Origin of the sequence: Agrobacterium sp. AGB01 (assembly GCF_014851585.1) — a bacterium.
Taxonomy (GTDB): Bacteria; Pseudomonadota; Alphaproteobacteria; order Rhizobiales; family Rhizobiaceae; genus Agrobacterium.
Genome location: NZ_JACVAB010000001.1, coordinates 1,036,771 through 1,151,185 on the forward strand (window position 1 = coordinate 1,036,771; position 114,415 = coordinate 1,151,185).

Sequence of the window (114,415 nt, forward strand, 5' to 3'; positions counted from 1 at the left end):
TTGCTGTCGCGATCAGATTGAAATCCGGGTTGCTGGCAATAGCCGGGAGATGCTGGTCCCGGACGATTTTACCGACGCCAACGATGGCGAGCTTTGTACTTGGCATGATTGCTATAATCCGTCTGACTGTTCACGCTATAAATATTATTTTACAAGGTTGTAGCAGAAAGATGAAGGTGAGCAAGATGGCTCGGGCCAATCCATGTGCAAGTTTTGGATTGGTCGCAATTTGCCGGTAAAATAGCGGTTTTTCAGATAATTCCGGCCATCAGCATCGGTTTTTCGTCTGGCTTCTTGTAGCGCAAATGTACGACTTTATAGCCTTCGGCCTTTAGCTGCGTCAGCAAGGCTGGCAGCATGTTGGCGGTGCGCTTGTGAATGTCATGCATCAGGATAATGCCGCTGCCACGGTGGCGCAATGCATCCATTGTACGCGAGGCGACAATGGCTGGTGAATCCTTGAAGTAATCCTTCGAATCGACCTGTACGTCCATGATGACCATGCCACGGCTGTCGAGCGCGTGGCGCAGGCGTCCGGTGTCGGCCAGATAAGGAAAGCGGAAGAACGCTGCGTCCGTATCCGTTGCTGTCGCAACGGCATTCGCACCACGGGAGATTTCCGACATTGCCTGATCGAACGACAGGCTGCGCAGATTGGGATGGCGATAGGTGTGGCTGCCGATACTGTGACCGTCGGCGACTACCTTCTTGGCAATGTCAGGATGGCTTTTGGCCATTTCGCCAACCATCAGGAAAGTGGCTTTCACGCCAAACTCGTCCAGCGTCGCCAGAATGCTTTCCGTTTTGCCAGGTACCGGGCCGTCGTCAAAACTCAATACCACTTCCTTGTTGGCAAGGCTGATATCCGAGAAGGATGAAACGACGATATCGCGTCCGGCCAGGCCAAATGGGCTTCCGGGGCGCATCCATGCAACAGGCGACAGCGCAACGGGGTCATTGGCATGAACAGGGCCATGGGCCGGCATGGTCGCGGCAAAAGAGGTCTTCAGCGAGGCGCCATTAAGATTGGGTTTCCCGGCGCAACCGGACAGGCAGACAGACACAAGTGCGGCGGCGGAAATGGCGCGTAACAGCATGAAGATTCTCGAAAAAAGAGCAGGCTTAAGTGCCTGCGACTTTCTCCGATTATGGTTAATGACTGGTTACTTCACTGCGCGCTTTTTAACGGTCGCGTAAGATTTTAACCGGCCATCGCCTCTTCATATTCGCTGGAAAGCAGCAGCCATTGCTCTTCCACATCGGAAAGCTTGGCGGCGGCTTCACCACGTTCCTTCACCTTCTGCGCAGCCTTGGCTGGCGCCTTTTCGTAAAGGGCAGGGTCTGCGAGTTCCGCATCGAGAGACTGAATCAGCTTCTCAAGTTTTGCTGTCAGCGATTCGATTTCATTGATCTTTTTCTTCAGTGGCGCCAGCGTGGCACGCTTTTCAGCATTCGCCTTGCGCTGGTCCGCCTTTGAAGCCGCATCTACTGCGACTTCAATTTTTTCTTCTTTTTTTTTACCCGAGGAAACGATGAGGTCACGGTATTCATCCATGTCGCCTTCAAAGGTCGTCACGGTGCCGTTGTTTACCAGCCACAACCGGTCAACGGTTGCCTCGATCAGGTGGCGATCGTGCGAGATCAGGATGACTGCACCATCATAAACGTTCAGTGCCTCAATCAAGGCGCGGCGGCTGTCGATATCCAGATGGTTGGTCGGTTCGTCGAGGATCAGCAGGTTTGGCGCGTGGAACGCGGCGAGCCCCATCAGCAGGCGGGCTTTTTCACCACCGGACAGATCCTTGGCAGCCGTTGCCATCTTTTCCGTGGCCAGACCCATCTGCGCAACGCGGGCGCGCACCTTGGCTTCCGGTGCCTGCGGCATCAGCTTGCGCACATGTTCCACCGGCGTTTCGTCCGGGATCAGATCATCCAGCTGATGTTGCGCGAAAAAGCCGATCTTGAGAGATGGCGCCAGTCGCAGGTCACCGCTTTCAGGGGCCAGCTTGCCAGAGATGAACTTGGCAAATGTAGACTTGCCGTTACCGTTGGAACCCAAAAGCGCAATACGGTCGTCATTGTCGATGCGCAGGTTCAATCCCTTGAGGATGGGGTTGCCGGGCGTGTAGCCAACTGCGCCGCCATTGATCGCAACGATGGGCGAGGCGGGCTGCTTTTCCGGTTCGGGGAAGGTGATCGGCTGCACATGATCTTCGATCACGGACGCGACGGTCCCCATGCGCTCCAGAGCCTTGACGCGGCTCTGCGCCTGTTTTGCCTTGGAGGCCTTGGCCTTGAAACGGTCGATAAAGCTCTGCAGGTGTTTGCGCGCGGCATCGTTCTTTGCCTTGGCCTTCATCTGCAGTTCGTCGTTTTCGGCCTTCTGGCGTTCAAACTGGTCGTAACCGCCGCGATAGAAGGTCAGCTTTTTCTGGTCCAGATGCACGATGGCATTGACCGCATTGTTCAACAGGTCACGGTCGTGGCTGATGATGATAACCGTGTAGGGATAACGACGGATATAATCTTCCAGCCATAGCGTACCTTCAAGGTCGAGATAGTTGGTCGGTTCGTCGAGCAGCAACAGGTCCGGCTGAGCAAACAGCACGGATGCTAGCGCCACACGCATGCGCCAGCCGCCGGAAAACGACGATGCCGGGCGCAGCTGTGCCTCCTGGTTGAAGCCGAGACCGGCCAGAATGCTGGAGGCGCGCGCCTCCGCCGAATGGGCGTCGATATCGACAAGACGCATCTGGATTTCCGCAATGCGATGCGGATCCGTTGCGGTTTCAGATTCCAGCAGCAGTGAAGCACGTTCCTTGTCGGCCGCCAGAACAATCTCGATCAGACTGTCCTCGGTGCCAGGTGCTTCCTGGGCCACCTGGCCAATACGTGCGTTTTTAGGAATGGTGACGGCACCGCTTTCAGCGCCCATATCGCCGGTAATCACCCGGAACAGGGTGGATTTTCCAGCGCCATTGCGTCCCACCAGACCGGCTTTTGTGCCGGACGGCAGTGTCACGCTGGCGTGGTCAAGAAGAAGGCGTCCGGCAATGCGGGCTGAAAGGTCGCTAATCGTAATCATGGCGCCGTTTTGGCTGAACTCTTGGCTTAAGGCAAGAGCGTGAAAGCCACAGTTTACGTCAGGAATTTGAAGGCTTTTGAATTCAGGCGCCGATTTGCAGCAGATAGCTGTTGCGCGAACGTTTGGCGACGTCCCGCGAATAGGGAACCACACAGTTGCCTTCACGGCTGCGCGCCGCCAGCAACGAAATTTCGGCATTGCCATAAAACTCGGCGGCTGAGGTCAGTCCATCGACAACAGCGACACCGATCGATACGGTCAGTTTGTCGTCCTGTCCGGTCTTGTTGATAAAACGCAGCGATTCAACCGTGCGACGCAGACGCTCCGCGATGTTTTCAGCTGCATTAAGTGGCACTTCGGAAAACAGGAAGGCGAATTCGTTACCGGCTGTGCGGGCGACAAAATCCTGCTTCTTGATCGATTTGCGGAACAGGGCTGCCAGACGTCGCAGGGCACGGTTGCCGGCGGTTGCGCCATAACGCTCGTTCACCTGACGGAAATTGTCGATATTGACCAGCAGCATGGCAAAATGCGTCTGCGGTTGCTTGTCAATGAACAGGGCTGAGAGTTTTTCAGCAAAGGCGATGCGATTGGGCAGCATCGTCAAATGGTCGCGCAAGGAAATACGGCGAGCCTTTTCAATGCTGGCTTCACACTCCTGCATGGTTTCCAGACCTTTGGTCACGAAATGCAGCAGGCTGGATTGTTCCTCATGAAGCAAGGCGGCAAAATGCAACAGCTCTTCCTGCGTGCCGATATGGTCTGCATCAAGGCCAGAGGAAGCGAGAAGCGTGGTGGAGCGGTGCAGCGCAACAGTCAGACGTTGCGAAATCTGTTCAATGGTACGGCTGATCTCGGAGGCAGCTTTGCCGGCGGTAATGCCGCAATGCCCCGGCAGATTGTATTTCAGACCAATCTCGTCAAGGTCGTGCTGCTGCGGTGCATTGCCAAGCGCGAGTATATCGCGCCCCATTTCAGGGTTGTGGCCGGACAAGACCTCATAAAACAGTTCATAGTTGCGAGGGATGGGGGCAACATGCATCTTCGCCATGAACTGGATGATCTTGGAAGCAACGAGGTTATTTCTGGCAACACTCTTTGTCGCCTTTTTAGCCAGTTCTGCGCCCATATCCGTCTTGGTCCCCTTGTCGAACGAAATGATGCCCAAGCAATTACGTATATTTGCGATTACTTGTATTTTTAATGGTTATTGCAGCAATTCCATCGTCTTATGACAAACTCTCCTTAAAATTGAATAAAGGCCTCATTATAGAATTCTGTATTTACGGAACGATGCTTCGTTATTGTTATTATTGATAGGCGCCATGATAATTGCTGATTTGATCATGGTCAGAAGATGAGATTTGATAGGGCGAATAGCAGCCAGGAGAACACTTGATGTCGAGAACGCTTTATTCCCTTTGTGGCAAGGATACGGCCCGGCCTTTTTCACCACATTGCTGGAAAACAGTTCTCTCATTGGGGCATAAAGGGCTGGATTTTGAAGAAAGACCACTGCCTTTCAGCGCTATTCCCGCTGCAGAGGGCGGCTTTTCGAAAACTGTTCCTATCCTGCGTGACGGCGACTACCTGGTGAATGACAGTTTCCAGATCGCTCTCTATCTCGATGAAGCCTACCCGGAACGGCCCTCGCTGTTTAATGGCGAAGGCGGCAAGGCCATGGCACGGATGATTGAGAGCTGGTCGCAAACCACATTGCACCCGGCAATTGTTCGCATCGCGGTTGTAGATATCCATGACATGCTGGAACAGAAGGATCAGGTCTATTTCCGAGAAAGCCGGACAAGGGCTCTTGGAAAATCGCTGGAAGAGGCCAGTGCGGAGCGGGATGCTGAAATTGCGGCTTTCCCGCAGAAACTGGAACCGTTGCGCCGCACCTTGAGCTATCAGCCCTTTATCGGTGGCGACGGCCCGCTGTTTGCCGACTACATCGTGTTTGGTGCCTTGCAATGGGCACGGATTGTTTCCGGCGTCGATCTTTTCGGCGCTGATGACCCGGTGCGAGAGTGGTTCGAGCGTTGCCTTGATCTCTATGGTGCGAGGGGTCGGAGTGTGACACCCGCATGAAACTTGGACGATCCCCCTTGTTTTCGGGCCTTTGGGCGGGTAAACACCGCCCACTTTCTTTAAAGAACAAGGAAACGGACACATGGCGATTGAACGCACATTTTCGATGATCAAGCCGGACGCAACCAAGCGTAACCTCACTGGCGCCATCACCAAGGTATTTGAAGACAACGGCCTGCGCATCATCGCGTCCAAGCGCGTCTGGATGAGCAAGCGCGAAGCTGAAGGCTTCTACGCTGTTCACAAAGAGCGTCCTTTCTTCGGTGAACTGGTTGAAGGCATGACTTCTGGTCCGACCATCGTTCAGGTTCTGGAAGGCGAAAACGCTATCCTCAAGAACCGCGAAATCATGGGCGCTACCAACCCAGCAAACGCTGACGAAGGCACCATCCGCAAGCAGTTCGCTCTGTCGATCGGCGAAAACTCCGTTCACGGTTCCGATGCTCCGGAAACAGCTGTGCAGGAAATCGCTTACTGGTTCGCAGAAACAGAAATCGTTGGCTGAATCAGTTTGTGAGCGACCGGAATCACCTTTTCAGGGAAACGGTTCAAACAACTGAAATACATTGAAGAACGGAGCCGAAAGGCTCCGTTTTTTATTGGCGTGTTTAGGGTTTTGGAGTTGTTGGCTTTATATCGAGCAACCCTGAACAGGGCTCATATCCGTCGTGCCATCGGTCCGAAACACATCCGGGTTCGGTGTATAAAGCGGCCCGACGACCAGCGGCTTGGCCGGCAGCTGTGACTGATCGGTGTTCGAGCTTATGCTGGTTTCGATTGTTTGCCGTAACAACCCATCGGCGTCTTTCAGCCGGATCGTCACCTTGTAAGGCCGACCCTTTTTCACGCATTCAATTGGCGGGCTTTGCAGCACAATTTTTTCCGTTTTGGGAAACAGCTTCTCGACGGTCGAGAGAGGAGCACCGCCGCGTGGATTTTCAAACTCCGCCTCTGCCGTGCTGCCAGCCGTGATCGGGGCCAACGGTTGCAGCGTGACCAGATAATTGGCGGTTGCCACCCGGTAATTGAACACAAACATGCGGCCGGACAGTTTGGCGATGTCGCCGTGGTCTTCGCGCTGGCAACCAGCCATCGATACAGTTGCCAAAAGGAATACAAGACTGAGCGGCCTCATGCCGTTTCCTCCTTTGTGCGATGGTAGTGGCGGGCAGCTTTTTGCCTGTTGCCGCACACGGCCATGTCGCACCAGACGCGGCTACGGTTTTTGCTGCGGTCAATGAACAGCCAACCGCAATTGCCACAGATCCTGATCCGCTGCCGCTCCGTGCCGGCAATCAGCTGCAGCGCTGATCTGGCGGTCGCGGCCTCCAGCGATTGATCATGCGGCGCATGGCGAAGCGCAGCGGCAGCAGTCTCCAACAACTGCGCCAATAACAGGCGGTCATCAATTCCCGAGACAGCCACTCGGAAGTAGCTGTCAGTTGCCTCACGCAGCGAAAGCAGCAGGGGGCGATTGCGTGCCTTTGTCGGCACCAACTCAGCACCGTGTTTTTGGTCGCCGCTCAGCGCACTTGCGGCGGCCGCAAAACTGTCGATCTGCTTGGGCACGGCAAACCGGTCGAGAGATTTTTCGGGAGAAAATCGCAAAATCACACTGTTTGCCACATCAAGGGCAAGCGTGCCGCCAGAAAATCGGTGTGGTGTCCACGAAAAATCCATGCCAAATTATAACTGTTAAAATGACTTTTACCAGTTATAATAATGTGACGGTTGAGGGCGGCGTGATGGCATATCTCGTGCAGCAGCTTTTGAATGCCATCCCCATTGCAGCGCTTTATGCGGTGCTGGCCTTTGGTTACACGATCGTTTTTTCGCTGACCCGTCGTGCAGATGTTACCTATGGCGCAATCTTCGCTTTTGCCGGCCAGACCTATCTGTTGTTTGCGGATTTCGGCTGGAACCAGCTGTGGCTTATTCTGCCAGCCACGTTGGCTTTTGGCGCAGCCTTTGCCCTGTCGGCTGGTTTATGGGCAGGCGTGGTCGTCGGACGCACGATCATTCGCCCCTTGGTGATGGCCTCACCCAATGCGGTCATGGTGGCAGGTCTTGGCGTGCTGATTGCCCTGATGGAGGGCGCGCGGCTTGCAGCCAATACGCGGGTCTTGTGGTTGCCGCCTCTGTTTCAGGGACCGATTGTGCTGTTCTCCTATCAGGGCTTTTCCCTGACGGTGACGGCCGTGCAGCTTTTCAACACGGTTGTTTTCCTGTGCCTGATTGCACTGATCAACTATTACCTGCGCGTCTCGACTTTTGGGCGGCAATGGAAAGCTGTGGCGAATGATGCCTTTGCAGCCGAGCTATGTGGTGTCAATTCCGGCCGTATCCTGTTGCTGTCCTATTGTCTGGCCGCCTGCCTTGCGGCCATCGCCGCGATTTTTGCGACCAGCTATTATGGCAATATGGACTTTGGCGCGGGGCTGACATTTGGGCTCAAGATCGTGCTGATCTCGGCGGCCGGCGGTTATTCCAGCCCGCTTTCCTCTGCCTTTGGCGCGGCAAGCATCGGAGTGGCAGAGACGCTATGGGGCGGCTATGGTCCGGTCATGTGGCGCGACGCAGCCGTGCTGCTGGGGCTTGTGGTCTGGTTGGTGATCCGCAGAAGCGAAACTCAAATACCGTAGGGATGGTAGTGCTTAGCGCCACTTGTCCTTGGCCGTTTCATCGGCGCTTTTGGCATTGATCCATTCACCGGTACTGCCATCCTTGCCATGTTCTTTTTTCCAGAACGGCGCGGATGTTTTCAGATAATCCATCACGAAGTTTGCGCCATCAAAGGCTGCCTGCCGATGACGCGAGGCGGCAATAACCAGAACGATGTTGTCGCCGGTTGGGATTTTGCCAAAACGGTGGATGGCCGTCAGGCCAAGAAGGTCAAAACGTTCAATGGCGAGCGCAGCGATGCGGTTTAGCTCCGCTTCTGCCATGCCGGGATAATGCTCAAGCTCCAGTGCAGACAATGTGCCGCCGTCATCACGGCAAAGACCGGTAAAGGTAACGACAGCGCCAATGCTGCGGTCATTGTCGGTCAGCTTTTTTGCTTCAGCGGCTGCATCGAAGTCATCGGACTGCACACGAATGGTCGGCTTGATCGTCATGGTGTACTCGTAACAGCTCTTAGTGAGTTGGCCGGGGTGTAACTACGGACCCCCTTATTCCTGTGACAAGCATAGAATTGAGGGAAGGGGTGTTGCGCCCTTCCATCCCAATCAGCCGCCGGTCATTGGTGGAAAAATTCCGATTTCGCGCGCGCCCTCGATGCTTTCATCGTGGTCGATATGTTCCTGATTGACAGCGACGCGGATGGCGTGCGGAAATTCAAATGCCGCCTCGTAATTCTCGCCAAGCGTGGTCAGATAGGCCAGCAGATCACCTGCCGTTTTGACCGAAGCGGGGATATCCAGCTCCTCTTCGGCCGTACCAATCTTCTCCCGAACCCAGGCGAAATAAACGAGGCGTGTCATTATTCGGCGTCCACGATGTGCTTGAGGCCAGCCCTGAAATAGTCATAGCCGGTGTAAATCGTCAGCGCGGCCGCAAGCCACAACAGGCCGATACCGGTTTCGGTGGTGTAAGGCAGAACCTTGTCGCCGGCAGGGCCGGCCAGCAGGAAAGCGATGGCCACCATCTGGATGGTGGTCTTCCCCTTGGCGATCTGCGTGACCGGAACGGACACCTTCAATGCAGCGAGATATTCGCGCAGGCCGGACACAAGGATTTCACGGCACAGAATAGTAATGGCGGCCCATACCGACCAACCGGCAATCGTACCATCTGCTGCCATCAACAAAAGAACGGAAGCAATCAGCAGCTTGTCGGCAATCGGATCCAGCATGCGGCCGATGTTGGATGTCTGGTTCCAGATACGCGCCAGATAGCCATCGAGAAAGTCGGTGATAGAAGCGACGATAAAAATCCACAGCGCTGTCCAGCGCGCAAAATCCGAGCTTGCCAGCTGTCCCTCCACAAAGAAGCACAGTACAATGACCGGTACGGCCAGAATACGGGCATAGGTAAGAAGATTCGGAATATTGTACGCGCGAGAAGCCATTGAGAACCTGCCTTACGGAATTTCAGCTTTAGATGAAGCCGCACGCTGTCAGCGTCAACATCTGTTTGTGTTTTTTTTAGCAAGCAGATGACGAGGAGATCGTCATTCTGCGCCATTTTCGTGAAAATGATTATAAACCTGCCGGGCAACCGCCTCGGAAATGCCGGTTACATTCATCAGGTCATTTAGACCAGCCCGCGAAACGGCTTTTGCCGTACCGAAATGCTGCAAAAGCGCGCGTTTGCGGCCGGGACCAATACCACTGATTTCATCCAGCGGATTCTTGATCATTTCTTTTTTGCGGCGTGCCCGGTGGGAGCCGATGGCAAAACGGTGCGCTTCGTCGCGCATGCGCTGGATGAAGTAGAGAACCGGATCGCGTGGCGGCAGGGAAAAGTCACTGCGACCGTCGGCAAAGAAACGTTCTCTGCCCGCATCACGGTCGACACCCTTGGCAACACCGATGGCCGTGACGCAATCGCCGATATCAAGTTCATCAAGAATACCACGAACCGCTGTCATCTGGCCTTGGCCACCATCGATCAGGATAACGTCTGGCCATGCGGGGAAAGGCATGTCAGCGGCATCCTCGGTTGACGTAACCTGATTGCGATCGGGTTTGCCTTCTTCTTTCAACAGGCGCGAAAACCGGCGGGTCATCACCTCGCGCATCATGCCAAAGTCATCGCCGGGCGTGATGTCCGTCGATTTGATGTTGAACTTGCGATACTGGTTCTTCACGAAACCTTCCGGTCCCGCCACCACCATGCCGCCAACAGCATTGGTGCCCATGATATGGGAGTTATCGTAGATTTCGATACGGCGTGGCACATAAGACAGGTTGAAGGTGTCTGCAAAACCTTTCAGTAAGCGCTCCTGCGACGACGTTTCAGCCAGCTTGCGGCCATGCGCTTCACGCGCATTGCCCAGTACATGGTCAACGATATCCTTTTTCTCACCGCGTTGCGGCACCGAGATCGTGACCTTGTGGTTGGCCTTTTCGCCAAGTGCTGCCGCCAGCAGTTCCTGTTCTTCCACTGTCTCGGAAAGCAGGATTTGCTTTGGCACCGGTTTGTCGTCGTAAAATTGCGCGAGAAACGCGTTGAGGACTTCCGAAGGCGGCAAAGAAGGATCGGCTTTCGGAAAATAGGCGCGGTTACCCCAATTCTGGCCGGTGCGGAAGAAGAACACCTGGATACAGGAAATGCCACCTTCGTGATGAATGGCAAACACGTCAGCTTCTTCAATGCCAGCCGGGTTGATGCCCTGATGGCTCTGCACATGGCTGAGGGCTGCCAGCCTGTCGCGGTAGACGGCAGCGCGCTCGAAATCCAGATCTTCCGCCGCTTCGTTCATCTGCCGGGCAATCGCGGTCTTTACGCTTTGGCTTTTGCCCGAAAGGAAGTCTTTGGCTTCCTGAACAAGTTCTGCATACCCCGCATCGCTGACTTCATGCGTGCAGGGGCCGGAACATCGTTTGATTTGGTAAAGCAGACAGGGGCGGGTGCGCGTTTCAAACACACTGTCTGTGCAGGTGCGGATAAGAAACGCCCGTTGCAACGAGTTGATGGTGCGTCCAACCGCACCGGCCGATGCAAATGGCCCGAAATAATCGCCCTTACGGGCGCGGGCGCCACGATGTTTGAAGATCGCAGGGGCGCGATTGTCAGCCGTAATAAGAATGTAGGGAAACGACTTGTCGTCGCGCAGCAGCACGTTGAACCGCGGGCGCAGACGTTTGATGAGGTTTGCTTCCAGCAGCAGAGCCTCGGTTTCCGTGCGGGTGGTGACAAACTCCATATTCACCGTCAGCCGCACCATTTGGCCAATTCGGTTGGAGTGGAAGCGGCCCTGGGCGTAATTGCCCACACGCTTTTTCAACGAGCGTGCCTTGCCGACGTAAAGCACGTCGCCTGCGTCGTTGAACATGCGGTAAACGCCCGGCCGGTTCGGCAGGTGTTTCACAAACTCGGCAATCAGGTCCATGCCCTTCAGGCCGGTTTCATTTTTCCATCCGGCAGACCAGTCAATGGATGCGCCAACGCTTGCGACTTCGTTCTCAGGGGACGAAGCAATGGCGTCATCTTCATCATCGTCGGTTTCATCGAAGAGAATGCCGCCCTCGGGCAGCTTCTGTCCGTTCATTCAGGTATCTCCGCCACGTCAGGGGTTTCCCAAGCGAGGTGTTGCCCGCCATCAAGGGCGATCATCTGCCCGGTGATAGACGGTGTGTCAAAAAGAAAACGAACCGTGCGGCCGAATTCATCCGGCTGCGGTCCTCTCTTTAATATAAGGCCGTCGATCTGCGCCTGAAAGTCCTGTGGTCGCTGTCTTTCACTTCTAAATGACGGACCAGGGCCAATGGCATTCACCCGCACGCGTGGTGCAAAGGCCTGCGCCATGGTTTGCGTTGCGGTCCAAAGTGCGGATTTAGACAAGGTATAAGAATAAAAGCGTGGATTGGGTGCCCAGACTCGCTGGTCAATAATGTTGACGATCAGACCGTTCATGTCCTGCGGCAACTGGTGCACCAATCCGGCTGCCAGAATGGACGGCGCACGGACATGAACGGCAAAATGTGCGTCAAATGTCGCCGAATCGAATGTATCAGCCGAATCGCTGCGGAAAATCGAGGCGTTATTGATGAGAATTCCGATAGGACCAAGCGTGTTACTGGCCTGCTCCATCAAATCGGATGTTGAGGCGATATCGGCAAGGTCTGCCGCAAAAGCCTGCGCTTTGCCACCGTTGCGCCTTATTGTATTAGCGAACTCTTCTGCTTCGAGGATGGAAGAGCGTGCATGGACGGCAATAGCGAAGCCGTGAGCAGCCATATCTTCGGCAATTGCCCGCCCAAGTCGTCTGGAAGCGCCGGTGATCAAGACTGTTTTTGGTATTTTTTCCATCGAAACCGGCTTTATATCTGCATCTAAGTATATAGGAAGACGATATAAATCAAATTTCGAAGCCCTGTACAGCGCCGTTTCGCGTTATACAGGAATAGGGTTTTAAGTATATTTGGTGTTTATTTTAAATAAATACATGTAAAATTCGACTGTTCTGAATTTAATGAAGTGTTATCCTTAACAAAAATTCGTTGTATTTTAGCAACGTCAAACTTCAGTCACTGCCGCGCCACAAAGAATTCACAGTTTGGCTTTTTGATCTCCTCATTCACCCATCATTTTCAATTTCCAGAAGGGCAGGGAACCTAACTGTTTTTAACCGCGTTGAGACTTTGGTTTAGCGCACAATGCGGTGGTGAAAAGGAGAATGACATGCGTATTTTTGTTGCAACTCTTATGGCTTCCACGATGGCAGCAGGAGCTTTCTCGGCAGCCAAGGCGGCTGACGCGGTCAACGAAGTTCCACAGGCACCAGTTGCTTATGAGCAGCCAGCACCGGTTTCCGATTGGTCCGGCGCTTACGTTGGTGGTACCGTAAACTACGATTGGGGCCGCTTTAGCAGCAGCAACGATGGTCGTGATGCCAAGGGCTTTGGCGGTGGTCTGTACGGTGGTTACAACTGGCAGAACGGCCAGATCGTCTACGGTGCAGAAGCAGACATCGGCCTCGGCGATGAAAGCGGTTCTGCTGGTGCAGTTGGCACCGGTCTTTCCGGCAAGCAGGGCGTAAACGGCTCGCTGCGTGCTCGTGTTGGTTACGATATGAACCCATTCCTGATCTATGGTACGGGTGGTCTCGCAATCTCCGAGAACAAGCTGCGTGACGCAACGTCCAGCGACAGTGCAACAGCACTCGGTTACACCGTTGGTGCAGGTGTTGAAGCTCTCGTAACCGACAACATCACAGCTCGTCTTGAGTACCGTTACTCTGACTACGCTAAGAAGGACTACACACTTGACTCTGGTTCCTTCTCCCGTGGTTACGACGACCACAGCGTTAAGGTCGGTATCGGCGTGAAGTTCTAATCTGCGGAAACGCGATTAAAAGAAAACCGGGGCCAACAGCCCCGGTTTTTTTATGCGCTCTTATTGGATGCACACCGCGCAATAAAAAGAGCAGAGAGGCGGACCTCTCTGCTCTTTTTGTATGTCGGCGGTTGAAGCGTCTAATTACGCCGGTGTCTTCATCTCGGCATAGTCCTTGAAGCGCTTGCCAAATTTTTCTGGCCAGGCGGCCAAGTCTTCGCGGCCAGTTGCCCATTCACCAGCAAAACGCAGGTCGAGATAACCGATCATCGCGGCAAGCGCGAAATGGCCGCCATTCAGTTTTTTACCTGTCTTGGGAAGATTGGCGTTGAGGTAGTCCAGTGCACGCGCAACCTTGCTCCACTGCTTGTCGATCCATGGCTGGTGGATTTTTTCTTCTGGACGGAAACGACGCTCGTAAACAATGGCGAGCAGACAATCCATTACGCCGTCGCACAGTGCTTCGAGGATTTCCGCATCGGCGCGTTTTTGATGTTTTTTTGGATAGAGTTTTCCAAGCGAAAGCCTGTCAAGATAATGCATGATGGCGACGCTGTCGTACACCGAATTACCGTCATCTAAGAGCAAGGTCGGAATCTTCCCAAGCGGATTATTGTCAATCAGCGTCGCCGGTTCGGCATTGGTATCGACGCTGACGTCCTTAATGCCGAGATTAAGATAGCGGGCAGCCATACGCACCTTGGCGGAATAAGGGGAGGCGGGGGAATAAAGCAGTTCCATTGATGTTTCCTATCGGATGGGGGGAATGGTCATTTGTTTTGTTTGGCAGCCCTGGCTGTCGACTTGCTGACAGGCGCGAAACTGCAAATCCTGGGTGAGGCAGATGCGGACCTCTTCAAAACGTCCGCCGTCGCAGCTGATTGAGATACCATGTTGGCTCATGCGCGGATTGGCGGCAATGAATGCCTTTTCCAGCCCGTCGGCAGAGATTGTTTGATTGTTCTGGCCTTGTGAAATCGTCGGCGGTAATTTTACCGCGTCGAAGGCAGCCCGTGTGGCAGCAAAATAGTCCTTTTGCGAAAGCCCGGAGCAGGAACCGTGTTTACGCCACTGGTGGCCGATCAGCCCCATTGACGGCATGATGTCGAACATCGATCTGCCCAGCGCATCGGGAACCCGTTCTGGTTCGCTGCTTGAACAAAACTGAGGGTAGCCATTCTCATTTTGTGGCCACAGGCCATGCACCACAAAACCATAACGGCGGTTGGTGCCGCATTGCTGACGGTTGCCCGCGCCTTCCGAACTGGCGCAGTAACTGGGCGACCATGATAGGGACAGCACGTAAAAATCAAAACCTGTGGACTTTGGCAGAGTGCGTGTCGGCGTGCCAACTGGTGCGGTGCCGGATGTCTGCGTGTTGTTACCAGTCTGAATTTGGGGTGAAGGCGCTACCGGTTTCTGAGGAGCAGGTGCTTCCTCACGAAAGGAAACTGCCGCGGCCACAGCCATCACGCCAAGCGCGATTATGCCTGCATATTGTTTCATGGGCGGCAAGGACGTTCGTAGGCATGAGGCATCGGGCAATTACCTGAATGGATAACTGAAATGTGTTTCAACTTTATATCAGCTTTACACCCCAGAAAAACGGGGCCATCGCGCATTTTCTGAAGGGATTTCAACTATTGTTTGATACGATAAACGCGATGGTAAAGGTTGAAAGTTTATTCAGATAACGACTAAAGTTGGACGAATCTTTTAATTCGTTGGCGTGCGGAAAGATGAAAAGGCTGTGCAGCCTTTTGTCGTCTCGTCGCGTTATTCATCAGTGATCACGCTGATGGGTAGGATGGAGTGTGAACAAGGCAGAGACGCTGCCGGGAGGAACAAGCGGGCATGTGCGTATGAAAGTGAAGAAATATCTATGGCCGGTCGTCGGCCTCGCGACGATAGGGTTTTCGATATGGCTGCTTTACCATGAAGTACGCGGATTATCGCTTGATGATGTCTGGGACAGCCTGACAGCGATTTCGTGGAAAGGCTGGTCGCTTTCTGCACTTTCAACACTTCTGGCCTACGCGGCCCTTGCCGGATATGACCGGATCGCCTTGCAGCATCTTGGCCGCAAAGTGAACCTTCTTTTTATTACGCTGACATCGTTCACCACTTACGCCTTGTCGCACAATGTCGGCGCATCGGTGTTCTCAGGTGCTGTGGTGCGGTACCGCGCTTACACGTCGAAGGGCCTCAGTGGCACGGAAGTGGGTATTCTGGTGGCCATGTGCTCCTTTACCTTTTTCTTCGGCACAATGTTCCTGACCGGTCTGGTGCTGGTTTATGAACCAGACATCACCGAACGCTTCGGTGACCTGCTGCCGGTTGGTGCTTCAAGGACAACCGGGTGCATATTGCTGGTGCTTTGCGGCATCTATGTCGCCGGAAGCCTGCTGAAACCGCGCCCTCTGAAAATTGGAAGCCGTGTGTTTCCCTATCCGGCCCCGCCCTTGGTCGCACAACAGCTTATCATCGGGCCGCTGGAATTGATCGGCGCGGCTGGCATTATCTATTTTGCGCTGCCGGAAGCCGGAAACCCCGGCTACATGGTTATTCTCGGCATCTTCCTGGTGTCGTTTTCTGCGGCCTTGATTTCTCATGCTCCGGGCGGCCTTGGCGTGCTCGAACTTTTGTTCGTCACAGGCCTGCCGGATATGAACCCGGCAGATGTCATTGCGGCTCTTCTGGTGTTTCGCCTGTTTTACCTGATCATCCCCTTGGTCATGGGGCTGATCGTCATTCTGCTGTTTGAACGGGCAAAATTGTCCGAGCCGGACGAACCGTCCACGAGTGGCTAACACCACGCGACCGGCGAGGTTTCAGGCCTCGCCGCGCAACCAGAACGCACGCTGGGACGCATAACGATCCTGTGCCATGACTGTTTTTAACACTGGCAATAGCGTGTGCAACTCATCCTTCAGGGTGAAGGGTGGGTTGACGATAATCAGGCCGGAACCGCTCAATCCCTCTTCGCGGTCGCTGCGCACCGAAAGTTCGGCACACAGCATCTTGGGGATTTCGAGCGCTTGCAATTGCTCGTGAAAGTCCTTTATCGGTGCACCTTTTTTGATGGGATACCACAGGCAATAGGTGCCTGTTGCAAAACGTCGGTAAGCCTTGGCAAGTCCATCGACCAGACGCTCATATTCACCGGCGATCTCAAAGGGTGGGTCGACCAGAATCAGGCCGCGTTTTTCCTTAGGCGGCAGGTGGGCGCCCAACGCCAGCCAGCCATCCAGCTCGGTAACACGAACCTGAAAATCCCCTTCGAACTGGCGCGATAATGCTCGGGCGTCGTCCGGATGCAGTTCCATGGCGGACAACCGGTCCTGCGGGCGCAACAACAGGCGCGTCAGCTTGGGCGAGCCGGGATAAAGCTTGACACCACCATCGGGGTTCAGTTCCCGGACGGCGGAGAGGTAAGGTTCCAAGAGATCGGCGACAGGTGCGGCAAGCTCGGCCTGCATGAGCTTGCCGATGCCGGTCTGCCATTCGCCTGTCTTCTGTGCTTCTTCGGAGGACAGGTCATAAAGTCCGATACCGGCATGGGTATCCAGAACCCGGAAAGCCTTGTCCTTGTTCTGCTGGTAACGAACCAGCCGCGCCAGAACCGCGTGTTTGAGAACATCGGCAAAATTGCCTGCGTGATAGATATGGCGGTAATTCATGCGTGCCGATGCCTTTTATGAATAATCTTGATGATGGTCAGTTGGCACTTTTGGCCGCTTCACTCTTGCAATATAGAAAACTGATGAACGTTGCGACCCAGATTTCACCCAAATCCACCACCGGACACACTGTTTGTCCGCATGACTGTCCCTCCGCTTGCGCTCTTGAGGTGGATATCACCTCTGAAGGGCGCATTGGCCGTGTGCGCGGAGCCAACAGCAACACCTATACCGCAGGTGTCATCTGCGCAAAAGTGGCCCGCTATTCCGAACGGATTTATCATCCCGGCCGACTGTTGACCCCCAAGCGCCGCAAGGGTGCGAAAGGGGCTGGTGACTGGCAGGAAATCAGCTGGGATGACGCACTGGATGAAATTGCCAATGCCTTTGTAAAGGCAGAAGCCGCACATGGTTCGGAAGCCGTCTGGCCGTATTTTTATGCCGGCACCATGGGGCAAGTGCAGCGCGACAGCATTGAGCGCCTGCGTCATGCCAAACGGTATTCCGGATTTTTCGGCACAATCTGCACCAATACCGCCTGGACCGGTTATGTGATGGGCACAGGCGCATTGCGTGGGCCGGACCCTCGCGAGATGGCCAAGGCCGATGTTGTTGTGATCTGGGGCACCAATGCGGTTGCCACGCAGATCAATGTCATGACCCATGCGGTGAAGGCACGCAAGGAACGTGGTGCCAAGATCGTCGTCGTCGATATCTACGACAACCCAACCATGAAACAGGCCGATCTGGGACTGGTGCTGAAACCCGGCACCGATGCGGCGCTTGCCTGTGCTGTCATGCATATTGCATTTCGTGACGGGTATGCCGACCGTGCCTATATGGCCAAATTTGCCGATGATCCCGCCGGGCTCGAAGCCCACCTGCAAAGCAAAACACCACAATGGGCCTCGCAAATCACTGGTCTGTCCGTCGAGGAGATCGAGGCCTTTGCGCGGCTGGTCGGCACGACCAAAAAGAGCTTCTTCCGTCTCGGTTACGGTTTTTCCCGCCAGCGCAATGGCGCAGTTGCAATGCACGCGGCGCTGTCCATCGCAACTGTGCTCGGCTCCTGGCAATATGAAGGCGGTGGTGCATTTCACAACAATGGCGAAATCTTCCGCCTCGACAAATCCGAATTGATGGGCACGGCCTATGCTGATCCGGATATTCGCCAGCTTGACCAGTCGCAGATTGGCCGTGTGCTGACCGGCGATGCCGCAGCGCTTCGCAATGGTGGGCCTGTGACGGCAATGCTGATCCAGAACACCAATCCGATCAATGTCACGCCGGAACAGCGGTTGGTGAAGCAGGGCTTCCTGCGGGACGACCTGTTTGTTGCGGTGCATGAGCAGTTCATGACGGAAACGGCAGAGGTCGCCGACATCGTGCTGCCCGCTACGATGTTCCTGGAACATGACGATATTTACCGCGCTGGCGGTCAGAACCACATCACCCTCGGGCCCAAGCTGGTGGAGCCGCCTGAAACGGTGCGCGCCAACCTGTTTGTCATCGAGGAACTGGCCAAGCGCCTTGGCGTCAGCCATATGCCGGGTTTTGGCCTGACGGCACGTGAACATGTCGACCGCATTCTGTCGGCCAGTGGCTGGCCGGGTTTTGACGCGCTGTTGGAAGACAAGTGGATTGATGCCCAGCCACCCTTTGAGGTCGCACATTATCTGCATGGCTTCGGCCATGCGGATGGAAAATTCCGTTTCAGCCCTGATTGGCGAAACGGTCCGTCACCGGACAAGCCACCAGAGAATGTTGGCCTGATGGGGCCTGTGGACCAGTTGCCACTGTTTCCCGACCAGGTCGATGTGATCGAGACGGCCGATGCCGAACACCCGTTCCGGCTTGCCACCTCGCCAGCGCGTAACTTCCTCAACTCGACCTTCAGCGAAACCAAGACATCGCTGCAAAAGGAAGGTCGTCCGGAAGTGATGATCTGTCCTGAGGATGCCGAGACCTTTGCTATTGCTGACGGCGATGTGGTGCGAATTGGCAATACACGCGGCGAAGTTCGGCTTCACGCCAAGATCGTCGCCGGTGCACGCGTGGGCGTGCTGATCGCTGAAGGGCTGTGGCCAAACAAGGCACACCTCGACGGCGAGGGCATCAATGTGCTGACCGGTGCGGATTCGCCGGCCCCCTATGGCGGCGCGGCATTCCACGACAACAAGGTCTGGCTTCGCAAGGAGTAAGGCTCAGCTTGTCTTGCGGACGCCATGAAGATGGTAAAAAACGGTGTTAGGCCTCGAGTTTCGTGGCGCGACAAGACATGCTGATTGTCTTGTGTCGTGACGTGACAGCGGAATTGGAAATGGAGATGAGTGTGGATAATCAGGTGAATAGCGGTACTCTGGCAGCCAATGATGATGGCCGGATTACGCTGGTTGAAAAACAAACCGTCTGGAAACGCTTCGTGCATATGCAAACATTGGTGTTTGACCAGAAAATGCCTGATGGCCGCGTCATCCGCATTGACCGAGAAGTGCATGATCATGGCAGTGCTGCCGCCATTCTTCTGTATGATGCGGCACGCAACATGGTGGTGTTTGTGCGCCAATTCCGTCCGGCGGTGTTCATGAACGGTGAACCGGCCTTCCTGCTGGAAGTGCCAGCAGGCCTGCTGGATGACGACAATGCCGAAGATGCCATTCGCCGCGAGGCAATGGAGGAAAGCGGTTATGCTGTCGAGAGCGTCAAATATCTGTTCGACATGTATGCCAGCCCCGGCACGCTGACGGAAAAGGTCAGCCTGTTTTTCGGCAGGATCGATCTGGATATCAAGGCAGGTGAGGGCGGTGGGCTCGACAGCGAAGGCGAAGACTTGGAAGTCATCGCCCTGTCGCTCGACGATGCCTTTGCGATGATCTCCACGGGCGAAATCACCGACGCGAAGACAATCATCCTGCTGCAATGGGCAATGTTGAACCGGCAGACGCTGTAAAGGCTAATAGCTCAAACCTCGGTGGCTCGAGGCTTTAAGCGGAAATGATAAAGGAGGTGGCGTCCGTGGCGCCGCTTTCGCAGATTGCCCTGCCGCCTTCCATACGCACCTTGCCTTCGGCGAGACGCTTCAGCGCCAGCGGATAAAGCTGGTGTTCCACGGTCAAAACGCGCGCCGCGAGGCTTTCGGCATTGTCATCCGCCAGAACGGGCACCGCAGCCTGGCCGATCACCGGACCTTCATCCATACCCTCTGTCACAAAATGCACGGTGCAGCCGGTAATCTTTGCGCCGGATGCGATTGCACGATCATGTGTGTGCAGGCCGGGGAAAAGCGGCAGCAGCGATGGATGGATATTGATGATGCGGCCTTCATAGGGCGCGATAAAGTCACCCGAAATCAGGCGCATGTAGCCGGCAAGGCAGATGATATCAGGATTGATGTCAGCCAGCGCAGTCAAAATGGCGCTCTCATGTTCTGCCTTGCTGGCAAAGGATTTGCGCTCGAAGGCAAGGGTGGCAATGCCAAGTGCCCCGGCTTTTTCCAGACCGCCAGCCGAAGCCTTGTCAGAGATGACGCAGGCAATCTCCGCTGGAAAGGATGGATCCTCGCATGCCTTAACCAGCGCCAGCATATTGGAACCGCCGCCGGAAATAAAAACCACAACCCGTTTTTTGCGGGCAGGCGAGGACTGGTTACTCATAGACCAAGCGTACCCTTGTAAACCGTGCCATGGTCACCCTCGTTACGGGCAATCATACGGCCAAGCGGGAATACGGTTTCGCCTTCCGCGGTCAGCGCGTCTGTCACCTTCTGGGCGTTTTCAGCCGAGACGACAACGATCATGCCAACGCCGCAGTTGAAGGTGCGCAGCATTTCATTGGCTGCAACGCCGCCGGTCTTGGCAAGCCATGAGAAGACCGGGGGTACCTTGATCGAACCGAGGTCGATTTCTGCGGCGAGGTGCTTTGGCAGAACGCGCGGAATGTTCTCCGGAAAGCCACCGCCGGTGATGTGTGCCAGTGCCTTCAATGCGCCGGTTTCGCGGATCGCCTTGAGAAGTGGCTTCACATAGATGCGTGTCGGGGTCAGCAGGGCTTCACCCAGCTTCTTGTCTTCCGCGAATGGTGCGGGTGCACTCCACTCAAGGCCAGACAGCGACACGATCTTGCGTACCAGCGAAAAACCGTTGGAGTGAACGCCCGAGGAAGAGAGGCCCAGAATAACGTCGCCTTCGGCAATGTCGCCGGCTGGCAGCAGCTGGCCACGTTCGGCAGCGCCAACTGCAAAACCGGCCAGATCGTAATCACCATCGGAATACATGCCAGGCATTTCAGCGGTTTCACCACCGATCAGCGCGCAGCCGGATTCGCGGCACCCGGCCGCAATGCCGGATACGATGGCAGCGCCCTGATCCGGGTCCAGCTTGCCTGTTGCGAAGTAGTCGAGGAAGAACAGTGGCTCGGCGCCCTGTACGACAAGATCGTTGACGCACATGGCAACCAGGTCGATACCAACCGTGTCATGATAATCTGCGTCGATAGCAATCTTCAGTTTGGTGCCGACGCCGTCATTGGCCGCAACCAGAACCGGATCCTTGAAGCCTGCGGCCTTGAGATCGAAGAGACCGCCGAAGCCGCCAATTTCACCATCAGCGCCGGGGCGGCGCGTCGAGCGAACAGCAGGCTTGATTTTCTCGACCATCAGGTTTCCGGCGTCGATATCCACGCCTGCATCGCTGTAGGTAAGACCGTTCTTGCCGGACTGGCTCATGGCTGTTGTCTCCGCTATCGCCTTTTGGCGTGCCCTTCGCATGAGCGGGGGTGTTATGCAAGAGTAACCAGGGCCTCTACCCGCTTTTTCACGGGTTTGACCACGTTTTCCTCACTTCTGCCTGTTCGCTGTGGCCTTAAACCCGATCAAGTCTTGACCGTTCCGGTAGGTGCATCCTATCTCCTGATGAAATGCAAAGGCGATTGCGCCACAAGGAACCGACGATGCAACCTCATATCAGTGGCACAAATTTGCGACGCCAGGTGTTTTTCTGGATCGGCGCGCTTGCGATCTTTGTGATCTTTTTGACGGTGTTCAGTTCCATCCTTCTGCCATTCGTTGCAGGCATGGCGCTAGCCTATTTTCTTGATCCGGTTGCCGACTGGCTGGAGCGTCGCGGTTTGAGCCGTATGATGGCGACAGTGGTCATTCTGATTACTTTCGTGTTGTTGTTTGCTCTGTCGTTGATCATCATCATTCCGGTGGTTGTCGCGCAGGCCTCTGATTTCATCACCCGTATTCCCGGCTATATCTCGTCTCTGCAGCAGCTTGTCGCTGGCACCGGTTCGACAATCCTGCCGGATTGGGTGGCCGCACAGGTCGAATCCATCCGTGAAAACTTCTCCAAGCTGCTGGCAGAGGGCGCCGGTTTTATTGGCACGCTGCTGACGCAGATCTGGAACTCTGGCAAATCTCTGTTGGATGTCGTGTCGCTGCTGGTGGTGACACCTGTTGTTGCCTTCTATCTGCTGCTGGACTGGGATCGCATGATCAAGAAGGTCGACAGCTGGATACCACGCGACCATGTGCAGACCGTGCGCCAGATCGCCAGCGACATGGACACCACCATTGCCGGTTTCGTGCGTGGGCAGGGCTCCATGTGCCTTATCCTGGCCATCTATTATGCCGTAGGCCTTTCTCTGGCTGGCCTGAATTTCGGCCTGCTGATCGGTTTTGCAACGGGCATGCTCAGCTTCATTCCTTATGTTGGTGCGACGCTGTGCCTGCTGATTGCCGGCGGCGTGGCCCTGGTACAGTTCGGTGCGGATTACGTGTCGATTGCCATTGTTCTCGGCGTGTATTTCACTGGCCAGTTCATGGAAGGCAATGTTCTCCAGCCTAAACTGGTGGGTGGCAGCGTGGGCCTTCATCCGGTATGGTTGATGTTCGCACTTTTTGCTTTCGGTGCGATGTTTGGTTTCGTCGGTTTGCTGATTGCGGTGCCGGCGGCAGCGGCGGTGGGCGTACTCGTGCGGTTTGCCCTGTCGCGATATCTCGAAAGCGATTTATACCACGGACGTGCGCAGGCTTTGCCTTGGGAGGGGCAAAAGGATGAAGCAGCCGTCAAGACGATCACACAGAGCCAGAAATGAACGACCCACAAAATCCTGACCGGGCCCGGCCAAAAGCCGAGCAGCTTCCACTCGTCTTTTCTCATGTCACGGCGTCCAGCCGGGATGACTTGCTGGTGTCTGCGCCCTTGAATGCTGCCGTATCAATTGTCGATGCATGGCCGAACTGGCCGTCGCCGGTGGTGATTCTGGCCGGCCCTATCGGTTCTGGAAAATCGCACCTTGCCAATATCTGGCGGGAAAAGAGCGGTGCGACCGACATTCATCCCATTGCAGGCAGCCAAGCCGCCCGCAAGGCCGAAACCGGTCCGGTAATTTTTGAAGATGCTGATCGCAACGGTTTTGATGACACGGAACTGTTCCATGTCATCAACAGTGTCCGAGAAAACGGCACGTCACTGTTGATCAGCACGCGGCTTTGGCCATCTGCCTGGCCGGTTACGCTGCCAGATCTGCGTTCGCGCCTCAAGGCGGCGACCGTGGTGGAAATCGGTGAGCCGGACGAGGACCTTCTCGCACAAGTCTTGATGAAGCTTTTTGCTGATCGTCAGCTTTACATGGATGACAAAATCATCAGCTATATCGTGGCGCGAATGGAACGTTCACTGGATGCGGCGCAGACGGTGGTGGAGAAACTGGACAGGCTGGCGCTTGCCCGTGGTATCCGCATCACTCGAGCCCTGGCCGCAGAGGTTTTGAACGAACCAGGCAATGACATGGATGATGATTGACTGTCACAGTTCCGTCGTCAAACTGTTATAATGGCAGATCAATGTTTTACGGGTGGAGTTGTTGATGGATTCGGCAATACAGGACAGTCACGAACAGGGCATCACAGAAGCTCCTCAGCGTAGCCCTTTGTGGGACAGCCCTGAGCGGTTTATCAACCGCGAATTTTCCTGGTTGCAGTTCAACCGCCGCGTTCTCGAGGAAACGCTGAACGTCGCGCATCCGCTGCTGGAGCGTTTGCGTTTTCTCTCGATTTCCGCCGCCAATCTCGATGAATTTTTCATGGTGCGCGTCGCCGGCCTTGAGGCACAGGTGCGCCAGTCGATCACTGTCAGGACGCCGGATGGAAAGACACCAGCTGAACAGCTCGAAGACATCCTGAAAGAAATCGACAACCTGCAGATGGAACAGCAGGCGTCGCTTGCTGTTCTGCAGCAGTATCTTGCCAAGGAAGACATCTACATTGTGCGCCCTGCCGCACTGGCTGATGAGGATCGCCTGTGGCTTGAGACAGAGTTCGAGGAAAGAATCTTTGCGGTTCTGACACCGCTGTGTATCGACCCTGCGCACCCGTTCCCGTTCATTCCGAACCTTGGTTTCTCTATGGTTCTGCAGCTGGAAAGCCTGCATGGTCGCGAACCGATGACCGGCCTTCTGCGCCTGCCGCCAGCACTCGACCGCTTCATTCGCCTGCCGGATGAGGGCAACACCATTCGCTACATCACGTTGGAAGATGTGGTTGGGCTGTTCATCAACAGGCTTTACCCCGGTTATGCCGTCAAGGGTTTTGGTACCTTCCGCCTGATCCGTGACAGCGATCTTGAAGTTGAAGAAGAAGCGGAAGATCTGGTTCGCTACTTCGAAAGCGCTCTGAAGCGACGCCGTCGCGGTTCGGTTATCCGTATCGAGACCGACAGTGAAATGCCGCAATATCTGCGCCAGTTCGTGGTTCACGAACTCGGCGTGCCGGAAAATCGCGTCGCTGTTCTGCCCGGCCTTCTGGCGTTGAATACGATTTCCGAAATCGTCAAGGCACCGCGCGATGAGCTGAAGTTCGAGGCTTACAATGCCCGCTTCCCGGAGCGTGTGCGTGAACATGCCGGTGATTGCCTGGCCGCGATCCGCGAAAAGGACATGGTTGTTCACCACCCATACGAATCCTTCGACGTCGTGGCGCAGTTCCTGCTGCAGGCTGCCCGCGACCCGGATGTTCTGGCTATCAAGCAGACGCTGTACCGTACCTCCAACGACAGCCCGATCGTTCGTGCTCTGATCGATGCTGCCGAAGCCGGCAAATCGGTGACGGCGCTTGTCGAATTGAAGGCACGCTTCGATGAAGAGGCGAACATCCGTTGGGCCCGCGACCTTGAGCGCGCTGGCGTTCAGGTGGTGTTTGGCTTTATCGAACTGAAAACCCACGCCAAGATGTCGATGGTCGTTCGCCGTGAAGACGGCAAGCTGCGCACCTATTGCCACCTTGGAACGGGCAACTACCATCCGATTACCGCAAAGATTTACACCGATCTTTCCTTCTTCACCTGTAACCCGAAGATTGCCCACGACATGGCGAATATCTTCAACTTCATCACGGGGTATGGTGAGCCGGAAGAGGGCATGAAGCTGGCGGTTTCGCCCTACACGCTGCGCCCACGCATCATCAAGCACATCAATGATGAAATCCAGCACGCAAAGAATGGCGCGCCGGCCGCCATCTGGATGAAGATGAATTCGCTCGTTGACCCTGAAATCATCGATGCACTTTACCGTGCAAGTGAAGCAGGCGTTGAAGTTGACCTGGTGATCCGTGGCATCTGCTGCTTGCGTCCGCAGGTTGCCGGCCTTTCGGAAAACATCCGCGTCAAATCGATCGTTGGACGCTTCCTGGAACACAGCCGCATTTTCTGCTTCGGCAATGGATATGGCCTGCCTTCGGAAAAGTCGCTGGTTTATATCGGCTCCGCCGATATGATGCCGCGCAATCTTGACAGACGCGTTGAAACGCTGGTGCCGTTGGTTAACCCAACAGTGCATGAGCAAGTTCTTTCACAGATCATGCTGGGTAACCTGATTGACAACCAGCAAAGCTACGAGATACTTGCCGACGGAACGTCCAGGCGCATTGAGGTGCGCAAGGGCGAGGAACCGTTCAACGCGCAGCACTACTTCATGACCAATCCCAGCCTTTCCGGACGTGGTGAAGCCTTGAAATCCAGTGCGCCAAAACTGATTGCGGGTCTTATCTCGGCTCGCAAGAAACAGGCTGAATGACAAGATCAGAAGCACAGGGGCGGCTTACCGGCATCGCCCCCGTTTCCGTCATCGATATTGGTTCGAACTCTGTTCGTCTCGTCGTTTATGAAGGTTTGTCCCGTGCACCGGCAGTACTTTTTAACGAAAAAGTACTGTGCGGTCTGGGTAAGGGGCTGGCGCTTACCGGTCGTATGGACGACGAAGGGGTAAGCCGCGCGCTTGCATCACTACGTCGTTTCCGTGCACTGTCAGAACAGGCTCAGGCCCACAAACTCTATGTGCTTGCAACCGCTGCCGCGCGTGAAGCCAGCAACGGACCTGATTTTATCCGTGAAGCCGAAGAGATTCTGGGCTGCGAAATCGAAGTCCTCTCCGGCGAAAAAGAAGCGCTCTATTCGGCATACGGCATCATCAGCGGTTTTTATGACCCCGATGGCATTGCCGGTGACCTTGGCGGCGGTTCGCTTGAACTGATCGATATCAAGGGCAAATCCTGCGGGCAGGGCATTACCTTGCCGCTCGGTGGTATCAGGTTGTCCGAGACATCTGGAAGCTCGCTTGAAAAGGCCGCGACCTTTGCCAAGAAACAGATCAAGACCGCCAAGCTGCTCGCCAAGGGCGAGGGCCGTACCTTCTACGCGGTTGGCGGGACATGGCGCAGCATTGCCAAGCTGCATATGGAAATTCGTCAGTACCCGCTGCACATGATGCAGGGTTACGAAGTGCCGTTGCAGGAAATGCTGGCATTTCTCGATGACGTCATTACAGCCAAGGATTCGAAGGATCCCGCATGGCAGGCGGTCTCAAAAAGCCGCCGTTCGCTTTTGCCCTACGGTGCCATCGCCATGCGTGAAGTGCTGGAAGCGATGAAACCTTCCAAAGTGGTGTTTTCTGCTCAGGGCGTGCGCGAAGGTTATCTCTATTCGCTGCTCAGCGAAGAGGATCAGGATACCGATCCGCTGCTGGTCTCTGCCGATGAACTTGCCATTCTGCGTGCACGTTCGCCCGAACATGCCCGCGAGCTGGAAGACTGGAGCGGTCGGACTATACCGGTCTTCGGCATTGAGGAAACGGTGGAAGAAAGCCGCTACCGCCGTGCCGCCTGCCTTCTGGCCGATATCAGCTGGCGCGCACATCCGGATTATCGCGGTTTGCAGGCCGTCAACATCATCGCGCACTCCTCGTTTGTTGGCATCAGCCATCCCGGCCGCGCCTATATCGCGCTTGCCAACTACTATCGCTTTGAAGGGCTCAATGATGACGGCACGACCAAGCCGTTGACGGCGATTGCCGGTGATCGCATGGCGGAGTTGGCCAAGCTGCTGGGCGGCATGTTGCGTGTCGTCTACCTGTTTTCCGCCTCCATGCCCGGTGTGATTGATCACCTGCGCTTCCGGCCATCGGACAATCCTGATCTCGATCTGGAATTTGTCGTTCCGCATGACTATTGCGATTTCGCGGGTGAGCGGCTGGATGGCCGCCTGCAGCAACTGGCGAAATTGACAGGCAAACGTCTAGCCTTCGTTTTCGAATAAAATCAGAAGCGCTGCCGATATCCCGGCAGCGCTTCTGTTTGTCTTAGTTACTTGGCGTCCAGCAGGTCTTTGACCTCAATCAGAACGAATTCATTGTCGTCTGCCTTGTCGAGTGCACGACCGGCCGAGAAGGGCAGGTTGTTGTCATTGCCAACAATGATGTGTGTCGCGTCAACGCGGTCAACATTCTCAATGGTAACGAACGGCATGTCATAGAAACCTTCGCCGCCACCCTGACGCTTCTTGTTGTCCGGATCGGAAATATTCAGCAGGTCGATGTAACCGATCTTGCGGGCAGCCTTGCCAACATTGGCATCGTTGAACTCGATTTTGTAGATGCGCTTGACCTTCGACGGAACGGCAAAGCAGTTGGTCTCAGGCTTCTTCGGGTCGGCGCAGGCCTTGTCGGCAGTACCGGCACCATTGTCACGTTCGATGACCAAAGCGGTGGTTTCGTCCAGCATGTTGAAGTCGCCGATCGCTTCGCCACCTTCGGCCAGCGGGTAAAGCCATGTGCGGCCTGTCCAGGACTTCGAGGCAACATCCAGCTCAATGATACGAAGGCCGGTTGCGCCGTCTTCGGTTTTTTCCAACTGGCCATCAGCGGTGTAGAGTGGGCCTTCCAGCATGCCGTACAGCTTGGAACCGTCCTTGGACATGGCCATGCCTTCATAACCACCTGAACGCTTCAGGTTGAAAGCAGGCATTTTCTGTGTCGGGTTGCCCGGCAGGGTCAGGGTAGGATGATCAGGCGACTTCACGTCGATCTCGCCAGCCTTGGTGGCGATGACGTCGGTCAGCTTGCCGTCGCGGGTGAACTTCAGGATATAAGGTCCGAATTCTTCACCAATCCAGAAACCGTCTGCAACAGGCTGGATGGACTCAACGTCAAAATCAGCGCCGGTCAGGTAACGCTTGTCGGAACCTTCCATGACGATTGGGAAGGGAGCCTTTTTGTCCGGGTCGGTCAGGAACGCGGTTTCAAGCGCATTCACCTTGCCTGCATCCCAATCGAAGGAAAGATGGTGCAACATCAGCATGGAATCGCTGGAGTTGATCTTCGAACCGAAACCATTGTCGGAAAGGCTCCAGAAGGTGCCATCTTCCATAGCCTTGATGCCCGAAAAACCCTGCATGGCCTGACCGTTGAACGGCATGGAAAGGCCGGTTGGCCGAACACCGTCCATGCCTGGAACCGTGCCAAGACCTTCAGCGCGCTTGCGATCTGCTGTCGTGAACTTGGCAGATGTCTTGAGGTGTTCAGGCGCATCTGTTGGTGCTGGAATAATGGTGTTGGCAGGCAGAATGGCATGCGAAACGAGCTTGGCAGGGAATTCTTTTTCGGCGGCAATTGCCGAGAAGCCGGAGATCGCAAAAATAGCAACAGAAGCAAGAAGTGTTTTGGTCATTAAAATCACCTGTCGGTTGGCACAAAAACAATGCTGTGTCGGGTACGCAGAGTTTGTGAAACTGAGGTGATGGGTGATTGAAGCTTTGGTGAAAGTTTTATGATGGCAACGTTATCATCGCCAAATCAGGCGCTTCTCGTAAGCTGCTGGTTCTTTTAATAAAATTTATGACTTTACCAGCGAGCAGACACCCAGTGTCTGGCCGCGACCCTTCACGGCATGTTCGCCCAGATACTCGCTTTTGATCCCCTTTGGCAGCAAAAGGCGGTGAATGAGATCGGACGAGATCAGGATCGGATGGCCAAGCATCTTGCTGAGGGATTCAAGTCGGGCGGTGGTATTCACCGTGTCTCCGAAATAGGTGATCTTGTGATGGTCGACACCGATTTCAGCCGTGATGACAGGACCGCCATGCAGGGCAAAGCGCAACTTTGGCATGACGCCGAAGGTCTTCATCCAGAAGTCCTGCCGTTTTTCGATAGCGACCAGAATGTCGAAGACACATTTGATGCAGGCTGACTTCTTGATGGCATCCTGAAAGGGCCATGTGATGATGGCGGCGTCGCCGATGTAATCATCAATTGCCCCGTTATGCCGACGCACGGGTGCGGCATAGGTGGCGAAGATTTCGCGCAGGAATTCCTGCGCTTTCATATCGCCATGGGTTTCGGCAAATGTCGTGGAGCCAACAAGATCGATAAAGATGAAAACGCGCTCTTCACGCACGGGACGGCGATAACGGCCCAGCAGCAGATCTGTAAAAATGTCGCGGCCGAGCAGTTCTCGCACCCGCATCACGAATACGATGATGCTGCAAACGATGCCTGTGAAAATCAACGTCTGCGGTTCGGCATGAACCGCGCGTTGCCAGTCGACTTTCAAAATGCCGGTTGCCCAAAGCAATGTTCCTCCCACGGCAAATCCGCAGAAAACCAGAACCGCGTACACGATCAGGCCTATTGCTATGTATGCTGGCGTTGGCAGGAAACTGATGCGGTGCGAAAGCCGGGGCAGGATGTAGCCGCGCTCAAAGGCAAGAATAGGCGCACAGGCAAACAGTGCATAGGTCGCGCCAATCAACGGCCCACCACCATATTCCAGAAAGGCATATGCGACGCCGCTGCCGGCAACTGCCAAAAACAGCAGCAGGTAGTCCAGCATTAAAAGGAGCTTTCGCATATGGTTCCGATACTTTCGATGAAATGCCGCCGCCGTCGAGGTCGGCGCGTTGGCTGCCTAGACTGCAACCGAGACTTTAATGTGGAAATCGATTTGCCAAAAGTGACGATTTGGAAAGGTGTTTCAAACGCTTTTTCACTGTTGCCGGATTGCACGTTTGGCTGGCCATCTTGGCCGGTCGGGCAATGACGACAGGACGTTCAACCCGTTTATTGGAAAACGGCTCGCGCGGTTAAATCCGGTCTCCCCAGAGGCCGGATTTTAACAGGGCGACGAGGAGACTGGTTTATATTATTCGGTCGGCAGTTCGACCGCCTCAACCTTCTTGCCGGCAAAACGCAAGGCAACACCACCGTTGATGAGCTTCAACGCAACATCACCGAACAGTTCCTTGCGCCAGCCGGACAGAGCGGCAACCTGGGCCTTTTCACCTTCGGAAGCAATCCTGTCGAGGTCATCGCTGTTGGCGATGATCTTGGCTGCAACACCGTGCTTGTCTGCCGTCAGTTTCAACAGAACCTTGAGAAGTTCAACGGCGGCACCTGAGCCTTCCGGAGAGTGGCTGTGACGTGGCGCTTGTGGCATCTCGGTCTTCGGCAGGGCAAGAGCGGCGTTAACGGTTTCGATGATGGCATTGCCCGACGACGAGCGCTCCCAACCCTTTGGAATGGTGCGCAGGCGCGACAATGCCTCGCTATCCTTGGGCTGTTGCTGGGCAATCTCGAAAATCGCATCGTCTTTCAGAACGCGCGAGCGCGGCACATTGCGGCTGCGCGCTTCACGTTCACGCCATGCGGCCACGAATTTGAGAATGGCAAGTTCGGTTGGCTTGCGCAGGCGCGACTTCAGACGCAACCATGCATCGTCAGGATGCAACTCATAGGTGTCGCGCGACTCGAGGATGTTCATTTCCTCGGTCAGCCACAGCGAGCGGCCTTCGCGCTCAAGCTTGGCCTTCAGCGCCAAATAGACGTCGCGCAGATGGGTCACGTCCGCCAGCGCATAGTCCAGCTGCTTTTCGGACAGCGGACGACGGCTCCAGTCGGTAAAGCGCGACGACTTGTCGATTTGAACGGATTTGATCTTCTGGACAAGCTGGTCGTAGGAGATCGAGTCGCCGAAACCGCACACCATCGCGGCAACCTGCGTGTCGAAGATCGGGTGTGGAATAAGTCCGCCGAGGTGGTGGATGATTTCGATGTCCTGGCGGGCGGCATGGAAAACCTTCACCACATCAGGGTTTGCCATCAGTTCGAACAGCGGCGAAAGGTCGATGTCTTTTGCCATCGGGTCGACCAGCACTTCCAGTGTTGGGCTCGCCATTTGAACAAGACACAATTCAGGCCAGAATGTCGTCTCTCGCAGAAATTCCGTATCGATTGTGATGAAGTCCGATTTTGCAAGTTCCTTGCAGGCGTCGGCAAGTGCTGCTGTCGTTTCGATCATGTTCTTCTGGCCAGTACTGTAACGTATTGCGTCTTACTTTCCCTTTGAGCACCGTATGTCAATACAAACTCGCCATTTCCCAGCCTTTGAGGGGCTGTTTCCAGCACTCAGACGGCATCCTTGTCGTTTTTGTCACGACTTTTCGGTGGTTGCGCCGCCAGTTTGCTGAAATAGGCCGAGGTTCGCAAAAGCGCCCGAAAACGCCAGTTGCGCTCTTCAACAGGCACGCCTGGACGCATCTGAAGGCGGTAGATGGTATAGATAATGAATACGATCTGCACCGCGGCCGTATAGATAAATAGCGCCTTAGGCCCGTAGATATCAATCAGCACCGAGGCAAGCAGTGGCCCGATGGTGGCGCCCAAGGACCAGAAGAACAACAGCCCGGATGCCACCATGGCATGTTCGCCTTCCTTGGCGTGGTCATTGCCGTGCGCCGAACTCAACGAATAGAGCGGCAGGGCAAAGGCACCAAAAACGAAGACGCCGATAATATTGGTCCATTCGTCCGTTCCACCAAAAAACACTAAGAACAGGCCGGTGATGACAGACCCAGCCGTGGTGGCAAGAATGACGATGCGGCGGTCATAACGGTCGGAATAGGCACCCAGCGGATATTGCAGCACCACGCCGCCAATAATGCCGGCACTCATGAAGGTGGCGATGGCGGTGACAGACATGCCGATCTGTTCGGCATAGATCGGACCGATATTTCGAAATGCTGCCATGCTGAGACCGACGGCCACGCAACCAACCACCGCCAAAGGCGAGATGCGCCACACGGCGGCCGGATTGAACTTCATGGCATTGGGCGGGGCAGGGTTGGACTTGTCGGCCAGTGAAATCGGCACAAGCGACAATGTCAGTGCCATGCCGATCAGTGAAAATACCGTCGGCCCTTCAACCCCGGCCATCGGAATAATGTACTGCGCCAGCGTGACGGAGCCGAGGTCGACCAACCTGTAAATGGACAGGGCCCGGGCGCGGTTGGAATTGGTGACCTGTGCGTTGATCCAGCTCTCAATGATGGCAAACAGACCGGCAACCGCAATGCCGATGAGAAAACGCATGGCAAGCCAGAACAGCGGATGCGTGACCAATGCCATGGAAATGGAGGCGGCCGATGAAATCGCTGCAAGGGCCGCGAAGGCCCTGATATGGCCAATTTTTCGCAACAGGCTGGTGACGTAAATGCAGCCGATTGCAAAACCTAAACTGTAACCGGCGCTGATCAGGCCGATGGTGCTGGGTGAAAAGCCCTCGGAGAGACCGCGCAGCGCAATAAATGTGCCTTGCAGACCATTGCCACCGATCAGAATGCCGGCAGTTGCGAGAAGGGGAATCAGCGGGCGGATCTGGCTCATGGGGACGAATCATCGCAGGAGAATGAAAAAAGCGTCTAACGTTCCACAGTCTTAGTGGCATGTCGGCTTGAAGGACAGACGAGAACACGACATTCTTGTGCTTTGCCTTGACAAATCGGGCGAGCCATGCGCTTTTCCGGCAAAATTTGATCGTGCGGCAACAAGGCCGCAGCATGTTTCAGGATAACAAAATGCATCGTTACCGCAGCCACACCTGTGCCGCTCTTCGCAAGTCCGACGTCGGCGCGACTGTCCGCCTTTCCGGTTGGGTTCATCGCGTGCGAGATCATGGCGGCGTCTTGTTCATTGACCTTCGCGACCATTACGGCATTACGCAGGTTGTTGCCGATCCAGACAGCCCGGCGTTCAAAGCCGCTGAAACCGTGCGTGGCGAATGGGTCATCCGCATCGATGGTCTGGTCAAGGCCCGCTCGGAAGACACCGTCAACAAGGGCATGGCAACCGGCGAGATCGAACTTTACGCGCAGGAAATCGAAGTTCTCGGCGTTGCCAAGGAACTGCCGCTGCCGGTGTTCGGTGAGCCTGAATATCCGGAAGACGTGCGCCTGAAGTACCGCTTCATCGATCTTCGTCGTGAAACACTGCACAAGAGCATCGTCAAGCGCACGCAGATCATCTCCTCCATGCGCAATGGCATGGCTGAGGCTGGTTTTGCCGAATACACCACACCAATTCTGACGGCATCTTCACCGGAGGGTGCACGCGACTTCCTCGTGCCAAGCCGTATCCATGAAGGCAAGTTCTTCGCGCTGCCGCAGGCACCGCAACAGTACAAGCAGCTTCTGATGGTTGCCGGTTTCGACCGCTACTTCCAGATCGCGCCTTGCTTCCGTGATGAAGATCCACGCGCCGACCGTCTGCCGGGCGAGTTCTACCAGCTCGACGTGGAAATGAGCTTCGTGACCCAGGAAGATGTCTGGGAAACCATGGAGCCGATGATGACGTCGGTGTTTGAACAGTTTGCCGAAGGCAAGCCAGTTACCAAGCAGTGGCCACGCATTCCTTACGACGAAGCGATCCGTAAATACGGCTCCGACAAGCCGGATCTGCGTAACCCGATCGTCATGGAAGCCGTTACCGAGCATTTCGATGGCTCCGGCTTCAAGGTCTTTGCAAACATGATCGCCTCGAACCCGAAGGTTCAGGTATGGGCCATTCCGGCAAAGACCGGCGGTTCCAGAGCATTCTGCGACCGTATGAACGCTTGGGCACAGTCACAGGGTCAGCCAGGTCTCGGTTACATCTTCTGGAAGGAAGAAGACGGTAAGGTTGGTGGTTCCGGTCCGCTCGCCAAGAACATTGGTGAAGAACGCACCGAAGCGCTGCGCGTACAGCTCGGCCTTGAAGCTGGTGATGCCTGCTTCTTCGTCGCAGGTGATCCGGCCAAGTTCTACAAGTTCGCTGGTGAAGCACGTACCCGTGCTGCTGAAGAACTGAACCTGATCGACCGCGACCGCTTTGAAATGTGCTGGATCGTTGACTTCCCGTTCTTCGAATACAACGAAGAAGAAAAGAAGATTGACTTTGCGCACAACCCGTTCTCCATGCCACAGGGTGGTCTGGACGCGCTGGAAGGCCAGGACCCGCTGTCCATCAAGGCTTATCAGTACGACGCAGTCTGCAACGGCTTCGAAATCGCCTCCGGCTCCATCCGTAACCAGTCGCCTGAACTGATGGTCAAGGCGTTTGAAAAGGTTGGCCTGAGCCAGGCAGACGTTGAAGACCGCTTCGGTGGCCTTTACCGCGCGTTCCAGTACGGTGCACCTCCGCACGGCGGTTGCGCATTCGGTATCGACCGCGTTGTCATGCTGCTCGTCGGTGCCAAGAACCTGCGTGAAATCACGCTGTTCCCGATGAACCAGCAGGCACAGGATCTGTTGATGAACGCACCGGCTCCTGCAACGCCAACACAGTTGCGCGAATTGGCACTGCGTGTTGTTCCAACACAGAAAAAAGACTGATTATGTCTAAGATGTGCGGACCGTCACCCGGTTCGCACCGATCATTTGCAACGGCAGCCCTCGGGCTGCCGTTTTCCGTTTCAGCCTGGTTCGAGTCCGAATAGCCACTAAAGTACTATGATGGGTTGATCGCTTAAAATTCGATTCAACTGCCTTTTGTGCGTCGCAAAAAATTCACGAGATTGTCACGCTGATTTCGGCATTTCTTGAGCTTTGCGGGGGATTCCGTAGACCAACGAAAGGGTCCCCTATGCCAGCTTTTTTTCCTGTTGCCTTGCGCATATCGCACCGTATTTCTCTTTTGGTCCTCGTGGCGCTGCTTGGGTGGGCGGTTGTGGTCGGCACGTTTCTGTTCCAGCGTCACCTTGAGGCCGGTTACAAAAAATCAGCAGAGCGGGTGGAGGAGCGGCAGATTGTCGTTTCCAAGATCGTTTCGGACCTGCATGTCGCACAGCTCGAGGAAAAGGATTTTCTGCTGGCAAAACACATGGCCGCTATCGAGCGTTTTGATGGCGTGGTGAAGGACACCGGCTCGCGGATCGAGACATTACGCGCTGACAACGATACCGGCGCGACCTCGAAGCTGGAAAGCCTGACCAATGCGCTTGGTATCTATTCCACCGCAGTTGCAAGTCTGGTTGCCAAAAACAAGGAGCTGGGGCTGGTTTCATCTGATGGTCTTGAAGGCGCAATGCGCCGCGCCGTCCACAATATCGAAAACCTTGTGTCAGGACTGGAAAACTCCAACATCCGCGCCAGCATGTTGATGATGCGGCGTCACGAAAAGGATTTTATCCTGCGCCAAGACCCTGTCTATGTAGCGAAGCACCGTGACGAGGTCGAAACCTTCAAGGCAGAAGTGAAGAAGGAGTTCCGCCCCGGTGCCGAACGTCAACGCATCATGGATGCGCTGGATATCTACACGGCATCTTTCCGCTTTTACGCCGAAGCGACGATCGTGGAGCAGGGGCTTCGCAAGGACGTCGATAACGCTTACGTCGCCATGCAGCCTTTCGTCAGCGATGTCATGGCCTATTACACGGCCGAGAAAGCCCGCAATGCCAGCGACAATGCTGCTGCAGAACAATGGACCATCCGCATGGTGACGGGGCTGATTGCGCTGACCGTGTTCAGCCTGCTGGTCAGCGTCTATTTTATCGGACGGTCGATCAGCCGCCCTGTCGCTGCCATGACCGATGCGATGCGCAATCTGGCCGATGGTCAAACCTCTCTGGCCGTGCCGGGGCTAAGCCGCCGCGATGAATTCGGCGCCATGGCCAAGGCACTGGAGGTTTTCCGTCTGGCGGCGATCAGCAAACAGAAGCTGGAAGAAGAAGCGGCCCATGCACGCGCCCGTTCAGAGGCAGAACGCAAGCGCCTGCAGGAAGAGGCTGAAAGCCATGCACAGGCACGGCTGATGGAGGCGACGCAAGGGCTGGCATCGGCGCTGCAGCGTCTTGCCAAGGGTGATCTGTCCTTCCAGTTGACCGTTCCATTCTCGCAGGATTTCGAGGCGCTGCGTCACGATCTCAATCAGACCCTGGCACAGTTGAATGGTGCCATGGGCGGCATTGCAGAAGCCGGTTATGCGATTGACGGCGGTGCCCGTGAAATCAGCCAGAGCACCGACGATCTGGCGCGTCGGACAGAACAGCAGGCAGCCTCGCTGGAACAGACTGCCGCCGCACTGGATGAGTTGACTGCCAATGTGCGCCTGTCTGCACAGCGTGCCGCACAGGCGCAGAACATTGCCACACAGGCCGGCAGTGAAGCCGAACAGACTAACCGCCTTCTCGAAGATACAATTAAGGCGGTTTCCCGCATCGAACGGTCCTCCGAGCAGATTGGCAGCATTATCTCTGTCATCGACGAGATTGCCTTCCAGACCAACCTTCTGGCGCTTAATGCCGGTATTGAGGCGGCGCGTGCCGGCGAGGCAGGACGCGGTTTTGCTGTCGTGGCGCAGGAAGTGCGTGAACTGGCGCAACGCTCCGCCAAGGCGGCCGGTGAGATCAAGGCGCTCATCAACAACTCCGGCAGCGAGGTGCGCGAAGGCGGGCGTTTCGTGCGCGAAACCGGCGAAGCCCTGTCACGTATCGGCGGCTCGATTGTCGATATCCGTGAACATGTCAATGCCATTGCTGCAGCATCGCGCGAGCAGGCGATCGGTCTTGGTGAAATCAACAGCGCCATCAACCATCTTGATCAGGCAACGCAGAGCAACGCCGCCATGGTGGAAGAAAACAATGCAGCCGGTTCGGTTCTGTCACGTGAAGCTGGCCGCCTGAATGAACTGCTGCAAATGTTCCAGTTGCAAGAACAGACACCACATCAGCATGAGCATCCGTTATCTCGTCGCGTCGCCTGATGACGCTTGGATCGGCATAAGTTTAGTTCTAAAAAAAAGCCCCGGCAAAACCGGGGCTTTTTGATGCTTGTCTTCAGAGGGACTTGCCGCTTCTGGAGGCGAGGGCACGTTGGCAAGATTGAACCGCGCAACGTGCCGAGCAGGCAAACTTAGTCGTTTGCAGAAACCGTCACGCCAAGAACGGTTGGCAGCGTGTTTGGCGCACCCATGGCCGCACCGATGATCATCGGGAACGGAACCGGGTTCTCTGGAGCCGCAGAAATCGTGAATTTTTTTGGGTCATCTACATAGGCGTTGACTGCGGCTGATACTGCGTTCTGCAGCTCAGGCAGGTTCAACTGTGCCATCATCAACGGCGCCATGCCCTTGATGGTCTGGGCAAGCTGGTCGCTTGTCATGCCCTGCTTTTCGGCCGCAAAATCAAGTGCACGCTTGCTGATGCTGTCGTCGGTGAAGCTGATTTCAGCGTTGACGAAGCTAAGCTGCTGGGCAAGGCCGAGCATCGCAAGGCCAGCGGCCTGATCTGCCTGTTCCTTGTTCGGGTTTTCAGCTTGCGCCTTGACGGTTTCCTGCATCGACTTGATGAAATCGAGTGTGTAGCCGGAGAAGCCAAACGCAAGGCTCAGGCTGCCGATATCATCCAGTTCCAAGGTGTAGTCGCTGATATCGACTTTGCCGGACGCAACTTCCCAGGTGCCTTCCATGCTCATCTGGCCGGCAAGAGACTTGATGGCGAGCTTGTCCAGCGCTTCCTTGCTGGCAGGGTCCTTGACGTCGCTCAGGTCGGCCTGGAAGCCGGTTGCACTCATGTCAAAGCTGATTTCGTTCTTGTCTTCGCTGATGTTCATGGTTGCGGTCGTCTCTTCGAGAGTGACCACGTCCTTGCCGTCAACCTTGACCTTGACTTCACCGCTGTGGGCTTCGTCATAGAACAACAGGCCATCAATCGAGCCGGCGTTGGCCGCAGCAGGAATGGTGATGCCCTTCATGTACATGTCGGTGACGGTAATCGTCGTTTGTTTTTCGGTGAAGTTGATGTCGTCGAATTTTGCGGTGCCGACGTGGTACCCGCCATTGTTCTCTTCAACATCTTCGAACGTGATGTCGCCCAGCGGGAACTTCTGCTCTCCAACAGTTGTCGCGCTGAACGCGGCGCCCTTGAAAACAACCGTCGAGCCGTTTGTTTCGACTGCATCGGCGGTGAGGCCAGCACCCTGCGTCTTATAGGACTCGTTGATCTTCTTCAGAAGGTCGTTACCGTCGAGCGCGAAAGCCGTACCGGAAAATGCCAGAACCGTTGAACTGGCAAGCAAAAGCGCCCGGAAATTGGTCTTCATGGTTGTTTCTTCCCTTTTGTGGTCTGCTTTGAATCTAACGTTCGTCGCATTTATAGGTGCTTGCGGAATGCTGTCCACTCCCCAAACTCTTGGCGGACGGAGGGCAGCAATGTCATTTCTCAATCAGCCTTAATGAATTGTTCAGATTTGGGCATCGCGCTTCAACGATTTTAACGCGGACTGTGTTCCATGTGCCGAATATCGATTGTTCTTCCCGTCATCCACAGGCGAAAGCCCCTGGATTCCTTGCTGGGAATCAGCATTTCGGCTAGTCAAGCAGCATGGGAAAAAATCTTGTTCCTCCGTCTGGCGGAGATGATAACATTCATCCGGTCGATCTCAAGGCTGCGCTCGAAGAGCGTTACCTTGCCTATGCGTTGTCGACCATCATGCACCGCGCCCTGCCGGATGTGCGCGATGGCCTGAAACCGGTGCATCGTCGCATCGTGCATGCCATGAGCGAAATGGGCATCCGCCCGAACTCGGCGTTCAAGAAGTGCGCACGTATCGTTGGTGACGTGATGGGTAAATTCCATCCGCACGGCGACGCCTCGATCTATGATGCGCTGGTTCGCCTGTCGCAGGATTTTGCGATCCGTTATCCGCTGGTCGATGGTCAGGGTAACTTCGGCAACATCGATGGCGATGGTGCAGCGGCGATGCGTTACACCGAAGCGCGCATGACCGAAGTCACGGCGCTGCTGCTCGAAGGTATCGACCAGGACGCGGTTGATTTTCGTCCGACCTATAATGAGGAAGACGAAGAGCCGATCGTTATGCCCGGCGCGTTTCCCAACCTTCTGGCAAATGGTGCGTCCGGTATTGCCGTGGGCATGGCAACGTCCATCCCGCCGCACAATGCCCATGAGATTTGTGATGCTGCCCTGCATCTGATCAAGCATCCCGATGCGCCCGTTGAAAAGCTTCTGGAATTTATGCCAGGTCCGGATTTGCCGACCGGTGGCATTATCGTGGAAAGCCGCGAAAACATTCTCGACGCCTACAAGACAGGTCGTGGTGGTTTCCGCGTTCGCGCAAAGTGGGAAGTCGAAGATCTTGGCCGTGGCGGCTACCAGATCGTCATCACCGAAATTCCCTATCAGGTGCAGAAATCGCGCCTGATTGAAAAGATCGCAGAACTGTTGATTGCCCGCAGACTTCCATTGCTGGAAGACATCCGCGACGAGTCGGCGGAAGACGTGCGTGTCGTGCTGGTTCCAAAGAACCGCACGGTCGACGCAACACTGCTGATGGAATCGCTGTTCAAGCTCACCGATCTTGAAAACCGCATTCCACTCAACATGAACGTGTTGTCGCTCGGCAAAATCCCGAAGGTGATGGCACTGAATGAAGTGCTGTTGGAATGGCTGAGCCATCGCAAGGACGTGCTGGTTCGTCGTTCGCGCTTCCGTCTGGCTGCCATTGATCGCCGTCTGGAAATTCTCGGCGGCTTGCTGATCGCCTATCTCAATATTGATGAGATTATCCGCATCATCCGCGAGGAGGATGAACCGAAGCCGATCATGATGAAGCGCTTCGGGCTGACGGATATCCAGGCCGAAGCCATTCTCAACATGCGTTTGCGCTCCTTGCGCAAACTGGAAGAATTCGAAATCCGCACGGAATTCGATGCTCTGAGCAAGGAAAAGGCCGAGATCGAAGCGCTGCTGGCATCTGACGACAAACAGTGGCAGGTCGTTTCCTTTGAAATTGGCGAAGTGAAAAAGAAATATGCCAAGGCAACCGAACTCGGTCGCCGCCGCACGCAGTTCGCCGATGCACCGGATGCCGACCTCGAAGCCATCCATCAGTCCATGATCGAGAAAGAGCCTGTCACGGTTGTTATCTCCGAGAAGGGCTGGATCAGGGCGCTGAAGGGACACATTTCCGACACGTCGTCGCTGACCTTCAAGGAAGGCGATGGTTTGAAGCTGGCATTCCCGGCACAGACCACCGACAAGTTGTTGCTGGTCACCACCGGCGGCAAAGCCTACACGCTGGGCGCTGACAAGCTGCCGGGTGGCCGTGGTCACGGTGAACCGGTTCGCATCATGGTCGATATGGAGAATGATCAGGACATCCTGACCGCCTTCGTACACGACCCGGCGCGCAAGTTGCTGCTAGCATCCACCGCCAGCAATGGCTTCATCATCACTGAATCGGAAATGATCGCCAATACCCGTAAGGGCAAGCAGATCATGAATGTGTCGATGCCGGATGAAACAAAGCTGGTCGTGCCGGTTCCTGCCAACAGCGACTATGTTGCTGTTGTCGGCGAGAACCGCAAACTTCTGGCTTTCCCACTGGCACAGATGCCTGAAATGTCACGCGGTAAAGGCGTTCGCCTGCAGCGTTACAAGGACGGTGGCATTTCCGATGCGAAATGTTTTGTCTTTGCCGAAGGTCTGGCATGGGAAGACAGCGCAGGGCGCAGCTTCAGCAAGGTTGGCGACGAGCTCACCGAATGGATGGGCGACCGCGCAACCGCCGGCCGCACCGTGCCTAAGGGGTTCCCACGCAGCGGCAAGTTCAGCGGCTAAGTCGGAATTGAAAAACAACAAAAGCGGCGAAACAGACATCTGTTTCGCCGCTTTTTTATATCCGGACTTTGCCTTTAAAAACTGACGGCGGCCTTAAGGCTTTTCCGCACCTTCGTCCTGCTTGTGATCATAAATCTCCCAGCCGCGCGGCGTCAGATGTTCCTGCGGTTGGTAGCGCGTCTTGTAGCCCATTTTCTGGGAGCCATTGACCCAGTAACCGAGATAGACATGCGGCAGGCCAAGGTTGCGGGTGCGGGCAATATGATCAAGGATCATGAAGGTACCGAGCGACCGGCGCTCCATCTCGGGATTAAAGAACGAATAGACCATGGACAGGCCGTCACTCATCACGTCGCTCAGCGCCACGGCCAGCAATTCACCACGCTTGGTGCTGTCAATGCCGGAACCGGGAACCCGCACGCGATATTCAATGACGCGGGTATTCACATGGGTGTCTTCCACCATGACTGCATAATCCAGCGCCGACATGTCGGACATGCCGCCATCATGGTGGCGGCTGTCGAGGTAACGGCGAAACAGCGCAAACTGTTCGGTTGACGGTTCCGTCGTGTGGATGCTGGAGACAATATCGCTGTTGGTTGATAGAACCCGGCGCATCGAACGCGTCGGGGTAAAATGTTCGGCCAGAATGCGAACGGACACGCAGGCGCGGCAGGTTTCACAGGCCGGGCGATAGGCAATGTTTTGCGAACGGCGAAAACCACCCTGGGTCAACAGGTCATTCATTTCAGCAGCACGAGGCCCGACAAGGTGTGTGAACACTTTGCGTTCAAGTTCGCCGGAAAGATAGGGACAAGTGGCCGGTGCCGTCAGGTAGAACTGCGGGGAAGGCGTTGTCTGGGTATTCATCGAACCTTGGTTGCTCCCTTCGCCTGTCGCATATTGTGACAGAATGGCAAAAACCGGAAAAACGTCAACTGGCCGATTGTACTACCGCGTCATTTACTACTGAACTGTTTGCAACCGAACCTCGATTATGAGGTACGGATCGCAACAGTGCCAAGCAAAAGGTCATGGATCAGGCGTGAGCGATCGGTAAACAGGCCCACCAGAAGAATAAGTGGCGTCAGTACCGAGTTCAGCACCCAGAACAGAACGATGTGCGCAGTCGCAATCAGGAAGTCTATTTTACGGCCATCGGTGCGCGCCATGGCAATGCCCATGGCTTTCATGCCCGGAGACGCCTGCGATGAACCGCCAAGTGTCACGCCGAAATAGAGCAGTGCGACAATAATATAGAGGGCAGGGTAGAGGAACCACGCTAAGCCGAGTGTGATAACGCCAAGGAAAAACACCAGAACCGCTGCTGGCACCCACAACACGGCAATCAGCAGGTAGTCGATGCAGAACGCAAAAACACGACGGCTCAACACGCCGCTATAAGCGCGCCAGTCCTGCGGCACTGCATAGGTGTTGTTTGGTTCAATACTCATCGCGTTTCTCCTGTTTGCTTTTGATATGGTGAGAAACGCGCGAGTTTCAATCTGTTTCCCTGGCGTTTCGCGTCATTTCCCTTTGGCGAGCGCGCGAGCGACTTCAACGGCGAAGTAGGTCAGGATGCCATCGCAGCCAGCGCGTTTGAAACACAGAAGCGTTTCCATCATCACCCGGTCGCCATCGATCCAACCCTGCATGGCGGCAGCCTTGATCTGGGTGTATTCGCCAGATACCTGATACGCGAAAGTCGGCAAACCGAATGCCTCCTTCAGACGCCAGCAAATATCGAGATAGGGCAGACCCGGCTTGACCATCAGCATATCGGCGCCTTCCTCGACATCGAGGGCTGCGTCACGCACCGCTTCTGTGCCGTTGGCCGGGTTGATGTAATAGCTGTTCTTGTCGCCCTTCAGCAGACCGCCGGTGCTGATCGCTTCGCGGTAGGGGCCGTAAAAGCCCGAGGAGAATTTGGTGGCATAGGACATGATGCCAACATTCTGGTGACCGGCGGCATCAAGGCCGCGCCTGATAGCACCAATACGTCCGTCCATCATTTCCGATGGGGCAATAATGTCGGAGCCGGCATCGGCCTGCAGAATGGCCGCCTTGACGACATGGTCGACGGTCTCGTCATTGACAATATCATTACCGCGCAAAATGCCGTCATGGCCGTGGCTGGTGAACGGATCAAGCGCCACGTCAGTAATCATGCCAATATTTGGCACGGCTTTCTTGACGGCGGCAGTTGCCAGATTGATGAGGTTATTGGCCTCAAGAACCTGGGAGCCCGTTTCGTCACGCAGGTTCATTTCTATATTCGGAAAGGTGGCAATTGCCGGAATGCCGAGATCGGCCGCTTCACGTGCAGCCTCGACAAGACGGTCCACACTCATGCGGTTGACACCGGGCATGGCAGGGATCGGATCGGTAATGCCGGTGCCCGGCACCACAAAAACCGGCCAGATGAGGTCATCAACGGTCAGTCTCGATTCCTGAACCAGGCGGCGTGTCCAATCTGCCTTGCGATTGCGCCGCATGCGGCGGTGTCCTGTTACATCATCAACGAGGTGTGTCTTGTCATTCATAATAATCGTCCTTCCTGCCTGCCATCAGCGGATGGCAGGTATGATGAGAGCCTCATTAACATGCTTGCCCAGACTTGACGAATGTACGCTTCGCCGCACCCTCGAAAAATATGCGATAAAATTCTTGGATAGGACCAGTGACCGGAAACAAGCCGCTGGTCGCTTGCAACGGTTCGACGTATCGTCCCGCCATGGAACATGATTCTTCGCCCGTGCTGAAAAGATCGCTGACGGAAATCCTTTTCGTGGGTTTCCTGCGGCTGGTCGCCATCTCCTGTTTCTGGTTCGGTTTGCAATATTGGGCGATGTTGACTGGCTATTCGCTGGGTGGGCGCGGGCGCTTTGATATGCTCAACCTGCCATGGCGTGTTGCCGGCAGTGGTCTGGCCGTACTGTTCCCTGTTGCCGCACTTGGATTATGGGTCGGTGCATCCTGGGGTGCCGTCATCTGGGTTATCGGCGCCGGTGCGCAGGTTGCCATGTATCGGATTTGGCCAGATATCTTCGGACACAACACAATTGTCCCAATTATGCACGGGCTTGTTGCGGCCGTTTATGCCCTGTTTCGGGCCTCTTTCTGGTTCGATAACCGCCAGAACGAGGATCGGGTAAGGTCTGATTTACCATAATAATAAAGCTTTCAAGGCCGAAATCGTTCAAATTTTAATGTTTAGAGCATTGATTTAATTGATATATTTTTGGACGCCCTGCTATTGGTCAAAAGTCCCTCCACAAGGGGAAATATGCGGTAAGGATTTGTTAAGCCTGCATTTTAAGTAGAATTTTATGCGCATTCGATAGGTTCTCACTCAAGGCGGAACACAAAACAAAAACCGCCAAACAAAAACAGTGAGGCAGTCATGATCAATAGCAAAGTAAAGCCACAGGCAGCAGTTTCGGACGTACAGGAAGAATCAATCCGTTCGCTCTACATGGAATCGCTGCACCTCGTAGAACGTCTTCACCGTCGTCTTCTTGATGTTATCAAGGACGAGTTCGACCGTCAGGGTCGTGATGACGTCAATGCCGTTCAGGCACTTCTGCTCTTCAACATCGGCAACTCTGAACTGACCGCCGGTGAACTGCGTTCGCGTGGTTACTACCTCGGTTCGAACGTCTCCTACAACGTCAAGAAGCTGGTTGACCTTGGCTTCATCAACCACCAGCGCTCGCGCATCGACCGTCGTTCGGTTCGCATCAGCCTGACGGACAAGGGCCAGCAGATCGCTGAAACCGTTGCCCGCCTCTACGAGCGCCACATCGGTTCGATTGAAAAGGTCGGCGGCATCGGCACCGGCGAGTTCTCTGAAATGAACCGTCTGCTGCAGCGTCTGGACCGTTTCTGGAACGACTCGATCGCTTACCGCCTGTAATCGGCCTTAAAAATTCTGCACTCAAAACCGGATGCGGCTGACGTCGCGTCCGGTTTTGTCGTTACTGGCGTGTTGCCTCAATGCCTCGTCACAATTTTTGCTTGTCACACAGCTTCGTGAGCAAAGGGTTGGTGACACGAATTGGCCATATTGATATGAGACCGCAAATTCACACTAAACCGGTGGTTTGTCTGGCGTTGCGGCCCTTTTGGTCCAGCGATTTCGGTGAGCGTATTTGCCGACCGGTTCACGCTGTGAGCGTGTTTGTTAAACATATGGCTTTAGGCATTGTTCATAGTGCCTCTAGAATGGCTGGTAGGGTAAATATGACAAAGAAGATCGGAACTGAAGTTCTCTCCCGCCGTACGCTGCTGCGTTCGGCTGTTTCTGTCGGGGCGGCGGCTCTAGCTGCACCAGCTCTGGCGCAGACCGCAATCGATGATCTGATCGGTGCACCGCGTCGCGGCAATTGGGATGATCAGTTCGACGCACAGGCATCGCGTGCGTCAGTTGGTGTTGTGTCCAACAGCCCGGTCCTTGGCCTTGATGCGCCGATGAATATCCAGCAGGCCATTCTTGTCCATCAGAACATCGTTTCCAACGGGGGCTGGCCGCAGGTCAATGCGGGCCAACAGCGCCTTCAGCTTGGCGTTACCGACGGCGCGGTGCAGGATCTGCGTCGCCGTCTGGTGATCTCTGGCGACCTTGACCAGTCTGCCGGCATGTCCAGCTCTTTCGACAGCTATGTTGACGGTTCGGTGAAGCGTTTTCAGGCCCGTCATGGTCTGCCTGCCGATGGTGTGATCGGCGAATTTACGCTGAAGGCGATGAACGTACCCGCCCAGACGCGTCTTTCGCAGCTGCAGACCAACCTTGTGCGCATTCAATCCAGATCGGGTGATCTTGGCCAGCGTTACGTGATGGTCAACATTCCGGCTGCCTATATTGAAGCGGTTGAAAATGATCGCGTTGTTCTGCGCAACACGGCTGTCGTGGGTCGTGCAAGCCGCCCAACGCACGTCATCAACTCCAAGATCTATGAGGTTATCCTCAACCCTTACTGGACCTCGCCACGCTCCATCATCGAAAAGGACATCGTTCCTTTGATGCAGAAGGATCCGACCTATCTTGAGCGGAACAATATCCGCCTCATCGATGGCAAGGGCCAAGAGGTTTCGCCGACGACAGTTGACTGGTTTGCGCCAAAGGCACCGAACCTGATGTTCCGTCAGGACCCGGGCAAGAACAACGCAATGTCCTCGACGAAGATCAACTTCCATAACCCGAACAATGAATATATGCACGACACGCCGCAGCAGGGGCTTTTCAACAAGCTGATGCGCTTCGAATCGTCAGGCTGTGTTCGCGTTCAGAACGTTCGCGATCTGACGAGCTGGATGCTGCGTGACACGCCCGGCTGGTCGCGTCAGGAAATCGAGCGGGTTATTTCCACCCGCCAGAACACGCCGATCAAGCTGGCGCAGGAACTGCCGGTTTATTTCGTTTACATCACAGCCTGGTCCGCAAAGGACGGCGTTGTGCAGTTCCGTGATGATATCTACGGCAATGATGGCAATGCGGAACTGGCGCTGAACACCACCAGCGGCATGGAACAGCCATCCGGCTCGATCGATGACGATCTCGTGCCGCGTAACTGATCGGTACTGAAAGACTTAATTGAAAGCCGCGTTCTTGATGGACGCGGCTTTTTTGTTTGTCGAAGAATGTCTCCTCAAAACAGCCGACGATTTTGTATGAAAGACGCACCATGCAACAAAGATTTGAAGCGCAATGCATGAGGGTGACTAAGCGCGGCGTATTTTAATGGCAGTACGTGACGATTTTTTCGTCAAACGTCGCAGTTTGACGGGCAAATCTCGTTGCCTGTATTGCTCTTGAAAGGGCAGGGCGTTAAGACGCCATCGCATTACTGTTTCAGGAGCTTCCATCATGTCGAACACAGATGCCTTCTTCTCTCGCCCACTAGCCGAAGTCGATCCGGATATTTTCGGTGCGATCGAGAAGGAGCTTGGTCGCCAACGTCACGAAATCGAATTGATCGCCTCGGAAAACATTGTTTCCCGCGCTGTACTTGAAGCGCAGGGCTCGATCATGACCAACAAATATGCCGAGGGATATCCGGGCAAGCGCTATTATGGTGGCTGCCAGTTCGTGGATATCGCTGAAGACCTGGCCATCGAGCGTGCCAAGAAGCTGTTCGGCGTCAACTTCGCCAACGTTCAGCCAAACTCCGGTTCGCAGATGAACCAGGCCGTGTTCCTGGCGCTCTTGCAGCCGGGCGATACCTTCATGGGTCTTGACCTGAACTCGGGAGGTCACTTGACCCACGGTTCGCCTGTCAACATGTCCGGCAAGTGGTTCAACGTTGTGTCCTACGGTGTTCGCGAAGGCGACAACCTGCTGGATATGGACGAAGTTGAGCGCAAGGCCAAGGAAACCAAGCCGAAGCTCATTCTGGCTGGCGGCACGGCTTACTCCCGCATCTGGGACTGGAAGCGTTTCCGCGAGATTGCTGACGAAGTTGGCGCTTACCTCATGGTCGACATGGCGCACATTGCCGGTCTCGTTGCCGGTGGTCAGCACCCATCGCCATTCCCGCATTGCCACGTTGCCACCACCACCACGCACAAGTCGCTGCGCGGCCCACGTGGCGGCATGATCCTCACCAATGACGAGGATCTGGCCAAGAAGTTCAACTCGGCTGTATTCCCTGGTCTCCAGGGCGGCCCGCTGATGCACGTCATCGCCGCCAAGGCGGTTGCCTTCGGTGAAGCCCTGCAGCCTGAGTTCAAGGATTATGCAGCGCAGGTCGTCAAGAACGCCAAGGCTCTGTCCGAAACGCTGATCGAAGGCGGTCTGGATGTTGTTTCCGGCGGTACCGACAACCACCTGATGCTGGTTGACCTTCGCAAGAAGAACGCCACCGGCAAGCGTGCAGAGGCTGCTCTCGGCCGCGCTTACATCACCTGCAACAAGAACGGCATTCCATTCGACCCTGAAAAGCCTTTCGTCACGTCCGGCGTGCGCCTTGGCACACCAGCCGGCACGACGCGCGGTTTCAAGGAAGCGGAATTCCGTGAAATCGGCAAGCTGATCGTTGAGACGCTGGATGGCCTGAAGGTCGCCAACTCCGACGAAGGCAATGCTGCCGTCGAAGCTGCAGTTCGTGAAAAGGTCGTCGCACTGACCGGCCGTTTCCCGATGTACCCGTATATGTAAGGAAGAATAGCTGATGCGTTGCCCTTTTTGCGGTTCGGAAGACACGCAGGTCAAGGACTCTCGACCCGCGGAGGATAATACCTCCATCCGCCGGCGGCGCATCTGCCCTGATTGCGGCGGTCGCTTTACCACCTATGAACGCGTGCAGTTGCGCGAGTTGATGGTGCTGAAAAAGAGCGGCCGCAAGCTGCCGTTCGACCGGGACAAGCTGGTGCGATCTTTCGAGATCGCGCTGCGCAAGCGCCCGGTTGATCGTGACCGGATTGAACGCGCCGTTTCCGGCATCGTTCGCAGGCTGGAAAGTTCTGGCGAGACGGAAATTCCGTCGGAAGAAATTGGCCTGCAGGTTCTCGAGGCTTTGAAAAGCCTCGATGACGTGGCTTTCGTGCGTTACGCATCGGTCTATCGTGATTTCTCCCATGCGGAGGACTTCGAGAACGTTATTGCCGAGATCAACGCCAAGATTGCCCGTGATACGGATGCGGGGGCCTAAGCGTGACCAGCCCTGCCGATGATGAAAAATTCATGGCGCGGGCAATTGAGGTTGCGCGCCGCCATCTCGGTCTAACCGATACAAATCCCTCCGTTGGCTGTGTTATCGTCAAGGACGGCAACATCGTTGCCGAAGCATCGACATCGGTGAGTGGTCGCCCGCATGCCGAGCGCAACGCGCTGGCGCTGGCCGGCGAAGCTGCCCTCGGCGCAACTGCCTATGTGACGCTGGAACCCTGTTCACATTACGGAAAGACACCGCCTTGCGCTAATGCATTGGTTGAAGCTGGTGTGGCACGCGTGGTGGTGGCGGTAAATGATCCCGATGAACGTGTGTCGGGCCGTGGGTACCAGATCCTGCGTGATGCTGGCATTCAGGTGGAAACCGGATTGCTGCGCAAAGAGGCGCAGCGCGGGCTTGCCGGATACCTCATCCGCAAAACGAAGAACCGCCCGCAGGTGATTCTGAAACTTGCCGTTTCCTCGGATGGCAAGATAGGCAGGGAAGGTGAGGGACAGATTGCCATCACCGGACCAGAGGCACGTCAGGCCGTGCAGACCCTGCGCGCTGAATGTGACGCCATCCTTGTCGGTATTGGCACCGTTCTGGCCGATGACCCTGAACTGACTGTGCGTATTCCAGGCATGGAACACCGTTCTCCTATTCGCATCGTGCTGGACCGCAATTTGCAAATCCCAACGTCGTCGAAGCTGGTTCGCACGGCACGTGACGTGCCCGTCATTGTGGTGACCAGCAACCAGACCGCACGGGCAGATGAAGCCTGGCATCTGATGCAGGGCGGGCTTTTGGCCGGTGTCGGCGTTGAACTTCTCGATGCTGTTGGCCTCGCCAGCCTTTTGCACTCGCTGGGTGAGCGCGGCATGTCCAACCTTCTGGTGGAAGGCGGTGCGGCTGTTGCCCGCTCATTCCTGGAAGCTGGACTAGTCGATCGTATCCTGCTGTTTGAAGGGCCTGACGCGATCGGTGCCGGTGGGGTTGAATCACCGCTTGCGCGCAACGATATGCCCAAGGAATTTACGTTCGTCGGTGAGACGGCCTTTGGGGCCGACCGCTGCTTTGAATATGAAAGGCCGCTTTGATGTTTACCGGAATTGTCACCGATGTTGGAACTGTTGCTCAACTCTCGGAACTGCCGGAAGGTGTGCGTCTGCGGGTCTCGACCAATTACGACCCCAAGACAATCGACATGGGTGCATCGATCTCCCACGGCGGCATCTGCCTGACCGTGACCAAACTGCCGGATGAAGGCAGCAATGAACGCTGGTATGAGGTGGAAGCCTGGGAAGAAGCCCTGCGCCTGACCACCATTTCAAGCTGGCAGAAGGGCGCGAAGGTCAATCTGGAGCGCGCCTTGAAGATCGGTGATGAGCTCGGCGGCCACATCGTGTCCGGCCATGTCGATGGCAAGGCTGAAATCCTGTCGGTTGAGTCGGAAGGCGAAGCAGTTCGCATTCGCCTACGTGCGCCCGAAAACCTCGCACGTTTTGTTGCGCCAAAGGGCTCCGTGGCGCTGGATGGAACCTCGCTCACCGTCAACGCCGTTGAAGGTACCGATTTCGACGTTCTGCTCATCCGTCACACGCTGGCCGTCACCACATGGGGTGAACGCAAGGCTGGTGACTTCGTGAATTTCGAAGTCGACACCATGGCCCGTTATGCCGCTAGGCTGGCTGAGTTCCCGGCCGCGACAGCACAATAACCTCTCCGTGGTATTCACTCCGGGCAAACTCCTGAAAGCCCAGCTTTGCCGCCAGTTTTAGGGAAGGCTGGTTTTCAGGATTGATGATCGCCGTCATGGTCATGGCGGGAAAGCTCTGCTCGCCCCAGGCGATCAAAGCTTGCAGTGCTTCAAGCGCATAGCCCTTGCCATGTTGGTCGGGCGACAACAGCCAGCCTGTTTCCAACGTGCCTTCAATGGAAGGTTTCATATCGCGCTTGGCTTCATGGAAACCGGCTTCACCAATAACCCTGCCACTCTGCTTTTCTTCAATGATCAGAAAACCGAAGCGGAAATGGTGCCAGTGACCAGCCGCACGCAGCAGCCGTGCCCACGTCTGTTCCGGCGTCGAGGGTGAGCCGCCAATATAACGCACCACATCTTCATTTCCCCAAAGTGCAGCATAGGTCTCGAAATCCTCAAGCCGGTGCGCGCGCAAAGTCAGGCGTGGTGTTTCCAGTGTCGGGATAGGGATCATGGTGTCTGCGTCTGCAATTTTGGTTTCATGGGACGTGCTCTTTAGAACCAGTTCTATAAGCGCTGACAAAATAAAAACACTTGCCCCTTTTGCCAAACGGGTATTTTTGTTTCGGCTACAAAATGAATTCTACTGCCCCTACGGTCGAAAGGAAAAATCATGCCGTCTTATGAACTGCTGATCACCTTTTTCATAACGACTGTTGTGTTTGCCTATATTCCGGGGCCCGCCATGCTTTATGCGGCGGCTCAAACCATGGCGCGGGGACGTGCCTCTGGCCTGATGTCGGTTCTCGGTATTCATGTCGGTTGTTATGTGCACATCATCGCCGCCGCTGCCGGCATGTCCGTGCTGTTTCAAGCTGTTCCCTGGCTTTATATGGTCGTCAAACTTTGCGGCGCTGCCTATCTGATCTGGCTTGGTTTTTCGATGCTGCGCACCAAGGTTGCTGGTGGCGAGGTCAATCTGGCGATTGCGCCGAAATCAGCCAAGCGCGCCTTTTTCGACAGCATTATCGTGGATGTGCTGAACCCGAAGACGGCTCTGTTCTTCCTGGCGTTTCTGCCACAGTTCGTGGATCCTGCGGCTGCCTTTCCTGTATGGCTACAGTTCCTGATCCTCGGCTTTCTGGTCAATGTCATTTTTTCGTCTGCCGATCTGGTCTGCGTGCTTTTGGCGGGTGCAATGTGGGCAGGTTGCAGCGTTCTGGTTCCATGCAGCGGCTTGCTCAACGTGCCGCCGGCACGGTGCTGATGGGACTTGGTGTGCATCTGGCCTTGCAAAGAAGCTGATTTGAATTTGCATTTTTGCAGATAAGATAAGGCACCGCTCCAGCGGCTACTTGCAATTACACATACGAAAATGCTTGCTAAACCACGCAAGCCATGGTTTGACCGCGCAAAAAGCCGGAATGTTTTCGGCAAAACCTTTTCAGGAAACCTCCCATGTCCAACCCACACCTTCTGATCGTCGAAGCCCGTTTTTACGACGATATGGCCGATGCGCTTCTCGAAGGCGCGAAGTTCGCACTCGATGAAGCCGGTGCGACCTACGATATCATCACCGTTCCAGGCGCACTCGAAATCCCCGCGGCAATTGCCATGGCGCTGGATGGTGCAGACAATGACGGCACTGAATATGACGGGTTCGTTGCCCTTGGTATGGTGATCCGTGGTGAAACCTACCACTTCGATATCGTTTCCAACGAATCTTCGCGCGCGCTGATGGATCTTGCTGTCAGTGAATCGCTGCCAATCGGCAACGGCATCATGACCGTCGAGAACGAAGAGCAGGCTTGGGCACGCGTGCGTCGCTCGGACAAGGACAAGGGCGGTTTTGCTGCCCGTGCAGCCCTGACCATGATCGAACTTAAAAAGAAACTGGGTGGCTGAGGCATGTCGAATACTGAAAACAGCTCCGAGCCACGTCAGCCATCCAGCAAGCCTGTGAACCAGCGTGGCGCTGCGCGCCTTGCTGCCGTTCAGGCGCTGTACCAGATGGATGTCGGTGGCACAGGCGTGATGGAAGTTGTTGCCGAATATGAGGCACATCGTCTTGGTCAGGAAGTTGACGGCGACACCTATCTCAAGGCTGACCCATCGTGGTTCCGCTCTATCGTATCGGGCGTTGTGCGTGATCAGACCAAGATCGACCCGCTGGTTCGCTCTGCGCTGCAGGAAGACTGGCCGCTGTCGCGCCTCGACGCAACTGTCCGCGCCATTTTGCGTGCAGGCACGTTCGAAGTGCTGGAGCGCAAGGATGTTCCAACGGCGGTTATCGTTACCGAATATGTCGAGATCGCCCGCGCGTTCTTCGAGCATGATGAGCCAAAGCTGGTGAATGCGGTATTAGACCGCATCGCCAAACAGGTACGCGGCGAGACAAAGCGTAGCTGATGATGTGAATTGGGGTGAAAGACATGAGTGGCGCAGTTGTTCCGGGGCTTGAAAATCAACTCAGCCAGGCAAAGCGCAATGTCTTTCTCCTCACTCTGGCGCAAGCCATTCTTGCGTCCGCACCGCCGATTGTCTTTTCGGTTGGTGCATTGGCAGGCTACCAGTTGCTGGGTGCCGACAAATCTCTGGCAACGGCACCACTGACCGGCTTTAACGTCGGCGTCGCATTTGGTGCCATTGCCGTGGCCATGGCCTCGCGTTTCCTTGGTCGCAAAGCCAGCTTCATGCTTGGTGCCTTGCTCTGCTCGATCGGTGGCGGTATCGCCGCGCTTGGGCTTTTCCGCATTGATTTCTGGCTGTTTGTCACCGGTTTCCTGCTGATTGGTCTGGCTGGCGGCTTTACCCAGAAAATCCGTTTTGCTGCGGCAGATGCATCGCCATCCTTCTACAAGCCGCGCGCCATTTCCTGGATTCTTGCCGGCGGTATCATCTCGGCAGTGCTTGGGCCGCAAATTGCCATCTTCACCAAGGACATGTTCTTCCCAGTGCTGTTTGCCGGTGCTTTCATCGCCATCATCCCGCTTGGGCTTGTGGCGGTGGCGATCTTTGCATTCCTTGATCTGCCGGAAGTCAATACGAAGCAGGCGACGGATGAGCCGGCCCGTCCTCTGATGGACATCGTGGCGACGCCACGTTTTGCAACCGGCATGATCTGCGGCATCGGCTCCTACGCGTTGATGACATTTATGATGACCGGTGCACCGCTCGCCATGGTGATCGGCTGCGGTTTTCCCTCGGAAATGGCGACGCTAGGCATCCAGTGGCATGTGCTGGCAATGTTTGCGCCGAGCTTCTTTACCGGCATTCTGATTGCCCGCTACGGTGCAGAAACAATTGTCGCTGCCGGTCTGGTCATCCTGATGGCCTGCGGTGTAGTTGCCCATATGGGCATCGAACTGTGGAATTTCTGGGGTGCGCTCATTCTGCTTGGCGTCGGCTGGAACTTCGGATTTATCGGCGCGACAGCCATCGTCACCTCCAGTTACCGCCCGCATGAAGCGGACAAGGTGCAGGGTTTCCACGATATCATCCTGTTCAGCACCGTTGCACTGGCATCCTTTGCCTCCGGTCAGGTGTTTACCGCCTGGGGCTGGAATGTCATGAACCTGATGATCTGGCCGATAGCAGGCCTCTGCCTCATTATGGTTTTGTTTCTCATAGTGAAAAACCGTAAAACCGTAGCCGCCCAAGGCTAAACAATAACCCTCACTGTGCTTCATTTTAGCAGAATCGACCTAACGTAAGGTATGGGGCTTGACGCGAAGCCATCCGGCAACGCAATCTTGACGAAGACGGCTTTTGTCCTTGGGAGGGGGCGAGGAAGCCAATGGGAAATCGCCTGTAAAGCGATTATACCCCGCTCATCGGTCGAGCGGGCAAGGGACTGTACTGCATAACTCCTTAAATCGTACCCGATTTAAGGCAAAGATTATGCAGCAATTTAAAATGTTAAAGCGTCCTTTGTGCGTTTTATAAAACGCATAGCGCTTTAAGACAGATCTTTTGTTCTTCGCAGAAGGGCCAGCAGGTCTGTTGCCATACATGAAACGCAATTCCTTTCGGAAAACCGTTCAGAACTTTTCCGGGAATCGCTCGAAGCCACGTTGAAACGGGTCATGCCCGCCAGGCGTGTTTTCTCTTGGTTTTGTCGCATGTCTTGTTCCCAAAACCCTTTGCCACTTTCGGGAGACATGCTCTAGGGGAGGTAAGTGTGAATGACTGTAATTCCCGTTGTAATAGCATGCGGACTGCTTTCTATCATTTATGCGATCTGGGCCACCAGAAGCGTTCTCGCTGCCGATCAGGGCACGGAGCGCATGCGCGAAATTGCCGGTTACATTAGAGAGGGTGCCCAGGCCTATTTGGCACGGCAGTACCTGACGATCTTCATCGTCGGCCTTATCGTGGCGGTTCTCACATGGCTGCTTCTGTCCACCGCGGCGGCCATTGGTTTTATCATTGGTGCCGTTCTTTCAGGCGTTGCAGGCTTCATCGGCATGCATGTATCGGTTCGCGCCAATGTGCGCACCGCACAGGCTGCCTCGCATAGCCTTTCTGCCGGTTTGGATATTGCTTTCAAATCCGGTGCAATAACGGGAATGCTGGTTGCTGGCCTCGCACTGCTGGGTGTGTCGCTCTATTATTTCATTCTCACTGCGGGCCTTGGCCATGAAAGTGGCTCGCGTGAGGTCATCGATGCGCTGGTCGCGCTCGGTTTCGGCGCTTCGCTGATTTCGATCTTCGCACGTCTCGGCGGTGGTATCTTCACCAAGGGCGCAGACGTTGGCGGCGACCTCGTCGGTAAAGTGGAAGCGGGTATCCCGGAAGATGATCCCCGCAATCCGGCAACCATTGCCGATAACGTCGGTGACAATGTCGGGGACTGCGCCGGCATGGCGGCCGACCTGTTTGAAACCTATGCTGTATCCGTCGTGGCAACCATGGTGCTCGCCGCGATTTTCTTCGCCGGGACGCCCGTCCTGTCTGACGTCATGGTCTATCCTCTGGCGATTTGTGCGGTATGTATCGTAACCTCGATTGCCGGTACCTTTTTCGTCAAACTTGGCTCAAACAACTCCATTATGGGTGCGCTCTATAAGGGCCTGATTGCAACGGGTGTCCTGTCAATCGGCGGCCTTGCCCTTGCCACCTCCATGACCATCGGCTGGGGCTCCATTGGCACCGTTGCAGGTATGGATATCACCGGTACCAACCTGTTTATCTGCGGGTTGATTGGTCTCGTCGTCACCGCGTTGATCGTGGTGATTACCGAATATTATACCGGTACCAACAAGCGCCCGGTCAACTCCATTGCCCAGGCCTCGGTAACCGGCCACGGCACCAACGTTATCCAGGGTCTGGCTGTTTCGCTCGAATCAACTGCGCTGCCAGCCATCGTCATCGTTGGCGGCATTATCGGTACCTACCAGTTCGCTGGTCTTTTCGGCACGGGCATTGCGGTAACCGCCATGCTTGGCCTTGCCGGCATGATTGTCGCGTTGGATGCATTTGGTCCCGTTACCGACAATGCCGGTGGCATTGCCGAAATGGCGGGCCTTGACCCAGAGGTCAGAAAAGCCACCGACGCGCTGGATGCAGTAGGCAACACCACCAAGGCCGTGACCAAGGGGTACGCGATCGGTTCCGCCGGTCTCGGCGCTCTGGTGTTGTTTGCCGCCTATTCGAACGATCTGGCCTATTTCGCAAGCAATGGTGACAAGTACCCTTACTTCGCCGATGTCGGTGAGATTTCCTTCAGCCTTGCTAACCCCTATGTCGTGGCAGGCCTGCTCTTCGGTGGTCTCATTCCATATCTGTTCGGCGGTATCGCCATGACGGCGGTTGGCCGCGCAGCTGGTGCAATTGTGGAAGAGGTCCGTCGCCAGTTCCGCGAAAAGCCCGGTATCATGGCAGGCACCGAAAAGCCCGATTACGGCAGGGCGGTCGATCTGCTGACCAAGGCCGCAATTCGTGAAATGATCGTTCCGTCGCTTCTGCCTGTGCTGGCACCAGTGGTGGTCTATTTCGGCGTGCTGCTGCTGTCCGGTTCCAAGGCATCAGCATTCGCGGCCCTGGGTGCCTCGCTGCTGGGAGTGATCATCAACGGTCTGTTCGTGGCCATTTCCATGACGTCGGGTGGCGGTGCATGGGACAATGCCAAGAAGAGCTTTGAAGATGGTTTCGTCGATAAGGATGGCCAACGCCATATGAAGGGCTCCGATGCGCACAAGGCATCTGTGACCGGCGATACGGTAGGCGATCCCTACAAGGATACGGCCGGCCCGGCAGTCAACCCGGCCATTAAGATCACCAACATCGTTGCGCTGTTGCTCTTGGCCGTTCTCGCAGCCTGATACGCTAAGTGCCAAAACCAAAAAGCCCGCGGACATCTCCGCGGGCTTTTTCTTTGGATGGTTCGAAAACTCTTAGAAGCCGAGTGGATCGCTGCCGCCACCAAGCAGGTTGCGGGCTGCGTTCGCGCCGCTGGCGCCACCGGTAAGAAGCTGCTGCAAGAAGGTGAGGTCGCGGCCACCGGTCGGTGTCGTACGCGAGATCGTGTCGAATACCTTGCCATCCTGCATGGTGTAGTTGGCCTTTTTGTCGACCACGCCATCCTTGCTGAAATAGATCGCCAGAATGTTCTGCTCCACCAGCTTCGGCTTCATGAAGGCGGCTTTGCGCTCACGCTTCTGGGAAATGTAATAAAACACTTCGTTGTCGAAGGTCGCAGTTGTCGAAGGGGTGCCCATGGTCAGCAAGACCTGTTCACGGCTGGAACCAACCGGAATCAGCTGCAACGATTGCTCATCGACCACGTAACCATTGTGGAAAATGTCCGTTGTGCTGGAGCAAGCCGAAAGCAGGCTGGACGCGATGACGATGGCAATAGCAGTTTTGCCGAGAAATTTGACCCTCTTGGTGGATTCCTGGTTGCTCAACGATGTTTCCCCGACTGCAATCATAAGGCACCTTCCGGCATAGCATGCTGCACAGCTTCTGTGCACACGATTATGTCTTTCCGGGGACAACCGCCCACGGATGTAGCGATATTTACATACTATTACGGGAACTCATTCCGGGAAACATATGCTGACATGTGTTTCACACCGAGACTGAACGTGACCGCAACGGCATTGCAATTCGCGACTGCTTCGGTAAACCAGCTTTCATAATCATGCAACAAGGGCAACGGGATCAAGGCGATTTACTTCGCTCATATCCGGGAAAATTCATGATCTTCCGACTGTTCAAAAAGAAAAACAGCAACCAAGCCATTGTCGACCGGCAATATGCGGCCTTGACCTCCGCCGCACGCCAGCCAGGTTTTTATCTGCATATGGGCGTGCCGGACACCGTCATGGGCCGTTTCGAGATGTTGTCGGCGGTCATGATCCTTTATTTCCGTCGCACCCGCACGTCGGACACCAGCGGCCAGGAAATCGCCCAGGAAATTGTCGATGCGTTTTTTCAGGATCTGGATCATTCTATCCGGGAACTGGGCATTGGCGATCAGGGCGTGCCAAAACGCATGAAGAAGCTTGCCGGCATGTTTTACGGACGTCTGGAATCCTATGCAGCGGCTCTCGATGGGGATGATGCGCAGGCACTTGCGGCGGCCCTCAAGCGCAATATATATCCGCAGGCAGATGCCGACACTCCTGACATGGAGATGCTTGCACAGTGGATGATTATGGCTTCGGCATCGCTTGTCGATCAGTCCGAAGAAATTGTGGCGACCGGCACTGTTACCCTGCCGTCTCCTGCCGAATTGAGGTTCTCATGAGCGACTACAGACCTGACAACGACGACGCGCCATTTTCCTACCCGGTCAAGGTTGGCCATATTTCTGCCAATCCGGTCAGGATTGCTCTGGAGGCGGACAAGGATGAGCTGAAGGCGCTTGCCAAGTCGTGGAACGTATTGTCTGTGGCGGCGCTGAAGGCCGAATTGCAGGTTTCTCGCTGGAAGAAGGACGGAATAAAAATATTCGGTTCTGTTCAGGCGACCATCACACAGGCTTGCATTGTTACGCTGGAGCCGATCACCAGCCGCATTGATGAACAGGTCGAGCAGATCTTCGTTCCCGAAGGTTCCAAACTGGCCCGGATCATCACCAATGACGAAGGTGAAATGGTTCTGGACCCGGATGGACCTGACATTCCCGAGCAATTTACCGGTGATACGGTGGATGCAGGCGAGGTCGTGGCCGAGTTTGTTGCGCTTGCAATCGATCCCTATCCCCGCAAGGAGGGTGCAGAGTTTGCCGGTTTCGGTGAGAAGGAAACGCAGGAAGAGCGCAAACCTTCGCCATTTGCCGTGTTGAAAGACTGGAAAAAGGACTAGGTGAGCCGCCACGTGAAAGAAATTGGTTGTAACGGAAGGCGGAAACGGTATTTTCCCCGGCAATCCCGCCGCAGCGGCGGCCAGAAGGATCAGTGACGAGTGATCAGAATTTCAATTGACGTCATGGGTGGTGATTTCGGCCCTGATGTTGCCATTCCAGGTGCCGCAAAAGCACTGGAGCGGCACAATGACGTGACATTCATATTGTATGGCCAGAAGGAACGGTGCGAACCGATTTTGGCGCAATATCCCAAACTGCGCGAGCGGTCTGTTTTCCATCATTGCGAAGTTTCCGTCGCTATGGATGAGAAGCCAAGTCAGGCCTTGCGGCGCGGACGTTACGTCTCCAGCATGTGGCAGTCCATTGAAGCGGTGAAGGCAGGCGAGGCGGATGTTGTCGTTTCTGCCGGCAATACCGGTGCACTGATGGCCATGGCGAAATTCTGCCTGCGGACCATGGCGCGTATTGAGCGGCCTGCGATTGCTGGCATCTGGCCAACCCTGAAAGGCGAAAGCATCGTTCTGGACGTTGGTGCGACGATTGGTGCGGATTCGCAGCAGTTGCTCGATTTTGCCCTGATGGGCGGCGCCATGGCGCGCGCGCTGTTTGATATTGACCGTCCGACCGTTGGTCTTCTCAATGTTGGCGTTGAAGAGGTCAAAGGTCAGGACGAGGTACGCGAAGCAGGACGCCTTATTCGCGAAGCAGACCTCGGTACGATCGATTATCGTGGTTTCGTTGAAGGCAATGACATCGGCAAGGGTACCGTCGACGTGGTGGTGACCGAAGGTTTCACCGGCAATATTGCTCTGAAAACCGCTGAGGGAACCGCACGACAGATTTCGACATTGTTGAAGGAAGCGATTTCGCGCAGCTTCATCGCCAAGATTGGCTATGTGTTGGCAAAGAGCGCTTTTGATGTGCTGCGTGAGAAGATGGATCCGCGCAAGGTCAATGGCGGCGTGTTTCTTGGCCTGAACGGCATTGTCATTAAAAGCCACGGGAGTACCGACGCTCTCGGTTTCGCGTCTGCTATCGATGTCGGTTATGACATGGTTCATAACGGACTGAATGCGAAGATAGAAAACGATCTCAAGATTTACCACGCGAGACGCTTGCCGCCACCTGGCCCCGAAGCGACCGTGGATGATGAGGAATAATAAGATGATCCGTTCAATCGTTCGCGGTTTCGGGGCGGCACTTCCAAAACGTGTCATGACCAACCAGGAAATCGAAGGCGTTGTCGAAACCACCGATGAGTGGATCGTGCAGCGCACCGGTATCCGCCAGCGCTACATTGCAGGCGAGGGTGAAACCACCGCATCGCTAGGTGAAGCAGCTGCCCGTGCAGCACTTGCCAATGCCGGCATTGAAGCCGACCAGATCGACATGATCATCGTGGCGACCTCTACGCCCGACAACACGTTTCCGGCCACCGCCGTCAACATCCAGAACCGCCTGGGCATATCAGGCGGTTTTGCCTTTGACGTGCAGGCTGTCTGTTCCGGCTTCGTGTATGCGATGACCACGGCGGATGCCTATATCCGCGGCGGCATGGCAAAGCGCGTTCTGGTGATCGGCGCGGAAACCTTCTCGCGTATTCTCGACTGGAAAGACCGCACCACCTGCGTTCTGTTCGGCGATGGCGCCGGTGCCGTTGTGCTGGAAGCAGGCGAGGGCGAGGGTAAAACCTCCGATCGCGGCATTCTTGCGTCGCAGCTTCGCTCCGACGGCACACACAAGGACAAGCTCTATGTGGATGGCGGCCCGTCTTCGACAGGCACAGTCGGCCATCTGCGCATGGAAGGCCGTGAAGTCTTTAAGCACGCCGTTGGCATGATTACTGACGTTATCGAGGCTGCATTCGATGCCACTGGCACGACGGCTGACGATCTCGACTGGCTGGTGCCACACCAGGCCAACAAGCGCATTATCGACGGATCCGCCAAGAAGTTGGGTATTCCGCTGGAGAAGGTGGTCATCACCGTCGACCAGCACGGCAACACCTCTGCGGCGTCCATTCCGCTGGCACTTGCCGTTGCTGCCGGTGACGGTCGCATCAAGAAGGGCGACCTCGTCATGCTCGAAGCCATGGGTGGCGGTTTCACCTGGGGCGCGGTATTGCTGCGCTGGTAAGATGCTTGCAAGGCGTTGTATTTTCTTCGCCTTGCAATTATACCCTTAGACGTCGTTTCGAAGAGATAAAACAGATTCAAAAACAACCGCTTGACCGGTCGTCTTTAGAGAAATAATCTCTGGCGGCTTCATTGAGACCATATAAATTTTTGTGCGGGGAAAAATGGCCGGGAAGACAGTTACGCGTGCAGATCTTGCAGAGTCGGTTTTTCGAAAGGTCGGGTTATCCCGTACGGAATCCGCAGAGCTGGTCGAAACGGTTATCGATGAAATTTGTAATGCGATCACCCGCGGGGAAGTCGTAAAACTTTCGTCCTTCGCCACGTTCCAGATCCGCGAAAAGAACGAACGTATCGGTCGCAATCCAAAGACCGGTGAAGAAGTTCCGATCTCTCCCCGTCGCGTGATGACTTTCAAGGCGTCCAACGTTTTGAAGCAGCGCATTCTCAAGGCACATGCCTCCAGAAAAGCAAAACAGAAGCCGCAAAATCCCGGTAACTGAACATTTTTGTGACGACATAAATGGGAGCTTGGCTCCCATTGCGCGTTCTTATTGTGAAAACGCATGAATTATGCGCTTCAAGCCATTGAAATAAGTACGACTCACATCATAATCCCACACATGTTTTCAACATGCTGCTCTATTGCTGATTCTGTTGTCGGCAATCTGTGAGCGTGGCTCAGGCATTCGCCATTCTGTTGAGCGTTGTGAGCCCTGTATATGCCGTTTGGGCGGTTTGGATGGAGTGAAGTTTGGACAAGAGCCCTGACGCCTTTAGGACCATTAGTGAGGTGGCTGACGACCTTGATCTGCCGCAGCACGTTTTGCGTTTCTGGGAGACACGGTTTCCACAAATCAAGCCAATGAAACGCGGCGGTGGCCGCCGTTATTATCGGCCTGATGATGTGGACCTGCTCAAGGGCATCCGCCATCTGCTGTATGATCATGGCTACACCATCAAGGGTGTGCAGAAGCTTCTGAAAGCCAACGGCAACCGTTTTGTTGCTGCCATCGCTTCCGGCGATATGGCGACGATGGAAGCTATCATGGCGGCAAGCGGCGAGAAGGAAACGGCCGAACCGCGCGTTGCACATCCTGACGATGATGAAGTTGTCGGCCGTCCCAAGGCAAAGCCAAGTGGCCGTTTTTTTGGCTTTGGCGGTGGTTCGTCCAACAGCGATACGCCGGAAATCTCCATCGGTAAGTCCAGCATCACCAAGGATGACCAGGCGCTGCTGCAAGAGGCGCTTTTTGACCTGTTGGAATGCAAGCGCCTGCTGGATCAGGTTCGCTGACACCAGTTTTCATTCTGTTCTCAACAGAAAAAAGCATCTGAAATCAACAACTCGGTTGGCATAATGCCATTTGCCAACCTTTTGGAAACCCCTTTTGCCAGACAATACGAATCGGACAAAAAGGGGTGTTTCGCGTGAGCAGCACAAAAAGCAGAACCCGCCGTAAACCGGCAAAAAAGCAATCCGGACAGAGCCTGTGGCCTTTGCTTGGCGTATGCGCGCTCGTTGTGGGCGGTATCCAAGTTTACGAACATCGTGACAATCTTCTGCCGTCGTCAACACGCACGACAAAGGCCACCAGCAACCAGACAGCCGCTGCGCCGAAAAAAGACGTGTCATCTTTCAAGACGGCGGCTATTCCGCCAAAGCCGGTGAGACCGGAAAGCTTAGGTACCAAGGTACAGAAGCAGGCCGCCAATGATGGACCAGTGCCACCGCGCGCCGTTCCCATGCCGGTTGCCCTTAACGCGACCGTGCCGGCATCTAGGCCAACCGAGGTCAAGTCTGAAGACAGCAAGGACATCCAGAAATCCGCAAAGGCATCCTTCGCATTTTGTGGCATGTCAGGTCTCAACAACTGTGTGGCCAGCGGCGATACATTCTGGTTGAAGGGCACCAAGGTGCGAATCGCTGGTATCGTTGTGCCGCAGACTGACAATGCCCGCTGCCTGAATGAACGCCAGAAGGGTTTTGCTGCCAAGGTAAGGTTGCGCGATATGCTGAACCACGGCGCCTTCGATGTTGCCCCTGGGGCAGCAGATGGCAAGGTTATCAGCCGTTCCGGCGCCTCCTTCGGAGAGCAGCTGATCCGGGAAGGGCTGGCACTACCGGCCAATACAAAAAATCAGTCATGGTGCTGATAAGCAGGAGTTGACCAGAATGCGTGTGGCTGTGTAGATGAAGCCGCAAGCAGACGTGGCGAAATCGGTATACGCAGCAGACTTAAAATCTGCCGACCTCGGTCTTGCGGGTTCAAGTCCCGCCGTCTGCACCAATGACCGCCAGATGCCGGTCGCAACTTCCCAGTTTATTTTAATATTCGCTCAAAGCCGTCGTTTGGCGAATGTCCCTGTCAGTTCTTCCAGAAAATCGGCATCATGATCACCAGCACTGTCAGGATTTCCAGACGGCCCATCAGCATCATGGCTGACAGCACGTAAAGGGCAGGGTCGGTGATGGTTGAGAAGTTGCCAACCGGTCCGATGATCGGGCCGATACCGGGGCCGACATTGGCGAGTGATGTGGCAACGGCAGAGGTTGCCGTCAGGAAGTCATAGCCCATGGCGCTGAGCGCCAGGCTGCCACTGATCCACAAGGCAATGAAGCAGCTGAGGAACAGGAACACGGTGCGAATGGTTTCAGGGTCAACCACCTGATCGCCATATCGCACCGAATAGACCGCATTGGGGTAGATCAGCTTTTTCAGGCCGGTCTTGGCAACGTTAAAGATGATGACGAATCGATAGGCCTTGATGCCACCAGCCGTCGAGCCGGAGCAGCCACCCATGAAGGTGGCAAAGAATGCCACAACCACCACAAACGGTCCCCACAGCGTGTAGTCGTCGCTGGCGAAACCGCCCGTGGAGAGGATCGAGGTTACGTTGAAGAAGGAGTGGCTGAGCGCCGAATCCAGCGGAACACCGTTGCGCAGGTGGTGATAAACGCCAACCGCGATGGAAATGACCGTGAGGTAACCGAGAAATACCGCAATCTGCGGATCGCGCACAATGTTCAGGCGTCGTTTGACGGCCAGCAAAATCATGATCGAGAAGGGCAGGCTGCCGAGAACCAGAAAGATGGTGGCGATCCACAACAGCGCGATACTGTCGAAATAGGCAAAGGACGCATCATGTGTCGAGAAGCCGCCTGTTGCCACTGTCGACATGGCGTGGTTTAGCGCATCGAAATGGCTCATGCCGGCCATGTCATAGGCAATCGTGCAGGTCAGCGTCATCAGCATATAGATGCCGACAAACGCCCGCGTAAAATGCGCGAGGCGCGCAAAGGGCCGATCATTGCCCGTATCCGATGATTCCATACGAAAGAAGGTCATGCCGCCGACCCGCAACAGCGGCAGGATGAACAGCCCCAGCGCCACGATACCGATACCACCGAGCCAGCAGAGCAGCGAACGCCACATCAAAATGCCCTGTGGTGCTGTGTCCAGACCGGAAATGACGGTGGAGCCGGTGGTGGTGATGGCAGAAACGGATTCAAAAACCGCCTGAGCAAAGGTCAGGTCCAGTTCGGAGAGATAAAAAGGGATCGCACCGACCAGGGAGAAAACCAACCACAACACGTTAACCAGCAGAAAGCCGAAACGTTTGTTGAATTGTGGTGTCTGTCCACGGGTTGCCAGCGCGCAGGCGAGGAAGAAGCCGCCGCACATGAAGCCGGACAGGGCAAACACCGACCAGTCGTTATTTTTATAATAGAGATCCGCCATGGCAGGAATGAACATGGCAGTGGCCATGTAAAGCCCGAAAATGGACGCGACATACATCACCGAGCGCAGCAGATTTGTATTCAAATAAGTCGCCTCGGTTGGTTGTTTTGCAAAGAGTCTTTGTCTCTGACGTTCGCATATGGCATAGCGGGTGCCATCGTGAATTTCAATGGAACGATAATCGTGGATAAGAAGCATGTCGAGGAAGCACGGCAGGCGGTAAGGGCACTATTTCCTGAAACGCCGCTGCAACTGAATGAATATCTCAGCAATCGCTACGGCGCCCGAATTTGGCTGAAGCGTGAAGACCTGACGCCTGTTCGCTCCTACAAGATTAGAGGCGCGTTCAACTTTCTGCGCAAGGCCATGCAGAATGATGACGCGGGGAACAACAAGATATTCGTTTGCGCTTCCGCGGGTAACCACGCGCAAGGCTTTGCTTTTGCTTGCCGCCATTTCGGCGTTCAGGGCGTGGTGTTCATGCCGGTTACAACACCGCAACAGAAAATCGACAAGACCCGCGCCTTTGGTGGCGAGTTCATCACCATCCGTCTGATCGGCGATATCTTTGACCAGTGTTATGCGGCCGCCCGTGAGCATGTCGAAGTTATCGGTGGCTGCATGGTGCCGCCCTTTGACCATGAAGACATCATCGAAGGGCAGGCGACTGTTGCTGATGAAATCCTTCAGCAGTTGCCTGAGGGCACAGTGCCGGATTTGGTTGTGCTGCCGGTTGGCGGCGGCGGCCTTGCTGCCGGCATCACCGGTTATTTCGCCGACCTGATTCCGCAGAGCGGCTTCCTGTTTACCGAGCCGGAAGGTGCGCCAAGCCTCAAGAAAAGCCTTGAGGCCGGCCAGCCGATTACGCTCAACAAGGTCGACAACTTTGTGGATGGTGCAGCCGTTGCCCGTATCGGCGACCTCAACTTCGAAGCATTGAAGCATTTTCCATCCGAACAGGTTCACCTGATGCCGGAAAACGCCATCTGCGTCACCATTTCCGAAATGTTGAACGTCGAAGGTGTGGTTCTCGAACCAGCCGGCGCGCTCTCCATTACGGCGCTGGAAACGCTGGGTCGTGAAAAGCTGGAAGGCAAGACAGTGGTTGCTGTCGTGTCCGGTGGCAACTTTGACTTCGAGCGCCTGCCTGACGTTAAGGAACGCGCCATGCGCTATCGTGGTGTGAAGAAGTATTTCATTCTTCGCCTGCCACAGCGCCCGGGTGCCCTGCGCGACTTCCTGGATTTGCTGGGACCGGACGACGACGTTGCCCGTTTCGAATACCTCAAGAAGTCGGCGCGTAACTTCGGTTCGATCCTGATTGGTATCGAAACCAGTTCGCGCGAAAACTTCACTGGCCTGCTAGAGCGCTTTGAGAAAGCGGGCCTAGGCTATGAGGATATTACTGAAAACGATATACTCGCGAACCTGATTATCTGACGAAACATCTGTGCAGGCGACGAAGTCTCGCCGTCTGCACAATTGCTGCGAAAGTGAAAGACATATGGCTGGCTTCTTCTCGAAACTCTTTTCGGCGTTTGGTTCGGGCAATTCGGATGCTGCAGCACCCGCTGCATCTGCTGCTGAACCGGAAATCTATGGCGACTTCGCCATCTACCCGACTCCGTTGAAGGAAGGCGCACAGTTTCGCCTTGCAGGCCGTATCGAGAAAACCGTCAATGGTGAAGTTTTGAGCCACAAATTCGTGCGCGCCGATGTTTTCACATCGCTTGATGATGCCAACGAATTTACCATTCGCAAGGCCAAGGTAATTATCGACCAGAGCGGTGCCACGCTGTTTTCAAACAACTAGGCGTCTCAAAGCGTAAATGCCCTCAAATTCCATCTTAATAATCCGTTTGCCATCCTGCGTTAGGCTGCGCGGGCGCGATGTTTGCGTAACACGAACTGGCTGAACAGTTCTCAGGATGGCTGGCGATGGAATTCATTAATCTGGCGCTTTTCCTCGTCGAGGCCGTTTTTTATTTTTCCGTCATGACTTGCTTCCTGCATTTTCGCAACAAGCTGGGGCTTGGGGTGTTTTTGACAGCGCTTGGCGTCATGCACTTCATGGAAACCTATCTGGCAGCGGTGTTTTACATCCAGCTGCCGTTTGGCGTGGCATCTCCAGGGTCCTCCATCCTGTTTGCCGGCAAGCTGATGATGATCCTCATGCTGTACATGAAGGAAGATGCAGCCATTGTCCGTCAGCCGATCTATGGCCTGTTTCTCGGTAACCTGCTGACCGTTGCCATCGCCCAGCTCGTAAAATTCCATCATGTTTCCACACTGACACCGGGTCAGCCGATCAACACCGGTTTTCTCGATGAAATGGGCATCCTGATGGTGTGGGGAACAGCATTCCTCTACCTCGATTCCATTGGCATCATTCTGCTGTACGAAAAGCTTGGTACCTTTCTACGCCGTCGCATCGTGTTGCGCTTTGCTATCTGTGGTGCCGTTATCCTGACCTTCGATCAGGCCGGTTTTTACGCAGGTTTATACTATCTCTATGATGCACCTGCTCAGGTGTTCTTTGACGGATGGCAGGCCAAGCTGCTGGCAGTCGGCCTCTATACGATGATGTTTGCCGTCTATCAGAATGTCACGACCACAAGGGCCTTTTCCAGCAACAACCGCAATGTCGGCGACGTGTTCAACGACCTGACCTTTCGCGAACGGTATGAAGATCTTCTATCGCGGTCCGGCGTGGATGTGCTGACAGGTGTGCCCGACCGGGCCCGAATGGAAGCGGAAATTCCAAAGGCGCTGGATGCCAGCCTTCGCGACGATACCCCTGCCAGCCTGTTGATCATCGATATCGACCGGTTCAAATCGATCAATGACAGCTTTGGTCACCTGAAAGGCGACGAGGTGTTGAAGGCCGTCGCCGCCGTTTTGTCACGCAAGACGGAGGCATTCGGCCGGCTGTACCGGTTTGGCGGGGAGGAGTTCGTTATCTTTCTGCCATCGACCAATCACGACAAAGCCATGGCCTTTGCCCGTTCCGTCCAAAGCAGTTTTTATGAAGGGGTCAGGCGCCCCGATGGCACGTTGCTGACACTCAGTATTGGTGTTGCAACCTCGCAGGAAGATGGCTTGAGTTTCAACACGCTGCTCGCCCAGGCGGATGTACGTCTCTATGAGGCAAAAAATAACGGCCGCGATCAGGTTCGCGGCCGTTATGAAGTCTTTCAGGACTGAATATCTTTCAAAAAGAAAGATTTGGAGCGCTCTGCTGAATCAATCAGGCAAGCAAGCGCTCACAAAATTATCAGGCAGCCTTTGCCAACTCTTCAACCTTTGCCTGAGCAGAGGAGAGTGCCTTTTCAACGGCTTCAGGGCCGAAAGCCAGGCCTTCAACGTAAACAACTTCCACGTCGGTCATGCCCATGAAGCCGAGAACAGTCTTCAAGTAAGGAACAGCGTGGTTCATGGAAACGGCTGGGCCTTCGGAGTAAACGCCTGCAGCAGCGAGAACGACATAGACCTTCTTGCCAGTTGCCAGGCCCACAGGGCCGCTTTCTGTGTAACGGAAGGTCTGGCCAGCACGTGCAACGTTGTCGATCCAGGACTTCAGGCCGGAATAGATGTTGAAGTTGATGAGGCCGGTACCGATAACGACGGTGTCAGCAGCCAACAGTTCTGCAACCAGCTTGTCGGAGAAATCGGCAGCAACAGCCTCTTCTTGCGAACGGGCTTCGGCAGGCTTGCGGATAGCGCTGGTGGTAACGGTGTCGAGGTGCGGGATTGGCTCGGCAGCCAGGTCGCGGCGCACGATGTTGCTGCCGGACTGAGCCTTCAGCTTTTCAGCCAGGTCTGTCGCAACCTTGTTGGAAACGGAATCTTCGCCACGTGGGCTCGATGTGATCAGCAGAATATTAGACATGTCATTTCCTTCGAATAAGCCTTGGGAGGTCAGAGCGGGCAGGGAGAACCGTTCTGTTTGAGCCATATATTGTTGAATGGAGCCATCGAAAAAACTGTGATAATATAGAACTGAATTATCGATGAAATGGATAAGACATGGACGCCAATCCAACACTCGACCAATTGCAGGTGTTTTTGACGGTGGCAGAAACCGGAAGCTTTTCAGCAGCTTCGCGTGCCTTGAACCGCGCCCAATCGGTTATCAGCTACACCATTGCCAATCTTGAAGCGCAACTGGAGGTCAACCTGTTCGAACGCAACGGTGTTCGTCAGCCAAAACTGACAGATGCGGGCAAGGCGATGATCGAGGACGCCCGGCGTATCGTATCCGACCTTCAGGTCATGCGGGCCCGCGCCAAAGGCTTGCGTCAGGGCTTGGAGGCCGAAGTTTCGGTTGCCATCAGCACCATGGTACCGAATCGTGCTGTTGTCGAAGTCCTGCGCGAGTTCCGGGATGAATACCCTTCCGTTTCGCTGCGGCTCAATGTCGGCGAACTGGGAATGGTCACCGACATGGTGGCTAGCGGGCAGGCGACGATCGGCCTTGGCGGCGCGGCCATCAAACCGCAGGACGATATCTTCTCGGAAAAGGTCGGCCATTCCTTCATGTTGCCGGTGGCAGCGCCGAACCACCCGCTTGTGTTGCTGGGCCGTCCACTGACCTTGGCGGATGTACGCGACGAGGTGCAGTTGGTGGTCACTGATGCGTCGGGCCTGACGGGTAGCCGCCAGTTCAATGTGCTGTCCTACAAGATATGGCGTGTCAGCGACATTGCCACCAAACACAACCTCATTCTTGGTGGTCTGGGCTGGGGTGGCTTGCCGGCCTCCGTTTTGCAGGATGATCTGGCCGCCGGTCGTTTGGTCCACCTGCAGCTTGAAGCCTATGAACAGGGCGAGTACCCGCTTTATGCCATGCGCAAGGTCTCGACCCCTCTGGGTCCTGCCTCAAGCTGGATGGTGGAAGCGTTCCGCCAGCGGCTTGGCATGTGCCTCAACCATCAGGATTTCACCAAGATGATCAGCCGCACAAAACCGACAGTAAGGGTGGTGGCTGCCGAATAGGCGCTACCCCTAGGGCAAGGCGTTTCCTCGGGAAACCGCGCAAATAAAAAAAGGCAGAGCAACATCAATTGCTCTGCCTTTTTTGTTTTATGCATACGCCTTAATCAGAGGATCAGGCGGAACTTCGCAAAACCTTCGGCGCCGTCTCCGGCTTCCTCGATCTTTGCGCCTTTCACGTGGTCGGCATACTGACGGCCCCTAGGGCCGGTTTCGAACGTTGCGGTGGTGTTGGCAACAGGCGCAAACGACCAGTTTGCATCAGCCTCAGGGTTGATTGTTCCCTGGTCAACGATGTAACGCACGATCACATCGCGGTTGGTATCCGGTGCCTCGAAGATGATCTTGTCAGTGGCGATGTCAGGGAACTTGCCGCCACCGCTGGCGCGGTAGTTGTTGGTCGCAACCACGAATTTCTGCTCGGGATCGATTGGCTTTCCGTTGAACTGCAGGTTGACGATACGATTGCTTTCAGGCGTTACCGTCTTGCCATCCTTGTCGTATTTCGCGGGTTTCGAGACATCGATCTGATAGGTCACGCCGTCAATAACGTCGTAATTATAGGACGGGAATTCCGGGTTGAGCAGCGGAGCGTCCTTGGAGCCCACTTCAACCGTGTTGAACATGCCCGCAGACATTTCCAGCCAGTTCTTGACCTGCGCACCGGTAATCAGGACGGCCTGCACCGTATTAGGATAGAGGTAGAGATCGGCCACATTTTTGATGGCGATATCGCCCGCTGCGACATCCGTATAATATTCTGCACCACCACGACCACCAGCCTTGAACGGCGCGGCTGCGGAAAGAACCGGATAATCCTTGTATTCCGTCTCTTTCAGCATGTCTTTGATGTACCAGGTCTGCGCATTGGAAACGATCTGCACAGATGGATCATCCGCAACCAGTGCGAAATAGGAGTAGAGCGGAGCAGAGGTCTTGCCAACCGGACGGCGCACATAATCAAGTGTCGCTTCATGGTCGGCCTTTACGGCATCCAGAACCGCCTGTTTGCTTTCGACATCCGCAACGATCTTGCGCTTGTCATCGCGATGGTAGATCGGGCGTGCTTCCGTTGTGAAGTCGACGATCTTCCACGCCTTGCCGTCTTTTTCGAGCAGCAGGTCGATAAGGCCCAAATGTGAACCCCAGAAGCCGCCCATGACGGTTGGCTTGCCCATCAGCGTTCCCTTGACGGGATCAACGCCTTCAATACCGTCCCAGGTCTTGGGGCCGGGGAATACCAGATGCTGGTGACCGGTGAAGATGGCATCAATGCCTTCAACGCCAGCCAGATAGAGCGACGCATTTTCCATGCGCTCGGTCTGGCCCTTACCGTCAATGCCGGAGTGCGACAGCGCGATGATGATGTCGGCGCCTTCTTCCTTCATGGCAGGAACCCAGGCCTTGGCAGCTTCCACAATGTCGCGGGTCTGCGCCTTGCCTTCAAGGTTCTTGGCATCCCACTGCATGATCTGCGGTGGAACGAAACCGATAATGCCAATCTTGATCGGGCTTTCCTTGCCAGCGCCGTCCTTGATCTTTTTTTCAAGAATGACATAGGGCTTGAAGAACAGATCATCCTGCTTCGGATCGCTGGCCAGCTGACCTTTGGTCACGTTGGCGCAGACATAAGGGAAGTTCGCACCCGCCAGTGTGTTGGACATATAGTCCAGGCCATAGTTGAACTCATGATTGCCCAGCGTGCCACAATCGTAACCCAGAACATTCATGGCGTTGATGACAGGGTGCTTGTCGCCCGCCTTCATACCACGCTCATAGGCGATAAAGTCGCCAAGCGGGTTACCCTGCAGAAAGTCACCATTGTCGACCAGCATGGAGTTGCCAGCTTCGGCACGGATCGAATCCATGATCGTGGCCGTACGTGCAAGGCCCATCGTGTCATTCGGCTTGTCGGCATAATAGTCATACGGGAACACATGCACGTGAATATCCGTGGTTTCCATTATGCGCAGATGAGCCTGATTGCCCTGCGCACGCGCTGCAAACGGGTGCAGCATGACGAGCGCGGAGGAGGCAGCTATACCTCCCAGTAGCGACCTCCGTGTGATGGGATGAAGCGCGAACAGCGACGAAGACATGGGAACTCCTTGATATGATCTTGGGCTGACCTGAAACCAGCCTAAGGCCATTCTCAGATGAGTGCATCAGGAAAATGACGAAACGTCTTTTTCCCGAAATTTTTAAATGTGCATAATGTCTTTGTGCATTTAGCGGGCGAGGGTCGGCTTGACCTCCTGATGGAAGAACCGGAAATAAGAGGAAACCTGTGCCAGCGTGTTGGTGGACATTTTCAATTGAACACCCAGCCGGTTCATGTGATGCCACTGTACTTCACCCTCGATGAAACCCAGATCGTCACTCTGGATTTTCACCCGGCTGCCTTTGGATGCCGTAAATGGCCCCTGCAATTCAATGGCGATACCCGTTGCCGACAGGTCGACGACGCGTCCGGCAACGGATTGGTTGAAATAATGCACCGTGGCATAGATGCGGGTTTGCTCGCGCTTTGCACTGCGCGTCTGCATCGTCATATTACCTGTCATAGTGTCTACCCGACCCAGTTTAAGCTACGGGTATCATTGCAGATAATTCTTACATGCCATTTAGAACGATGCGTAAAATTAAACCTAACCGCGATCTATTCGGCACTGGTAACAATTGTTGCGGGCCGAACGGACATGCACATAGGCAATCTCCAGCCGTTCAAACAGGCTGGCGGCACGTTGTGATATCTCCGCTGTCGGTGTCACTGCACCGGTGCCGTACACGATGCGGTCGTCGTGGCCATAACCGCGCACGATATAATCAGCACTTTCAAGCATCGGCGGCAAAACCTCGCTTGCCGCATAGCGAGGGCATGACCGCTCGTGGATAAAGATTGGCCCGGTCTCGGCATAGGGTTGCAGGTCGTTAAACGGCCGGTAGGCGAGGAGGAGCATCGCTTCTCCGTCAGCAATTTCACCAAGGCAATGGCGGCAGGGCATGCCGCCTGGTGAGACCGAGCGTTCGGCGGGTTTGCCATAGGCATCATTGTGCCCGGCCCGAAATGCATCTGCCTCTTCAGTCGGCATGGCGGTAAACAGAATGGTGTTCATGTCAGTGGCTCCAAATGCGTTGCTGCTTTGTCGCTATGCGCCGCAAAGCATCGTCCGCCCACCCGATTCTTGTGTGTGACCGGGAAAAGCCCATTGTCAGACTCATGTGCTTTGATGCTCTATTTGCGAAACTTTCATGCACGGCCCGGAGCGCCTTATGCCGCACAGTATTTTTGCGTTTTTTATTTCTGCGTTGGTGGCTGTATTTCCCGCATGGAACGTTTCGGCACAGGATAGTCCCGACTTCGAAAAGCTGACGGATCAGCAGATCGAGGAAATGGTACAGTTCGTTGTCGGCAACGGTATCTTTATTCTGTACCACGAAGCCGGCCACATGCTGGTTTCTGAGTTTGACCTGCCTGTGCTGGGTCGAGAGGAAGACGCGGTTGATAACCTGTCATCCATCCTGATGCTGGAGGCTGACGATGACCTGCTCGATCAGGCCATTATCGATGCAGCCGATGGCTGGTTCCTGTCGAGCGAAGCGGCAGCGGACGCAGAAGAGGAACAAGCCTTCTGGGGCGCCCACGGGTTGGACGAACAGCGTGGCTGGGCCATTGCCTGCTCGATGGCTGGCCACGACTACAAGAATTTCAAGGAATTTATTGATTCTCTGGAGTTTCCTGAGGACCGCCGCGAGGAGTGCATCTCGGAATATCCGCAGAAAGTGCGCAGTTGGAATACGCTTCTGAAGCCGCATGAGGCGACTGCCAATGCCAGCACGAAGTTCGAAGTCACCTATGAGCCGATCACAGACCCAAGCCTTGAGTTGTTTCAAACGATCGTCAAGGAATCGAAACTGCTGGAATTGATCGGTACCTCCTTTTCCGGCCTCTATAATATCAAGGACGGTATCAAGTTGACCGCAAAACAATGCGGTCAGGCGAATGCCTTCTGGTCGCCAAAAGACCGCGAGATCACCTTTTGTTATGAGTTCGCCAAGTTTCACGGCGAACTGGTCGCCAATTACTTCTTGAACAATGCCGCTGACGAAACCCAGCCGCAAAGTGAAACCGACAGCGATGACGCGACTGTTGTTGGTCTCACCAGACAATAAAACAATGCGTCACGCATATGAGGCGTGCCCATATGCGTGACGTTAATCCTGATGGGATTAGCGCAGGAATTCGTCGATACGACGCAGCGTAACGCGACGATTGCGCCATTCTTCAAACTGCGTGTTAACAAGCAGATAGCTTTCGCCGTAACCCACTGTTTCCAGTGCCCTTGGCGGTACACGGAATTCCTGCACCAGCAGCCACTTGAGTGATTCTGCGCGACGTTCCGACAGGACCTGGTTGGAGGCCTCAGAACCAACTGCGTCTGTGTGACCCTCGATCAGGAAACGTGCACCGCGACGGCGGCGAAGGATCTGTTCCAGGGCAACGCCGATCTCGCGTACTTTACGATATTCTGAACGGGGAATTTCAGCCGAACCGAAGGCAAAATTGATGGACTGAATGTCGATGGAAGGGGCGCTGCGGCGCAGTTCCGGCCGGCGTTTGAATTCCTGGATGGTCACGCGCTCTTCCGGACGCATGCGGCGCGACGGTGCTGCCTCAAGACGGCGCATGATGGTACCGGAAGATGGAGTTTCCTGCGCACTGGTAACTGCGGGAACAAACGCTGTGGCAGCAAGTGCAGTCAGGAAAGATCGACGGTTCATGGCTGGTTTCCTTTAACTCGTTATTGTCGCGGGCAAACTGCCACGCACAACCTGAAGGAAACCTGAACCGGCGGTTGCCGCCGGTTCAAACTGATTAATGGTGCAATCCGCCGTCAGTAATCAGTTGTGAATGGCGATATTGAGCAGTTCCGCCTCGCTCAGTGGCTGAACCCAGGCCTGATAGGTGCCGACAGGCGAGAAGCCCATCATCTGGTAAAGCTGCAGCGCACGCGGGTGGTCGAGTGTGTTGGTGGTAACAGTGACTTTTTTCGGATTGTCCTGCCAGGCGGCGTAGAGTGCCTGCAACAGGAACCATTTGCCGATACCAGCGCCAATCGCTTCTTCGAACAGGCCGAAATAGGAAAGCTGGGTCACGTCATCATCGCGCTTGTACAGTTCGAAGAAGCCGGCAGGCGAACCGTTCATATACAGCACGCAGACGCTGTTTTTCGGGTCGCTCAAAATAGCGCCAAGTTCCGCGTCGCTCATGCGCATGCGTTTTTGCCAGTGCCAGCGTTTGCCGACCCGCCAGTATAGATAGCGGTAAAAATGCAGCGGAATGTTCGGGGCACGCATGATCGCGGTCTGGATGTTGACCGGAACCGCAATGCTGATCTTTGGCGCAGCCGTCATTTCAAGCTGCGTGACATGGGCTTTCAGCGGATCAGTGTCTCGGGGCGCGATCGGCTCGGCAGGGCCGGTGACCACAGGCGTGTCTTCAAGGCTGCCCCACTGCGACCAGGAGCCATCGAACAGGCTGTTGGTCTTGTGGCCAAGCGATTCAAGCGCCAACGTGATGACCGCTGCCGTCACGCCGGAACCACAGCTGGTGACAACCGGTTTGGAAAGATCGATGCCGGCTTCCGTCACCATCTTGCGCAGTGTCGCCAGATCCTTGAAGTGACCGTTTTCAGAAAATGCCGTGGCAGGCAGGCTGCGGGCGCCAGGCATATGGCCAGAGCGCATGCCAGCACGCGGTTCGGCCTCATCGCCGGTAAAGCGGCCAGCGCCACGCGCGTCGGCAATCTGTTTGCTGCCGGCGTCGACAACACTACGCATTTCGTCCAGTGACGTGACACGATTTTTCTGGAAGTGCGGGATAAAGCTGACAACTGGCGGTTCTGGCAGGTCGGTTTCAAGCGGCAGGTTTTGCGCTTTCCAGCCGTCGAGACCACCATCCAGCACGTAAACGCTTTCGGCACCCATGACGCGCAGCATCCACCATACACGCGGTGCAGAGAAGAAACCGGGGCCATCGTAAACGACGATCGTATCGGTTTCCTGGATGCCAAGTTTGCCAACCTGCTCGGCAAAATATTCCGGCGAGGGCAGGGAATGCGGCAGGCCAGTGGTGTGATCCGCAATCACGTCTTGATCGAAAAACACGGCACCGGGAATATGGCCCTTGGCGTATTCGTCGGCACCATTGCGCTTGTGGGCTGGAAGATACCAGGATGCGTCGACGACACGGAACTCAGGTGCCCCAAGCTGTTTGTTCACCCAGTCCGCCGAAACGATGAAACGACTTTTTTCGTTGCTCACGATCTAGTCTCCCTGCTGCTCAGGCTGCGGAATCGGCCGCACCGAAACGGATGCGAAAACGCCGGTTTTCTTTGCCCTTCTTTTCAATCTTTGCGATGTGTATCTCACCGACTTCATGTGTCTTTGAGACATGTGTTCCACCGCAGGGCTGGCTGTCAATTGCCGAGTTCTCACCTATGCACACAAGACTGACACGACCAAGGCCAACAGGTGGGCGCACGTTCTTGGATTTGACGATGCCGGGATTGGCCAGCAATTCCTCATCGGTGATCCACTGCAGGAAAACGGGATGGTCGGCATTGACCAGTTCCATCAGCTTGGCCGATACCTCGTCCTTGTCGATGGTTTCCGACATGTCGAAGTCGACACGCGATTCGTCCTCGCCAACGGCGGCACCAGTAATCGGCCATTGGCAGACAACGGACAGAAGATGACAGGCGGTATGCATCCGCATCAGCTTGTAGCGGCGCTCCCAGTCCACATGCAGCACGACCTTTTCACCGGGCGCCAGATTTGCCTGTCCTTCAAGCGGAACGTGGATAATAATGCTCTTGTCCTGACCGTGTCTGGTTTGCCCAAGCTGAATTCTGGAGCCGTCAGCACGCTCCAGAAAACCGGTGTCGCCAGGTTGCCCGCCAGAGGTAGCGTAAAAGCAGGTCTGGTCCAGCTCAATGCCCCCGTCTTCGTGAATGTCTGTTACCGTTGCCTCGCAGGTGGAAAGGTAAAAATCATCACGAAAGAGGGCATTCACTGGCATAGTCTAGGCACCTTATGTGGTTTCATACGGGACAGATATATCGCTTTTCCCTGTGAGCCAGGCCGGAACAGGAAGCCCCTTGGACCGCAGGAATGCGGGATTGTAGAGCTTCGACTGGTAACGGTTGCCGTAGTCGCACAGAATGGTGACGATTGTATGCCCCGGACCGAGGTCTCGGGCAAGGCGAATTGCACCAGCAATGTTAATGCCGGTTGAACCGCCAAGGCACAGGCCTTCCTTGGTGACGAGATCAAACAGCACCGGCAGGGCTTCCGCATCCGAAATGCGGTAGGCGAAGTCAGGTGTGAAATCCTGCAGGTTGGCGGTGATGCGGCCCTGACCGATGCCTTCGGTAATGGAGTTGCCTTCGGATTTCAGGGTGCCGTTTTTGTAATATTCATAAAGTGCCGCACCATCGGGGTCGGCAATGCCGATCTTGATGTCAGGGTTGAAATCACGAAGGCCATCGGCAACGCCAGCCAGCGTGCCGCCGGAGCCAACAGCGCAGATAAAGCCATCAACCTTACCATCCGTCTGGTCCCAGATTTCAGGGGCGGTGGTTTCGATATGGGCCTGACGGTTGGCAATGTTGTCGAACTGGTTTGCCCACACGGCGCCGTTCGGATCGGTTTCAGCAAGCTGCTTGGCCAGACGTCCGGACACCTTCACATAATTGTTCGGGTTGGAGTAGGGGGCAGCTGGCACTTCCACCAGTTCAGCACCCAGCAGCTTCAGCGCGTCCTTCTTTTCCTGGCTCTGTGTTTCAGGAATGACGATAACGGTGCGGTATCCAAGCGCTCTGGCAACCAGTGTCAGGCCAATGCCGGTATTGCCAGCCGTGCCCTCAACAATCGTACCGCCGGGGCGCAGCAGGCCGCGTTTTTCAGCATCGCGAATAATGTACAGCGCCGCGCGGTCCTTGACGGACTGACCGGGGTTGAGAAACTCCGCCTTGCCAAGAATTTCGCACCCTGTTGCCTCGGATGCGGCATTCAGACGAATGAGTGGAGTGTTTCCAATGGCAGTCAAAACAGAGGTATGTATCGTCATGGGTCGACCTTCTTTCGGACGCGTATGATTACCGTTGCTTTGAGCGGATTGACCCCTGTTGTGGCAAGAAATTCTGTTTCTGTGAATGCCTCAAACGGGCAAAATTCATCTTATAGGCGAGGTTTTCATCCAGTCGGCTCCATCAGCGGTAGGCGGATCGACGCTTAGCGGAACAGTGAGAGCACGCTCTCGCTATTGGAGTTGGAGATGGAGAGAGCCTGCACGGCAAGCTGCTGCTGTGTCTGCTGCGCTTTCAGGCGTGTCGAAGCTTCATTCATGTCGGCATCGACCAGACGGCCAATACCGCTGTCGATGGAATCGCCAAGTTTTGAGGCAAAATCCAGCTGCAGATCGATGCGCGTCTGAATTGATCCGAGAAGCGAGGCCGCACTGACCACCTTTTTCGTCATGCCTTCGATCACTCTTATATAGCGGTCGAGATCGACAGACGGCGCAGTGATGTCCATGTCGACGAGGTTCACATCCGGCGGGTTGCCGATATTGTCCCAGACACCGGAAATCTTGATGGAAGAGCGATACCCCATGTCCGGATACATGCTCTGGTCAATGTCGAGCGTGATACGCGAGCCGCTTGAGGTGACACTGGATATGCCCTTGCCGGTCAGCACATGCTGAAGCACGGTCGCCATATCGGTCGCATTGTTCACTTCGCCTGTCGTGATGCCCAGTGCCGTATCGACATCATCCTTGGTCACCTTGATCATCTGCGGTGTTCCACGGTTCAGCGACAGGTCGAAATAGAATTCGACATCGGTTTTCATGCGAAAGCTGTCGCCGAAATTGAAACCGAAATCCGTGTATCCACCATCGGCAACACCGGTGGGGGCATTCAGACCGAATGCGTAACCACCCGCCAACGTCGACGTGACATTGCTCATTCTGACCGAAGAGCCGGGCAGACCTGCCATTTCTCCAGAAAAGAAACCGTAGGTTTGCATAACGCCACCGATATTATGAGCCTGTCCGAAGCCACTGCCGCGGCTCGGATCGGAGGGGGGAGGTGAGCTCCATGTCGCTCTTGAAACAACCACCATCCAGTCACGGACCGTGCCGATGTAACCATTGGCGCCAGCGCCCAATGCGTCATCGACGGTGCTTCTGTCGATTGTCAGCGTATAGGTCGTTCCGGCTCCAAGCGCGCTGCCATCTGCCGTGTAATCGAATGTTATGACGTCTCCGGCGCCAAAGGTGGCGCTGTGCGGAAAGTTGAAATATTGCCAGCCGGACATTTCATAGCTTTCCCAGTCCACATTGCGCAGACCACCAATATCGCCAATGGCGCGTGAGTCGACTTGCAGCAAGCCGTCACCGGTCGTGTTGAACAAGGTGAGTTTGGACACGTCGACATCGGTTGTCTTGACGCTGACGCCGCCATTGTTGTTTCGGACAAAGGACGACACAACCGTGTCCATTGACTGGGCTCGGTCAAAGATGTCGTCGAAATCTGTATTCAGCCAGTTTTGTCCGCTGAAGCTCGCCGATTCTGAGACGCTTTTGGCCTGATCGATAAGCTGCGCCAGCTCTTCCTGAACCTTTGTCCGGTCGACGCTGTCTTCTTTTGCCGTGACGAGTTTTGCCTTGAACTGTTTGAGAATCTCGACGGTCGATTCCAGACCCTCATAGGCCGTATCGACCTTTGCTGCCCCAAGGTTCAACGCATCTGTCACGGCGTCAATGGCCATAGTGTCAGAACGCATGGTGGTGGAAATGGACCAGTAAGCCGCATTGTCTGCTGCTGTCTGTACACGAAGGCCGGAACTGACTTGGTTTTGCGAACGGTCCAAATTGGAACCGATCGTCCGCAGGGTCTGAAGCGCAGAAGTCGCTCCAGCGTTCGTGAGAATGCTGGTCATAGGTATGCTCTGTTGGGGAATTCAGACGCTCATCATGAGCGTGAGAGTGTAGCCCACATAGAGCCCCAGTTATGGTTAATAGATGGTTTATTACAATTGTCAAAAATAACGATTTGCCAATTTTTCACTATGGAAAAACAAGGCATTATCGACTGTACGGGGAGTCGCGGGCAGAACGCTGCACTGGCATCTAAAAAATGAAAACAGCAGGAACCAATCAGCACTGACATCGTTATGTCATCAAGCTACGCTAATGGTAGTACCAGTTGACGTCTTTGACCGCGGATGTACCGGCACTGACAGGATCAACGGACGAGAAGGTCGGCACTCCGTGTCCGGCCTTTTTTGTTGGCTTTGCAAGTATGCTTATTTTCGCCAAGAATCTGGCAGGGCAAGCCCAACCGGGAATATTGGCTGGAGGTGGCATCAGGCGGAGATCTCCGCCTGCAATCGCTATACGGCTATACTGGCTTAGTGAACAGACGGCTCTTCTTCGCCATCCAGGAAGCTGCGAATGCCATCCTTCTCACAGGTCGCCAAAAACTCTTCCCAGGCGTCCTTGTCGGTCGCAAACGGCTCGTCCCAGGTCGTGACGTCGTCCTGCTCGCTGATGACCTCGAGTGTCCAGTCACCCTGGGTTCCTTCAGGGCGAAAGATATCGACCAGCACGGTGATGCCGTCGTCTTCAAACTCACCGGCAAACTCGGAGTGTTCCATTTTTTGTTTTTTTGTCATTCCGTGATTCTCCGCTTCTGATGTGATGAACTTGCCACTTGGGCCGCTTACCGCGTTTTACGCTCTGTCGTTGGTGTTTAGCCAGCCAGCGACTCAAACGCAAAAAATCGCCTGGCGATAATAACGACAAAGCATGTCAGTTACCGTTGCAGGATTTTCACAAAAGGAAAATAAGTTTTCCAGAGCGCGGATATGAAAGTGCGGGAGTTTTCAGCGATATTGTGTTCTATAAAGAACAACCATTTAAGAGATAAATGGCTCCCCGGGCCGGATTCGAACCGGCGACCTGTCGATTAACAGTCGAATGCTCTACCGCTGAGCTACCAGGGAATGTCCACCGCTTGTCGTGGTGTGAGCGGGGTAATACAAATGCTTTTCCCATTTGCCAAGTGCTTTTTTCAAAAAAAATGCATTCGTCTTGTTTTATTCACAAAAGGTCCCATTTTGCAGGGGATGTTGAGCGAAAATAATTTTGGATGTTTTGGCCAAATGAGGCTGAGAGAAGTGATACGTCGATGAAATTTGGAATCGATTCCAAAAATGGCAAACTGAATCTCGGAAAAATCAGCATCTCAATGCCAAGATCCCGTTATGGGCGCATCACGGCGGGCTCTCTGCTCATCGTCGGCGGTGTGCTGGGGTTTTTGCCAATATTGGGATTCTGGATGTTACCGCTTGGCGTAATTGTGTTGTCGCATGATTTGCACATAGTGCGCAGAGGCAGGCGCCGCGTCACCATATGGTGGGCGCGGCGTAAAGGTTCACCAGTGCCTGTAAAAGACCTGCAGCCTATTCAGCAAAAAGACCACCAAGCCCCTGGCCAGCAATAAACGCCAGATAAGCGAGAACCGAAAAATAGACGACGGTCAGCACGAGGAAGGCATAACCGCCGACCACGAAGAAGCCGTCACGCTGGATCATGCCCGCAGAAAACAGCAGGATGGCCACAGCTGGCAGCGTATTGGAAAATGGAATGAGGCCGAGCGGCAACATCAGCAGAATGCCGGCCGCCATGATGGCAAGACCATTGATGCGGTTGGCAAACAGGCTGCCGGTCAGAGCAGGCAGGCGAGGGCGGATATAATTATCCAGCTTCGAGACGATCGAAATTCCCTTTTCCAGCGCGGGCAGCAGTTTTGACGTCTGCATCTGCTTGTCCAGGATGCGCGCAGGCAGCCAGGGCATGCGGTTGAGCGTGATGGCAACGCTGATCATGATGATTGCCGCACCAAACACGGTACTGACGCCCGGAATAGATACCGGAATGAGAAACGGCAACGACGCAATGGCGCAAACCAGCAGCAATCCCTGTTCGCCGATAGAAGCCATCAATTCTCTGAGCGTAATCGTCTGGCCATCGAGCTTGCCGATCAGTTTTCTAAGCGTTGCGCTCAACTTCTCGGACGTATCGGTGAAGGTGAAATCGTTTGCCGTCATGTTTTATCCCGTAATTTAAATCAGGGATTGATAACAGGTATGGCACGAATTGCCTATGAGAAAGCAGGGGCAACAAAGCTCCTGCCATTCACATGGCTGCGATTTTACCGGATGTCTGCCTCAAACTGTTCGCGATTTAATGCGAAACCCACTTGGTATAGGCGCCCGCTACCAAAACAATCATCAGCACGCCAATGATGAATGGGTTAAGCGATGTGAACAGACCTAAGATGTCCATGACATTTCCTCCTCAGTTCTCCCACTGACAACTATATGACAATTTTGAAATATATGCCAGAAAAACAATGTTTTGGTTGCGATGCAGCATTGACTTTTCTAAAAGGTTCGCGGTTTTGCGATTGCGCATGTCTGAATGCGTAAAGGGGGCCTGCGCTAAATGGCGCTGGCATGACGAATGAATATTTGAGTGTTTTGGGCCGGCGTAAACGCCCGGTTTCATCTTTTGATTTTCAGGAAGGTTTGGAAAATGCTGCGTGGTTTGTATGACTGGACCATGGCGCTTGCGCGTCGCAAGACCGCCGTATGGTGGCTGGCAATCGTCGCCTTCGTGGAAAGCTCAGTGTTTCTGGTTCCCGCCGACGTGCTGTTCTTGCCAATGGTTCTGGCAAAGCCACACCGCGCCATGCACTACGCATTTGTGGCCACGCTGTTTTCCGTGCTCGGTGGTATAGCAGGGTGGTTCCTTGGCCATTACGCATTTGAAAGCATCGCCCGTCCGGTGCTGGAGTTTTATGGCAAACTTCATGCGTTTGAAGAGTTGCAGGCGACCGTCAACTACGAAACCATTGTACTCTTGCTGATCACGTCGGGTCTGGCGCATCTGCCGCCGATCAAGGTCGTCACGATCCTGTCGGGTGCGGCCAATATCAGCCTTAGCCTGTTTATCATCTCCGCGGTTATCACCCGTGGTGCACGGTTTTTCATACTGGCCGGTCTGCTGCAGAAATATGGCGAGGACATCCGCCACTTCATCGAAAAGCGCCTTGGCCTGATCAGCGCTATGGCTGCAGCCGCACTCATTGCCGTTTATGCGGCTTACGTTTTTCTGAAGTGAGGTTTTGTGAGGAAAATCAATCACATCAATGGGGGTGTGATTGAGGAAATGGTCGGAGCGACAGGATTTGAACCTGCGACCCCTTGCCCCCCAGGCAAGTGCGCTACCGAGCTGCGCTACGCTCCGAACTGCCTAAAAAGGCTTGGTTCGATTAATCTTTTTAAAATACCGATGCAAGCTTAAAATCATTTGGTGAATATAAAAGTGCGGGGCGGGCGGCACCTCGCACCCTGCAAATCAGATGCTCATCCGCGCTCTAGCCATTCACCCATTCCCCACCATGCAATCGACCAGTTTTTCCTTGGAGACACTGCCGACAGGGCGTCCCTGTGAGCAGACGATATTGACGACCGATGCGCCGGCCTTGGTCAGTTCCCGCAGCGACTGTTCGACAGTCAAATCTTCCGACAGTTGCAGGGAAGGGCCGATAGACTTGGTCTGCTCCGCAACCGCGCTCAGGCGGATCACGCGGCCACGGTTCACCTCCTTGACGAAGGATTCAATATAGGCGTCGGCCGGGTTGAGCACGATATCTGCCGGCGTACCCTGTTGAATGACCTCACCGTCGCGCAGGATGGCTATTTTGTCGCCCAGTCGAAGTGCCTCATCCAGATCATGGGTGATGAAGACGACAGTCTTTTTGAGTTCCTTTTGCAGTTCCAGCAGCACGCCCTGCATGTCGACGCGGATCAGCGGATCAAGCGCTGAATAGGCTTCGTCCATCAAGAGGATTTCAGCATTGTGCGTCAACGCGCGGGCAAGACCGACACGTTGCTGCATGCCGCCGGACAGCTGGTTGGGGTAGTGGTTGGCAAAACCTTCCAGCCCAACACGCTTGATCCAGATCTGGGCGCGTTCTTCGCGCTCTTCTTTTGCCGTCCCCTGAATTTCAAGGCCGTAGACGGTGTTTTGCAACACGTTACGGTGGGGCAGAAGGGCAAACTTCTGGAATACCATTGCCGTCTTGTGGCGCCGAAATTCCCGCAATTCGTCCTGGCTCATGCGACAGACATCATCGCCGCCATACAGAACTTCGCCAGCGGTTGGTTCGATAAGGCGGTTGATGTGGCGAATGAGCGTTGATTTGCCAGAGCCGGACAGGCCCATGATCACCGTAATGCCGCCGCCGGGAATGGTGATGTTGATGTCGCGCAAACCCAGGACATGGCCATGTTTCTGGTTCAGTTCGGTTTTTGTCATGCCATTGGCGACGGATTCAACAAAGTTTGCAGGCCGGGGTCCGAAAATCTTGTAAAGGTTCCGGATCTCAATCGATTGACTAGTCATGCGTGATTTCCCGGTGCTTTTGCAGGCGCAGGCCATAGGCTTGGCTGATACGGTCAAAAATGATGGCGATGCCAACAATGGCCAGCCCGTTAAAAATGCCGAGCGTAAAATACTGGTTGGCAATGGCTTTCAGCACCGGTTGCCCTAGTCCCTGCACGCCAATCATCGAAGCAATCACCACCATGGCCAAAGCCATCATGATGGTCTGGTTTATACCGGCCATGATGGTGGGCAGGGCAAGCGGCAGCTGCACGTTCTTCAGCTTCTGCCAGCCGGATGACCCAAAGGCGTCTGCGGCCTCCAGCACGTCACGATCGACCATGCGGATGCCAAGATTGGTCAGGCGGATCATGGGCGGGATGGCGTAGATGACAACCGCAATCACCCCGGGCACACGCCCGATGCCAAGCAACATCACCACCGGGATGAGGTAGACGAAACTCGGCATGGTCTGCATGACGTCGAGCACGGGATTAACGACATTCTGCAGCCGGTTTGAGCGCGACATGGCAATGCCGATCGGCAGTCCGATAAGGATCGATACGACAGTACAGACAAGGATCATCGACACCGTCTTCATCGTATCGGCCCACATGTCGAAATAACCGATGAGGAAGAGGGTGAACACGCAGCCGATGACGATGGGCACACTGCGGCTGCCAAGCCAGGCAATGGCGGCGATGACCACAATGATAATCGGCCATGGTGTGCCGGTCAGCAGGCGCTCTGACCAGATCAGGAAACTTTGCAGGGGACTGAACAGCGCTTCAATGTCGCTGCCATACGCCCGCGTAAATCCGCGAAATCCTTCGTCGATGCTTTTTTTGACACCGCGAAGGGTTTCGGCATCCATTGTCGGAAACTTCCAGAACCAATCCATATGAACGTCCCCATGACGATAAGGGCGATGAGAGCCAGGTTGGATCCCCCGTTTATTGTGGGTGTGTCTCCAGTCCCGGCCGCCTCGGTGTTGGAAATGCCGGTGCCTCAGGTCACCTGCGGTTTCCGATGGCTTTTAAAAATCAGAGCGATGCCTTGATCTTTTCTGCCACATCAGGGGAAACCCATGCCGTCCACAGAGCTTCGTTATTTTTCAGGAAGTATTTTGCACCTTCTTCACCGGTTGCCTGGTTGTCGCTCATCCACGCAATCAGCTTGTTGACAGTGTCGTTGGTCCAGGCGCGTTTGTTGAGGTAATCCATGACCGGACCGGCGCGGTCGGCAAAGCTTTTGGCAACAACGGTTTCAACCGTGTCTGTTTGCCAGGCATTCAGCTTTGGATCGGCGCAATCGGCAACCGAAGTGCAGCGTTTCCATTCGGCGGCGTCATAGGTGGTGTCGAAGTCGAGCTTGACCATCTCGTATTTGCCGAGCAGGGCGGTTGGTGCCCAGTAATAAGCGGCCACTGGCTGTTTGGCCTCATAGGCCTTGGCAATCGCGCCATCGAGGCCGGCGGCTGATCCGGTGTCAACCAGCGTAAATCCGGCCTTTTCACCATCATAGGCTTTAAACAGCTGGGCTGTCACCACTGTGCCACCCCAACCCTGCGGGCCGTTGTAGACGGCGCCCTTGCTGCTGTCTTCCGGTGCCGGGAAAAGCTGTGGGTTTTTAAACAAGTCACCCACGGTCTTTATGGTCGGGTTAGCCTCGGCAACGTATTTCGGGATCCACCAGCCCTGTACGGCGCCGTCAGAGAGAATTTTGGCGGCGCTGATGAACTTCCCTTCGGAGATGCCACGGTTTACGATTTCCGGCTGCAGGCTGACCCATGCCTCGGGTGCAATGTCTGGCTGGCCTTTTTCGGCCATCGAGGTGAGTGTCGGTACGGTGTCACCGGCAACCAGTTCCGCCGTACAGCCGTAACCGGCTTCGAGAATGAGTTTGTCGACATTGGCGGCCACTTCAGCGGACTGCCAGTTCATGTTGGCAATGGTAACTGTGCCGCAATCTGCTGCGGAGGCCGTTGTCGCAAAACCGGCAAGGCTTGCGGCAAGAACGGTGGAGGCCAAAAGCATTTTCATTTTTTTTGTTCCCTCTGGTCGCGGTGTTACGTGAACCCGGGCGTCTGCGGCACCGCGTCCACAGACGTGCCTATTGAGCCTTCATTTACCAAGAGGGGGCATTCCGATTGCGTCAGATCATGCCGCATTGATGTATATTTTCAATTTTTTTGAAGTTGCAAAAACGCAAAAGCCCGGAAAACAGCCAAGCTTTCCGGGCACTCTTTTGGTTGCGGAACATGCTGTGCCGCTTGCTGGAAGCGGTGTCGCAACACGCCAAGGGAAGGCGTGTATATAGCGCCCCAATTCAGCAGTTAATTCGTGTCGCTGGACCCTGAAGACGAAACCATCTTGTCTGTTCCGCTTGCCGGCGTGTTAGCGTTGGCAGCTGGCCATGACAGGTAATAATATTTGCTGCCGACAGTGCCGAAATAGGCGTTCTCGCCGGTGGTCTTGTCGATGTAGCTGCCGTCGCTGGATTTGGCGTAGGAAACATCCTCGCCGCGTGTCAGGCGCTCTTTCAGGAAGTCACTCCAGTTGTTGGTGGCAATGGCGGTTGCCGCACCTGATGAGGTGTCCTTGTGCTTTTCATCATCGACATCCCAAGCGGCAATCTTCTGGCCGCTGACCGGGTCGGTCACCGTCAGTGTGCCAGCCTTCAGGGCAGCCAACATCGCATCTGCCTGCTTCTTGCCTGCGGCAGTGTCGGCCATCTCTTCAAGGCTGTCTTTCAGACTGCGCATGAAGGAGGCGGTCGTGACGTCCGTCGAGACGGGTGTTGTCGTCGTGGTACTTGATGTCGTGTCATCAGTTGAACTGGAATTCTTGGTGGCCAGTGTCGTCAGCAGCCGCGTCAACGTATCGTTGGAGGAGCTGGTCGACGTGTCCAGGCCATATTGCTGCAAAATCGAGCTGGATGCGGAGCTGGTCGAGGTTGTCGTTTCCTCCTGCTCCTTCAGGGCTTTTAGGGCGATTTGCGTCGTCATCAGCCGGATGGATTGAATCGAAGAAACCATGAACTGCGCCTGTATGCTTCGCGGAAATGGCTTCCGCGCGGTTATCGGACAAGCGATAGCGTTCTATCGCCTGTCCTCAAACTATAGCGACATGCATGCGCGAGGCTTGAGTATCGGCAAGCCTTGTCTGAAATCAATTTTCTTGAATTTTTACGCCGTTTGGACCGATCTGCATCTCAATGCCTGCAGGCTTGCTTTCCTGATGCCAGACATAGGCACCAAGACCTGCAGCGAGGATCACCAGTGCGCCGATGATGAAATAAAGATTGTTGGTTCTCGTCATTCAAGTCTCCCGTCATACTTTCGAGAGTGAAATGCGCAGGAATGCCAACGGGTTCCATCAGCAACACCATGTCAGCGAAAAATTATTGCCGCTGCTGACGTTGCCATTTCAGTTCCAGCGCTATGCAGCCCCAGATGATGCCGAGCAACAGGAAGAAATGCCGCCAGTGGTCGGTGTCGATGACATTGCCAATGATCAGATGGCCGACAAAACTGACCCAGGCAATCATCAGGAAAGGTTGCCATGGACGATCCCGCAGCAGGTATCTGAACCCTTCCACCACCGTCCAGCACATCAGGGAGACATAGCTGACAAAACCGAGCCAGCCGTGAGTCGTCAGGCTTTTCAGCCAGATATTATGCTCCGCCTCCGGGAAGATGGTGGCAAACACCATGGGACCAATCCCGAGCGGATTTTCCATGGCCATCATGAAGCCAATGCGATGTCGCGCAAATCGCCCAAGATGGCCGCCATCATAATCCTGCACGGCCTTTGTTCGGCTCAAGAACAGGTTGGAGACCTGTTCGAACTGCAAGGCGACCATCAATGCGATAACCAGAAACACCACGGCCAGCAGTGTCAGCACCAGTATTTTAAGCCGGAAGGCGGTGGAGCGCTCTTTCAGCAACATCAGCAGAACGAGCATGACGGTTGCGATAAGAAACAGGCCCCAGGCCGCACGGGAAAACGACAGGAAAATACCGAGCACCAGAATGAGCAGGCCGAGAACCTTAAGCGGCATGCTGCTGACCCGACCGGTCAACAGGCCATAAACCAGAAACAGTGACGGCGTGACGAGAAACGGGCCAAAGACGTTCGGGTCTTGGAACGCGCCCTTGGCACGGTCATAGAGCGTGAACACTTCAAAGCCGGGAATGGCATTGAAGTAACCGAGAATGCCCAGCATCGAGGTGATCAGGGCGGCAAAAACCCAGGCTTTGAAAATCAGCGACAGCCGCCGGTGATCATCTTCCGTGACAGCAGCGTAAAACACCGATGTCAGCGCCAGAAAGGTTGAGACGGCGAGGTACATCGGCCCTTCGCCAAGATCCGACATGACCAGCAGGGAGAGAAAACCACCGGCATTGAACACCAGCAAAAAAGCCAACAGCACGATGACGCGTTTGGACAGGCGAAGCCCGAGCAGGAACCAGATTGCGACCTGCGCCACCATCATCAGCTCGTAAGGTGCCGGTTCGGAAATAACAAAACCGGACAGGAACACGCCAAAGGCAAGCGCAAACGCGCCAATCATCCGCATGGCGGCCAATGGCGCGTTGAAACCGGGCGTATCTGTCAGGCTGACGTTGCTCAATAGGCGTTTTCCGATTTGAGCAGCCTGATCGGTGTCAGGAACATGATCTTGAGGTCGAACATCAACGACCAGTTTTCGATGTAATGCAGATCAAAAGCGGTGCGAAACTTGATCTTGTCGCTGTTGTCGATCTCGCCACGCCAGCCATTGATCTGCGCCCATCCGGTCACACCGGGTTTGACCTTGTGGCGGGCAAAATAATGCTCGACCACATCGGCATATTTCAGGTCGCCGGTCTGGGCCATGACCGCATGCGGTCGAGGGCCAACCAGCGACAGACTGCCATTCAGCACGTTGAACAGCTGCGGCAACTCGTCAATCGAGGATTTACGCAGGAAACGGCCGACAGGCGTCACGCGCGGATCGTTCTTGGTCACTGCCTTTTTGGCTGTCGGGTCGCTAAGCTCGGTATACATCGAGCGGAATTTCCAGACATTGATCGTCTCGTTGTTAAAGCCGTGGCGTTTCTGCTTGAAGAAAACCGGACCCTTCGAGGTGGTTTTCACGGCAATGGCCGCGCCAATCATCACCGGCCACAACAACAGCAGGGCCACCACGGTGAAGAACAGGTCAAAGATGCGCTTGGCAACCGAGTCCCAGTCGCGGATCGGTTTGTCGAACACATCCAGCATCGGCACATTGCCGACATGCGAATAGGAGCGCGGGCGGAAACGCAGTTTGTTGGCATGTGCGGCGATACGAATATCGACCGGCAGGATCCACACCTGCTTCAACAGGGCAAGAATACGTCCCTCGGCCGAAATCGGTAACGAGATGATCAACATGTCGAGTTTGGTCAGGCGTGCAAATTCCACCAGTTCGGCGAAGGTGCCAAGCTTTGGATAACCGGCAACGATATCAGGCGAACGATCGCCGGTGCGGTCGTCGAAGATACCGCAGATGCGGATATCATTGTCCGGCTGCTCTTCCAGCGAGCGGATAAGGTTCTTGGCTGCATCGCCACCACCGACGATAACCGCACGACGCTCCATGACGCCATTACGGCCCCAGTGGCGGATTGCCACGCCGGTAAGGATACGTTCCAGCGCGAGAAAGGCAGCACCGGCCACAAACCACATGGCAGTTGTCAGCCACGAACTGCCACCGGTAGGATGAAAGGCGAGAAGAAGAAGCACCGTCAGCGCAAAACCGGCGGTATAGGCCATCAGGATACGCGGCATCTTGGTCATAGGCGTGCGCAGCGACGGCAACTGGTAAAGATCAAGAGCATAAAGCATCAGGCCGGTCAGACCTGCACCCGCCACCATGATGGCAAACAGGCCAAGCAGGCTGCCAACCGTATGTTCCGAGGCCAGTATGCTGACGATGCAGCCAAGGATCACCAGCCCGGCAAATTCCAGCAATTGCAGCTGGCCGATAATGATGTTGGGGGAGTGATTGCCCGTACGCAGCTGATTGGCGACCTGTCGTGCCAACGGGTTGAGCGACACTGGTGGGCTGTCTCCATCACCAGCTGAACGACCGGCAATCTCGGACACCTTTTTGCGCAGTTCATTGATATCGAGTTGCTGGTTTTGGACGTTGCTCATGGACGCATTCCGTTTTGCATTTTGGCGCAACCATAGCGGCAACATGCTAAGAAACGTTTATGGCGACAACCAAGTCTTTAGACAGTCGTACCGTGCTGATACGACCTGTGAACGGATGGTTAGTCTTGCATCCCGTCAGGTGCGGGGCAGTAATTCCCGATAAAGGCCAAGAATTTGTCCGGCCATTACGGGTGTGGAAAACCGCTGCCGGAATTCAATTGCATCAGGCAAAGCTTGCTGTCGCCACTCAGGGACTTGCAAGCTGCGAACCATGGTCTGCGCCAGGCTTGTTGCGTCTCCTGCCGTGACCAGCGCCGGGCTCTGTTCGCCCATGATCTCGGAAATGCCACCAACCCGTGAGGCAATCACCGGTTTTCCGGCCGCCAGTGCTTCGAGAATGATGTAGGGCAGGGATTCTGCCCGTGAGGGGACAACGACCGTATCCGCCAAAGCAAATGCCTTGCGGGCTGGCATGGATGGATGCATGACGAGCCGGTCAGACAGGCCGGCCGCCGCAATTGCGTCGCGGTACTTGTCACGCTCGGGCCCATCGCCGACGATCACGCCGGTCAGGGTTTGCCCAGACAGTTTTTCAGCCTGTGCAAAGGCATCGATGAACACATCGGGACCTTTGAGGTCACGCAACATGCCGATGTAGAGAAAATGGCTGGCATTTGCATTGAGCGGAACCGGCGCAAATTCGCTTTCCTGCACGCCATTATAAATCATCCGCGCTTGCGTGTGCGGTTTACCGACCTTTTGCGTATAGGTGTTCTGCTCGTAATGGCAGACGAAACACAGCGCATCGGTAAAGCGCTCTAAAAGGCGCTCCACATTAAAGAACACCTGACCGCGCAGGGATTTGCGGTCATAGTGCAGGCTGCCCCCATGGGGCGAATAGAGGCGGGCTACGCGATACCTGTTCACCCGCAGAGCTGAGCCGATGAGACGGGCGAGAACGCCGCCTTTGGCGCTATGGCCATGGATTACATCTGGCTGCAAACTTTTGATATGTTGATAGGCTTTCCAAAGAGCGCCCAGGTCGGATGGGCCGACCGAACGTCCGATGGGCAAACGGATAAGCCCCAGCGACAGCATGGGCTTGATCTGCTCAAACAGTTTTTCCTCGTGCTCACCACCGGTTGAACTGTCGCACAGAATGCCAACCTCATGTCCCAGCTTTACGTGCTCTTCCACAAGGTCACGAACGTGGCGGAATACACCACCGACCGGTGAGCGAAAGCAATGCAGGATGCGGAGAGGTTTTTCTGTGGTCATGTTACCGTTACTGGCAATCAGAAGAAGCGTTCACGGACATACACAGTGTCACCAGCGAGGATTGGTCCCGAGATATTGATGCGCCCCGTCACGATTTCCCCGTTGATTTTGCGGGTTACATCCACGTCGCGCTGGTTGGCACGCGTGGAGAAACCGCCGGCAATAGCGATAGCATTTTGCACGGTCATACCAGGCACATAGGAATATTGCCCCGGACGACCGACTTCACCCATAATGAAGATTGCCCGGTAACGGTCGATTTCGATCGTCACATCCGGGTCACGCAGATAGCCCTGTCGCAGTTTCTGGGCGATGGCCCCTTCAAGCTGCGGCAATGTCTGGCCACGGGCAGGGACCGGGCCAATGAGAGGGAAGGCGATGTAACCAGCCTGATCCACCGTATAGCTGTTGCTCAGACCGGTCTGCTCGAAAACGGTAATCCGCAGTCTGTCGCCGCTATCCAGCCGGTAGGGTTGGATGGTCGCTTCGTGAAAGGCTTTCGGAGCGGGCTGATACGCCGAACAGCCGGACAGTGCCGCAGCAAAGGCGGTCACAACGATAATGGCGGTACGGTTCAGGGCGCAGAACATTCGCGCTTGGGCTCCACAAAGCGGCAATTACAGACGTTATCGATCTGTTAGGGTTAACGCCGAGTAAATGATGCGAAAAAAGTATGAAACTGCGCCTTTGAGATCGCGAAGGCCGGTTAACGGTTGGGTTACCATAAAGTCCTAAAATTACGGCAACAGGAATGTAATGGACGGGCGCGCGCGTCGTGCAGCCGTTTCGTCCAGCCTGCCCTTGAGGGGTCACGATGCAGGAGTTCGCATGTCAGCGACAGGCCGTAATGATAAAGACGTGGATATCGACCTGGCGCGGCTGGTGCTTGCCATCTGGGAGAGGCGGGGAAAAATTGCAGCCGTGACATTGATCGCTGGCGGCGTGGCGTTTGCCGCGTCCAGTGTCATGTCGCCGGTCTATCGCAGCGAGGCCCGTGTCCTCATCGAAACCCGTGCAGCATCATTCGGCAATGCAGACCCGAACGGTACTGGCTCCCAGCAGGTGCTGGACGATTTGAATATCTCCAGCCAGACGCAGCTTCTGCAATCGGTCGACCTGATCAAGCAGGTTGCCCGCAACATGAAGCTTTACGAGCTGCCTGAATTCGACCCCGGTGCCAGCCCGTCAATGGTGTCGCGCCTGCTGGTCATGATCGGCATGAAAAAGAACCCGCTGGAAGTGGCCCCGGAAGAACGGGTCATTTCCGCTTTCCGGGAAAAGCTGCAGGTTTACCGCGCTGAGACGTCGCGCGTTATCGCCGTGGAGTTTTCCTCCAAGGACCCGGTGCTGGCCGCTGCCATCCCCAACGAAATTCTTAAAGTCTACCAATCGCTGCAGACTGACGCCAAACTCGATGCAAATTCTGAGGCCGCACGCTGGCTTGAGCCGGAAATCGCCAGCCTGCGCGAAAAGGTACGCGAAGCCGACAAGAAGGTGGCGGATTACCGTGCCTCTTCCGATCTGCTGACAGTCGGTGAAAACACCACCTTTGCAACACGACAGCTCGGTGACATCTCGACCGAACTGGCACGTGTTCGCGGCGAAAAGGCCAATGCCGAAGCGCGTGCTGAAAATGTGCGCAATGCACTGTCCTCCGGCCGCCCGACCGACACGCTGCCTGACATTATCGGTTCGCAGATGATCCAGCGTCTCAAGGAAACCGAATCCGGTATCCAGTCGCAAATTTCTGATCTCTCGACCACCATGCTCGACGGTCATCCTCGCATCAAGGCACTGCGTGCGCAGCTTGGCGGCATCCGCAGCCAGATTGAAACCGAAACCCGCAAGGTGTTGGCAAGTCTAGAAAATGAAGCGAATGTATCCCGCCTGCGGGAACGCCAGCTGGTGCAGCAGCTCAATACGCTGAAGGCAGACGGCGCACGTGCCGGTGAAGATTCTGTTGGCCTCAATGACCTCGAGCGTGATGCAACGGCGCAGCGTCAGTTGCTGGAAACCTATCTGGCCCGTTACCGTGAGGCGACCTCGCGTACGGCCAGCACCGATTCCAGCCCGGCTGATGCCCGCGTCATCTCTGCTGCCATCGAGCCGCGCGAACCGTATTTCCCCAAGGTTGGACCGATTGTCATCGTCGTTTCGCTGGTCACCTTTCTGTTGTCCTGCGTTGTCGTGATGCTGATTGAATTGTTCACCGGACGCGCCTTGCGGCCTGTCGGTGCATCCAGGCAAGAAGAACTGGAAACGCAGGCCACCGTGGTTGAGGCTGTTGCCGTGCCGGTTGCCGTCGTGGACGTGCCTGCCGACCGCATCCAGGTGGCAAGTGATGAGGCGTTGGCCGCAGAAATGGAAGAAACACTCGACCTGACCGAGACGCCTGAAACGCTCGAGGCGGCTGAGGCGAACGTGGTGGATAATGACGCGGCCGAGCAGTCTGGTCTTGAAACATTCTCCATCGAAATGGTCGCGGAATATCTCGCCATGAAGGGCGTCGGCCCGGTTGCAACCGTCGTATCGCCGGCTGGCGATGCCGGCTCCACCGCAACCGTCATGCTGGCGCGCGCCGTGTCGGAAAGCGGCAGAACGGTCGTGCTGGTCGACATGACGGCGTCGGCTTGTCCGACCCGCCTGATGGCGCCGTCCTCCAATCTGCCTGGTATTACCGATCTGCTGGCTGGTGAAGTCAATTTTGCCGAAACCATTCACAATGACCGCCTGTCCAGCGCCCATATCGTGCCGCAGGGCAAGACGCCGGCGCATGAGGCCATGCGGGTCATCGACCGTCTGACGATGGTGGTAAGCGCTTTGGCTGACGTATACGACACGGTACTGATCGAGTGCGGTGCGGTTGATGTGGTGCGGGCGGCTGGAATTCTGAAAAACCTCTCCACCGACATCATCGTTTCGGCGCCACAGCCGGACAAGGAAAGCCTGACGGGTGTCATGCAGACCTTGGCTGATGATGGCCATTCCCGCGTGCTGATCATGTCCGGCATGAGCAGCCAGCGTCATCCGCAGGATAGCAGCCGTACGGCGGCGTAATGGCCACCGTCTGGTCTCAGTCGCTTTCCGGTTTTGCGGTGTCCTTCTTGGCCCGCAGGGACTGGATGAAACCGTAGAGTTTGGGATGCGCCTTGATAAAGCTTTTAAGCGAGGCAAGCGCGCGGTAGCCAATGGCCGGCAGATACCCCCGCACAGATAGGGCACGGAAGATGTCATGTTGTACGGTTTCGACCGTGCACCAGCTTCTTTTGTAGAGCTGGTCGCCAATGCCGAAGTCGAAAATGGCGGCACCCTCGGCACAACTTTTCTCGATCATCAGCCAGAACAACAATTCGCCGGGGCTGGCATCGGCTGCCAGGTGTTGGTGGATCGAGCCGAACTGACAGATCACATGATCGCCCTTGCGCGACAGCCCAGCTAACGCAGCCACAGCGTTATTGGAACCGGGCAGGCGAATGGCATGGAGTTCCAGCGGCACATTCTCAAGGTGATAGGGCGCGTCGATAAGGCCATGGAAAAAGCTCTTGATCGCCTTGTCCTGGAAGACGTCAGGAATTTTCTGTGCCGCGAAACGTTCTGCCTTTTGCTGGAAAAACGTGTCCAGCAGGGCATGTTGTTCCTGGCGATCACGCGTCAGGTAATATTCGTAGCCACCAATCTCGTTCAGACGCTTGGTCTGCACGCGGTACTTTTTGCGACGGCGCTTGGCATTGACCTGCGCCAGCGTATCTTCAAAACGTGGCAAAAGCGGCAGCTGAAATGACCGATTCTGGTTTTCGCTGGTCGCCAGCGCCCTGAGCGGGTGCCGCCGTCCACGCCAGGTAAGCGGAATATTCTGCAAGGCCAACACATCGACGCGGTCGGATAATTGGCGGCGTATTTCGCTCAGGATAAACTGTGCATCTCCAGGCTTGGCCGTCTGCGCATAAGCATCGTCGAACAGGCCGGTATTGATATTGTTGAAATTGCCGCCCGGGAAACGCGCCACACGAAATGGGCCCTTGCGGCGGATTTCGAGCGGGATGAGAAACACCGTCTGGCCGGACACTTGACCACGAATGACCAAAATCGGCGTGCCCATGGCCTTGGACCATGCCGCGCACCACCAGTAACTCTGGTGGACGGAGTTAAGTGGGGAGTGCTCCAGACGTTGCCAGTCTGCCTCGACCGCCGCCATGTCGGTGACAACATCAACCGACAGCGGACCGGAAACCGCATGCGCAACGGCATGTTCAAAAACCTTCTGGCTTTCTGCTTCCGGCAGGTCTGGCTGTATTGCTCTCATCAACAACTCCGCAACATCTGCCGCAAAATAGCAGCAAGCCGTGCAACAAAGAGTTTATCGGCCAAGATGCGAGCTGAAACTTGTAAGTGCAGTTAGCACAAGGTTACTGGCCGGGTTTGCGGCCCGCCATCCACTTTATCAGCGCCATGGCCGGCAATACCCACAACAGACCAGTGCCTATGAAATAGAGCAAATGAACCCACCAGGGCGATTCCGCCAGATTGGCCGCTGCATAGGACGTCGCCAGAATGGCATAGACAATCACCATGATGATGATGACGATGGTGCCGATGAACGAACGCAGACGAGTGGGCATGAGTTTCTCATTGTGTTGACGTGTTTGTGGGTCCGCGACGGCTTGCCGCAAACATGCAGGGCTTGTTTTGCCTTAACGGTTGGGGCAAATCAACGTCATAGCTTTCTGCAGAGCCATGAAAATGACATGCCCTGCCTAATGAAACTGTCCTGCCTTGGCCAGAGACCGGCCAAGGGTACCGGCCTTCTTTGACGGGGTGAGCAACCCCTGTGGAGTTGAGAATATGAGCCTGAATACCGCAGCATTGGCTGGGAACCCTTCTGAGGCTGCAATAGAGCAGACACTTGTAAAGCAGGATCGTAATCGCCGCGTGCTGCGCATCTGGCTTGGTTTTGTTATTTTTACCCTGTTTTGCCTTGTGCTGGTGGGTGGCGCAACGCGCCTGACGGAATCAGGCCTTTCGATTACCGAATGGAAACCGATCCACGGTGCCATTCCGCCGCTTTCGGTGGAAGAGTGGCAAGAGGAGTTCGATCTCTACAAGCGCATTCCGCAATACCAGGAAGTCAACAAGGGCATGAGTCTTGATGAGTTCAAAACGATTTTCTGGTGGGAATGGGCGCACCGCCTGCTGGCGCGTGGCATCGGTATCATCTTTGCACTGCCACTGGCGTTTTTCTGGATCACCGGTCGCGTGGAAAAGCGCATTCGTTTGCCGCTGGTCGGTCTGTTGGCGCTGGGCGGCTTTCAGGGCTTCATCGGCTGGTGGATGGTTTCATCCGGTCTCGTCAACCGCACTGACGTGTCGCAGTACCGCCTTGCCACCCACTTGACCATCGCCTGTCTTATCTTTGCGGGCTGTATGTGGATCATGCGCGGTCTTTCGCATCATTCGCAGGATGCGGTCGGTGAAAGAAAGGGGCGCACCTTTGCAGCCGTGCTGTTCTGTCTCTGTCTGTTCCAGATCTATCTCGGTGCACTGGTGGCCGGTCTCAATGCGGGTCTGTCTTACAATACCTGGCCACTGATGGACGGTGCGGTCATCCCGAGGGATCTTTTCGTTCAGCAGCCCTGGTGGATCAATCTGTTTGAAAACCCCAAGACCGTGCAGTTTATCCACCGTCTAGGCGCCTACACACTGTTTGCAGTAGCACTTTGGAACATGGTCAGGCTGTGCCGTGACATCCCGGGATCGCCGCATGCCCGGCGCTCTGTGCTGCTGTTCGTGCTGATCCTGATCCAGGCGATCCTCGGCATCATCACGCTGCTGATGCATGTCGATATCCATGTCGCGCTGGCCCATCAGGGCATGGCATTGGTTGTTCTCGGATTTGCCACTGCCCACTGGCGCGGGTTTATCGGTGAATATTCCGCGCCGGTAGCCGTCGAGGTGCGTGACTGATAACGTTTAGAGCAGGGTGCGCGCGATCTGAAGAAACGCCAGACGTTCGCGCGCATTCTCACTGGCATCAAATGAGGTGCCATCTTCCACTGACCAGCAGATCGACAATCCTGCATGCGCGATGGCGTAGCGCAGGATTTTTTCTTCCCCGCATCCCAGCATCTGTGAAAACAGTGTGGTCAGCGCCTTGATGCGCGCCGGCTTGATAATATCGGGCAGGGCATTCAGCGGATTGCCGAAGATGTTTGCCACATCATAGGCGGCGTCACCAATCAGACCCTGCGGGTCAATTGCCAGCCAGCCGCGCGTGCCGCCGGACACGATGTTGTCGTGGTGCAAATCGCCATGCAGGGGTTTGATGTTGTCCTGTGTACCGAGAAGCTGCAATGCCAGCTGTCGGGCAAGGCCAAGCGGCTCACGCAGCATTGTGTCATAGCCGTCGAGTGACAGGTCAAATAGTGCTGCAAAATGCCTGTCGAGCGGCGTAAGGTTCTCAAGCGTCGCGGGTGAGGGCGCGTGCAGCCTGCCCAGTACATCGGTTATGATCCGGGTGCTGGCGGCCTCACCATGTTCAAGACGGAACTGCCGTAGTGTCAGGTCGCCCGCATCTTCCAGCAGGCAACTCATGCCATGGCTATCGATCAGCCTGATGGCGCCGTTGCCGTCCCGCCAGCGCAGGAAGGCCATGCCCGGCAACTCTCCGATGCCACGCGGCTTGAGTTCCTTCAGCACCGCCTTCTCACCGCTGTCAAGCGTCACGCGGTAAACCAAGCTGCTTGGTGTATCGGCAAGAAGAAAGGCGGAGGATATGCTCCACGGCCTTTTGATGTCTACGGAAATAACAGGTGCGGTTTTGCCTTCGGTCATGCCGAGAGCATCAGTTCCATGTTCTGCACAGCAGCACCGGATGCGCCCTTGCCGAGATTGTCCAGCAGCGCAACGAGGTTGATATGCTCGCCGCCTTCGGTGCCGAACACGAACAGCTTCATGGTGTCCTTGCCAGCAAGCTCCTCTGCGTCGATGCGTGACAGGCCCTTGCTTTCGTCCAGCGATACGACTGAGACGATGTCCTGACCGGCATAATGCGCAACCAGCGCATCATGAATGGTCTTGATCGTCGTGCCGTCCTTGAGATCGGCAGCAAACAGCGGCACCTGTACGATCATGCCCTGTGCGAAGCGGCCGACCGATGGCGAAAACAGCGGAGAACGATCGAGCAGACCATGGGTCTTCATTTCCGGAACGTGCTTGTGCTTCAACGGCAGGCCGTAAAGGAAGTTGTTGGCGGTAATCGCATCGTCGCGGCTCAGATCTTCCATCTGGGCAATCATCTGCTTGCCGCCACCGGTGTAACCCGAGACAGCATTGACGGACACGGGATAACCATCAGGCAGCAGACCTGCTGCGCGCAGCGGACGGATGAGGCCGATGGCACCAGTTGGGTAGCAGCCGGGGTTGGCGACGAAACGTGCGGAGCGGATCTTGTCGCCCTGTGCATTGTCCATCTCGGCAAAGCCATAGGCCCAATCAGGCGCGATGCGGTATGCTGTCGATGTGTCGATAATGCGCACATTGTTGTTGCCTGCGACCATCGATACGGCCTCTCTCGAGGCTTCGTCGGGCAGGCACAGAATGGCGACATCGGCATTGTTCAGCATGTCTTCGCGCATGGCGGCATTGCGCCGTTCTGCCTCGGGAATCGACAGCAGTTCGATATCGCGGCGGTCGGCCAGGCGTGTGCGGATCTGCAAGCCCGTTGTGCCGTGTTCGCCATCGATGAAGATTTTCGCTGTCATGCCCTTATCCTAGCTTTTTCAGTGGGTTATTGCGATTGGCGGAATCAGAGTGCCAATCGCTTGAATCAATTCCTCAGCGCGCCTTGGCAAGCCGTTCGGCGCGCAGGCCAAGCATATACATTGCAACTGTGGCACCGGCAATGGCGGTAATGTCTGCATGGTCATAGGCGGGCGCCACCTCCACTACATCTGAGCCTCTGATGTCCAGCTGGCCAAGTCCGCGCAGGATCGAGAGTATCTTGGAGCTGGTTGGCCCACCGGCAACCGGCGTGCCGGTACCGGGTGCGAAGGCCGGGTCAAGGCAGTCGATATCGAAGGTCAGATACACGGGCTGCCCGGCAGTGCGGTTGACGATCAGCGAGGAGACGTCACCCGCCCGCATGTCTTCGACGTCGTGCCCGTAGATAATCTTGATGCCAAAGTCATCGGGTGCGTGGGTGCGAATGCCGATCTGGATAGAGCGGTCGGGGTCGATCAATCCGTCACGCACGGCACGCGCCACGAAGGAGCCGTGGTCAATACGTTTGCCATCATCGAACCATGTGTCCTGATGGGCGTCGAACTGAACCAGCGCCAACGGCCCGTGCTTGGCAACATGCGCCTTCAGAAGCGGCCAGGTAATGAAGTGATCGCCACCCAGCGTCAGCAGGTAGTCTGAGCGGGACAGGATCTTGCGTGCTTCTTTTTCGATCTTGGCAGGGGTCTGCCAGTGGTTGCCGTAATCCAGCAGGCAATCGCCATAATCAATGGTCGGCATGCCCTCGAACAGATCGCGATGAAACGGATATTGTGGGTCGTTGTCGAAAATGGCTGAGGCACGGCGAATGGCCTGTGGTCCAAAGCGAGCGCCTGGTCGGTTGGAGGTTGCAGCATCAAACGGAATGCCCCAGACAACAGTCGATGCGCCGTTTAGATTTTTGGTGAACTTTCGCCGCATGAAGGAAAGCGTGCCCGCATGGGTCGGGTCTGTTGCTGCTGAGGTGAGGGAAGAAGCCGTGAATGCGTGGTCGATGGTTTTTCCCGGCATGCGTCAGTCTCCGTTTTATCGAATCCGTAAGCCTGTTCTGTGCGCGCGATGTGTATGTCCAGTGATGGCATTCGCTTTGTCAGCAACATCGCTGTGCGGCAAGATGCTCGACATTGTCCTTTCATGCAACAACACTTTCCCGACGTGAATGGCGGCCAGCGTTGCGCCTTCATGGAAACGAAAAAGCCGAAACGAAAAAAGCCGAAACGAAAAAAGGCGGAACCGAAGTCCCGCCTTTTCGAAGTCTGTATCCCGAAAGCGATTAACGCTTGGAGAACTGGAACGAACGGCGAGCCTTAGCCTTACCGTACTTCTTACGTTCAACAACGCGGCTATCGCGAGTCAGGAAGCCACCCTTCTTCAGAACAGAGCGCAGGCCCGGTTCGAAGTAGGTGAGTGCCTTGGAGATACCGTGACGAACGGCACCGGCCTGACCGGAGAGGCCACCGCCAGCAACAGTTGCGATAACATCGAACTGGCCTGTGCGTGCTACAGCAACAACTGGCTGCTGCAGGATCATCTGCAGAACCGGACGTGCGAAGTACGCGGTGAAGTCGCGACCATTGATGATGATCTTGCCAGAGCCAGCCTTAACCCAAACGCGGGCTACGGCGTTCTTGCGCTTGCCGGTTGCGTAGGAGCGACCGAGAGTGTCAACCTTGCGGACATGTACAGGAGCCGAAGCTTCTGCTGCCGGAGCGAGGTCTTTCAGAGAGGAAAGATCGGCCATTATTAGGCGCTCCTTACGTTCTTGCTGTTGAGCTTGGCAACGTCGAGAACGACCGGCTGCTGTGCTTCATGTGGGTGGTTGGAACCAGCGTAAACGCGCAGGTTCTTCATCTGGCGACGGCCGAGCGGGCCGCGCGGGATCATGCGTTCAACTGCCTTCTCGAGAACGCGCTCCGGGAAGCGGCCTTCGATGATCTGGCGAGCTGTACGCTCCTTGATGCCGCCTGGGTAGCCGGTGTGCCAGTAGTATTTCTTGTCGGAATACTTGTTGCCGGTGAAGACAGCCTTTTCCGCATTGATGATGATGACATTGTCGCCATCGTCAACGTGTGGTGTGTAGGTTGCCTTGTGCTTGCCGCGAAGACGGTTTGCAACGACGGTGGCGAGGCGACCAACAACGAGGCCTTCGGCGTCGATGATGATCCACTTCTTCTCCACCTCAGCGGGCTTCTGAACGAAAGTCGACATATTACTAGTCTTTCTGTCTGGACCCATGGGCCATAAGGCTCTGGGCGTTTTTTGTTGCTTGGTTTTCTTGCGCCTGAACGCAAGGGTAGGCCGCATTTGCATGAAATGTGACTTGGGCGAGCTTATACGTGGGTGCTGAAAAACCGTCAAGGTTTCGAATTTGGATACGGCTAGAAAAACGCAAGTAAAATCAATGGTTTGTTTGTGTGGTATTTTAATACCTCACTTTTTAGCCCAGCCGCATCACCAAAACACCCGCTGCAATGACGGCACCGGCCACATAACGCCAGATACTGGCCTTCTCCTTGAGGATAAAAACTGAGATGACGATGGCAAACAGGATCGATGTTTCGCGCAGCGCCGCAACGATGGCAACCGGCGCCTTGGTCATGGCCCAGAGAGCAAGTCCATAGGACAGGATCGAGCCGCCACCGCCCAGAATGCCGCGCCACCAGTTGCCGCGCACATGGTTGATCACGGCACGGCCGCCGCGCATGTAGATGGCGTGGCTGAACAGCAAGACTGGCGGCAAGAGTGACATCCACAAGGTATAGGAAATGGCATTGCCTGCCTCACGGGCGCCAACGCCATCCACAAAAGTGTAGCTGGCGATGACGACGGCATTGAGCAGCGCAAAGATCGTCGCGGTGCGGCCGCCGTGGCGTGCCTCGAATGCCAGTGTCATGATGCCTGCGCAGATAACGAAAATTCCGGTGAGCGCCATGGGTGACAGATGTTCGCCAAGAATGAAGCTGCTGCTGGCGGCAACCAGCAACGGCGCCACGCCGCGCATCAGCGGATAGACCAGCCCGATATCACCGAGTGTGTAGGCAACGGCCACCAGGCGGAAATAGATGAACTGCAGAACTGCCGATGCCAGAATGAAGGGGAGCGCTGTGATGTTCGGCATCGGTAGGAAGGGCAGAAAGGGCAGGGCACAGCAGGCGCCGCCGGCCGCAATCAGTGCGGCATCCAGTGACTTGTCCTTGCCGGATTTGACCAGGGCATTCCAGCTTGCATGGAGCAGCGCTCCGAAGAGAACCAATAAAAGCACATCGATAGACAAGGCAATGATCCGCGAGCGAGGAAAACGGCAGGTTATGTCCAGTTCTATTCGCAGTGAAAGCGCAAGTGCAAGCGGTGTGATGCACGCTTTATTGGGGATGAGAAAATGTCGTTGTCGGGCGACTTATCGAACGATGCTTTTGGCTGCATCGAAAAGCTGTGTTGGTCGATTTTTCAATGTCAAATAATAGAACAATACAACTATTTGGCGATTTGATTTACTGGTAATTTTTATGGGTTTTTTTGCAGCATCGAGACGTGGAAAAGCTAGTTGTTCTGGGAATGTTACAATTTGCGATATATCTGAAGTGTCGCTACTTGCCATTCGTCACTTAATTACTGGTTCAGACGATAGTAGATTTGCTCCCGCCAGGCGTTTTATTTCGTTAAGTTGGAATTTCTAATTAAACTATAAGTAGTCGCTAAAATGCCTATGAATAAAACGTGAATTTATCAAATACAAAAAGTGAACATTTTTCGCGCGTAAATTTTATTTCGTCGCATGCGAAACGGCACCGCAACAACATTGCGCCGAAAAACTGATGGAATTTTACGTGGTCAGCAGTCTCTGCCAAATGAAAACGGGCTGCAACGATCATTGGTGCGCGGTTCACATTTGTACACCGGGCAGTTCTTTGCGTCGCGGGTGGGAACACTGCTGTCAGCTGCGTATTCGCCGGTATCGCACTGACGGTCGCTTCGGACGTAACGGTCATAAAGCGTCATGTTGCGTACGCGCGTCGATGGGTAACGGAGAATGGCTGCGCCCTCACGGTCGATAGCACTCTGTACCGCTGCACAGCTCATGCCTGTTGTATTGTAGCGGGAAATGGCAGCGGCCGGAGAGGCCGCAAGCACGGCAAACATTACGGCGAATGTTGTCTTCAGCATGATCTGGTCCTTTTCTTTTTGTTGTTGGATCCCATATGCAAAAGTGCTTCGCATGTCGTAGCCCTTCGAAAAGATAGTCACCCATCCAAGGAACCGGATCATGCAGCACGATACTTACGACAATGATTATATAGCAGAAATTCTCGGCTCGGTGAAGACAATTGCCCTGACTGGCGCCTCGCCAAACCCGGATCGTCCAAGCTACGGCGTCATGCGGTTTCTGCTCTCTAAGGGCTACCGGGTGTTTCCCGTTAATCCGGGGCAGGCGGGCAAGGAAATTCTCGGCCAGAAGGTCTATGCGCACTTGGCCGATATTCCGGAGCCCGTTGATATGGTGGATGTGTTCCGCGCCAAGGAGTACCTGTCATCAGTCGTTGAAGAAACAATCCTGCTTTCGCCACGACCCAAGGTCATTTGGGGCCAGCTTTCCGTGCGTGACGATACAGCAGCCGCCAAGGCTGAAGCCTACGGTATCAAGATGGTAATGGACCGTTGCCCGGCAATTGAATATCCGCGCCTCAATATTACACTGGGTTGAGCGCGCAACAGGCTTATCATTTGCTGCCAAGGCGTTATGATCCTCCAAAGTCCAGTTCAAGGTCTGACATTTTGGAGGAAATACCATGTCCAGCAACAATCCCGGATTTGCGACGCTTGCCATTCACGCAGGCGCGCAGCCTGACCCGACCACGGGTGCCCGTAACACACCGATCTATCAGACGACGGCCTATGCCTTCCGGGATTCGGATCATGCTGCTGCATTGTTTGGCCTGAAAGAATTCGGCAACATCTATACCCGCATCATGAACCCAACTCAGGCGGTGTTGGAGGAGCGTGTCGCGGCCCTTGAGGGCGGCACGGCAGCGCTGGCCGTTGCCTCCGGTCATGCTGCCCAAATGCTGGTGTTCCACACATTGATGCAGCCGGGCGACAATTTTGTAGCCGCACGCCAACTCTATGGCGGTTCCATCAACCAGTTCGGCCATGCCTTCCAGAATTTTGGCTGGCAGGTGCGTTGGGCGGATACGGCTAAACCGGAAACCTTCGAAGAACATATCGATGATCGCACCAAAGCGATCTTTATCGAAAGCCTTGCCAATCCTGGCGGCACTTTCGTTGATATCGCTGCTATTGCTGAGGTTGCCCGCAAGCACGGCCTGCCGCTGATCGTCGATAACACCATGGCCAGCCCATATCTGGTTCGGCCGCTGGAACATGGCGCCGACGTGGTCCTGCATTCGCTGACCAAGTTCCTCGGTGGCCACGGCAATTCCATGGGCGGTATCATTGTCGACGGCGGTACATTCGACTGGTCGGCGTCCGGCAAATATCCGATGTTGTCCGAACCGCGCCCGGAATATTCCGGCACGGTGTTGCACGCCACCTTCGGCAATTTTGCCTTTGCCATTGCCTGCCGAGTGCTTGGATTGCGTGACCTTGGTCCGGCCATTTCGCCGTTTAACGCCTTCCTGATCCTGACGGGTATCGAAACCCTGCCGCTGCGCATGCAGCGCCATTCGGAAAACGCGCTTGCTGTTGCCAAATGGCTGAAAAAACACCCCAAGGTCGGCTGGGTCCATTATGCTGGACTTGAGGATAGCTCCAACCACGCCATCCAGCAGCATTATTCGCCAGCCGGTGCCGGTTCTGTCTTCACCTTCGGGCTGAAGGGCGGTTACGATGCCGGAAAGGGATTTGTCGCCGGTCTGCAATTGTTCTCACACCTTGCCAATATCGGTGACACCCGCTCGCTGGTCATTCACCCGGCCTCGACCACCCATGCCCAGTTGACGCCGGAACAGCAGGTCGCCGCCGGTGCCGGACCGGATGTTGTGCGTCTGTCCATTGGTCTTGAAGACGTCAAGGACATCATCGCTGACCTGGAACAGGCGCTTTCAAAGGTGTAACCGCGAACAAGTGAGAAATCTTAAAGAGCATTTTTATAAATTGAATACAGTTTCTTAGGAAGATTTTCAGTCTGTTTTGATGCCGCGATTCAATAAGCCGTTAGTAGCCAGCTACTAGCGGCTTATTTGTTTTGTCAGCTGAACTATTAGCAATGGCAATAAATGACTGGCATAAATGATAATAAATAATATACGTATATTATTCTGATTACTGTTCTCAGGAGGAAATGTTGGCTTCAAACAGATTACGTGAATACCGGCTTGGTGCCGATATGACGCAAGCCGAGGCGGCTCTGGCTGTCAGGGTTACTCAGCCGACATATCAACGCTGGGAGACTGGAGGAAAAGTTCCGGCGGGGAAGCTGGCTGCATTGGCGAAGTTATTCAACGCAACACAGGAGCGGCTTCTCGGAATCAATCCTCCCATTAAGGCTGTGTTCTACGATAACGGAGCGCCTGACGATCAACAGTATTATGGTGAGGTATCAATTCATTTTGTATCTGGCGGAGCCCCGCTCGTCCTTTCGATATCAGAGAAGGCGCGTATGCAGTTTTCCGAAGCAATGATGGAAACGAGCTACTTTATTCCTATTCGGAGCCTTACCAATCAATTGGTAGCAATCCGCCGTGACGCAATCGCTGACATTTACTTCTGCAGTGAAGCATATGACGATTTTGGACCTGAACACAAAACTTATGAGTTTCCTTCAAGTTTGCGATATCCCGATAACCGGGATTGGGAGATTATCGAATCTATTGTTTGCGATTTTGATGACGGTAAATACGATGCGGAGAGCGTCGCGCAGTTGACAAGGACACTTTGCGGCCCGCCGGACGACGTCATCGAACAGGACCTTGCAGCGGGCAGGGTGTCGATAGCGCAGGTGGAGGAGATGAAAAGAAAAGTTCCGCTGGTTCTTGATGAGGCAGAGAATTTGGCTCTCTTGTGCGTTTACCAGATCTCGCCTGGGAAACGGAGGAAGATTTTCATTGATAGCGACAGAAATATTTACGACGCATTCTCGGACATCTACTCAGGTGAATACATGCCAAGTTACGGCTCAAAATATGTCGAGGGCGTTGGATACCATCACTACCTGTTTATGAACCCCACGGTGCTCGATTTCATTTCGGTTCCCACTCACAAGTATCAGATGGGAATGGCGCAGGCGGAAGCTGCGGGAGACGAAGATGATGAGTGATGCCCGATTGTAAGACACACTGATCCAACAGAACCCGGAGAACAGCATCTCATGGCATTGACCCTGTCATTCAACCTCGAAGAAAAACTGGCGAATATTGAGCCGGAATACGGCGCGCCGAAACCGGAACGTCTGATCTCGGGAGACCCAAAATTCACCACATGGAATTTCGAAGAGGCTGACGGCGGGGTCTACGCAGGAATCTGGCAATCAACGCCTGGCAAGTGGCGCGTGGAATATGACGAGTGGGAATATTTCAGCATTCTCGAGGGCCATTCGGTGCTGACATCTGACGACGGTCAAAGCTTTGCATTGCGTGCTGGCGACCGGATGCTATTAAGGCCCGGCTTCAAAGGAAGCTGGGAAGTCCTTGAAACGACTCGCAAGGACTACGTGATCCGTCTTTGAAAAAGGACGGGCCGGAATGAATAGGGTAATGTAATGAGAATACTGAGAACGTTTCTGATCGTAGCGATCGTTTCCGTCGGTTTTATTGGTTTCCAGTGGTACAAATATGTAACCAACACGGACAGCCCCTATGATGAGGTAGGCATCGAGCTGAACAGCCGTATGCCGGGACCAATCAACAAATGGGGTTGTGACAAGCTGCACGAGACATTTGGCAATGTTCTCCCGCCCTATGGTTGCCAGGGTGGCAGCGATGGGCGGCAGTGGATTTAACCGCCACAGCATCATATAGACAAAAGCGCCGTGTGTTTTCATCAAACACACGGCGTTTTCATTTTAATGGACAGGTTTCAGGCGCGGCATCCAATCACCAGACAAGATCCAGACGGTCCAGACCATGGAAATGGTAGACATCCTTGACCTCAGGTGTCCGGGCAATCTTCATGCCTGGCAGGCGAGCAAACAGCAACGGCAGCGCGATATTCAATTCAAGACGTGCCAGCGGCGCACCAATGCAGAAGTGAATGCCAGCACCGAAGGACAGATTGGCACCCTCGGCACGGTCTGGCTTGAAGGTAAGGGGATCGGTGAATTTTTGCGGGTCGAGATTGGCCGCCGCCAGAATGAGGCTGACCTTGTCGCCGCGCTTGAAGGCAACGCCGTCGATCTCCACCGGCTCAAGAACCCAACGCTGGAAGATATGCACGGGCGCACAGATGCGCAGCGTCTCTTCAACCGTGCGCTCGGTGGTCCTGTCATCGGAAAATAACGTATCCGGCGCAACGCCACTTTCCAGGATTACCCGAACCGAATTGCCGATCTGGTGAACGGTCGCTTCATGGCCGGCATTCAGCAGAACGATGGTGGTCGACACCAGCTCGTCATCGGTCAGGAACTGGCCTTTGTGTTCGGTGTGGATCATGTGGCTCATCAGGTCATCGCGCGGATTTTCGCGACGATCCCTGATGATGCTGCGAACATAGTCAGCGAATTCCTTGGCCGCCTTGTCCGCCGCATGTTCATCTTCGGTGGTGCGTTTGAACATATACATGCCGACATAGGCATGAGACCATTCCAGCAGCTTCGGGCCCATCTCTTCGGGAATGCCGATCATCCGGGCAATCATCGTCACCGGGATGATATCTGCGAAGGAGGCGAGAAGCTCCGTCTTACCGTCTTTTTCAAAACCGTCGATCAACTTGTTGGCCAGCGCCTCGATTTCCGGCTTCATGATCTCGACATGGCGAGAGACGAAAGCGCGGTTGATGAGGGTGCGCAGCCGCGTATGTTCCGGTGGTTCGATTTCCAGCAGCGAATGGCGCTCGGCCGCATCGAAATGTTTGACGTGTTCCTGCGGTTCGGCAAGGCCCAGTTCTTCGCGGTTGGCGACATGCAGGATCTGCCGTCCGAAACGGCGGTCGCGCAAAAGCGCGTTGACGTGGTCATAACCGGTGAAAAACCACTGTTTCTGTTCCTCCCAATAAAAGGTGGGACAGTATTTGTGCAGAGCCGCATAAACAGCATTCGGATTTCCGAAGAACTCCGGGTTGCGGGCATCAAGCGAGACATGGCGTGTAGCGGTGTCGATTTTGAGAAAATCAGGAATATCAGTCATGCAATCATATCTATTGGAATGGGTGCCGGGCTGGAAGATGTTTTCCAAACCGGAGATGAATGAGCGGTGCGTTCCTGATCTTAGCGGTTGGCAATCGCGGTGATGCGGGCCAATGCCGCGACCTGACGGTCGGCATTGTTATCCATCGGGTCTTCATCACGATCATTGGCGGCAATGACCACGTTGTTTTCACCGTTGAAGAATACGGTTCTGTTGCGGCCGGCCTTCTTGGCGGCGTACAGCGCCCGGTCGGCAATGGTCATCAGCGCGTGGAGATCCGGCGCGCCGCTGTTGTCAGTCGCGATACCGACGCTGACAGTCATGGGAATGGTTTGCTTGCCATCGTCAAGCGGTGTGCGGGCCAGGTGCAGCCTGATGGTTTCGGCAACCATGATCGCCCGGTCGGGAAGGGCGGTTTCCACAAGCAACGCAAATTCTTCGCCACCCATGCGCACGAACATGCCTGTCTCGGAAATGATGGTTTCCGCCATGCGTGAAAACCGCGTGAGCGCAATATCGCCGGACTGGTGACCGTAGCGGTCGTTGATCTTCTTGAAATGATCGATGTCGAACAGGATGAGAGCCACGCTGTGGCCAGAACTGGCCGAGCGTTTTGCCAGTCTTTCGAATTCTTCTGTCAGGCCACGGCGATTGCGAACGCCGGTCAGTTCATCGGTCGTTGCCAACAGGTGCAGGCGCTTTTCGGTTTCTTCAATATAGAGCATGGCGCTAAGCGTGATCACGGCAACAAAGAACAATGCGCCGTAAATGGCGGTAATAGTTGTCAGCGGTACGACATTTCCGGTCGCCATATTATGCTTGATAACCACATAGGCGGTGATTGCTCCGCACAGGGCCTGAAATACCAGCAAACTGGCAAGGGTTTTGCGCGTTGGGCTGCGCTTGCCCTTGTAGTTCAGAAGAACACTGGCCAGCATGAGGTAACCAAGGCCCGCGGCCGTATGATAAAGAACGATGCGATAAGCCATGCTGTCACGTACAGGTGGGACAAACATGAACGCCACCCACAGCAATGCAGGGATCGCGACCCAGCCTTCGATCTTTTTGCCGCTGATTTTTAGGAGGCCTGCAAGCCAGCAGGCAAAGCCTAGCAGCGCGACTGTATTGCCCACCTGAATAGAGGCGAAATTCGGGATTTCCCCGCGCAGCATCACCAGGACGCAGCCAATCGTATTAAGCGCGAAGCCGGACGCAAACAGCAGGTACTGTGTTTTGGCGCGTTGTCGCAGCCACATGCCAAGCAGCAGAAAAGCCAGGGTGAGTGTTTCTGCGGCCCAGAGAAGCATTACTGTTTTGGCATCAAACACCGTACGATCCTAATCTGCGCGTTTGCGCGTTGCTTCACGCGCCATGATCCTCATGATCATGGAGGAAACGCTTGAAACTAACCTGATGGCACGAAGTTCTATTCCGGGAGGAAATGCGGGACGGGCCTGCGCGGAAGTATCAACACCAATTGCTAATGGTTCGTTGCCGGACCGGGGCAAAACTGGGGTGATCCAGAGGTTTATTTCTGACCTATAAACCCCACCAAAGCGCCGGAGGCGGGCTGCGCGACACGAAGGTGCTTGAACTCTTGAAACCTGCACCAGATATAAAGGCCACGGCGGTGGTCGATATTGGCTGCAAATGTGGAAAAACGAGTTCGAAATTTCGAAAAACCGGTACGGCGATCATCTTCGGAGCAGATTTCATTCCCGTTATGAGAAAACTGTGCTGGCGTGGGCTTTGCTGAGACGATGTGACGGGTAATGGACTTGAGAATTCATCAATCATTCACCACATCCCGTTTTCGTCGTTGATGATCAAGCATCGTCAATGCGTCGCTATGGCGACTCATGCGAATGCTCATTAGAGCGCCAGTAAGAAATGCCCGCTATTAAGGATATCCGCCGCCTGTGTCTTGAAGTACGGGGCTTGGACACTCTATGTAGAGAATGAAGAAATAGATTTGATTCCGGTTCGCAGATCGTGCCGGGCAAGAGTTGATAAAGGACGGACATGAGAAATCCAGTTGATACCGCCATGGCTCTGGTGCCGATGGTCGTGGAACAGACCAATCGCGGCGAACGGTCCTATGACATCTACTCGCGTCTTCTCAAGGAACGCATCATTTTCCTGACTGGTCCGGTTGAAGATCATATGGCGTCGCTGGTTTGCGCCCAGCTGCTCTTCCTTGAGGCTGAAAACCCCAAGAAGGAAATTGCGCTTTACATCAATTCTCCGGGCGGCGTCGTGACCGCCGGCATGGCAATCTATGACACCATGCAGTTCATTCGCCCGGCCGTATCGACGCTCTGCGTTGGTCAGGCTGCGTCCATGGGTTCGCTGCTGCTGGCTGCCGGTGAGAAGGGCATGCGTTTTGCAACGCCAAACGCCCGTATCATGGTGCACCAGCCATCCGGCGGCTTCCAGGGCCAGGCATCCGACATTGAACGTCACGCCCGTGACATCATCAAGATGAAGCGCCGCCTGAATGAAGTTTACGTGAAGCACACCGGCCGCACGCTCGAAGAGGTTGAAAAAACCCTTGATCGCGACCACTTCATGGACTCGGAAGAGGCAAAGGATTGGGGCGTCATCGACCGCATCCTGACGTCGCGCGCTGAAATCGAAGGTGCGTCTGCTTAGTAACGCATGCGCGTTTTTGACAATGGTTTGAGACCCTCTGTGGAAATAGAGGGTTTAAACCGGGAAAGAAAACGCTAATAGTACATATTAAGGCTATGTTGAAAATTTATGACGTAGCGTTGATGCTTGAAGGGGATTTCGTTGCCTCCGGGGTTCGGATTGTTTATCCGGTCCGGTTTAGTACCCCCGGAAACAATGCGGGCACGTATCCTGAAAACGGAAAACGTGCCGGCAAGCGGTGAGTTTACCGCATTCCGTTTGACGGAATGACGGCGTGCTGGAAGGAAAGAGATATGAGCAAAGTCAGCGGCAGCAACGGCGGCGACTCGAAGAACACACTCTATTGTTCATTCTGCGGCAAGAGCCAGCACGAGGTCCGCAAGCTTATTGCTGGACCGACGGTATTCATCTGCGATGAATGCGTCGAATTGTGCATGGACATCATTCGCGAAGAGAACAAGAGTTCCATGGTGAAGTCCCGCGAAGGCGTTCCCACGCCGCAGGATATCATCAAAATTCTCGATGAATATGTCATCGGCCAGATGCAGGCGAAGAAAATTCTCTCCGTGGCCGTTCATAACCATTACAAACGTCTGGCACACGCCTCGAAAAACGGGGAAGTGGAACTGGCGAAGTCGAACATCATGCTGGTTGGCCCAACCGGTTGCGGCAAGACCTATCTTGCCCAGACCCTGGCCCGCATCATTGATGTGCCCTTCACCATGGCCGATGCCACGACACTGACCGAAGCTGGCTACGTGGGTGAAGATGTTGAAAACATCATCCTCAAGCTGCTCCAGTCTGCCGATTACAACGTTGAACGCGCTCAGCGCGGTATCGTTTACATCGACGAAGTGGACAAGATTTCCCGCAAGTCTGACAACCCATCCATCACGCGCGACGTGTCGGGTGAGGGCGTACAGCAGGCTCTGCTGAAGATCATGGAAGGCACGGTTGCTTCCGTTCCTCCACAGGGTGGTCGCAAACATCCACAGCAGGAATTCCTGCAGGTGGATACGACCAACATCCTGTTCATTTGCGGTGGCGCGTTTGCCGGCCTGGACAAGATCATTTCGGCACGTGGCGAAAAGACCTCGATTGGTTTTGGCGCAACGGTCAAGGGTCCGGAAGATCGTCGTGTTGGCGAAGTGCTGCGTGAACTGGAACCGGAAGATCTGGTCAAGTTCGGCCTTATTCCTGAATTCATCGGTCGTCTGCCGGTTCTGGCAACGCTCGAGGATCTCGATGAGGACGCACTGATCCAGATTCTGTCGGAGCCAAAGAACGCTCTGGTCAAGCAGTATCAGCGCCTGTTCGAGATGGAAGATGTGGAACTGACATTCCATGAAGACGCGCTGCGCGAAATTGCCCGCAAGGCAATCACCCGTAAAACCGGTGCTCGCGGTCTGCGTTCGATCATGGAAAAAATCCTGCTCGACACCATGTTCGAATTGCCAACGCTTGAAGGCGTTCGTGAAGTCGTGATCTCTGACGAAGTCGTCAGTGGTGTAGCGCGTCCGCTCTACATCTACGCCGATCGCCAGGAAGAAAAGACCAACGTTTCGGCCTGATTCGATTACGCTAGAATTGAAAGCCCCTTGCAGCACGGCTGCGAGGGGCTTTTTCTTTGGCCAATGGCCACATTTCATGGTGTCCCAGGAGAAAGCCTCATGAGTTTTGTGTCTGCCGTTCTCGTACATGTCGCTGATATGGATGAGGGGCTCGCGTGGTATCAGAAAGCCTTTCCAGGCGCCGTGCGAACCGTGTCGCAGCCTTCAGGGTTCGAGTTTTTGCAGATCGGTCAGACGCAGCTGGAACTGGTGCCGGCCGATGACAAGGTAGTAAGCGGGGCCGCTGGCAGTGTGGTCTATTGGTGGACGGACGACTTTGAAAAATCGCTCACCCATCTGCAGGCGCTTGGAGCGGTGCTTTACCGTGGCCCGATGAGAATCGATGGTGATATCCTGATGTGCCAGGTTCGCGACCCATGGGGCAATTGCATAGGTCTACGCGGCGCTGCCCTCTCTGTGGCATAAGGGCAGGGCTGTCAGTTCGGTTTCTGGCGCTTTTGGCGACGCTTTTATCGCAATTCTGCGACGTTCCTGCGGATGGCGGCTATTTTGCGTGTAGAGCCGTTTGCTCTTTGCTGATAATGTTTTACAACTGATTTGTGACGCGGTGTTTCGCGTCTGGCGGCAAGTGTATTTCTGCCCCGCAAGCATGTTGCTTGCGACTGCGTAAAAATTAGTCTTAGTACACGCCGCATTTTAAATTTCGGTCCCTGGCGGGATACCGGCGTTTCGTCTGGCTTGAAATTGGGGTGATGAAACTCCATTTCTGGTAGGAAACGAGAATGCGCCGAAGAACCCAAGAACTTCGGCAGAGTGGCTCATTGAGGCCATGGAAAGGAAATAACATGACGAACACTACGTCTGCAGCATCTGGTGGCACTTATCCTGTCCTTCCCCTGCGCGACATTGTTGTTTTCCCGCATATGATCGTCCCGCTGTTCGTAGGGCGTGAGAAATCTATTCGTGCGCTTGAAGAGGTCATGGGTTCCGACAAGCAAATCATGCTTGCCACTCAGATCAATGCTAGCGACGACGATCCTGAACCATCTGCTATTCATGACGTTGGCACGGTGGCCAATGTTCTGCAACTGCTCAAGCTGCCTGACGGCACCGTCAAGGTGCTGGTGGAAGGCAAGGGTCGTGCAAAGATCGACACTTACACCAGCCGCGAAGATTTCTACGAGGCAACGGCGGACCTTCTGGACGAAACCAAGGATGATCCTGTCGAAGTAGAAGCACTTTCCCGTTCGGTCATTTCCGAATTTGAAAGCTACGTGAAGCTCAACAAGAAGATCTCCCCTGAAGTGGTTGGCGTTGCCGGCCAGATCGAGGACTATTCGAAGTTGGCTGACACGGTTGCATCGCACCTGTCGATCAAGATCAGCGAAAAGCAGGAAATGCTCGAAACCGTCAGCGTGAAGCTGCGTCTGGAAAAGGCGCTTGGCTTCATGGAAGGCGAGATTTCGGTTCTTCAGGTTGAAAAGCGCATACGTTCTCGCGTCAAGCGCCAGATGGAGAAGACCCAGCGCGAATATTACC

Annotated in this window: 108 protein-coding genes, 3 tRNA genes and 3 pseudogenes (2 of these 114 running past the window's edge); 52 read left to right on the plus strand and 62 right to left on the minus strand. The window is 55.1% G+C overall.

Going from position 1 to position 114,415, the window contains the following annotated elements; translation table 11 throughout:
• The 4 genes from IB237_RS04895 to IB237_RS04910 all read right to left on the minus strand — a co-directional run.
• Positions 1–106 carry the start of a Gfo/Idh/MocA family protein gene (locus IB237_RS04895; protein ID WP_192487451.1) on the minus strand. Its footprint begins 821 nt before the window's first position, so only the first 106 of its 927 coding nucleotides appear in the window; the start codon lies at positions 104–106; its stop codon lies beyond the left edge, outside the window.
• Between the two features lie 145 nt (positions 107–251).
• Positions 252–1,097: a polysaccharide deacetylase family protein gene (locus tag IB237_RS04900; RefSeq protein ID WP_192487452.1), complete on the minus strand. Its 846-nt coding sequence runs from the start codon at positions 1,095–1,097 to the stop codon at positions 252–254.
• Between the two features lie 104 nt (positions 1,098–1,201).
• Complete coding sequence (locus IB237_RS04905; RefSeq protein WP_192487453.1) at positions 1,202–3,085, minus strand: ABC-F family ATP-binding cassette domain-containing protein; 1,884 nt, start codon at positions 3,083–3,085, stop codon at positions 1,202–1,204.
• Between the two features lie 82 nt (positions 3,086–3,167).
• Positions 3,168–4,253: a GGDEF domain-containing protein gene (locus IB237_RS04910; RefSeq protein ID WP_246787646.1), complete on the minus strand. Its 1,086-nt coding sequence runs from the start codon at positions 4,251–4,253 to the stop codon at positions 3,168–3,170.
• A gap of 230 nt (positions 4,254–4,483) precedes the next feature.
• Here IB237_RS04910 and IB237_RS04915 point away from each other — a divergent pair, with 230 nt between their 5' ends.
• Together IB237_RS04915 and ndk are read left to right on the plus strand one after the other, a co-directional pair.
• Positions 4,484–5,173, plus strand: a complete 690-nt coding sequence (locus IB237_RS04915; protein ID WP_192487454.1) for a glutathione S-transferase family protein — start codon at positions 4,484–4,486, stop codon at positions 5,171–5,173.
• Positions 5,174–5,255: 82 nt separating this feature from the next.
• Positions 5,256–5,678 carry a nucleoside-diphosphate kinase gene (gene ndk, locus IB237_RS04920; RefSeq protein WP_018898730.1) on the plus strand — a complete coding sequence of 141 codons (423 nt, stop codon included), beginning with the start codon at positions 5,256–5,258 and terminating at the stop codon, positions 5,676–5,678.
• A 126-nt stretch (positions 5,679–5,804) separates the two neighbouring features.
• Here the strand turns inward: ndk and IB237_RS04925 are convergent, their stop codons facing one another.
• Together IB237_RS04925 and IB237_RS04930 are read right to left on the minus strand one after the other, a co-directional pair.
• A complete protein-coding gene (locus IB237_RS04925) occupies positions 5,805–6,308 on the minus strand; it encodes a hypothetical protein (RefSeq protein ID WP_192487455.1) in 504 nt (167 codons plus the stop codon).
• Positions 6,305–6,853 carry a CGNR zinc finger domain-containing protein gene (locus tag IB237_RS04930; protein WP_192487456.1) on the minus strand — a complete coding sequence of 183 codons (549 nt, stop codon included), beginning with the start codon at positions 6,851–6,853 and terminating at the stop codon, positions 6,305–6,307. The genes IB237_RS04925 and IB237_RS04930 overlap by 4 nt, the downstream gene beginning before the upstream one ends.
• A gap of 65 nt (positions 6,854–6,918) precedes the next feature.
• On the opposite strand from IB237_RS04930, the gene IB237_RS04935 reads away from it, so the two are divergent.
• Positions 6,919–7,815 carry a branched-chain amino acid ABC transporter permease gene (locus IB237_RS04935; protein ID WP_192487880.1) on the plus strand — a complete coding sequence of 299 codons (897 nt, stop codon included), beginning with the start codon at positions 6,919–6,921 and terminating at the stop codon, positions 7,813–7,815.
• 12 nt (positions 7,816–7,827) lie between these two features.
• Here the strand turns inward: IB237_RS04935 and IB237_RS04940 are convergent, their stop codons facing one another.
• The 5 genes from IB237_RS04940 to IB237_RS04960 all read right to left on the minus strand — a co-directional run bounded on the left by IB237_RS04940 (position 7,828) and on the right by IB237_RS04960 (position 12,148).
• The gene (locus tag IB237_RS04940; protein WP_192487457.1) at positions 7,828–8,289 is read right to left on the minus strand and encodes a molybdenum cofactor biosynthesis protein MoaE; all 462 of its coding nucleotides are present in this window, start codon (positions 8,287–8,289) and stop codon (positions 7,828–7,830) included.
• A gap of 111 nt (positions 8,290–8,400) precedes the next feature.
• Positions 8,401–8,655 carry a molybdopterin converting factor subunit 1 gene (gene moaD / locus IB237_RS04945; protein ID WP_192487458.1) on the minus strand — a complete coding sequence of 85 codons (255 nt, stop codon included), beginning with the start codon at positions 8,653–8,655 and terminating at the stop codon, positions 8,401–8,403.
• Positions 8,655–9,242: a CDP-diacylglycerol--glycerol-3-phosphate 3-phosphatidyltransferase gene (gene pgsA / locus IB237_RS04950; protein WP_192487459.1), complete on the minus strand. Its 588-nt coding sequence runs from the start codon at positions 9,240–9,242 to the stop codon at positions 8,655–8,657. Before pgsA ends, moaD begins: the two co-directional genes overlap by 1 nt.
• Before the next feature lie 102 nt (positions 9,243–9,344).
• Positions 9,345–11,387 carry an excinuclease ABC subunit UvrC gene (uvrC, locus tag IB237_RS04955; protein ID WP_192487460.1) on the minus strand — a complete coding sequence of 681 codons (2,043 nt, stop codon included), beginning with the start codon at positions 11,385–11,387 and terminating at the stop codon, positions 9,345–9,347.
• Positions 11,384–12,148, minus strand: a complete 765-nt coding sequence (locus IB237_RS04960) for an SDR family oxidoreductase (protein ID WP_192487461.1) — start codon at positions 12,146–12,148, stop codon at positions 11,384–11,386. The genes uvrC and IB237_RS04960 overlap by 4 nt, the downstream gene beginning before the upstream one ends.
• 372 nt (positions 12,149–12,520) lie before the next feature.
• Between IB237_RS04960 and IB237_RS04965 the strand changes: the two genes are divergently transcribed.
• Positions 12,521–13,174 carry an outer membrane protein gene (locus IB237_RS04965; protein WP_192487462.1) on the plus strand — a complete coding sequence of 218 codons (654 nt, stop codon included), beginning with the start codon at positions 12,521–12,523 and terminating at the stop codon, positions 13,172–13,174.
• 144 nt (positions 13,175–13,318) lie between these two features.
• On the opposite strand, the gene IB237_RS04970 is transcribed toward IB237_RS04965, so the two are convergent.
• Positions 13,319–13,915 (minus strand): glutathione S-transferase, encoded by a 597-nt coding sequence (locus tag IB237_RS04970; RefSeq protein WP_192487463.1) that lies wholly within the window; start codon positions 13,913–13,915, stop codon positions 13,319–13,321.
• 9 nt (positions 13,916–13,924) lie between these two features.
• Entirely contained in the window at positions 13,925–14,680 is a 756-nt protein-coding gene (locus IB237_RS04975; protein WP_192487464.1) for a ribonuclease, read from the minus strand.
• A gap of 356 nt (positions 14,681–15,036) precedes the next feature.
• Here IB237_RS04975 and IB237_RS04980 point away from each other — a divergent pair, with 356 nt between their 5' ends.
• Entirely contained in the window at positions 15,037–15,984 is a 948-nt protein-coding gene (locus IB237_RS04980) for a lysylphosphatidylglycerol synthase domain-containing protein (protein WP_192487881.1), read from the plus strand.
• A gap of 21 nt (positions 15,985–16,005) precedes the next feature.
• On the opposite strand, the gene IB237_RS04985 is transcribed toward IB237_RS04980, so the two are convergent.
• Positions 16,006–16,854 (minus strand): 23S rRNA (adenine(2030)-N(6))-methyltransferase RlmJ, encoded by an 849-nt coding sequence (locus IB237_RS04985; protein ID WP_192487465.1) that lies wholly within the window; start codon positions 16,852–16,854, stop codon positions 16,006–16,008.
• An 8-nt stretch (positions 16,855–16,862) separates the two neighbouring features.
• Between IB237_RS04985 and IB237_RS04990 the strand changes: the two genes are divergently transcribed.
• Positions 16,863–19,055 carry a molybdopterin-dependent oxidoreductase gene (locus IB237_RS04990; RefSeq protein WP_371815254.1) on the plus strand — a complete coding sequence of 731 codons (2,193 nt, stop codon included), beginning with the start codon at positions 16,863–16,865 and terminating at the stop codon, positions 19,053–19,055.
• A 125-nt stretch (positions 19,056–19,180) separates the two neighbouring features.
• Positions 19,181–19,804: an NUDIX domain-containing protein gene (locus tag IB237_RS04995; protein WP_192487467.1), complete on the plus strand. Its 624-nt coding sequence runs from the start codon at positions 19,181–19,183 to the stop codon at positions 19,802–19,804.
• A gap of 34 nt (positions 19,805–19,838) precedes the next feature.
• Here the strand turns inward: IB237_RS04995 and purN are convergent, their stop codons facing one another.
• Entirely contained in the window at positions 19,839–20,507 is a 669-nt protein-coding gene (gene purN / locus IB237_RS05000; protein WP_192487468.1) for a phosphoribosylglycinamide formyltransferase, read from the minus strand.
• Positions 20,504–21,577, minus strand: coding sequence for a phosphoribosylformylglycinamidine cyclo-ligase (gene purM, locus IB237_RS05005; protein WP_192487469.1), 1,074 nt, complete (start codon positions 21,575–21,577; stop codon positions 20,504–20,506). The genes purN and purM overlap by 4 nt, the downstream gene beginning before the upstream one ends.
• Positions 21,578–21,801: 224 nt before the next feature.
• Here purM and IB237_RS05010 point away from each other — a divergent pair, with 224 nt between their 5' ends.
• From IB237_RS05010 to ppx, 4 genes are all read left to right on the plus strand, one after another.
• Positions 21,802–22,950, plus strand: a complete 1,149-nt coding sequence (locus tag IB237_RS05010) for an AI-2E family transporter (protein ID WP_192487470.1) — start codon at positions 21,802–21,804, stop codon at positions 22,948–22,950.
• Positions 22,947–23,660, plus strand: coding sequence for a DnaA regulatory inactivator HdaA (gene hdaA / locus IB237_RS05015; RefSeq protein WP_192487471.1), 714 nt, complete (start codon positions 22,947–22,949; stop codon positions 23,658–23,660). Before IB237_RS05010 ends, hdaA begins: the two co-directional genes overlap by 4 nt.
• A 64-nt stretch (positions 23,661–23,724) precedes the next feature.
• On the plus strand, positions 23,725–25,926 hold the full coding sequence (locus tag IB237_RS05020) for an RNA degradosome polyphosphate kinase (RefSeq protein ID WP_192487472.1): 2,202 nt from the start codon (positions 23,725–23,727) through the stop codon (positions 25,924–25,926).
• A complete protein-coding gene (ppx, locus tag IB237_RS05025; protein WP_192487473.1) occupies positions 25,923–27,443 on the plus strand; it encodes an exopolyphosphatase in 1,521 nt (506 codons plus the stop codon). Before IB237_RS05020 ends, ppx begins: the two co-directional genes overlap by 4 nt.
• Before the next feature lie 47 nt (positions 27,444–27,490).
• On the opposite strand, the gene IB237_RS05030 is transcribed toward ppx, so the two are convergent.
• From IB237_RS05030 to IB237_RS05045, 4 genes are all read right to left on the minus strand, one after another.
• Positions 27,491–28,852 carry an esterase-like activity of phytase family protein gene (locus IB237_RS05030; protein ID WP_192487474.1) on the minus strand — a complete coding sequence of 454 codons (1,362 nt, stop codon included), beginning with the start codon at positions 28,850–28,852 and terminating at the stop codon, positions 27,491–27,493.
• Between the two features lie 165 nt (positions 28,853–29,017).
• Entirely contained in the window at positions 29,018–30,031 is a 1,014-nt protein-coding gene (locus tag IB237_RS05035) for an adenylate/guanylate cyclase domain-containing protein (protein ID WP_192487475.1), read from the minus strand.
• A 291-nt stretch (positions 30,032–30,322) separates the two neighbouring features.
• Entirely contained in the window at positions 30,323–31,477 is a 1,155-nt protein-coding gene (gene rnd / locus IB237_RS05040; protein WP_192487476.1) for a ribonuclease D, read from the minus strand.
• 107 nt (positions 31,478–31,584) lie between these two features.
• On the minus strand, positions 31,585–32,841 hold the full coding sequence (locus IB237_RS05045; RefSeq protein WP_192487477.1) for an MFS transporter: 1,257 nt from the start codon (positions 32,839–32,841) through the stop codon (positions 31,585–31,587).
• 191 nt (positions 32,842–33,032) lie between these two features.
• Here IB237_RS05045 and aspS point away from each other — a divergent pair, with 191 nt between their 5' ends.
• Complete coding sequence (gene aspS / locus IB237_RS05050) at positions 33,033–34,823, plus strand: aspartate--tRNA ligase (protein WP_192487478.1); 1,791 nt, start codon at positions 33,033–33,035, stop codon at positions 34,821–34,823.
• Between the two features lie 250 nt (positions 34,824–35,073).
• Positions 35,074–37,191, plus strand: a complete 2,118-nt coding sequence (locus IB237_RS05055) for a methyl-accepting chemotaxis protein (protein WP_192487479.1) — start codon at positions 35,074–35,076, stop codon at positions 37,189–37,191.
• A 149-nt stretch (positions 37,192–37,340) separates the two neighbouring features.
• On the opposite strand, the gene IB237_RS05060 is transcribed toward IB237_RS05055, so the two are convergent.
• A complete protein-coding gene (locus IB237_RS05060) occupies positions 37,341–38,528 on the minus strand; it encodes a hypothetical protein (protein ID WP_192487480.1) in 1,188 nt (395 codons plus the stop codon).
• Between the two features lie 281 nt (positions 38,529–38,809).
• Between IB237_RS05060 and parC the strand changes: the two genes are divergently transcribed.
• Entirely contained in the window at positions 38,810–41,068 is a 2,259-nt protein-coding gene (gene parC / locus IB237_RS05065; protein WP_192487481.1) for a DNA topoisomerase IV subunit A, read from the plus strand.
• 93 nt (positions 41,069–41,161) lie between these two features.
• On the opposite strand, the gene IB237_RS05070 is transcribed toward parC, so the two are convergent.
• The 3 genes from IB237_RS05070 to hemB all read right to left on the minus strand — a co-directional run bounded on the left by IB237_RS05070 (position 41,162) and on the right by hemB (position 43,611).
• A complete protein-coding gene (locus IB237_RS05070; protein ID WP_192487482.1) occupies positions 41,162–41,938 on the minus strand; it encodes an arginyltransferase in 777 nt (258 codons plus the stop codon).
• A 125-nt stretch (positions 41,939–42,063) separates the two neighbouring features.
• Entirely contained in the window at positions 42,064–42,522 is a 459-nt protein-coding gene (locus IB237_RS05075) for an RDD family protein (RefSeq protein ID WP_192487483.1), read from the minus strand.
• A gap of 72 nt (positions 42,523–42,594) precedes the next feature.
• Positions 42,595–43,611 carry a porphobilinogen synthase gene (hemB, locus tag IB237_RS05080; RefSeq protein ID WP_192487484.1) on the minus strand — a complete coding sequence of 339 codons (1,017 nt, stop codon included), beginning with the start codon at positions 43,609–43,611 and terminating at the stop codon, positions 42,595–42,597.
• A 191-nt stretch (positions 43,612–43,802) separates the two neighbouring features.
• On the opposite strand from hemB, the gene IB237_RS05085 reads away from it, so the two are divergent.
• From IB237_RS05085 to IB237_RS05115, 7 genes are all read left to right on the plus strand, one after another.
• The gene (locus IB237_RS05085; RefSeq protein ID WP_192487882.1) at positions 43,803–44,240 is read left to right on the plus strand and encodes a DUF6163 family protein; all 438 of its coding nucleotides are present in this window, start codon (positions 43,803–43,805) and stop codon (positions 44,238–44,240) included.
• Between the two features lie 234 nt (positions 44,241–44,474).
• Positions 44,475–44,984 (plus strand): transcriptional regulator LdtR, encoded by a 510-nt coding sequence (gene ldtR / locus IB237_RS05090; protein WP_192487883.1) that lies wholly within the window; start codon positions 44,475–44,477, stop codon positions 44,982–44,984.
• A 326-nt stretch (positions 44,985–45,310) separates the two neighbouring features.
• On the plus strand, positions 45,311–46,642 hold the full coding sequence (locus IB237_RS05095) for a murein L,D-transpeptidase (RefSeq protein WP_192487485.1): 1,332 nt from the start codon (positions 45,311–45,313) through the stop codon (positions 46,640–46,642).
• 292 nt (positions 46,643–46,934) lie between these two features.
• Positions 46,935–48,224, plus strand: a complete 1,290-nt coding sequence (gene glyA / locus IB237_RS05100) for a serine hydroxymethyltransferase (protein WP_192487486.1) — start codon at positions 46,935–46,937, stop codon at positions 48,222–48,224.
• 13 nt (positions 48,225–48,237) lie between these two features.
• A complete protein-coding gene (gene nrdR / locus IB237_RS05105; RefSeq protein WP_192487487.1) occupies positions 48,238–48,717 on the plus strand; it encodes a transcriptional regulator NrdR in 480 nt (159 codons plus the stop codon).
• 2 nt (positions 48,718–48,719) lie between these two features.
• On the plus strand, positions 48,720–49,817 hold the full coding sequence (gene ribD, locus IB237_RS05110; RefSeq protein WP_192487488.1) for a bifunctional diaminohydroxyphosphoribosylaminopyrimidine deaminase/5-amino-6-(5-phosphoribosylamino)uracil reductase RibD: 1,098 nt from the start codon (positions 48,720–48,722) through the stop codon (positions 49,815–49,817).
• Entirely contained in the window at positions 49,817–50,437 is a 621-nt protein-coding gene (locus tag IB237_RS05115; protein WP_192487489.1) for a riboflavin synthase, read from the plus strand. Before ribD ends, IB237_RS05115 begins: the two co-directional genes overlap by 1 nt.
• On the opposite strand, the gene IB237_RS05120 is transcribed toward IB237_RS05115, so the two are convergent.
• Positions 50,400–50,933, minus strand: a complete 534-nt coding sequence (locus IB237_RS05120) for a GNAT family N-acetyltransferase (RefSeq protein ID WP_192487884.1) — start codon at positions 50,931–50,933, stop codon at positions 50,400–50,402. The genes IB237_RS05115 and IB237_RS05120 overlap by 38 nt on opposite strands.
• 159 nt (positions 50,934–51,092) lie before the next feature.
• On the opposite strand from IB237_RS05120, the pseudogene IB237_RS05125 reads away from it, so the two are divergent.
• From IB237_RS05125 to IB237_RS05145, 5 genes and pseudogenes are all read left to right on the plus strand, one after another.
• Positions 51,093–51,724 (plus strand): annotated as a pseudogene (locus IB237_RS05125) (LysE family translocator).
• Positions 51,725–51,877: 153 nt separating this feature from the next.
• Complete coding sequence (gene ribH / locus IB237_RS05130) at positions 51,878–52,324, plus strand: 6,7-dimethyl-8-ribityllumazine synthase (RefSeq protein WP_192487490.1); 447 nt, start codon at positions 51,878–51,880, stop codon at positions 52,322–52,324.
• A 3-nt stretch (positions 52,325–52,327) separates the two neighbouring features.
• Entirely contained in the window at positions 52,328–52,828 is a 501-nt protein-coding gene (gene nusB, locus IB237_RS05135; RefSeq protein WP_192487491.1) for a transcription antitermination factor NusB, read from the plus strand.
• Between the two features lie 23 nt (positions 52,829–52,851).
• A complete protein-coding gene (locus tag IB237_RS05140; protein ID WP_192487492.1) occupies positions 52,852–54,084 on the plus strand; it encodes an MFS transporter in 1,233 nt (410 codons plus the stop codon).
• Positions 54,085–54,603: 519 nt separating this feature from the next.
• Positions 54,604–56,742, plus strand: coding sequence for a sodium-translocating pyrophosphatase (locus IB237_RS05145; protein ID WP_192487493.1), 2,139 nt, complete (start codon positions 54,604–54,606; stop codon positions 56,740–56,742).
• A gap of 72 nt (positions 56,743–56,814) precedes the next feature.
• On the opposite strand, the gene IB237_RS05150 is transcribed toward IB237_RS05145, so the two are convergent.
• Positions 56,815–57,351: an outer membrane protein assembly factor BamE gene (locus tag IB237_RS05150; protein ID WP_192487494.1), complete on the minus strand. Its 537-nt coding sequence runs from the start codon at positions 57,349–57,351 to the stop codon at positions 56,815–56,817.
• Positions 57,352–57,563: 212 nt separating this feature from the next.
• Between IB237_RS05150 and IB237_RS05155 the strand changes: the two genes are divergently transcribed.
• The 8 genes from IB237_RS05155 to IB237_RS05190 all read left to right on the plus strand — a co-directional run bounded on the left by IB237_RS05155 (position 57,564) and on the right by IB237_RS05190 (position 63,159).
• Positions 57,564–58,172, plus strand: coding sequence for a ubiquinol-cytochrome C chaperone family protein (locus tag IB237_RS05155; RefSeq protein ID WP_192487495.1), 609 nt, complete (start codon positions 57,564–57,566; stop codon positions 58,170–58,172).
• Positions 58,169–58,732, plus strand: coding sequence for a DUF177 domain-containing protein (locus IB237_RS05160; protein WP_192487496.1), 564 nt, complete (start codon positions 58,169–58,171; stop codon positions 58,730–58,732). Before IB237_RS05155 ends, IB237_RS05160 begins: the two co-directional genes overlap by 4 nt.
• 99 nt (positions 58,733–58,831) lie before the next feature.
• A complete protein-coding gene (plsX, locus tag IB237_RS05165; protein ID WP_192487497.1) occupies positions 58,832–59,893 on the plus strand; it encodes a phosphate acyltransferase PlsX in 1,062 nt (353 codons plus the stop codon).
• Positions 59,894–59,897: 4 nt separating this feature from the next.
• Positions 59,898–60,869 (plus strand): beta-ketoacyl-ACP synthase III, encoded by a 972-nt coding sequence (locus IB237_RS05170; protein ID WP_192487498.1) that lies wholly within the window; start codon positions 59,898–59,900, stop codon positions 60,867–60,869.
• A 163-nt stretch (positions 60,870–61,032) separates the two neighbouring features.
• On the plus strand, positions 61,033–61,371 hold the full coding sequence (locus IB237_RS05175) for an integration host factor subunit alpha (RefSeq protein WP_192487499.1): 339 nt from the start codon (positions 61,033–61,035) through the stop codon (positions 61,369–61,371).
• A gap of 251 nt (positions 61,372–61,622) precedes the next feature.
• Positions 61,623–62,165: a MerR family transcriptional regulator gene (locus tag IB237_RS05180; protein ID WP_192487500.1), complete on the plus strand. Its 543-nt coding sequence runs from the start codon at positions 61,623–61,625 to the stop codon at positions 62,163–62,165.
• Positions 62,166–62,299: 134 nt separating this feature from the next.
• On the plus strand, positions 62,300–63,025 hold the full coding sequence (locus IB237_RS05185; RefSeq protein WP_192487501.1) for a nuclease: 726 nt from the start codon (positions 62,300–62,302) through the stop codon (positions 63,023–63,025).
• Positions 63,026–63,074: 49 nt separating this feature from the next.
• Positions 63,075–63,159: transfer RNA gene (locus IB237_RS05190), tRNA-Leu, on the plus strand.
• 78 nt (positions 63,160–63,237) lie between these two features.
• Here the strand turns inward: IB237_RS05190 and IB237_RS05195 are convergent.
• The gene (locus IB237_RS05195) at positions 63,238–64,695 is read right to left on the minus strand and encodes a TrkH family potassium uptake protein (RefSeq protein ID WP_192487502.1); all 1,458 of its coding nucleotides are present in this window, start codon (positions 64,693–64,695) and stop codon (positions 63,238–63,240) included.
• 75 nt (positions 64,696–64,770) lie between these two features.
• Between IB237_RS05195 and ilvA the strand changes: the two genes are divergently transcribed.
• The 3 genes from ilvA to IB237_RS05210 all read left to right on the plus strand — a co-directional run bounded on the left by ilvA (position 64,771) and on the right by IB237_RS05210 (position 67,815).
• The gene (gene ilvA / locus IB237_RS05200; RefSeq protein WP_371815235.1) at positions 64,771–66,051 is read left to right on the plus strand and encodes a threonine ammonia-lyase; all 1,281 of its coding nucleotides are present in this window, start codon (positions 64,771–64,773) and stop codon (positions 66,049–66,051) included.
• 64 nt (positions 66,052–66,115) lie between these two features.
• Entirely contained in the window at positions 66,116–66,424 is a 309-nt protein-coding gene (locus IB237_RS05205) for an HlyU family transcriptional regulator (RefSeq protein ID WP_192487504.1), read from the plus strand.
• Positions 66,425–66,549: 125 nt separating this feature from the next.
• Entirely contained in the window at positions 66,550–67,815 is a 1,266-nt protein-coding gene (locus IB237_RS05210) for a GGDEF domain-containing protein (protein WP_192487505.1), read from the plus strand.
• Positions 67,816–67,885: 70 nt separating this feature from the next.
• On the opposite strand, the gene IB237_RS05215 is transcribed toward IB237_RS05210, so the two are convergent.
• Positions 67,886–68,500, minus strand: a complete 615-nt coding sequence (locus IB237_RS05215) for an FMN-dependent NADH-azoreductase (RefSeq protein ID WP_192487506.1) — start codon at positions 68,498–68,500, stop codon at positions 67,886–67,888.
• Positions 68,501–68,637: 137 nt separating this feature from the next.
• Between IB237_RS05215 and IB237_RS05220 the strand changes: the two genes are divergently transcribed.
• Positions 68,638–69,606 (plus strand): LysR family transcriptional regulator, encoded by a 969-nt coding sequence (locus IB237_RS05220; protein ID WP_192487507.1) that lies wholly within the window; start codon positions 68,638–68,640, stop codon positions 69,604–69,606.
• A gap of 104 nt (positions 69,607–69,710) precedes the next feature.
• Here the strand turns inward: IB237_RS05220 and IB237_RS05225 are convergent, their stop codons facing one another.
• The 3 genes from IB237_RS05225 to IB237_RS05235 all read right to left on the minus strand — a co-directional run bounded on the left by IB237_RS05225 (position 69,711) and on the right by IB237_RS05235 (position 72,719).
• Positions 69,711–71,702: a bifunctional 2',3'-cyclic-nucleotide 2'-phosphodiesterase/3'-nucleotidase gene (locus IB237_RS05225; protein ID WP_192487508.1), complete on the minus strand. Its 1,992-nt coding sequence runs from the start codon at positions 71,700–71,702 to the stop codon at positions 69,711–69,713.
• 129 nt (positions 71,703–71,831) lie between these two features.
• Positions 71,832–72,167 carry a PilZ domain-containing protein gene (locus IB237_RS05230; RefSeq protein WP_192487509.1) on the minus strand — a complete coding sequence of 112 codons (336 nt, stop codon included), beginning with the start codon at positions 72,165–72,167 and terminating at the stop codon, positions 71,832–71,834.
• An 84-nt stretch (positions 72,168–72,251) separates the two neighbouring features.
• Complete coding sequence (locus IB237_RS05235) at positions 72,252–72,719, minus strand: DUF1203 domain-containing protein (RefSeq protein WP_192487510.1); 468 nt, start codon at positions 72,717–72,719, stop codon at positions 72,252–72,254.
• 157 nt (positions 72,720–72,876) lie between these two features.
• Between IB237_RS05235 and IB237_RS05240 the strand changes: the two genes are divergently transcribed.
• The gene (locus tag IB237_RS05240) at positions 72,877–73,776 is read left to right on the plus strand and encodes a DUF4344 domain-containing metallopeptidase (RefSeq protein ID WP_192487511.1); all 900 of its coding nucleotides are present in this window, start codon (positions 72,877–72,879) and stop codon (positions 73,774–73,776) included.
• Between the two features lie 57 nt (positions 73,777–73,833).
• Here IB237_RS05240 and IB237_RS05245 read toward each other — a convergent pair whose 3' ends face one another.
• The 8 genes and pseudogenes from IB237_RS05245 to IB237_RS05280 form a co-directional block, all read right to left on the minus strand.
• On the minus strand, positions 73,834–74,385 hold the full coding sequence (locus IB237_RS05245; RefSeq protein WP_192487512.1) for an OmpA family protein: 552 nt from the start codon (positions 74,383–74,385) through the stop codon (positions 73,834–73,836).
• A 120-nt stretch (positions 74,386–74,505) separates the two neighbouring features.
• Entirely contained in the window at positions 74,506–75,927 is a 1,422-nt protein-coding gene (gene sseA / locus IB237_RS26530; RefSeq protein ID WP_192487513.1) for a 3-mercaptopyruvate sulfurtransferase, read from the minus strand.
• Between the two features lie 19 nt (positions 75,928–75,946).
• Positions 75,947–76,684: an alanyl-tRNA editing protein gene (locus tag IB237_RS05255; protein ID WP_192487514.1), complete on the minus strand. Its 738-nt coding sequence runs from the start codon at positions 76,682–76,684 to the stop codon at positions 75,947–75,949.
• A 12-nt stretch (positions 76,685–76,696) separates the two neighbouring features.
• On the minus strand, positions 76,697–77,734 hold the full coding sequence (locus IB237_RS05260; protein ID WP_192487515.1) for a cysteine synthase A: 1,038 nt from the start codon (positions 77,732–77,734) through the stop codon (positions 76,697–76,699).
• Positions 77,735–77,898: 164 nt separating this feature from the next.
• Positions 77,899–78,201: pseudogene (locus IB237_RS26255) on the minus strand (flagellin); the annotation flags it as partial.
• Positions 78,202–79,212: 1,011 nt separating this feature from the next.
• Positions 79,213–79,608, minus strand: a pseudogene (locus IB237_RS05270) (flagellin); the annotation flags it as partial.
• A 471-nt stretch (positions 79,609–80,079) separates the two neighbouring features.
• Positions 80,080–80,343, minus strand: a complete 264-nt coding sequence (locus IB237_RS05275; protein ID WP_192487516.1) for a hypothetical protein — start codon at positions 80,341–80,343, stop codon at positions 80,080–80,082.
• A 255-nt stretch (positions 80,344–80,598) separates the two neighbouring features.
• A tRNA-Asn gene (locus IB237_RS05280) sits at positions 80,599–80,673 on the minus strand.
• 185 nt (positions 80,674–80,858) lie between these two features.
• On the opposite strand from IB237_RS05280, the gene IB237_RS05285 reads away from it, so the two are divergent.
• Complete coding sequence (locus IB237_RS05285) at positions 80,859–81,173, plus strand: hypothetical protein (protein WP_192487517.1); 315 nt, start codon at positions 80,859–80,861, stop codon at positions 81,171–81,173.
• Here IB237_RS05285 and IB237_RS05290 read toward each other — a convergent pair.
• Positions 81,133–81,780, minus strand: coding sequence for an exopolysaccharide biosynthesis protein (locus IB237_RS05290; RefSeq protein WP_192487518.1), 648 nt, complete (start codon positions 81,778–81,780; stop codon positions 81,133–81,135). The two genes, IB237_RS05285 and IB237_RS05290, sit on opposite strands and share 41 nt — an antisense overlap.
• 487 nt (positions 81,781–82,267) lie before the next feature.
• Between IB237_RS05290 and IB237_RS05295 the strand changes: the two genes are divergently transcribed.
• Positions 82,268–82,855 carry a YqaA family protein gene (locus tag IB237_RS05295; RefSeq protein WP_192487519.1) on the plus strand — a complete coding sequence of 196 codons (588 nt, stop codon included), beginning with the start codon at positions 82,268–82,270 and terminating at the stop codon, positions 82,853–82,855.
• Positions 82,856–82,904: 49 nt separating this feature from the next.
• Here the strand turns inward: IB237_RS05295 and IB237_RS05300 are convergent.
• From IB237_RS05300 to IB237_RS05345, 10 genes are all read right to left on the minus strand, one after another.
• A tRNA-Pro gene (locus tag IB237_RS05300) sits at positions 82,905–82,981 on the minus strand.
• Positions 82,982–83,119: 138 nt separating this feature from the next.
• The gene (locus IB237_RS05305) at positions 83,120–84,142 is read right to left on the minus strand and encodes a glycine betaine/L-proline ABC transporter ATP-binding protein (protein WP_192487520.1); all 1,023 of its coding nucleotides are present in this window, start codon (positions 84,140–84,142) and stop codon (positions 83,120–83,122) included.
• A complete protein-coding gene (locus IB237_RS05310; protein WP_192487521.1) occupies positions 84,135–85,022 on the minus strand; it encodes a proline/glycine betaine ABC transporter permease in 888 nt (295 codons plus the stop codon). The genes IB237_RS05305 and IB237_RS05310 overlap by 8 nt, the downstream gene beginning before the upstream one ends.
• 142 nt (positions 85,023–85,164) lie before the next feature.
• Positions 85,165–86,163 carry an ABC transporter substrate-binding protein gene (locus IB237_RS05315; protein WP_192487522.1) on the minus strand — a complete coding sequence of 333 codons (999 nt, stop codon included), beginning with the start codon at positions 86,161–86,163 and terminating at the stop codon, positions 85,165–85,167.
• Between the two features lie 293 nt (positions 86,164–86,456).
• Positions 86,457–87,158: a hypothetical protein gene (locus tag IB237_RS05320; protein WP_246787648.1), complete on the minus strand. Its 702-nt coding sequence runs from the start codon at positions 87,156–87,158 to the stop codon at positions 86,457–86,459.
• Between the two features lie 133 nt (positions 87,159–87,291).
• The gene (locus IB237_RS05325) at positions 87,292–87,441 is read right to left on the minus strand and encodes a hypothetical protein (RefSeq protein ID WP_192487523.1); all 150 of its coding nucleotides are present in this window, start codon (positions 87,439–87,441) and stop codon (positions 87,292–87,294) included.
• Positions 87,442–87,523: 82 nt separating this feature from the next.
• Positions 87,524–88,702: an O-antigen ligase gene (locus tag IB237_RS05330; protein ID WP_192487886.1), complete on the minus strand. Its 1,179-nt coding sequence runs from the start codon at positions 88,700–88,702 to the stop codon at positions 87,524–87,526.
• A 50-nt stretch (positions 88,703–88,752) separates the two neighbouring features.
• Positions 88,753–90,306 carry an undecaprenyl-phosphate glucose phosphotransferase gene (locus IB237_RS05335; RefSeq protein WP_192487524.1) on the minus strand — a complete coding sequence of 518 codons (1,554 nt, stop codon included), beginning with the start codon at positions 90,304–90,306 and terminating at the stop codon, positions 88,753–88,755.
• 135 nt (positions 90,307–90,441) lie between these two features.
• Positions 90,442–91,584: a glycosyltransferase family 4 protein gene (locus tag IB237_RS05340; protein ID WP_192487525.1), complete on the minus strand. Its 1,143-nt coding sequence runs from the start codon at positions 91,582–91,584 to the stop codon at positions 90,442–90,444.
• Positions 91,585–91,601: 17 nt separating this feature from the next.
• The gene (locus tag IB237_RS05345; protein WP_192487526.1) at positions 91,602–92,174 is read right to left on the minus strand and encodes a polysaccharide biosynthesis/export family protein; all 573 of its coding nucleotides are present in this window, start codon (positions 92,172–92,174) and stop codon (positions 91,602–91,604) included.
• Between the two features lie 238 nt (positions 92,175–92,412).
• Here IB237_RS05345 and IB237_RS05350 point away from each other — a divergent pair, with 238 nt between their 5' ends.
• Positions 92,413–94,641 carry an exopolysaccharide transport family protein gene (locus tag IB237_RS05350; protein WP_192487527.1) on the plus strand — a complete coding sequence of 743 codons (2,229 nt, stop codon included), beginning with the start codon at positions 92,413–92,415 and terminating at the stop codon, positions 94,639–94,641.
• A gap of 16 nt (positions 94,642–94,657) precedes the next feature.
• Here the strand turns inward: IB237_RS05350 and IB237_RS05355 are convergent, their stop codons facing one another.
• Together IB237_RS05355 and IB237_RS05360 are read right to left on the minus strand one after the other, a co-directional pair.
• Positions 94,658–95,887 carry a GNAT family N-acetyltransferase gene (locus tag IB237_RS05355; protein ID WP_192487528.1) on the minus strand — a complete coding sequence of 410 codons (1,230 nt, stop codon included), beginning with the start codon at positions 95,885–95,887 and terminating at the stop codon, positions 94,658–94,660.
• A gap of 103 nt (positions 95,888–95,990) precedes the next feature.
• The gene (locus tag IB237_RS05360) at positions 95,991–96,203 is read right to left on the minus strand and encodes a DUF2842 domain-containing protein (protein WP_192487529.1); all 213 of its coding nucleotides are present in this window, start codon (positions 96,201–96,203) and stop codon (positions 95,991–95,993) included.
• A gap of 223 nt (positions 96,204–96,426) precedes the next feature.
• Between IB237_RS05360 and IB237_RS05365 the strand changes: the two genes are divergently transcribed.
• A complete protein-coding gene (locus tag IB237_RS05365; RefSeq protein WP_192487530.1) occupies positions 96,427–97,545 on the plus strand; it encodes a COX15/CtaA family protein in 1,119 nt (372 codons plus the stop codon).
• A 6-nt stretch (positions 97,546–97,551) separates the two neighbouring features.
• Here the strand turns inward: IB237_RS05365 and IB237_RS05370 are convergent, their stop codons facing one another.
• The 7 genes from IB237_RS05370 to IB237_RS05400 all read right to left on the minus strand — a co-directional run bounded on the left by IB237_RS05370 (position 97,552) and on the right by IB237_RS05400 (position 103,521).
• Positions 97,552–98,412 (minus strand): aminoglycoside phosphotransferase family protein, encoded by an 861-nt coding sequence (locus tag IB237_RS05370; RefSeq protein WP_192487531.1) that lies wholly within the window; start codon positions 98,410–98,412, stop codon positions 97,552–97,554.
• Positions 98,409–99,341, minus strand: a complete 933-nt coding sequence (argC, locus tag IB237_RS05375; protein ID WP_192487532.1) for an N-acetyl-gamma-glutamyl-phosphate reductase — start codon at positions 99,339–99,341, stop codon at positions 98,409–98,411. The genes IB237_RS05370 and argC overlap by 4 nt, the downstream gene beginning before the upstream one ends.
• 73 nt (positions 99,342–99,414) lie before the next feature.
• The gene (speB, locus tag IB237_RS05380) at positions 99,415–100,368 is read right to left on the minus strand and encodes an agmatinase (protein WP_192487533.1); all 954 of its coding nucleotides are present in this window, start codon (positions 100,366–100,368) and stop codon (positions 99,415–99,417) included.
• Between the two features lie 262 nt (positions 100,369–100,630).
• Entirely contained in the window at positions 100,631–101,098 is a 468-nt protein-coding gene (gene rpsI, locus IB237_RS05385; protein ID WP_192487534.1) for a 30S ribosomal protein S9, read from the minus strand.
• 2 nt (positions 101,099–101,100) lie between these two features.
• Positions 101,101–101,565, minus strand: coding sequence for a 50S ribosomal protein L13 (gene rplM, locus IB237_RS05390; RefSeq protein ID WP_192487535.1), 465 nt, complete (start codon positions 101,563–101,565; stop codon positions 101,101–101,103).
• Between the two features lie 229 nt (positions 101,566–101,794).
• Positions 101,795–102,631, minus strand: a complete 837-nt coding sequence (locus tag IB237_RS05395) for a DMT family transporter (RefSeq protein ID WP_192487536.1) — start codon at positions 102,629–102,631, stop codon at positions 101,795–101,797.
• A gap of 557 nt (positions 102,632–103,188) precedes the next feature.
• A complete protein-coding gene (locus tag IB237_RS05400) occupies positions 103,189–103,521 on the minus strand; it encodes a hypothetical protein (protein WP_192487537.1) in 333 nt (110 codons plus the stop codon).
• Positions 103,522–103,621: 100 nt separating this feature from the next.
• Here IB237_RS05400 and IB237_RS05405 point away from each other — a divergent pair, with 100 nt between their 5' ends.
• The 5 genes from IB237_RS05405 to IB237_RS05425 all read left to right on the plus strand — a co-directional run bounded on the left by IB237_RS05405 (position 103,622) and on the right by IB237_RS05425 (position 107,311).
• Positions 103,622–104,059 carry a CoA-binding protein gene (locus IB237_RS05405; RefSeq protein ID WP_192487538.1) on the plus strand — a complete coding sequence of 146 codons (438 nt, stop codon included), beginning with the start codon at positions 103,622–103,624 and terminating at the stop codon, positions 104,057–104,059.
• 85 nt (positions 104,060–104,144) lie between these two features.
• Entirely contained in the window at positions 104,145–105,428 is a 1,284-nt protein-coding gene (locus IB237_RS05410; RefSeq protein WP_192487539.1) for an O-acetylhomoserine aminocarboxypropyltransferase, read from the plus strand.
• A 227-nt stretch (positions 105,429–105,655) separates the two neighbouring features.
• Positions 105,656–106,630 (plus strand): helix-turn-helix transcriptional regulator, encoded by a 975-nt coding sequence (locus IB237_RS05415; RefSeq protein WP_192487540.1) that lies wholly within the window; start codon positions 105,656–105,658, stop codon positions 106,628–106,630.
• Positions 106,631–106,681: 51 nt separating this feature from the next.
• On the plus strand, positions 106,682–107,038 hold the full coding sequence (locus IB237_RS05420; RefSeq protein WP_192487541.1) for a cupin domain-containing protein: 357 nt from the start codon (positions 106,682–106,684) through the stop codon (positions 107,036–107,038).
• A gap of 33 nt (positions 107,039–107,071) precedes the next feature.
• Positions 107,072–107,311 (plus strand): hypothetical protein, encoded by a 240-nt coding sequence (locus IB237_RS05425; RefSeq protein ID WP_192487542.1) that lies wholly within the window; start codon positions 107,072–107,074, stop codon positions 107,309–107,311.
• A 94-nt stretch (positions 107,312–107,405) separates the two neighbouring features.
• On the opposite strand, the gene IB237_RS05430 is transcribed toward IB237_RS05425, so the two are convergent.
• The 3 genes from IB237_RS05430 to IB237_RS05440 form a co-directional block, all read right to left on the minus strand.
• Positions 107,406–108,653, minus strand: coding sequence for a cytochrome P450 (locus IB237_RS05430; RefSeq protein WP_192487543.1), 1,248 nt, complete (start codon positions 108,651–108,653; stop codon positions 107,406–107,408).
• Positions 108,654–108,733: 80 nt separating this feature from the next.
• On the minus strand, positions 108,734–109,981 hold the full coding sequence (locus IB237_RS05435; RefSeq protein ID WP_192487544.1) for a GGDEF domain-containing protein: 1,248 nt from the start codon (positions 109,979–109,981) through the stop codon (positions 108,734–108,736).
• Between the two features lie 211 nt (positions 109,982–110,192).
• Positions 110,193–110,450 (minus strand): hypothetical protein, encoded by a 258-nt coding sequence (locus IB237_RS05440; RefSeq protein WP_192487545.1) that lies wholly within the window; start codon positions 110,448–110,450, stop codon positions 110,193–110,195.
• A 225-nt stretch (positions 110,451–110,675) separates the two neighbouring features.
• On the opposite strand from IB237_RS05440, the gene clpP reads away from it, so the two are divergent.
• From clpP to lon, 4 genes are all read left to right on the plus strand, one after another.
• Positions 110,676–111,305: an ATP-dependent Clp endopeptidase proteolytic subunit ClpP gene (clpP, locus tag IB237_RS05445; protein WP_192487546.1), complete on the plus strand. Its 630-nt coding sequence runs from the start codon at positions 110,676–110,678 to the stop codon at positions 111,303–111,305.
• A 293-nt stretch (positions 111,306–111,598) separates the two neighbouring features.
• Complete coding sequence (gene clpX / locus IB237_RS05450) at positions 111,599–112,876, plus strand: ATP-dependent Clp protease ATP-binding subunit ClpX (protein WP_192487547.1); 1,278 nt, start codon at positions 111,599–111,601, stop codon at positions 112,874–112,876.
• A gap of 99 nt (positions 112,877–112,975) precedes the next feature.
• Positions 112,976–113,341, plus strand: coding sequence for a VOC family protein (locus IB237_RS05455; RefSeq protein WP_192487548.1), 366 nt, complete (start codon positions 112,976–112,978; stop codon positions 113,339–113,341).
• A 380-nt stretch (positions 113,342–113,721) separates the two neighbouring features.
• Positions 113,722–114,415, plus strand: partial view of an endopeptidase La gene (gene lon / locus IB237_RS05460; RefSeq protein ID WP_192487549.1) — the start only. It continues 1,724 nt past the right edge of the window; the window shows 694 of its 2,418 coding nt (coding positions 1–694); it begins with the start codon at positions 113,722–113,724; its stop codon lies off the right edge, out of view.

Bases quoted from the DNA above. Each gene is read 5' to 3' on its own strand.
- ribH (WP_192487490.1), top strand. From the start codon at position 51,878: ATGTCCAACCCACACCTTCTGATCGTCGAAGCCCGTTTTTACGACGAT.
- IB237_RS05010 (WP_192487470.1), top strand. From the start codon at position 21,802: ATGCAACCTCATATCAGTGGCACAAATTTGCGACGCCAGGTGTTTTTC.
- IB237_RS05145 (WP_192487493.1), top strand. From the start codon at position 54,604: ATGACTGTAATTCCCGTTGTAATAGCATGCGGACTGCTTTCTATCATT.
- IB237_RS04935 (WP_192487880.1), top strand. From the start codon at position 6,919: ATGGCATATCTCGTGCAGCAGCTTTTGAATGCCATCCCCATTGCAGCG.
- IB237_RS04930 (WP_192487456.1), bottom strand. From the start codon at position 6,853: ATGGATTTTTCGTGGACACCACACCGATTTTCTGGCGGCACGCTTGCC.
- IB237_RS05275 (WP_192487516.1), bottom strand. From the start codon at position 80,343: ATGACAAAAAAACAAAAAATGGAACACTCCGAGTTTGCCGGTGAGTTT.
- IB237_RS05455 (WP_192487548.1), top strand. From the start codon at position 112,976: ATGAGTTTTGTGTCTGCCGTTCTCGTACATGTCGCTGATATGGATGAG.
- IB237_RS05240 (WP_192487511.1), top strand. From the start codon at position 72,877: ATGCCGCACAGTATTTTTGCGTTTTTTATTTCTGCGTTGGTGGCTGTA.
- uvrC (WP_192487460.1), bottom strand. From the start codon at position 11,387: ATGAACGGACAGAAGCTGCCCGAGGGCGGCATTCTCTTCGATGAAACC.
- IB237_RS04925 (WP_192487455.1), bottom strand. From the start codon at position 6,308: ATGAGGCCGCTCAGTCTTGTATTCCTTTTGGCAACTGTATCGATGGCT.
- rpsI (WP_192487534.1), bottom strand. From the start codon at position 101,098: ATGGCCGATCTTTCCTCTCTGAAAGACCTCGCTCCGGCAGCAGAAGCT.
- rnd (WP_192487476.1), bottom strand. From the start codon at position 31,477: ATGATCGAAACGACAGCAGCACTTGCCGACGCCTGCAAGGAACTTGCA.
- IB237_RS04970 (WP_192487463.1), bottom strand. From the start codon at position 13,915: ATGGAACTGCTTTATTCCCCCGCCTCCCCTTATTCCGCCAAGGTGCGT.
- IB237_RS05235 (WP_192487510.1), bottom strand. From the start codon at position 72,719: ATGAACACCATTCTGTTTACCGCCATGCCGACTGAAGAGGCAGATGCA.
- IB237_RS04905 (WP_192487453.1), bottom strand. From the start codon at position 3,085: ATGATTACGATTAGCGACCTTTCAGCCCGCATTGCCGGACGCCTTCTT.
- IB237_RS05305 (WP_192487520.1), bottom strand. From the start codon at position 84,142: ATGACTAGTCAATCGATTGAGATCCGGAACCTTTACAAGATTTTCGGA.
- IB237_RS04960 (WP_192487461.1), bottom strand. From the start codon at position 12,148: ATGGAAAAAATACCAAAAACAGTCTTGATCACCGGCGCTTCCAGACGA.
- IB237_RS05120 (WP_192487884.1), bottom strand. From the start codon at position 50,933: ATGATCCCTATCCCGACACTGGAAACACCACGCCTGACTTTGCGCGCG.
- IB237_RS05175 (WP_192487499.1), top strand. From the start codon at position 61,033: ATGGCCGGGAAGACAGTTACGCGTGCAGATCTTGCAGAGTCGGTTTTT.
- hemB (WP_192487484.1), bottom strand. From the start codon at position 43,611: ATGAATGACAAGACACACCTCGTTGATGATGTAACAGGACACCGCCGC.
- IB237_RS05285 (WP_192487517.1), top strand. From the start codon at position 80,859: ATGAAATTTGGAATCGATTCCAAAAATGGCAAACTGAATCTCGGAAAA.
- IB237_RS05170 (WP_192487498.1), top strand. From the start codon at position 59,898: ATGATCCGTTCAATCGTTCGCGGTTTCGGGGCGGCACTTCCAAAACGT.
- IB237_RS05245 (WP_192487512.1), bottom strand. From the start codon at position 74,385: ATGAACCGTCGATCTTTCCTGACTGCACTTGCTGCCACAGCGTTTGTT.
- IB237_RS05060 (WP_192487480.1), bottom strand. From the start codon at position 38,528: ATGAAGACCAATTTCCGGGCGCTTTTGCTTGCCAGTTCAACGGTTCTG.
- IB237_RS05070 (WP_192487482.1), bottom strand. From the start codon at position 41,938: ATGAATACCCAGACAACGCCTTCCCCGCAGTTCTACCTGACGGCACCG.
- IB237_RS04995 (WP_192487467.1), top strand. From the start codon at position 19,181: ATGAGTGTGGATAATCAGGTGAATAGCGGTACTCTGGCAGCCAATGAT.
- speB (WP_192487533.1), bottom strand. From the start codon at position 100,368: ATGCCGGGAAAAACCATCGACCACGCATTCACGGCTTCTTCCCTCACC.
- IB237_RS05225 (WP_192487508.1), bottom strand. From the start codon at position 71,702: ATGTCTTCGTCGCTGTTCGCGCTTCATCCCATCACACGGAGGTCGCTA.
- IB237_RS05355 (WP_192487528.1), bottom strand. From the start codon at position 95,887: ATGAGAGCAATACAGCCAGACCTGCCGGAAGCAGAAAGCCAGAAGGTT.
- IB237_RS05335 (WP_192487524.1), bottom strand. From the start codon at position 90,306: ATGAGCAACGTCCAAAACCAGCAACTCGATATCAATGAACTGCGCAAA.
- IB237_RS04915 (WP_192487454.1), top strand. From the start codon at position 4,484: ATGTCGAGAACGCTTTATTCCCTTTGTGGCAAGGATACGGCCCGGCCT.
- IB237_RS05310 (WP_192487521.1), bottom strand. From the start codon at position 85,022: ATGGATTGGTTCTGGAAGTTTCCGACAATGGATGCCGAAACCCTTCGC.
- IB237_RS05095 (WP_192487485.1), top strand. From the start codon at position 45,311: ATGACAAAGAAGATCGGAACTGAAGTTCTCTCCCGCCGTACGCTGCTG.
- IB237_RS05405 (WP_192487538.1), top strand. From the start codon at position 103,622: ATGCAGCACGATACTTACGACAATGATTATATAGCAGAAATTCTCGGC.
- IB237_RS05330 (WP_192487886.1), bottom strand. From the start codon at position 88,702: ATGCGGATGATTGGCGCGTTTGCGCTTGCCTTTGGCGTGTTCCTGTCC.
- IB237_RS05325 (WP_192487523.1), bottom strand. From the start codon at position 87,441: ATGACGAGAACCAACAATCTTTATTTCATCATCGGCGCACTGGTGATC.
- glyA (WP_192487486.1), top strand. From the start codon at position 46,935: ATGTCGAACACAGATGCCTTCTTCTCTCGCCCACTAGCCGAAGTCGAT.
- hdaA (WP_192487471.1), top strand. From the start codon at position 22,947: ATGAACGACCCACAAAATCCTGACCGGGCCCGGCCAAAAGCCGAGCAG.
- IB237_RS05340 (WP_192487525.1), bottom strand. From the start codon at position 91,584: ATGACCACAGAAAAACCTCTCCGCATCCTGCATTGCTTTCGCTCACCG.
- IB237_RS05255 (WP_192487514.1), bottom strand. From the start codon at position 76,684: ATGCCAGTGAATGCCCTCTTTCGTGATGATTTTTACCTTTCCACCTGC.
- IB237_RS05205 (WP_192487504.1), top strand. From the start codon at position 66,116: ATGGCTGGCTTCTTCTCGAAACTCTTTTCGGCGTTTGGTTCGGGCAAT.
- IB237_RS05430 (WP_192487543.1), bottom strand. From the start codon at position 108,653: ATGACTGATATTCCTGATTTTCTCAAAATCGACACCGCTACACGCCAT.
- IB237_RS05345 (WP_192487526.1), bottom strand. From the start codon at position 92,174: ATGTTCTGCGCCCTGAACCGTACCGCCATTATCGTTGTGACCGCCTTT.
- IB237_RS05055 (WP_192487479.1), top strand. From the start codon at position 35,074: ATGCCAGCTTTTTTTCCTGTTGCCTTGCGCATATCGCACCGTATTTCT.
- IB237_RS04975 (WP_192487464.1), bottom strand. From the start codon at position 14,680: ATGAAACAATATGCAGGCATAATCGCGCTTGGCGTGATGGCTGTGGCC.
- IB237_RS05360 (WP_192487529.1), bottom strand. From the start codon at position 96,203: ATGCCCACTCGTCTGCGTTCGTTCATCGGCACCATCGTCATCATCATC.
- IB237_RS04985 (WP_192487465.1), bottom strand. From the start codon at position 16,854: ATGAATTACCGCCATATCTATCACGCAGGCAATTTTGCCGATGTTCTC.
- IB237_RS05315 (WP_192487522.1), bottom strand. From the start codon at position 86,163: ATGAAAATGCTTTTGGCCTCCACCGTTCTTGCCGCAAGCCTTGCCGGT.
- nusB (WP_192487491.1), top strand. From the start codon at position 52,328: ATGTCGAATACTGAAAACAGCTCCGAGCCACGTCAGCCATCCAGCAAG.
- purM (WP_192487469.1), bottom strand. From the start codon at position 21,577: ATGAGCCAGTCCGGCAAGAACGGTCTTACCTACAGCGATGCAGGCGTG.
- IB237_RS04965 (WP_192487462.1), top strand. From the start codon at position 12,521: ATGCGTATTTTTGTTGCAACTCTTATGGCTTCCACGATGGCAGCAGGA.
- IB237_RS05415 (WP_192487540.1), top strand. From the start codon at position 105,656: ATGTTGGCTTCAAACAGATTACGTGAATACCGGCTTGGTGCCGATATG.
- IB237_RS05425 (WP_192487542.1), top strand. From the start codon at position 107,072: ATGAGAATACTGAGAACGTTTCTGATCGTAGCGATCGTTTCCGTCGGT.
- IB237_RS05215 (WP_192487506.1), bottom strand. From the start codon at position 68,500: ATGTCTAATATTCTGCTGATCACATCGAGCCCACGTGGCGAAGATTCC.
- pgsA (WP_192487459.1), bottom strand. From the start codon at position 9,242: ATGGCTTCTCGCGCGTACAATATTCCGAATCTTCTTACCTATGCCCGT.
- IB237_RS05085 (WP_192487882.1), top strand. From the start codon at position 43,803: ATGGAACATGATTCTTCGCCCGTGCTGAAAAGATCGCTGACGGAAATC.
- IB237_RS05260 (WP_192487515.1), bottom strand. From the start codon at position 77,734: ATGACGATACATACCTCTGTTTTGACTGCCATTGGAAACACTCCACTC.
- IB237_RS05030 (WP_192487474.1), bottom strand. From the start codon at position 28,852: ATGACCAAAACACTTCTTGCTTCTGTTGCTATTTTTGCGATCTCCGGC.
- IB237_RS05440 (WP_192487545.1), bottom strand. From the start codon at position 110,450: ATGATTGATGAATTCTCAAGTCCATTACCCGTCACATCGTCTCAGCAA.
- IB237_RS05140 (WP_192487492.1), top strand. From the start codon at position 52,852: ATGAGTGGCGCAGTTGTTCCGGGGCTTGAAAATCAACTCAGCCAGGCA.
- IB237_RS05045 (WP_192487477.1), bottom strand. From the start codon at position 32,841: ATGAGCCAGATCCGCCCGCTGATTCCCCTTCTCGCAACTGCCGGCATT.
- IB237_RS04990 (WP_371815254.1), top strand. From the start codon at position 16,863: ATGCCTTTTATGAATAATCTTGATGATGGTCAGTTGGCACTTTTGGCC.
- IB237_RS05370 (WP_192487531.1), bottom strand. From the start codon at position 98,412: ATGACCGAAGGCAAAACCGCACCTGTTATTTCCGTAGACATCAAAAGG.
- rplM (WP_192487535.1), bottom strand. From the start codon at position 101,565: ATGTCGACTTTCGTTCAGAAGCCCGCTGAGGTGGAGAAGAAGTGGATC.
- moaD (WP_192487458.1), bottom strand. From the start codon at position 8,655: ATGACACGCCTCGTTTATTTCGCCTGGGTTCGGGAGAAGATTGGTACG.
- purN (WP_192487468.1), bottom strand. From the start codon at position 20,507: ATGAGTAACCAGTCCTCGCCTGCCCGCAAAAAACGGGTTGTGGTTTTT.
- ndk (WP_018898730.1), top strand. From the start codon at position 5,256: ATGGCGATTGAACGCACATTTTCGATGATCAAGCCGGACGCAACCAAG.
- clpX (WP_192487547.1), top strand. From the start codon at position 111,599: ATGAGCAAAGTCAGCGGCAGCAACGGCGGCGACTCGAAGAACACACTC.
- IB237_RS05020 (WP_192487472.1), top strand. From the start codon at position 23,725: ATGGATTCGGCAATACAGGACAGTCACGAACAGGGCATCACAGAAGCT.
- IB237_RS05230 (WP_192487509.1), bottom strand. From the start codon at position 72,167: ATGACAGGTAATATGACGATGCAGACGCGCAGTGCAAAGCGCGAGCAA.
- IB237_RS05290 (WP_192487518.1), bottom strand. From the start codon at position 81,780: ATGACGGCAAACGATTTCACCTTCACCGATACGTCCGAGAAGTTGAGC.
- IB237_RS05350 (WP_192487527.1), top strand. From the start codon at position 92,413: ATGTCAGCGACAGGCCGTAATGATAAAGACGTGGATATCGACCTGGCG.
- IB237_RS05115 (WP_192487489.1), top strand. From the start codon at position 49,817: ATGTTTACCGGAATTGTCACCGATGTTGGAACTGTTGCTCAACTCTCG.
- IB237_RS05420 (WP_192487541.1), top strand. From the start codon at position 106,682: ATGGCATTGACCCTGTCATTCAACCTCGAAGAAAAACTGGCGAATATT.
- IB237_RS05320 (WP_246787648.1), bottom strand. From the start codon at position 87,158: ATGGTTTCTTCGATTCAATCCATCCGGCTGATGACGACGCAAATCGCC.
- IB237_RS05160 (WP_192487496.1), top strand. From the start codon at position 58,169: ATGAGCGACTACAGACCTGACAACGACGACGCGCCATTTTCCTACCCG.
- IB237_RS04980 (WP_192487881.1), top strand. From the start codon at position 15,037: ATGAAAGTGAAGAAATATCTATGGCCGGTCGTCGGCCTCGCGACGATA.
- IB237_RS05365 (WP_192487530.1), top strand. From the start codon at position 96,427: ATGAGCCTGAATACCGCAGCATTGGCTGGGAACCCTTCTGAGGCTGCA.
- IB237_RS04900 (WP_192487452.1), bottom strand. From the start codon at position 1,097: ATGCTGTTACGCGCCATTTCCGCCGCCGCACTTGTGTCTGTCTGCCTG.
- parC (WP_192487481.1), top strand. From the start codon at position 38,810: ATGGGAAAAAATCTTGTTCCTCCGTCTGGCGGAGATGATAACATTCAT.
- IB237_RS05075 (WP_192487483.1), bottom strand. From the start codon at position 42,522: ATGAGTATTGAACCAAACAACACCTATGCAGTGCCGCAGGACTGGCGC.
- clpP (WP_192487546.1), top strand. From the start codon at position 110,676: ATGAGAAATCCAGTTGATACCGCCATGGCTCTGGTGCCGATGGTCGTG.
- IB237_RS05295 (WP_192487519.1), top strand. From the start codon at position 82,268: ATGCTGCGTGGTTTGTATGACTGGACCATGGCGCTTGCGCGTCGCAAG.
- argC (WP_192487532.1), bottom strand. From the start codon at position 99,341: ATGACAGCGAAAATCTTCATCGATGGCGAACACGGCACAACGGGCTTG.
- IB237_RS05410 (WP_192487539.1), top strand. From the start codon at position 104,145: ATGTCCAGCAACAATCCCGGATTTGCGACGCTTGCCATTCACGCAGGC.
- nrdR (WP_192487487.1), top strand. From the start codon at position 48,238: ATGCGTTGCCCTTTTTGCGGTTCGGAAGACACGCAGGTCAAGGACTCT.
- ppx (WP_192487473.1), top strand. From the start codon at position 25,923: ATGACAAGATCAGAAGCACAGGGGCGGCTTACCGGCATCGCCCCCGTT.
- IB237_RS04940 (WP_192487457.1), bottom strand. From the start codon at position 8,289: ATGACGATCAAGCCGACCATTCGTGTGCAGTCCGATGACTTCGATGCA.
- IB237_RS05150 (WP_192487494.1), bottom strand. From the start codon at position 57,351: ATGATTGCAGTCGGGGAAACATCGTTGAGCAACCAGGAATCCACCAAG.
- IB237_RS05210 (WP_192487505.1), top strand. From the start codon at position 66,550: ATGGAATTCATTAATCTGGCGCTTTTCCTCGTCGAGGCCGTTTTTTAT.
- IB237_RS05155 (WP_192487495.1), top strand. From the start codon at position 57,564: ATGCAACAAGGGCAACGGGATCAAGGCGATTTACTTCGCTCATATCCG.
- IB237_RS05400 (WP_192487537.1), bottom strand. From the start codon at position 103,521: ATGCTGAAGACAACATTCGCCGTAATGTTTGCCGTGCTTGCGGCCTCT.
- aspS (WP_192487478.1), top strand. From the start codon at position 33,033: ATGCATCGTTACCGCAGCCACACCTGTGCCGCTCTTCGCAAGTCCGAC.
- IB237_RS05220 (WP_192487507.1), top strand. From the start codon at position 68,638: ATGGACGCCAATCCAACACTCGACCAATTGCAGGTGTTTTTGACGGTG.
- IB237_RS05035 (WP_192487475.1), bottom strand. From the start codon at position 30,031: ATGCGAAAGCTCCTTTTAATGCTGGACTACCTGCTGCTGTTTTTGGCA.